This is a genomic window from Streptomyces melanogenes (assembly GCF_014649795.1).
Taxonomy (GTDB): Bacteria; Actinomycetota; Actinomycetes; order Streptomycetales; family Streptomycetaceae; genus Streptomyces; species Streptomyces noboritoensis.
In genome coordinates this window covers 1-115,343 of record NZ_BMTS01000007.1, presented here as the reverse complement: position 1 = coordinate 115,343, position 115,343 = coordinate 1, and the positions used below count along the sequence as shown (strand labels likewise).

At 71.1% G+C, this 115,343-nt stretch carries 97 protein-coding genes, 2 pseudogenes and 1 riboswitch (1 of these 100 running past the window's edge); of the genes and pseudogenes, 56 read left to right on the top strand and 43 right to left on the bottom strand.

From position 1 onward, the window contains the following. The 4 genes from IE252_RS17170 to IE252_RS17155 form a co-directional block, all read left to right on the top strand. Window positions 1–861: the 3' portion of a M4 family metallopeptidase gene (locus IE252_RS17170; protein WP_190090293.1), read on the top strand. Its footprint begins 1,308 nt before the window's first position; 861 of the gene's 2,169 nt are visible here — the last part of the coding sequence; the start codon falls outside the window, past its left edge; the stop codon is at window positions 859–861. A gap of 213 nt (window positions 862–1,074) precedes the next feature. Next, window positions 1,075–3,972: a helix-turn-helix transcriptional regulator gene (locus IE252_RS17165; protein ID WP_190090292.1), complete on the top strand. Its 2,898-nt coding sequence runs from the start codon at window positions 1,075–1,077 to the stop codon at window positions 3,970–3,972. A gap of 127 nt (window positions 3,973–4,099) precedes the next feature. Further along, window positions 4,100–4,270, top strand: a complete 171-nt coding sequence (gene rpmF, locus IE252_RS17160) for a 50S ribosomal protein L32 (protein WP_190090291.1) — start codon at window positions 4,100–4,102, stop codon at window positions 4,268–4,270. 4 nt (window positions 4,271–4,274) lie between these two features. Further along, window positions 4,275–5,456, top strand: coding sequence for a GTP-binding protein (locus IE252_RS17155; RefSeq protein ID WP_190090290.1), 1,182 nt, complete (start codon window positions 4,275–4,277; stop codon window positions 5,454–5,456). Window positions 5,457–5,519: 63 nt separating this feature from the next. Here IE252_RS17155 and IE252_RS17150 read toward each other — a convergent pair whose 3' ends face one another. The 3 genes from IE252_RS17150 to IE252_RS17140 all read right to left on the bottom strand — a co-directional run bounded on the left by IE252_RS17150 (window position 5,520) and on the right by IE252_RS17140 (window position 7,683). Continuing rightward, window positions 5,520–6,107, bottom strand: a complete 588-nt coding sequence (locus tag IE252_RS17150) for a hypothetical protein (RefSeq protein ID WP_190090289.1) — start codon at window positions 6,105–6,107, stop codon at window positions 5,520–5,522. Window positions 6,108–6,187: 80 nt separating this feature from the next. Beyond that, window positions 6,188–6,763 (bottom strand): maleylpyruvate isomerase N-terminal domain-containing protein, encoded by a 576-nt coding sequence (locus tag IE252_RS17145; RefSeq protein ID WP_190090288.1) that lies wholly within the window; start codon window positions 6,761–6,763, stop codon window positions 6,188–6,190. Window positions 6,764–6,798: 35 nt separating this feature from the next. Next, a complete protein-coding gene (locus IE252_RS17140; protein ID WP_190090287.1) occupies window positions 6,799–7,683 on the bottom strand; it encodes an NAD(P)-dependent oxidoreductase in 885 nt (294 codons plus the stop codon). 148 nt (window positions 7,684–7,831) lie between these two features. Here IE252_RS17140 and IE252_RS17135 point away from each other — a divergent pair, with 148 nt between their 5' ends. Continuing rightward, window positions 7,832–8,824, top strand: coding sequence for a GlxA family transcriptional regulator (locus IE252_RS17135; protein ID WP_444545954.1), 993 nt, complete (start codon window positions 7,832–7,834; stop codon window positions 8,822–8,824). Window positions 8,825–8,837: 13 nt separating this feature from the next. On the opposite strand, the gene IE252_RS17130 is transcribed toward IE252_RS17135, so the two are convergent. The 6 genes from IE252_RS17130 to IE252_RS17105 form a co-directional block, all read right to left on the bottom strand. Beyond that, the gene (locus IE252_RS17130) at window positions 8,838–9,689 is read right to left on the bottom strand and encodes an MBL fold metallo-hydrolase (protein WP_190090285.1); all 852 of its coding nucleotides are present in this window, start codon (window positions 9,687–9,689) and stop codon (window positions 8,838–8,840) included. An 87-nt stretch (window positions 9,690–9,776) separates the two neighbouring features. Continuing rightward, entirely contained in the window at window positions 9,777–10,541 is a 765-nt protein-coding gene (locus IE252_RS17125) for an alpha/beta fold hydrolase (RefSeq protein WP_190090284.1), read from the bottom strand. A 119-nt stretch (window positions 10,542–10,660) separates the two neighbouring features. Next, window positions 10,661–11,656, bottom strand: a complete 996-nt coding sequence (locus IE252_RS17120) for an ABC transporter substrate-binding protein (protein ID WP_190090283.1) — start codon at window positions 11,654–11,656, stop codon at window positions 10,661–10,663. Between the two features lie 18 nt (window positions 11,657–11,674). Beyond that, on the bottom strand, window positions 11,675–12,442 hold the full coding sequence (locus IE252_RS17115) for an ABC transporter ATP-binding protein (RefSeq protein ID WP_190090282.1): 768 nt from the start codon (window positions 12,440–12,442) through the stop codon (window positions 11,675–11,677). 2 nt (window positions 12,443–12,444) lie between these two features. Beyond that, the gene (locus IE252_RS17110) at window positions 12,445–13,500 is read right to left on the bottom strand and encodes a FecCD family ABC transporter permease (RefSeq protein ID WP_229848473.1); all 1,056 of its coding nucleotides are present in this window, start codon (window positions 13,498–13,500) and stop codon (window positions 12,445–12,447) included. 363 nt (window positions 13,501–13,863) lie between these two features. Further along, a complete protein-coding gene (locus IE252_RS17105) occupies window positions 13,864–14,544 on the bottom strand; it encodes an aggregation-promoting factor C-terminal-like domain-containing protein (protein WP_190090281.1) in 681 nt (226 codons plus the stop codon). A gap of 363 nt (window positions 14,545–14,907) precedes the next feature. Here IE252_RS17105 and IE252_RS17100 point away from each other — a divergent pair, with 363 nt between their 5' ends. After that, window positions 14,908–15,924, top strand: a complete 1,017-nt coding sequence (locus tag IE252_RS17100; protein WP_229848471.1) for a helix-turn-helix transcriptional regulator — start codon at window positions 14,908–14,910, stop codon at window positions 15,922–15,924. Window positions 15,925–15,935: 11 nt separating this feature from the next. On the opposite strand, the gene IE252_RS17095 is transcribed toward IE252_RS17100, so the two are convergent. Further along, a complete protein-coding gene (locus IE252_RS17095) occupies window positions 15,936–16,796 on the bottom strand; it encodes a hypothetical protein (RefSeq protein ID WP_190090279.1) in 861 nt (286 codons plus the stop codon). A 100-nt stretch (window positions 16,797–16,896) separates the two neighbouring features. Between IE252_RS17095 and IE252_RS17090 the strand changes: the two genes are divergently transcribed. After that, window positions 16,897–18,186 (top strand): MFS transporter, encoded by a 1,290-nt coding sequence (locus tag IE252_RS17090; RefSeq protein WP_190090278.1) that lies wholly within the window; start codon window positions 16,897–16,899, stop codon window positions 18,184–18,186. A gap of 25 nt (window positions 18,187–18,211) precedes the next feature. On the opposite strand, the gene IE252_RS17085 is transcribed toward IE252_RS17090, so the two are convergent. From IE252_RS17085 to IE252_RS43965, 3 genes are all read right to left on the bottom strand, one after another. Then, window positions 18,212–18,445 (bottom strand): hypothetical protein, encoded by a 234-nt coding sequence (locus IE252_RS17085; protein ID WP_190090277.1) that lies wholly within the window; start codon window positions 18,443–18,445, stop codon window positions 18,212–18,214. A gap of 157 nt (window positions 18,446–18,602) precedes the next feature. Next, entirely contained in the window at window positions 18,603–18,989 is a 387-nt protein-coding gene (locus IE252_RS17080) for a (2Fe-2S) ferredoxin domain-containing protein (RefSeq protein WP_190090276.1), read from the bottom strand. 41 nt (window positions 18,990–19,030) lie between these two features. After that, window positions 19,031–19,229, bottom strand: a riboswitch (cobalamin riboswitch). Between the two features lie 66 nt (window positions 19,230–19,295). Further along, window positions 19,296–23,513, bottom strand: a complete 4,218-nt coding sequence (locus IE252_RS43965) for a S8 family serine peptidase (protein WP_190090275.1) — start codon at window positions 23,511–23,513, stop codon at window positions 19,296–19,298. A gap of 91 nt (window positions 23,514–23,604) precedes the next feature. Between IE252_RS43965 and IE252_RS17070 the strand changes: the two genes are divergently transcribed. Genes IE252_RS17070 through IE252_RS17060 form a run of 3 tightly spaced genes read left to right on the top strand, consistent with a single transcriptional unit; the run spans window position 23,605 to window position 26,756 of the window. Next, entirely contained in the window at window positions 23,605–24,552 is a 948-nt protein-coding gene (locus IE252_RS17070) for a helix-turn-helix domain-containing protein (protein WP_229848470.1), read from the top strand. 48 nt (window positions 24,553–24,600) lie between these two features. Beyond that, the gene (locus IE252_RS17065) at window positions 24,601–25,719 is read left to right on the top strand and encodes a 3-methyl-L-tyrosine peroxygenase-related protein (RefSeq protein ID WP_190090274.1); all 1,119 of its coding nucleotides are present in this window, start codon (window positions 24,601–24,603) and stop codon (window positions 25,717–25,719) included. Between the two features lie 38 nt (window positions 25,720–25,757). Beyond that, window positions 25,758–26,756 (top strand): clavaminate synthase family protein, encoded by a 999-nt coding sequence (locus IE252_RS17060; protein ID WP_190090273.1) that lies wholly within the window; start codon window positions 25,758–25,760, stop codon window positions 26,754–26,756. A gap of 45 nt (window positions 26,757–26,801) precedes the next feature. Here IE252_RS17060 and IE252_RS17055 read toward each other — a convergent pair whose 3' ends face one another. Next, window positions 26,802–27,422, bottom strand: a complete 621-nt coding sequence (locus IE252_RS17055) for a TetR/AcrR family transcriptional regulator (protein WP_190090272.1) — start codon at window positions 27,420–27,422, stop codon at window positions 26,802–26,804. Window positions 27,423–27,476: 54 nt separating this feature from the next. Between IE252_RS17055 and IE252_RS17050 the strand changes: the two genes are divergently transcribed. The 3 genes from IE252_RS17050 (at window position 27,477) to IE252_RS17040 (ending at window position 29,860) form a co-directional block, all read left to right on the top strand. Beyond that, a complete protein-coding gene (locus IE252_RS17050; RefSeq protein ID WP_190090271.1) occupies window positions 27,477–28,049 on the top strand; it encodes an HXXEE domain-containing protein in 573 nt (190 codons plus the stop codon). Window positions 28,050–28,355: 306 nt separating this feature from the next. After that, window positions 28,356–29,474 (top strand): M4 family metallopeptidase, encoded by a 1,119-nt coding sequence (locus tag IE252_RS17045; RefSeq protein WP_229848468.1) that lies wholly within the window; start codon window positions 28,356–28,358, stop codon window positions 29,472–29,474. A gap of 89 nt (window positions 29,475–29,563) precedes the next feature. Continuing rightward, window positions 29,564–29,860 carry a protealysin inhibitor emfourin gene (locus IE252_RS17040; RefSeq protein ID WP_229848466.1) on the top strand — a complete coding sequence of 99 codons (297 nt, stop codon included), beginning with the start codon at window positions 29,564–29,566 and terminating at the stop codon, window positions 29,858–29,860. A 36-nt stretch (window positions 29,861–29,896) separates the two neighbouring features. On the opposite strand, the pseudogene IE252_RS17035 reads toward IE252_RS17040, so the two are convergent. Then, window positions 29,897–30,686: pseudogene (locus tag IE252_RS17035) on the bottom strand (alpha/beta hydrolase family protein). A 187-nt stretch (window positions 30,687–30,873) separates the two neighbouring features. On the opposite strand from IE252_RS17035, the gene IE252_RS17030 reads away from it, so the two are divergent. Next, entirely contained in the window at window positions 30,874–31,461 is a 588-nt protein-coding gene (locus tag IE252_RS17030; protein WP_190090269.1) for a TetR/AcrR family transcriptional regulator, read from the top strand. Between the two features lie 116 nt (window positions 31,462–31,577). Beyond that, on the top strand, window positions 31,578–32,117 hold the full coding sequence (locus IE252_RS17025; RefSeq protein ID WP_190090268.1) for a DM13 domain-containing protein: 540 nt from the start codon (window positions 31,578–31,580) through the stop codon (window positions 32,115–32,117). Between the two features lie 13 nt (window positions 32,118–32,130). On the opposite strand, the gene IE252_RS17020 is transcribed toward IE252_RS17025, so the two are convergent. From IE252_RS17020 to IE252_RS16995, 6 genes are all read right to left on the bottom strand, one after another. Further along, the gene (locus tag IE252_RS17020) at window positions 32,131–33,096 is read right to left on the bottom strand and encodes a carbohydrate kinase family protein (RefSeq protein WP_190090267.1); all 966 of its coding nucleotides are present in this window, start codon (window positions 33,094–33,096) and stop codon (window positions 32,131–32,133) included. Then, complete coding sequence (locus IE252_RS17015; RefSeq protein ID WP_190090266.1) at window positions 33,093–34,082, bottom strand: zinc-dependent alcohol dehydrogenase family protein; 990 nt, start codon at window positions 34,080–34,082, stop codon at window positions 33,093–33,095. Before IE252_RS17015 ends, IE252_RS17020 begins: the two co-directional genes overlap by 4 nt. Then, window positions 34,079–34,915 (bottom strand): carbohydrate ABC transporter permease, encoded by an 837-nt coding sequence (locus tag IE252_RS17010; RefSeq protein WP_190090265.1) that lies wholly within the window; start codon window positions 34,913–34,915, stop codon window positions 34,079–34,081. Before IE252_RS17010 ends, IE252_RS17015 begins: the two co-directional genes overlap by 4 nt. Beyond that, a complete protein-coding gene (locus tag IE252_RS17005) occupies window positions 34,912–35,868 on the bottom strand; it encodes a carbohydrate ABC transporter permease (RefSeq protein ID WP_190090264.1) in 957 nt (318 codons plus the stop codon). Before IE252_RS17005 ends, IE252_RS17010 begins: the two co-directional genes overlap by 4 nt. Beyond that, window positions 35,868–37,220, bottom strand: a complete 1,353-nt coding sequence (locus tag IE252_RS17000) for an ABC transporter substrate-binding protein (RefSeq protein ID WP_190090263.1) — start codon at window positions 37,218–37,220, stop codon at window positions 35,868–35,870. The genes IE252_RS17005 and IE252_RS17000 overlap by 1 nt, the downstream gene beginning before the upstream one ends. Before the next feature lie 84 nt (window positions 37,221–37,304). Continuing rightward, window positions 37,305–38,066, bottom strand: coding sequence for a DeoR/GlpR family DNA-binding transcription regulator (locus tag IE252_RS16995; RefSeq protein WP_190090262.1), 762 nt, complete (start codon window positions 38,064–38,066; stop codon window positions 37,305–37,307). Window positions 38,067–38,531: 465 nt separating this feature from the next. On the opposite strand from IE252_RS16995, the gene IE252_RS16990 reads away from it, so the two are divergent. The 7 genes from IE252_RS16990 (at window position 38,532) to IE252_RS16960 (ending at window position 46,330) form a co-directional block, all read left to right on the top strand. After that, window positions 38,532–38,957 (top strand): nuclear transport factor 2 family protein, encoded by a 426-nt coding sequence (locus tag IE252_RS16990; protein ID WP_190090261.1) that lies wholly within the window; start codon window positions 38,532–38,534, stop codon window positions 38,955–38,957. After that, complete coding sequence (locus IE252_RS16985) at window positions 38,954–39,802, top strand: NmrA family NAD(P)-binding protein (protein WP_190090260.1); 849 nt, start codon at window positions 38,954–38,956, stop codon at window positions 39,800–39,802. Before IE252_RS16990 ends, IE252_RS16985 begins: the two co-directional genes overlap by 4 nt. Before the next feature lie 128 nt (window positions 39,803–39,930). After that, window positions 39,931–40,536: a TetR/AcrR family transcriptional regulator gene (locus tag IE252_RS16980; protein ID WP_190090259.1), complete on the top strand. Its 606-nt coding sequence runs from the start codon at window positions 39,931–39,933 to the stop codon at window positions 40,534–40,536. 116 nt (window positions 40,537–40,652) lie between these two features. Continuing rightward, complete coding sequence (locus IE252_RS16975; protein WP_190090258.1) at window positions 40,653–41,612, top strand: ABC transporter ATP-binding protein; 960 nt, start codon at window positions 40,653–40,655, stop codon at window positions 41,610–41,612. Next, window positions 41,609–42,967, top strand: a complete 1,359-nt coding sequence (locus tag IE252_RS16970) for an ABC transporter permease (RefSeq protein WP_190090257.1) — start codon at window positions 41,609–41,611, stop codon at window positions 42,965–42,967. Before IE252_RS16975 ends, IE252_RS16970 begins: the two co-directional genes overlap by 4 nt. Window positions 42,968–42,971: 4 nt before the next feature. Then, window positions 42,972–45,734: a bifunctional YncE family protein/alkaline phosphatase family protein gene (locus IE252_RS16965; protein ID WP_190090256.1), complete on the top strand. Its 2,763-nt coding sequence runs from the start codon at window positions 42,972–42,974 to the stop codon at window positions 45,732–45,734. Window positions 45,735–45,787: 53 nt separating this feature from the next. Further along, complete coding sequence (locus IE252_RS16960) at window positions 45,788–46,330, top strand: GNAT family N-acetyltransferase (protein WP_190090255.1); 543 nt, start codon at window positions 45,788–45,790, stop codon at window positions 46,328–46,330. A 31-nt stretch (window positions 46,331–46,361) separates the two neighbouring features. On the opposite strand, the gene IE252_RS16955 is transcribed toward IE252_RS16960, so the two are convergent. From IE252_RS16955 to IE252_RS16945, 3 genes are all read right to left on the bottom strand, one after another. Then, a complete protein-coding gene (locus IE252_RS16955) occupies window positions 46,362–47,009 on the bottom strand; it encodes a class I SAM-dependent methyltransferase (RefSeq protein WP_190090254.1) in 648 nt (215 codons plus the stop codon). Between the two features lie 36 nt (window positions 47,010–47,045). Continuing rightward, window positions 47,046–47,786 carry a dienelactone hydrolase family protein gene (locus tag IE252_RS16950; protein ID WP_190090253.1) on the bottom strand — a complete coding sequence of 247 codons (741 nt, stop codon included), beginning with the start codon at window positions 47,784–47,786 and terminating at the stop codon, window positions 47,046–47,048. 106 nt (window positions 47,787–47,892) lie between these two features. Continuing rightward, a complete protein-coding gene (locus tag IE252_RS16945; protein ID WP_190090252.1) occupies window positions 47,893–48,663 on the bottom strand; it encodes a polysaccharide deacetylase family protein in 771 nt (256 codons plus the stop codon). Between the two features lie 338 nt (window positions 48,664–49,001). Between IE252_RS16945 and IE252_RS16940 the strand changes: the two genes are divergently transcribed. The 4 genes from IE252_RS16940 to IE252_RS16925 all read left to right on the top strand — a co-directional run bounded on the left by IE252_RS16940 (window position 49,002) and on the right by IE252_RS16925 (window position 54,001). Beyond that, window positions 49,002–49,991: a PI-PLC domain-containing protein gene (locus IE252_RS16940; protein WP_229848464.1), complete on the top strand. Its 990-nt coding sequence runs from the start codon at window positions 49,002–49,004 to the stop codon at window positions 49,989–49,991. Window positions 49,992–50,170: 179 nt separating this feature from the next. Continuing rightward, entirely contained in the window at window positions 50,171–51,190 is a 1,020-nt protein-coding gene (locus IE252_RS16935; RefSeq protein WP_190090251.1) for a phosphotransferase, read from the top strand. Between the two features lie 316 nt (window positions 51,191–51,506). After that, window positions 51,507–52,454: a GNAT family N-acetyltransferase gene (locus IE252_RS16930; protein ID WP_229848463.1), complete on the top strand. Its 948-nt coding sequence runs from the start codon at window positions 51,507–51,509 to the stop codon at window positions 52,452–52,454. Between the two features lie 95 nt (window positions 52,455–52,549). Further along, entirely contained in the window at window positions 52,550–54,001 is a 1,452-nt protein-coding gene (locus IE252_RS16925) for an amidase (RefSeq protein WP_190090249.1), read from the top strand. Between the two features lie 82 nt (window positions 54,002–54,083). On the opposite strand, the gene IE252_RS16920 is transcribed toward IE252_RS16925, so the two are convergent. After that, on the bottom strand, window positions 54,084–55,082 hold the full coding sequence (locus IE252_RS16920) for an ArsR/SmtB family transcription factor (protein ID WP_190090248.1): 999 nt from the start codon (window positions 55,080–55,082) through the stop codon (window positions 54,084–54,086). 272 nt (window positions 55,083–55,354) lie between these two features. On the opposite strand from IE252_RS16920, the gene IE252_RS16915 reads away from it, so the two are divergent. The 5 genes from IE252_RS16915 to bla all read left to right on the top strand — a co-directional run bounded on the left by IE252_RS16915 (window position 55,355) and on the right by bla (window position 62,365). Beyond that, window positions 55,355–56,002: a hypothetical protein gene (locus IE252_RS16915; protein WP_190090247.1), complete on the top strand. Its 648-nt coding sequence runs from the start codon at window positions 55,355–55,357 to the stop codon at window positions 56,000–56,002. 50 nt (window positions 56,003–56,052) lie between these two features. After that, window positions 56,053–56,619, top strand: coding sequence for an RICIN domain-containing protein (locus IE252_RS16910; RefSeq protein WP_190090246.1), 567 nt, complete (start codon window positions 56,053–56,055; stop codon window positions 56,617–56,619). Window positions 56,620–56,829: 210 nt separating this feature from the next. Further along, entirely contained in the window at window positions 56,830–59,814 is a 2,985-nt protein-coding gene (locus tag IE252_RS16905) for an AfsR/SARP family transcriptional regulator (RefSeq protein WP_190090245.1), read from the top strand. A 200-nt stretch (window positions 59,815–60,014) separates the two neighbouring features. Further along, window positions 60,015–61,439, top strand: a complete 1,425-nt coding sequence (locus IE252_RS16900; RefSeq protein WP_190090244.1) for an amino acid permease — start codon at window positions 60,015–60,017, stop codon at window positions 61,437–61,439. A 2-nt stretch (window positions 61,440–61,441) separates the two neighbouring features. Beyond that, the gene (gene bla / locus IE252_RS16895; protein WP_190090243.1) at window positions 61,442–62,365 is read left to right on the top strand and encodes a class A beta-lactamase; all 924 of its coding nucleotides are present in this window, start codon (window positions 61,442–61,444) and stop codon (window positions 62,363–62,365) included. Between the two features lie 51 nt (window positions 62,366–62,416). Here bla and IE252_RS16890 read toward each other — a convergent pair whose 3' ends face one another. Further along, window positions 62,417–63,178, bottom strand: a complete 762-nt coding sequence (locus IE252_RS16890; protein ID WP_229848461.1) for a class I SAM-dependent methyltransferase — start codon at window positions 63,176–63,178, stop codon at window positions 62,417–62,419. Window positions 63,179–63,488: 310 nt separating this feature from the next. On the opposite strand from IE252_RS16890, the gene IE252_RS16885 reads away from it, so the two are divergent. The 12 genes and pseudogenes from IE252_RS16885 (at window position 63,489) to IE252_RS16830 (ending at window position 74,469) form a co-directional block, all read left to right on the top strand. Next, window positions 63,489–64,517, top strand: coding sequence for a C40 family peptidase (locus tag IE252_RS16885; protein ID WP_190090241.1), 1,029 nt, complete (start codon window positions 63,489–63,491; stop codon window positions 64,515–64,517). 98 nt (window positions 64,518–64,615) lie between these two features. Next, window positions 64,616–65,940 (top strand): annotated as a pseudogene (locus IE252_RS16880) (cytochrome P450). Window positions 65,941–66,036: 96 nt separating this feature from the next. Then, entirely contained in the window at window positions 66,037–66,711 is a 675-nt protein-coding gene (locus IE252_RS16875; RefSeq protein ID WP_190090240.1) for an SGNH/GDSL hydrolase family protein, read from the top strand. A 37-nt stretch (window positions 66,712–66,748) separates the two neighbouring features. Next, window positions 66,749–67,390: a TetR/AcrR family transcriptional regulator gene (locus IE252_RS16870; protein ID WP_190090239.1), complete on the top strand. Its 642-nt coding sequence runs from the start codon at window positions 66,749–66,751 to the stop codon at window positions 67,388–67,390. Between the two features lie 312 nt (window positions 67,391–67,702). Further along, window positions 67,703–68,392 carry an antibiotic biosynthesis monooxygenase family protein gene (locus IE252_RS16865; protein WP_190090238.1) on the top strand — a complete coding sequence of 230 codons (690 nt, stop codon included), beginning with the start codon at window positions 67,703–67,705 and terminating at the stop codon, window positions 68,390–68,392. A gap of 204 nt (window positions 68,393–68,596) precedes the next feature. Continuing rightward, window positions 68,597–69,043, top strand: coding sequence for a hypothetical protein (locus IE252_RS16860; protein ID WP_190090237.1), 447 nt, complete (start codon window positions 68,597–68,599; stop codon window positions 69,041–69,043). Next, window positions 69,043–71,112, top strand: a complete 2,070-nt coding sequence (locus IE252_RS16855) for a hypothetical protein (RefSeq protein WP_190090236.1) — start codon at window positions 69,043–69,045, stop codon at window positions 71,110–71,112. Before IE252_RS16860 ends, IE252_RS16855 begins: the two co-directional genes overlap by 1 nt. After that, window positions 71,109–71,639, top strand: coding sequence for a hypothetical protein (locus IE252_RS16850; RefSeq protein WP_190090235.1), 531 nt, complete (start codon window positions 71,109–71,111; stop codon window positions 71,637–71,639). Before IE252_RS16855 ends, IE252_RS16850 begins: the two co-directional genes overlap by 4 nt. 81 nt (window positions 71,640–71,720) lie before the next feature. Next, entirely contained in the window at window positions 71,721–72,341 is a 621-nt protein-coding gene (locus IE252_RS16845) for a DUF6629 family protein (protein WP_190090234.1), read from the top strand. Between the two features lie 33 nt (window positions 72,342–72,374). Further along, window positions 72,375–73,040: a nitroreductase gene (locus tag IE252_RS16840; protein ID WP_190090233.1), complete on the top strand. Its 666-nt coding sequence runs from the start codon at window positions 72,375–72,377 to the stop codon at window positions 73,038–73,040. A gap of 76 nt (window positions 73,041–73,116) precedes the next feature. Further along, window positions 73,117–73,896: a maleylpyruvate isomerase N-terminal domain-containing protein gene (locus IE252_RS16835; RefSeq protein ID WP_190090232.1), complete on the top strand. Its 780-nt coding sequence runs from the start codon at window positions 73,117–73,119 to the stop codon at window positions 73,894–73,896. 174 nt (window positions 73,897–74,070) lie between these two features. Continuing rightward, window positions 74,071–74,469 carry a hypothetical protein gene (locus IE252_RS16830; protein ID WP_190090231.1) on the top strand — a complete coding sequence of 133 codons (399 nt, stop codon included), beginning with the start codon at window positions 74,071–74,073 and terminating at the stop codon, window positions 74,467–74,469. Between the two features lie 180 nt (window positions 74,470–74,649). Here the strand turns inward: IE252_RS16830 and IE252_RS16825 are convergent, their stop codons facing one another. Continuing rightward, a complete protein-coding gene (locus IE252_RS16825) occupies window positions 74,650–74,913 on the bottom strand; it encodes a hypothetical protein (RefSeq protein WP_190090230.1) in 264 nt (87 codons plus the stop codon). A 120-nt stretch (window positions 74,914–75,033) separates the two neighbouring features. On the opposite strand from IE252_RS16825, the gene IE252_RS16820 reads away from it, so the two are divergent. The 8 genes from IE252_RS16820 to IE252_RS16785 all read left to right on the top strand — a co-directional run bounded on the left by IE252_RS16820 (window position 75,034) and on the right by IE252_RS16785 (window position 88,967). Next, window positions 75,034–75,408: a hypothetical protein gene (locus IE252_RS16820; protein WP_190090229.1), complete on the top strand. Its 375-nt coding sequence runs from the start codon at window positions 75,034–75,036 to the stop codon at window positions 75,406–75,408. Window positions 75,409–75,756: 348 nt separating this feature from the next. Beyond that, complete coding sequence (locus IE252_RS16815) at window positions 75,757–77,070, top strand: MFS transporter (protein WP_190090228.1); 1,314 nt, start codon at window positions 75,757–75,759, stop codon at window positions 77,068–77,070. A gap of 53 nt (window positions 77,071–77,123) precedes the next feature. Further along, window positions 77,124–78,410: a condensation domain-containing protein gene (locus tag IE252_RS16810; protein ID WP_190090227.1), complete on the top strand. Its 1,287-nt coding sequence runs from the start codon at window positions 77,124–77,126 to the stop codon at window positions 78,408–78,410. Between the two features lie 140 nt (window positions 78,411–78,550). Next, window positions 78,551–81,694, top strand: a complete 3,144-nt coding sequence (locus IE252_RS16805) for a non-ribosomal peptide synthetase (RefSeq protein ID WP_190090226.1) — start codon at window positions 78,551–78,553, stop codon at window positions 81,692–81,694. Further along, entirely contained in the window at window positions 81,694–83,559 is a 1,866-nt protein-coding gene (locus IE252_RS16800) for a non-ribosomal peptide synthetase (protein WP_190090225.1), read from the top strand. Before IE252_RS16805 ends, IE252_RS16800 begins: the two co-directional genes overlap by 1 nt. Before the next feature lies 1 nt (window position 83,560). After that, window positions 83,561–85,408 carry a non-ribosomal peptide synthetase gene (locus IE252_RS16795; protein ID WP_190090224.1) on the top strand — a complete coding sequence of 616 codons (1,848 nt, stop codon included), beginning with the start codon at window positions 83,561–83,563 and terminating at the stop codon, window positions 85,406–85,408. Further along, window positions 85,398–88,322: a condensation domain-containing protein gene (locus IE252_RS16790; RefSeq protein WP_190090223.1), complete on the top strand. Its 2,925-nt coding sequence runs from the start codon at window positions 85,398–85,400 to the stop codon at window positions 88,320–88,322. Before IE252_RS16795 ends, IE252_RS16790 begins: the two co-directional genes overlap by 11 nt. Window positions 88,323–88,409: 87 nt before the next feature. Then, window positions 88,410–88,967: a pyridoxamine 5'-phosphate oxidase family protein gene (locus tag IE252_RS16785; RefSeq protein WP_190090222.1), complete on the top strand. Its 558-nt coding sequence runs from the start codon at window positions 88,410–88,412 to the stop codon at window positions 88,965–88,967. A gap of 39 nt (window positions 88,968–89,006) precedes the next feature. Here the strand turns inward: IE252_RS16785 and IE252_RS16780 are convergent, their stop codons facing one another. The 7 genes from IE252_RS16780 to IE252_RS16750 form a co-directional block, all read right to left on the bottom strand. Then, on the bottom strand, window positions 89,007–90,983 hold the full coding sequence (locus IE252_RS16780) for a hypothetical protein (protein WP_190090221.1): 1,977 nt from the start codon (window positions 90,981–90,983) through the stop codon (window positions 89,007–89,009). An 18-nt stretch (window positions 90,984–91,001) separates the two neighbouring features. Further along, window positions 91,002–91,538: an anthrone oxygenase family protein gene (locus IE252_RS16775; RefSeq protein WP_229848455.1), complete on the bottom strand. Its 537-nt coding sequence runs from the start codon at window positions 91,536–91,538 to the stop codon at window positions 91,002–91,004. Between the two features lie 213 nt (window positions 91,539–91,751). After that, entirely contained in the window at window positions 91,752–92,981 is a 1,230-nt protein-coding gene (gene fabV / locus IE252_RS16770; RefSeq protein ID WP_190090219.1) for an enoyl-[acyl-carrier-protein] reductase FabV, read from the bottom strand. A gap of 222 nt (window positions 92,982–93,203) precedes the next feature. Continuing rightward, on the bottom strand, window positions 93,204–93,752 hold the full coding sequence (locus IE252_RS16765; protein ID WP_190090218.1) for a DUF1062 domain-containing protein: 549 nt from the start codon (window positions 93,750–93,752) through the stop codon (window positions 93,204–93,206). A 196-nt stretch (window positions 93,753–93,948) separates the two neighbouring features. Beyond that, complete coding sequence (locus IE252_RS43195; protein WP_229848453.1) at window positions 93,949–94,179, bottom strand: phosphotransferase; 231 nt, start codon at window positions 94,177–94,179, stop codon at window positions 93,949–93,951. Between the two features lie 40 nt (window positions 94,180–94,219). Further along, the gene (locus IE252_RS16755; RefSeq protein WP_190090217.1) at window positions 94,220–95,002 is read right to left on the bottom strand and encodes a hypothetical protein; all 783 of its coding nucleotides are present in this window, start codon (window positions 95,000–95,002) and stop codon (window positions 94,220–94,222) included. Between the two features lie 38 nt (window positions 95,003–95,040). Further along, on the bottom strand, window positions 95,041–95,436 hold the full coding sequence (locus IE252_RS16750) for a peptidase inhibitor family I36 protein (protein ID WP_190090216.1): 396 nt from the start codon (window positions 95,434–95,436) through the stop codon (window positions 95,041–95,043). A gap of 315 nt (window positions 95,437–95,751) precedes the next feature. Between IE252_RS16750 and IE252_RS16745 the strand changes: the two genes are divergently transcribed. Beyond that, window positions 95,752–96,780, top strand: a complete 1,029-nt coding sequence (locus IE252_RS16745) for an AraC-like ligand-binding domain-containing protein (protein WP_190090215.1) — start codon at window positions 95,752–95,754, stop codon at window positions 96,778–96,780. 35 nt (window positions 96,781–96,815) lie between these two features. Then, complete coding sequence (locus tag IE252_RS16740; RefSeq protein ID WP_190090214.1) at window positions 96,816–98,048, top strand: phospholipase D-like domain-containing protein; 1,233 nt, start codon at window positions 96,816–96,818, stop codon at window positions 98,046–98,048. A gap of 24 nt (window positions 98,049–98,072) precedes the next feature. Here IE252_RS16740 and IE252_RS16735 read toward each other — a convergent pair whose 3' ends face one another. From IE252_RS16735 to IE252_RS16710, 6 genes are all read right to left on the bottom strand, one after another. Further along, entirely contained in the window at window positions 98,073–99,152 is a 1,080-nt protein-coding gene (locus IE252_RS16735) for a hypothetical protein (RefSeq protein ID WP_190090213.1), read from the bottom strand. Window positions 99,153–99,170: 18 nt separating this feature from the next. Then, window positions 99,171–102,365 (bottom strand): hypothetical protein, encoded by a 3,195-nt coding sequence (locus tag IE252_RS16730; protein ID WP_190090212.1) that lies wholly within the window; start codon window positions 102,363–102,365, stop codon window positions 99,171–99,173. A 297-nt stretch (window positions 102,366–102,662) separates the two neighbouring features. Beyond that, window positions 102,663–103,946, bottom strand: coding sequence for an NAD(P)/FAD-dependent oxidoreductase (locus tag IE252_RS16725; RefSeq protein WP_190090211.1), 1,284 nt, complete (start codon window positions 103,944–103,946; stop codon window positions 102,663–102,665). 126 nt (window positions 103,947–104,072) lie between these two features. After that, a complete protein-coding gene (locus IE252_RS16720; protein WP_229848451.1) occupies window positions 104,073–106,166 on the bottom strand; it encodes an MGH1-like glycoside hydrolase domain-containing protein in 2,094 nt (697 codons plus the stop codon). Between the two features lie 253 nt (window positions 106,167–106,419). Continuing rightward, complete coding sequence (locus IE252_RS16715) at window positions 106,420–106,773, bottom strand: VOC family protein (RefSeq protein WP_190090209.1); 354 nt, start codon at window positions 106,771–106,773, stop codon at window positions 106,420–106,422. Window positions 106,774–106,829: 56 nt separating this feature from the next. Then, window positions 106,830–108,182, bottom strand: coding sequence for a (2,3-dihydroxybenzoyl)adenylate synthase (locus tag IE252_RS16710; protein WP_190090208.1), 1,353 nt, complete (start codon window positions 108,180–108,182; stop codon window positions 106,830–106,832). A gap of 305 nt (window positions 108,183–108,487) precedes the next feature. Between IE252_RS16710 and IE252_RS16705 the strand changes: the two genes are divergently transcribed. Then, window positions 108,488–109,687 (top strand): serine hydrolase domain-containing protein, encoded by a 1,200-nt coding sequence (locus tag IE252_RS16705; RefSeq protein WP_229848449.1) that lies wholly within the window; start codon window positions 108,488–108,490, stop codon window positions 109,685–109,687. A gap of 7 nt (window positions 109,688–109,694) precedes the next feature. Here the strand turns inward: IE252_RS16705 and IE252_RS16700 are convergent, their stop codons facing one another. Next, window positions 109,695–112,238 (bottom strand): collagenase, encoded by a 2,544-nt coding sequence (locus IE252_RS16700; RefSeq protein ID WP_229848448.1) that lies wholly within the window; start codon window positions 112,236–112,238, stop codon window positions 109,695–109,697. 572 nt (window positions 112,239–112,810) lie between these two features. Here IE252_RS16700 and IE252_RS16695 point away from each other — a divergent pair. Further along, window positions 112,811–113,014: a cold-shock protein gene (locus IE252_RS16695; RefSeq protein ID WP_101391619.1), complete on the top strand. Its 204-nt coding sequence runs from the start codon at window positions 112,811–112,813 to the stop codon at window positions 113,012–113,014. An 83-nt stretch (window positions 113,015–113,097) separates the two neighbouring features. Here the strand turns inward: IE252_RS16695 and IE252_RS16690 are convergent, their stop codons facing one another. Both IE252_RS16690 and IE252_RS16685 read right to left on the bottom strand, forming a co-directional pair. Beyond that, entirely contained in the window at window positions 113,098–113,646 is a 549-nt protein-coding gene (locus IE252_RS16690) for a GNAT family N-acetyltransferase (RefSeq protein WP_190090206.1), read from the bottom strand. A gap of 49 nt (window positions 113,647–113,695) precedes the next feature. Beyond that, window positions 113,696–114,205 carry an RICIN domain-containing protein gene (locus IE252_RS16685; RefSeq protein WP_190090205.1) on the bottom strand — a complete coding sequence of 170 codons (510 nt, stop codon included), beginning with the start codon at window positions 114,203–114,205 and terminating at the stop codon, window positions 113,696–113,698. A 440-nt stretch (window positions 114,206–114,645) separates the two neighbouring features. Here IE252_RS16685 and IE252_RS16680 point away from each other — a divergent pair, with 440 nt between their 5' ends. Then, entirely contained in the window at window positions 114,646–115,218 is a 573-nt protein-coding gene (locus IE252_RS16680; protein WP_190090204.1) for a dihydrofolate reductase family protein, read from the top strand. Window positions 115,219–115,343: the final 125 nt, after the last annotated feature.

Genomic DNA, 115,343 nt, shown 5'->3' with positions numbered 1-115,343 from the left:
ATCAACGGCGACAACAAGCCGCTGCGGTACATGTACAACCCGTCCCTGGACGGCCGGTCGCCCAACTGCTGGGACAGCGGCAACGGCGGCCTCGACCCGCACTTCTCGATGGGCCCGCTGAACCACTGGTTCTTCCTCGCGGCCGTCGGCAGCGGCGACCACGGTTACGGGAACAGCCCGACCTGCAACAACTCCACAGTCACCGGACTCGGCAACGACAAGGCCGCCAAGATCTGGTTCAAGGCGCTGGCCTCCTACGCCAACAGCCGTGAGGACTACCACCAGGCGCGCATCGACTCGCTGAAGGCGGCCGCCGACCTCTACGGCACGCACTGCACCGAGTACAACACCATCGACGCCGCCTGGGCCGCGGTCAGCGTCACCGGCGCCGACCCCGTACCCGGCAGCTGCAACGGTCAGCCGGGCTCGCCCTCGGTGACCAGCCCGGGCAACCAGAACGGCGCGGTCGGCACCGCGGTCTCCCTGCAGATCCAGGCGAGCGACCCGGCCGGCAAGACGCTCACCTACAGCGCGACCGGTCTGCCCGCCGGGCTGTCGATCAACTCCACCACCGGTCTCGTCTCCGGCACACCGACCACCGCCGGCACCTTCTCGGTGACCGTCACGGCGAAGAACACCGACAACGCCACCGGCACGGCCTCCTTCACCTGGACCATCACCGGCGGCGGCCCGCCGCAGGGCTGCGGCAACCTCCCGGCCTGGAGCGCGAGCACCAGCTACGTTCCGGGCGACCAGGTCTCGTACAACGGCCACAAGTGGTCCTCGCAGTGGTACTCGACCGGTGCCGAACCGGGCGCGCCCGGTTCCTGGGCCGTCTGGAAGGACGCCGGCCCCTGCTGAACCCGCCCACCGATCGGCTTCATTTCCCCTACGCGGCCGGGCCGTTGGTCTTCTGACCAGCGGCCCGGTCCGCATGTGGCGACCGGCCGGCAAAGCTTCAATTGGTCTTGACCTTTCCCAGAGGCCGGTCCTACATTCGGCGCGGCACAATGAATGGCAGGTTCATGATCGACGTCTGAGGCGTGAACAAGGCTGTGTCCGGAAGGGCTTGCGATGACCGAGCCGATCACCCTGCCGCCAGTCGGCCCGGCAAGCGCCCGGCCACCCGCTGTCGAACGCGACGCCCTCCGCGACACCGTACTGGCCCACCTGTCCCGGGCGGGCGGTGTGCTCCTCACCGGACCGGCGGGCATCGGCAGGACCGCGGTGGTGTCCCAGGTCGTCGCGGACGTCAGCGCCCGCGGCCATCGGGTGCTGCGCTGCTCGCCCTCCCCCGCCGAACGCGACAGCCCCTTCCTCGCCCTCATCGACCTGCTGTCCGGCGTCGGCGACGACACCCTCGCCGCGCTGGCCGCCCACGAACGGGCCGTGCTCGAAACGACCCTGCTGCGCAGCGCACCGGCCCGGGGAGCCGACCCGACCGGACCGAACGGCGGGCGCGACGCGCTCGTCCTGCGGATCGCCGTCCGCAAGGTCCTCGCCCTGCTCGGCGCGGCCGGTCCGCTGCTGCTGGTCGTCGACGACGCACAGTGGCTCGACCGGCCCACGGCGGAGATCCTGAAGTACGTCGCCCACCGCGCCGACGCCGGCCTGTGGGTGCTCGTCACCGTACGCACGGGGTCCACCGGGAACGACGGCGGGCCCTCGTCCGGCCACGTGGACGGCTCCCCCGGCGTACAGGAGCTGTGCCCCCGGCCCTTGCGCCGGATACGCGTACCGTCCATGACCGCCCACGAGATCGCGGACCTGCTGGAGCGGCACGACCACCCCGGCTGGCCCCGCCCGGTCGTCGCGCGCCTGCACCAGGCGAGCGGCGGCAACCCCCGCACGGCACTGGAGCTCAGCTCCGCCCTCGACGAGCACGCCCGGGGCGAGGACCAGGACGTGCCCGACGCCGCCGAACCGCTCCCCGTCCCCGACTCCCTGCGCCGGCCGATCCTCGACCGGATCGACGCACTGCCCGCCCGTGCTCGCCACACGCTGGTCGTCGCGGGCGCCGCCGTGCGTCCCACGGTGGAACTGGTGCGGCGCGCCGGTCGCCATGAGGCCGCGGCCGACCTCGACACCTGTATGCGGCACGGCCTCCTCGACGTCCTGCCCGGGCCGGACCACGGGATCGTCAGCTTCCTGGATCCGCTGACACCGATGGTGCTGCGGGCCGAGACCCCGTACGAGCGCCTGGTGGCGGCGCACCGCGCGCTGGCCGACGCGTCCGACGACCCCGTCGAGCGCGCCCACCACCTCGCGCGGCTCGCGGCGTGCCCCGACCCGGTCGTGGCGGCCCGGCTCACCGCGGCCGCCTCGGCGGCCCGCCGCCGTGGTTCTCCCAGAACCGCGGCGAGGCTGGGCCGCCTGGCCGCCGAATACACACCCGCCGGGCAGGCGCACGCCGACATCGCCCGCAGGCTCACGGCCGCCGAGGACGCCATCGAGGCCGCGGACCTCGACTTCGCCAGGCAACTCGCGCACGAGGTACTGGGCGACGCGCGGCGGCCGGCCGACCGGGTACGGGCCTGGAACGTGGTCATCGACTCCTGCGGTCAGGCGATGGCCGAGATCGCGGACGTCTTCCCGGAGGCGGTGCGCGACGCCGGTGGCGACCCCGGCCTGCTGGCCCAGCTGCACTACCGGATGAGCTGGCGCGAGTGGATGGTGGGCGGCTCCGCGGCCCGCGCCCACAGCCATGCCGTGCGCGCCGCCGGGCTCGCGGCGCGCACCGGCGACCGGCGGACCGAGCTCATGGCGCTGACCCAGCAGGCGGCCCTGGAACTCTTCCTGGGGCTCCCGCAGGCCGAGACGACCCTGGCCGCCGCGCTCGCCGCGCCGCACGACGTGCACGCCATGACCCATCACAACGGGCCCCTGTACCTCAAACACCGCTTCCACCTGGTGCGCGACGAACTGGGCGAGGCCAGAGCCGAACTGCGCACCCTCGTGTACAGACTGCGGCAGCGCGGTTCGGCCGACAGCCTCAGCCAGTGCCTCATCGGTCTCGCGCAGGTCGAGATCCACCGCGGACGATGTCGCCCCGCCCTCACCATCGCCCGGCAGAGCCTGCGCATCACCGAGGAGTCGGGGCTGAGTCAGGGGCCCGCCTGGTACGCGGTCTCGCTCGCCGAGACGGCAGGCGGCAGCCTGAGCCGGGCGCTCACCGCGGCCGAGACGGCCAGACGGCACAGCGAGGACGACGACGACCGGCTCTTCCTGCCCCGGGCGCTGCACGCCGAGGGAAGGATCAGACTGTTCAGCGGCCAGTACGAGCAAGCCGCCGAACTCCTTACCCGTACGGCCGAGTTGGAGACCGCACAGGGCCAGCAGGATCCGGCTGCCCGACGGTGGCACGCCGACCTCGCGGAGGCCCTGGCGGCCTGCGGCGCCCCGGACGAGGCGGAAGCCGTCATCACCCTGGCCCGGCGCCAGGCCGAACGGCTCGGCCGCCCCGGCGTCCTGGCCACGCTCGACAGGGCGGCAGCGGCGGTCAGCGCGGCGCGCGGCGAACTCGCCGAGGCGGCAAGGGGGTTGGAGCATGCCGCAGCCCGGATGCGGGCCACCGGATACCCCTTGGAGGAGGCCCGCACCCATCTGGCCCTGGGGCGAGTCCGACGCCTCCTCGGAGACGAGACCACCGCCCGCGCCGCCTTCGCGGGCGCGCTGCGAATCTTCACCAAGGCCGGTGCCCGCTCATGGGTCTCCATGACACGCGCCGAGCGCGACCGCGCGCAGGACGGCTCGGTCTGCTGTCCCGAACAGGGGTCCTGGGCGGAACACCTCACACCGACCGAGCGGAGCGTCGTCGCCCGCGTCGCCCAGGGGGCCACGAACCGTGAGATCGCGGCGGGTCTGGTGGTCAGCGTGAAAACCGTGGAAGCGGCCCTCACCCGCGCCTACCGCAAGCTGGGCGCCAAGTCCCGGGTGGAGATCGCCCGCATGGTGATGACACCTGGTTCGTGACGGGCCCCTCTCCGCGTGCGGCGTCCAGATCGCGCGGGCCCCGGAGGAGGAGCCACAGAGACGCTTTGGAAATGGAATCCATTTTCATGTAGTGTCTGTGATCGCCCGCCTACCGAGGAGATTCCCCATGGCCGTTCCCAAGCGGAAGATGTCCCGCAGCAACACCCGCCACCGCCGCGCCCAATGGAAGGCGACCACTCCCCCGCTGGTGTCCTTCACCGTGGACGGCTCCGTGTACCTCGTGCCGCAGCGGCTACTCAAGGCGTACGAGCGCGGCCTGCTGCACCCCGAGGGCTGAGCCGATGACCGGTACCACCGACGGCCGTCTGCCCGTCACCGTTCTGTCCGGCTTCCTCGGAGCGGGCAAGACCACGCTGCTCAACCACGTCCTGGGCAACCGCGAAGGCCTGCGCGTGGCGGTCATCGTCAACGACATGAGCGAGGTCAACATCGACGCCGCCCTGGTGCGCGGCGGCGAGGCTGCCCTGTCGCGTACCGAGGAGCGCCTGGTCGAGATGACCAACGGGTGCATCTGCTGCACCCTGCGGGACGACCTTCTGGAGGAGGTCGACCGCCTCGCCCGCGAGGGCCGCTTCGACTACCTCCTCATCGAGTCCAGCGGCATCTCCGAACCCATGCCGGTCGCCGCCACCTTCGCCTTCCCCCGGGACGACGGGGCCACCCTCGGCGATCTCGCCCGACTCGACACCATGGTCACCGTCGTCGACTCGGCGAACTTCCTGCCCGAACTGACCGGCGGGGACGGTCTCGCCGAGCGCGGGCTCGACCAGTACGAGGACGACGAGCGGACCGTCAGCGACCTGCTCATGGACCAGATCGAGTTCGCCGACGTCATCGTGCTCAACAAGCTCGACCTGGTGGACGAGCGAAGCGCCGACCGGCTGCGAGCAACCCTCTCCCGCCTCAACCCCGCCGCGAGGATCGTGCCCGCGACCCGCGGACGCGTGGAGCTCCACGAGGTCCTCGGGACCGGCCTCTTCGACCTCGAACACGCCCAGGAGGCACCGGGCTGGGTCATGGAACTCAACGGAGACCACGTCCCGGAGACCGAGGAGTACGGAATCTCCTCCACCGTCTTCCGCGCCGAACCCCCCTTCCACCCGGGCCGCCTGTGGGACTTCGTCACCCAAGGCCTCGACAGCGGAACCTACGGCCAGATCCTGCGCTCCAAGGGCTTCTTCTGGCTGGCCAGCCGCCCGCACGTGACCGGCCTCTGGTCACAGGCGGGCGCCGTGGCCCGCTTCGAGCCCTCCGGCGCCCGCGACGCGGACACCCCCCAGGGCCAGGAACTGGTCTTCATCGGAACCGGCCTGCGCACCGAAGCCCTCCAGTCCGCACTGACCAACTGCCTCGTGGCCGAGGGAGAGACCCCACCCCTGGGCGATCCGTTCCCCGCCTGGGACACGTACGGCATCGACGACACCTGCGAGCACGAGCACCCGGAGTCGGCGCTACGGGTCTGAGAGCTCCGGGCCGGGCGGCCTGGCCCACGGCGACGCTGACCGGCCGACCGTCGTCGAACTGCCTCACCGACCGACGGGATCGACTCTGCGGCCCCGCTCCAGGCGCGCGGCCCACAGGCCCAAGGCCACCGTGGTCAACACTCCCCACACCCCCCACCCGAGCGACTGACTGAAGCGGTGATCCGCCGACATGTTGGAGTCGATGGCGTCGCCGAACGCCATGCCGAGCCACAGCCCGCCGTTGACGTAGTAGACGACCCGGACCGCTCGGGCCCCGGTGGACCGCAGCTCGTACAGCAGGAGCGCCCGCTTGAACCGTTCCCCGATCGACGCCCGCACTCCCCGGCGTGTCTCGTCGAGCAGGGCCTCGATCTCTCGCAGGGTGGTGTCCAGTGAGCCGGCCACCGCTTCTCTCGCCCGGCCGATGTCGGCCCCCTGGCTCATCCCCTCGTAGGTACTGAACCACTGGCCGAGGAAGGCCAGATAGGCCGTCGCCTCCTCGATTCCGCGCTTGCGCCGGACGTACGCGCTATGCCGCGCCAGCCACTCCTGCACCACCAGCGCCACGGCCCCGACGAAGGCGGCCGCTCCGGCGGCCAGCGCCGCGTTCGCCGCGCTCCCCCATGGCCCTTCGGCCATCTCCCACGCCATGGACGCATGGTGACATCAGCATCCGGATACGAACCAGGGGATCCACGCCATCGACCTGGACGAGTCGTGGTGGGAGCGGGTCAACGCACGGTCCCGTCCCACTGCCAGTCCGTGCGCCGGGGCAGTCCGGGAAGCGGGATGCGACCCGTGCACCACAGCAGCACGTCGGACGGGCTGTGTCCCGAGGGAGCGTCGGGGAAGAGGCGGGCGAGGACGGCGGTGCTGAGGTCGTCGGGCGGGGTCCAGGACAGGCCGAGGGCGCGGGTGATGTCGTAGGTGTGGACGGCCAGTTCGGTGATTCCCATGGCGGCGAAGCCGGTGGCGTCGGAGTGGCCCCAGGGGTGCCAGGCGCGTGCGTCGGCAGTCGTGTCGCGGACGGTGGAGGTGAGGAGGGACGCGGCGATCCGCAGGCCGTCCAAACAGGCGGGGACGGAGGCCTGGGGGTCGAGTGAGGCGAAGAGGGTGATGTAGCGGTCGTCGGGACGGGCGATGAGCAGGCCGGTGTAGCCGGTCAGGCCGAGGGCGAGGTGGTCGAGGGTCTCGCGGCAGGTCCAGTCGAGGCCGTGCGCGGGGCGTGACCAGTCCTGGCCGGCTCCCTTGAGGAGCGCGCCCAGGCAGTCGTCGGTGGCGGCGGCCAGCAGGTCCGTCCATGGCACGTGCGCGAGAGGAGTGGTCGCTGTTGGTGTCACGGTCACTTGTCGTCCGTCCGCTTCTCCAGGACCTCGATCACGCTCGCGTAGCTGTCGGAGCCGTGGCCCGCGGCCTTGGTCCGTTCCATGGCGGACATCAGGACTTCGGGCAGGGCGTTGTCGATGCCGCGGGCCGCCGCCGCGTGGATGAGGTGGTCGATGGCCGCGATCTGCACGTCGACGGTGGCGTCGTCGCCCGGGTAGCGGCCGGCGTCCACCTGTGGCGCGTAAGTGGTCAGGAAGCCCGCTACGGCGGTCAGCCAGCGAATCGCGACCGGGGTGAAGGCCGTGGCCGGTGTCTTCTCCGCGCCGACCAGCGCGGTGCCGTGCAGCCAGCCGGTCATGGTGGACCACATCAGGCCGAGCAGGGCGGCGTCGTAGAGCGAGGCCAGGCCCGGGTCGGTGCCCAGGTGCAAGGGGTCCCCCAGGGACGCCAAGGCCGGACGGTGGGCTTCGAAGACGGCGTGCGAACCGCTGTACAGGAACATCATCTCGGGGCTGCCGGCGCCCGGCGGGGTGGTCATGATCGCGCCGTCGAGGCAGTCGGCGGCGTGCGACCGGGCCCACGCATCGGCCTCGTGGGCCTGTTCCGGGGAGCCGGAGGTGAGGTTGACCAGGGTCTTGCCCGCGAGCGAGTCGGCGACGGGGTCGAGGACGGCGTACAGCGCCTCGTAGTCCAGTACGCACGCGATGGTCAGCGGACTCGCCGCGATCGCCTCCTCGGGCGTCGCGGCCAGCCGGGCACCCCGGTCGACCAGCGGCTGGGCCCGCTGCGCCGAGCGGTTCGACACAGTGGTCTCATGGCCCCGCTCCAGAAATGCGGCGGCCAGCGCCGAACCCATCGAGCCCAAGCCGATGACGGTTACCGCCGGGCGATCTGAATGCATGTCACCACTCCCTGTACGTACGCCTGCTGGCGGCCGGTCACGTACGACCAAGATCGCAGCGCGCGGTGACCGGGAACAGTGACGCTGATGACAGCGACCACCAAATTCCTGCCATACCCTTCGAGGTATGAATCCTGGTTCCGTCGCCGTGGTCGTGGTCGAGGACATCGGAGTCCCCTCCTGGGATCTGTACGAGTTGAGCATCCCGTGCACCATCTTCGGGAAGCCGCAGCCGGACCTGTCCGACCCCTGGTACGACCTGCGGCTGTGCAGTACGGGGGAGCCTCAGGACGGCTCTCCGCACGGGACCGGGCTGTCGCTGCGGACCCCCTACGGGCTCGACGACCTCGTCGGCGCCGACACCGTCATCGTGCCCTCGGTACCCGACCCCTGCGTCGACGAGGGCCAACCGCTGCCGCCCGCACTGATCACGGCCCTGCGCCGGGCCTACGACGCGGGCGCCCGCATGGTCTCCCTGTGCACCGGCGCCTTCGCCCTCGCCGAGGCGGGGCTGCTCGACGGACGACGCGCCACCGCCCACTGGATGCACACCGCTCAACTGGCCGAGCGCTACCCGAAGGTACAGGTCGACGACTCGGTGCTGTACGTGGACGACGGCGACGTGCTCACCAGCGCCGGGCTGACCGCGGGCCTCGACCTCTGCCTGCATCTGGTGCGGCGCGACCTGGGCGCACACGTCGCCAACCAGCTGGCCCGCCGGATGGTGGTGCCCGCCCATCGGCCCGGCGGCCAGGCGCAGTTCATCGACCTGTCCGTGCCCACCACCGACGGCGGGAGCCTGGCGCCCGTCCTGGAATGGGCGCGTACCCACCTGGACCAACCCCTGACCGTCGAGGATCTGGCCCGGCGCGCGGCGATGAGCCCGCGCACCCTCCACCGGCGGCTCCAGGCGGCCACCGGGACGACTCCACTCCAGTGGCTCCTCAACCAGCGGTTGGGACGGGCGCAAAGCCTGCTGGAATCAACGGACTTGCCCATCGAGAAGGTCGGGGAGCTGAGCGGTCTCGGCACGGCGAACAACCTCCGCCACCACTTCCTCAAACAGATCGGGGTGTCGCCGAGCGACTACCGGCGAGCCTTCCCCCGGACGACGCCCGAGCCGACGCGACCAGCCGATTAGTGCAGGGGCGCCGTCAAGCGAGCAGGCCCAGGCCGCTGTACCAGAGGGGGCCGGGGTTGAGCCGGTCGCCGTGGAGCTTCATCATCTCGTCGAAGAACTCCAGCGGGGTCGGCCTGCCGGCCAGCAGGCGGATCGCGTCGCGCAGATACCGGCGGGTCTCGTCCAGGATCTTCGGATCGTCGGGCAGGTCCTTGTTCTTGTGCCCGGCGACGACATGGCGCGGGTTGAGCGCGGCGACCCGATCGATGCCGTCGAGCCACGCCTGGAGGCCGCCGTCGCCGCCTTCGAGCATCATCTGGTGCACGCCGTTGTAGACGACGTCTCCGGCGACCACGAGGTCGATCGACGGTACGTGCAGGACGCTGGAGTCGTCGGTGTCGGTGTGGCCGGTCTCGACGGCGCGCAGGACCCGGCCCTCCAGAAGGAACCCCTCGGCCGGTACGGGGACGGCGAGGACCGGGGTGTTCTCGGGGACCTCGAAGAAGGTCTTCGCGAACCCTTCCTCCTTGCCCTTCAGCTGCTCGCGCATCTGCCCGATGGTGCCCTCAGTGGCGTACACGACGGTGCCGTCGTCACCGAACCGCTCCAGCAGCGTCGCCGTGCCGAACCAGTGGTCGGGGTGGCCGTGGGTGACGTACACGTACGCGAGCCGCTTGCCGGAGCGCTCCACGCCCTCGGCGACCTGCGCGATCTGCCCATGGGTCAGCGGCGGGTCCACCAGGACGGCGTCCCGTTCCCCGTGGATCAGGGTGGACGAGACGGGCGAGGAGACGATCCGGTCGCCGTTCGGCATCCGCAGATCGATCTTCCTGGGGACTCCGTCCGCGACGAGCACCTTGTACGACAAGGGCGCAGGCTCGGTCATCGTGGGCACTTCCCTCACGCATGGGCGTAGGAACCGCTCCCACCCTCACACAAGCGGAAGCGGCCTGCCCGTCGAGGGTCCGCAACCTCAGCGGCCGAGGAAGCGCTCGATCGCCGCCGCGACGGCCTCGGGGGATTCCTCCGGTGCGTAGTGCCCGGTGTCCGGGAGCTCCTCCAGCTGGGCGTTCGGGTACCACTGCAGCCACGTGGCCCGCATGGCCTCGGCTCCCAGGGCCGGGTCGTTCGCCCCGACGAGGAGGAGCACCGGGGCCGGGTTGTCCTTCACCCGCTCGTGGAAGTCGCCGCGCGCCCAGGAGTCCAGGTACGCGCGGAAAGCCGCGGCCGAGGAACGTTCCACCGAGCGACCCACCAACGCGTCCAGCCAGGCGTCGTCGCGCAGCCCGCCGGTGGTGTTGTCGACGATCGCCCTGCGGTTCGCGGGGTTCTCCGCCGCGCCGGCGAACAGCTCCCACATCTCCCCTTCGAGCGGGAACCCGGACGCGGGGACCGCGGAGAGGCCGATGACCGAACGGATCCGCGACGGAGCGTCCAGCAGCATCAGCTGGGCCGCCTTGCCGCCCATGGAGTGGCCGACGACCGAGAAGGACTCCCAGCCCAGACGGTCGGCCACGGCGAGGGCGTCCCCGGCGACCTCCTCCATCGTGAACGCGCCGTCCGCGTCGATGGCCTCGCCGTACCCTCGGCAGTCCAGGAACGCGTAACTGAACGCCTCCCCGTCCAGGTGCTCGCGCATCGGATCGAAGCTCGACCGGTCGCCGAACCAGTTGTGGAGCAGGATGGCCCGTGCGGGCCCGCTGCCCAGTACGTCGTGCGGAACGACCTGTCCTGTCACAACATCCCCTGTTCGTGATAGCCGTGCACGGATGCCGAGGGTCCGGCGGTCAAGTGTCGCTATCGCCGCCGGACCGGACAAGACCGCACCCCGCACGCACCCGTGTCTCCGGGTGCCCCTCACCGCGTCCCCGCCACCGTCCGCAGATACGCGCCGAGGCGGGCGATCGCCGACGGGTTGCGGGGGCTCTCGACCAGGTCGACGTAGTCGAGCGTGAAGATGCGCCGGTTCTTGACGGCGGAGACGTCCCGCAGCGGAGGGTGGGACAAGAGGAACTTCTTCTTCTCCTCGGCGCTCACCTCACCGTAGTCGCAGACGACGATCACGTCGGGGTTGCGCTCGACGACGCTCTCCCAGCCGACCGTGGTCCACGAGTCCGCCAGATCGTGCATGACGTTGACGCCGCCGGACTCGGTGATGATCTGCTCCGGGGCTCCGTAGCGGCCGGAGGTGAAGGGCTGGTCGCGGCCGCTGTCGTAGAGGAAGACCGTGGGCCGGTCGGTGCCGCCGGGGGCCTTCGCCCGTACGTCCGCGATGCGCTTCTTGAAGTCGGCGATCAGCGCGGCGGCCCGCTTCTCGACCCCGAACAGCTTGCCCAGGTTGGTCAGGTCGGCGTACAGGGCGTCCAGGGGCGGCATGATGCCGCGCGAGGTCTTCGTACGGCTGTTGCGGCAGGACTCCGTGAGGATGTACGAGGGGATGCCGAGCTTCCCCAGGGCCTCGGGCGTGAAGCCGCCCTCCTCGCGGAAACCGTAGCTCCAGCCCGCGAAGACGAGGTCGGCGCGGGCGTCGAGGACGTTCTCCTTGGTGAGCTGGTCCTTCGAGAGCCAACGGACCTTGTCGTAGCCGTCCTTCCACGGCACATCGCGCAGGTCACCCTTGTCGTCGGGCATGGCGAACCCGGCCATACGGTCCTCGAGCCCCAGGGCCAGCATCAGTTCGGTGATGCCGACATCGTTGGTGACCACCCGCTCGGGGACCTTCTTGTACGTCACCTCGCGGCCGCAGTTGGTGAGGGTGACCGCCGCGGACTTCGCGTCCTCGGCCCGCTCGACCTTCGCACCGCACCCGGTGGTCACGACGAGGCAGAGGGCGGCGGCGAGCAGCTTGCGCATGGGCGTCCTTAGGTGGTGTTACGCGGTGGGCGGGAGCAGGTCGAACAGGAGCTGGACGGCGCCCGTGACGGGATGCCGTACGGGATGGGCGCGCACGCCGAACGTCCGGGCGAGCAGCTCCGGTTGGAGGACGTCGTGCGGAGGGCCGCAGGCGACGATCCGGCCGCCGTCGATGACGTACAGGAGGTCGCAGTGGGCAGCCGCGAGGTTGAGGTCGTGCAGCGCGGCCAACACGGTCACCCCGCTGTCGCGGACGAGCGAGAGGACGTCCAGCTGGTGGGCGATGTCCAGGTGGTTGGTGGGCTCGTCGAGCACAAGCACCTGCGGCTCCTGGGCGAGCGCGCGGGCGATGAGGACCCGCTGCTTCTCTCCGCCGGACAGGCTGAGCAGACCCCGGTCGGCCAGGTGGGCGACACCGGTGCGCTCCATGGCCCGCGCGCAGATCTCGCGGTCCGAGGCCGCCGTACGCCCCCGGTGCGGCAGCCGTCCCATGGCGACCACCTCGGCCACGGTGAAGTCGAAGTCGGCGGACGACTCCTGCGGGAGCGCGGCCAGCACCCGTGCGGCGGCTTGTGGATCCATGGCGTGCAGATCATCGCCGTCCAGCCGTACCGCTCCCCGGGTGGGCCGCAGCGCCCGGTACACACTGCGCAGCAGCGTCGACTTCCCACTGCCGTTCGGGCCGACGAGCCCGACGAACGCCCCGCTGTCCGCGGTGAGTCGGACGTCGTCGACCAGCCGGGTGCGGGCGGCTTCGACCGTCACACCGTCGATGTCGATCCGCATGGTCAGCCACCTCCGAAGGCGTAGCCGCCGCGCCGCATCAGCAGGATGAACGCGGGAACACCCACCACCGCCGTGATGACGCCCACGGGCAGTTCGGCCGGGGCGAGCAGCAGCCGGGACAGCACGTCCGCCCACACCAGCAGCACCGCACCCGCGAAGGGGGCCACCGCCAGTACCCGCCGGTGGTCCGCGCCCACCACCATGCGGACGACGTGCGGCACCATCAGCCCGACGAACCCGATGGCTCCGCTGACCGCGACGACGGTCCCGGTGACGGCCGCGGTGACGAGGAACAGCTCCCGGCGCAGCCGCGACGGCGGGACACCGAGCGCGGCCGAGGTCTCGTCCCCCATGGCGAGCGCGTTGAGCGCCTCCGCCCGCCACCGCAGCCAGAGCCACCCGGCCGCCACGGTCACCGCGGCGATCGGCACCTTCGCCCAGGTCGCTCCGCCCAGACTACCCAGCAGCCACATCATCGCCGACCTGGCTGCCTCGCCACGGGCCGCGCCGAACACCATGACCGTGGTGAGGGCCTCGAATCCGTACGCCAGCGCCGTACCCGTCAGGATCAGCCGCAGGGGAGTCAGCCCACGGGGTGAGCGGGCCACGGCGTACACCAGCGCCATGGCCGCGAGCGCCGAGGCGAACGCCGAGACCGACAGCGCCCACACCCCGAGTCCCGCGAACGCCCCCATCAGGATGACGGCGTTGGCGCCCACGGCGGCGCCCGAGGAGATGCCCAGGACGAAGGGATCCGCCAGTGCGTTGCGGACCATCGCCTGCACGGCCACCCCGACGGCCGCGAGCCCCGCCCCGACGACCGCGCCGAGCAGGACCCGCGGCAGCCGGATCTCCCAGACGATGGTGTACGCGGCCGCGTCGCCCGCCGAGACGGTGCCACCGGTGAGTCCGGCCCACAGGAAACGGGGCACGTCCGCCCAGCCGACTTCGGCGGCCCCGAGTCCGACACCGCAGACGAGCGACAGCAGGAGCAGCAGTCCCAGGCCGAGGGTGAGCGGCAGCACGGGTATCCGGCTGGGGGCCGTCCTTCGGCGCACGGTGGGGACCGTCCTTCACATGGGCCACCGGCTGGACGTCAAGCGGGAGATGCCCGTACGGCCGTGCCGACCGCGCGGTCCCCTCTCGCAGTCCACGGCGAGCAGTCAACGGGTCGCAGGCCCCCCACGGGCGATCGGGCTCGCACGGCGACCGTCGGACAGCCGTGCACACCGTTGCGGGTCAGCGCCGGAATCTCACCGGACTTCCCCCGCGGGAGACGAAAGGAGCCTAACAAACGGCGTCTTCGGTGTATTTGTGAAGGGCCAGGTCACCGGCCGCGGTATGACGGCGACCTCGTCCTCGCACATGGTGCGGGCAGCTGACGGGAAGCCACTGCCCGCGCTACGAAGGCCGAAGGCGCGTCAGTACGAGTTGTGGGACAGCCAGAACGACCAGGCGCCGCAGGGGCTGCCGTAGCGCTGGTTCATGTAGTTGAGGCCCCACTTGATCTGCGTGGCCGGGTTGGTCTGCCAGTCCGGGGCCACGGAGCTCATCTTCGTGCCCGGCAGTGCCTGGACGAGGCCGTAGGCACTGCCGTTGGTGGCCCGGTAGTTCCAGCTCGACTCGTTCTCCACGATGTTGCTGAAGCACTGGAACTGGCCCGCCGGGACGATCTGGCGGGCGATCGCCTTGACCTCGGCGACCGTGTAGGAGCTCTGGGTCTGGAGCGTACTCCGGTCCGTCGAGCGGCTCGCGCTCTGCTTCTCCAGGTCGCGGTCCTTCGCGGCCTTCTCGGCGGCGCCCTTCTTCGACTTGGCGTCCCGGGCGGCCTGTCTGCGGGCGGCTTCCTCGGCGGACTTCTTCGCGGCGGCGCTCGCCTGCGCGGACTGTGCGTCGGCCTGCTGGGTCAGGGACGCGGTCTGCACCTGGGCCTGCTGGCCGACGGGTATGTCCGCGAGGAGCGTCGAATCCGCCGCGGTCGCCTCGACGTTGTCGTTCGGGGCCGCCGCGGGACCGCCTGCGGCAATACCGACTACGGCGCCAACGGTGGTGACCGCGGTGGCCGATGCCACCGCGAAACCCCGGACCGAGCTCCGGCTCACACGCGTTCCTTCCAGCAGTGTCCGCACGGGTGACCTCGCGGATCGCCATGCGGGACCTAAGTGATCCATGACTCTGCTGGAAGGTGATACGGCGAGGCAATTGTCTGCCGCGTGTGAAACCTCACACCCCATGAACCCCAGCAGTCCTTCCGACCCGGCCCACAGAAGGGTGCCGCCCGGCTAAGGTGTTGCGCTCTCACGGACGGACCAACTGGCATTTACCGGTTCGAATCTGGCCACCCTCCACCATTGCCGTTCGGACGACCACCGGATCCAGCCACTCCGAAATGTCCGTATCGATAGGCTTGTCCGTCCAGCGGATGGGGGCTCACACTGGGGGGCGTGATGCCAGGGGGAGATCGGTTGTATCGCGACCTGCGCGAGGTGCTGGTGCCCGGCGCCGGGGTCGAGGACACGGGGGCCGCGCTGTCCCGGGTGATCGCGCCGGTGGTCGCGCACGACGCCCTGCGGTTGGTGGTGATGAACCCGTCGCTGGGGGTGGGCGCCACCGCGCTGGGGTTCTGGCACGGGTACGAACCGGATCTCGGCCGTGAGCTGATGACCGTCGCCAGCCGGGGAGCCAACTACCCCCAACTGGCCCGCCTGGCAAGGCAGAACGTGCCGGTCCTCGTGGCGGATCGCCGCTGCCGCGCGAGCGCGTACGACCGGCTGCTCGCCCGGTACGGGGTCGGCGAGGAGCTCTGTCTGGTCCTGCGGGACGGCCGCGGCGTGTGGGGACTGCTCGGTCTGCTGCGGGCCGCGGGCGGGCGGCCGTTCGACACCGACGACACGCACCGCAGCGCCGCCGTCGGGCCGCCGCTGATCGCCGCGGTGCGCGGCTACGTGACCACCGGACCCATCGCGCCCACGGACCGTGGACTGCCGCCCGGCATGCTCGTCGTCGACGCCGAGGGCAAAATCACCGCTATGACACCCCAGGCCCGGCAGCGGCAGGCCCTGATGGCGCAGCAGCAGGGGGCACCGGACTGGCTCATCGCATACTGCTACGCCTCCCTGTCGTTCGAGGCGCGCGAGCACGCCCGCGATCCGCGCCGACGGTACGCGCGCGTGTGCACCCCCTCGATCGTGCACGGCGAGTGGACCGCGATCGACGCCCAGCCGCTCGGCGACGACGGCGACGTGGCGATCGTGATCCAGCGGGCGACCGGCGAACTGCTCGTCCCGGCGTTCTGCGACTGGTACGGGATCACCACCCGGGAGCAGCAGGTCGTGCGGCATCTGCAGGACGGCACCGCGCCCAAGCAGATCGCCCGGCTCCTCGACCTGTCCGTACACACGGTCAACGACCACCTCAGAGCGATCTTCCGCAAGACCGGCGCCAGTGGGCGCGACGAACTCATGGCCGCCCTCACCGCGTAAGGCCGGGCAGGTCAGTACGGATGCCGCGGGAGGGTGAGCCGACCGCCGGGGGCGGCGCTGTTCAGGGCATCCGGATCCTGGAGGGAACGGGTCCGGCAGCGGTGTCGCACCAGGTCCGATCGCTCTGCGGGAGTCAGTCTCCTCGGCTTGCCGAAGATGTCCTGGTCCGAGTCGGGGGTGTCGTCGACGGCGAAGTGGAAGGCGGTGTCGGTGAGGTAGTCGCGGCGGAAGTCTGTATTCCACTGCGAGTTGCTGCCCCAGCCCAGCGACCCGTCGAGGGTCTCCCGGTGACGGCGTATGAATACGTCGTGGAGCGGCGACCGGTCCGCGATGCCGGCGACGAGGTGCCGAGCGCCGGCCCGCACCCTCACACCAACCCGGTTGAAGAGCATCTCCCCGAACATCAGGCCCGGCCAGACCGCCCCGGTGATCTCGACCGGCGCCTGCGGATCCTCGTCCTGGTCGACGTGGACGACCTCGTGGAAGAACGGTTCGAACGCGGCGTCGCCGATCGGGGTCATGCCGAGCCGGGCGAAGGCGGCCAGGTACTGGTCACGGGTGATCTGCGGCCAGCACTCGGGCTGGTGGATGTCCTGCGCCCAGGAGATCCCGGAGCCCGGCGGCATCACCGGCTGGAACTTGTAGATCAGTGCGTCGCTCACGCGGCTGAGGGCGTACGCCGTCTCGAGGGGATCACCGCACTCGTACGCGGAACGCTGCCACCCGCCGAAGGCGGCCAGGGGCGCGAGGGCCTCCCGGACGACGTCGGCGTGCTCGTCCAGCCACGGTTCGACAACCGCGGGGAAGACGTCCACGCCCTGATGGTTCTCCACGGCGTGGAAGAGTCGGCGGGCACGCAGGGCGGGGATCATGCAGTGAAGGGTAGGCAGACCCTCCCGCGCGGTCGACCGGCTTTCCCCGGCCCCGGGCCATCCAGAGGGTGCCTACAGGTGCGCTGCTAGCCTCGTCCCCATGATCGGGAAGAGCGCCGGGCCGCGGATATCCACCTCGCCGTCGCCGGGCGTTCCGCAGCGTGCCCTCATCGCCGCGAGCTTCGTCAGCCGGGTGGGCAACGGGCTGTTCAACACCGCCGCGGTGCTCTACTTCACGCTGGTGGTGCACCTGCCCGCCGCGCGGGTCGGTGTCGGCCTCACGATCGCCGGGCTGGTCGGACTGCTGGCCGGGATCCCGGCCGGGAACCTGGCCGACCGGTACGGCCCGCGCACGGTCTGGCTGACGGCCCTGGCGATGCAGGCCGTGACGATGGCCGCGTTCGTCCTCATCCACGACTGGCTGACGTTCACGCTCATCGCCACCCTGGACCGGCTGGCGGCGACGGCGGGCGGCGCCGCGGGCGGCGCGCTCATCGCCCGTACCGGCGGTGAACGCCCGGCCGCCTTCAGGGCGAGACTCCGCACGTTCGTCAACCTCGGCGTGGTCCTGGGCACGCTCGGCGCCGCCTTCGCCGTCTCGGCGGACACCCGCGCGGCGTACACCGCGCTCATCCTCGCCAACGCCGCCAGCTTCGCCTGCGCCGGCTTGATCGCCCTGCTCGGCGTCCCGAACTACCAGCCGCTGCCCCGTCCCGAGGAGCACCACGGCTGGGCCGTCCTGTCCGACCGGCCGTACGTGTCCTTCGTCGCGCTCTACGGTGCGATGGGCCTGCAGTACCAGACCGTCTCCCTGCTCCTGCCGATCTGGCTCTCCGCCCACACCGACGCGCCCCGCTGGACCGTGGCGGCGGTCTACGCGGTCAACAGCGGGGTGTGCGCGCTGCTCCAGAGCCGGATCGGCTCCCGGGTGGAGACACCGCGCCAGGGCGGCCGGGCGTTCCGCGTCGCCGGGCTGCTCTTCCTGGTCAGCTGTCCCTTGATGGCCCTGACCGCGGACGTTCCGGCCTGGGTCGCGCCGGGGCTCGCCGTCCTCGCCGTCTGCGTACACAGCCTCGGAGAGGTCTGGGAGTCCTCGGGCGGCTATGCGCTCGGCTTCGGTCTCGCCCCCGACCACGCCCAGGGGCAGTACCAGGGCCTCTTCGGCATCGGCTTCGACGCGGGCCAGGCCCTGGCTCCGCTGGTGCTCACGACAGCGGTCCTCGGCCTCGGACACGCGGGCTGGCTGCTGCTCGGCGTGTTCTTCGCGGCTCTGGGCGCGGCGGGCCCACCGGTGGCCGCCTGGGCGGAGCGCACCCGCCGCTCAAGCCACGACACGGCCCGCGCGACACAGGGGCGGCCCGCCGAGGCTCCGCTTCCCGAGTCCGCCTAGCTTTCCCCGGGTCCCAGACGTGGTGTCACCCCTTGTCCTTCTCCACCTTGTACAGCTTCAGACCCGGGTTCGCGAAGAGCAGGACGTAGCCGCAGTTCCAGCAGATCAGTCCGGTCGCCGACTCGTTCGCCCAGCCGAGGTTCATGAACTCGGCCCCGGAGCTGTTGAGTTTCACCTCGCGGTTCCGGAACACATCGCCCTGGCAGAAGCCGCACCGGATCCAGGTGTCCCCTATGGCGGCACGTACAGGCTTGGCCACGTTCCCCGCTCCCCCTGAGTAGACGACGTGGCGAACCCCCGTTCGCTCACCGCGTGGTGATCAGCATAGTCGGGCCGCCGAGCAGGCTCCCGTACACGTCCTGGACCCGTCGCCGCTGGTCAGGGGCGGGTGCCAGGGCCCGGACGGCCAAGCCTGCTCATCGCGCCCTGCGGGACGGGGTGAAGGTGTACAGGTCGAGGATGTCGGGGCAGGGTGCGACGCCGGGGCCGCCGGCGCGGACCCAGGCGGCGATGTCCTCCGTGGCGTCGGGGTCGTTGACCAGACCGAGCCAGACGGGGCGGGCACCGGCGAGGCGCGCGGCACGCGAGGGCTGGACGACGATCACGTTGCCCTGTTCGCAGACGTCGAGGCAGGCGGAGACCCGTACGGGCGCCTGCTCGGCGAGGCGCGCCTTCTGCCGCACGTGGTCGACCCCGGGCACCTTCGGGCTCCCGCAGCAGCAGTCCCTGCACACCACGATCCGGCACGGGGCCGAGTCGGCCGGGGTGGGTCCGGCGCCGCCTTCTGGTCGCTGCTCCGCCATGCCCGCTCACGCTCCTCCTCCGGGGAGATCCGCCCCGGTTTCGTCAAGGAGGCGACGACGTGAGTCTCCTGGCTCTCGGGTCGCGGCTCGCCCCGTCCTTCCCACCCGTCTGTGGGCAGTGGTCTGTTCGGGGTTCGCTCGCCGATCACAGTGGCGGGACCGCGCCGGAATCGCACCGGCTTCCTCGTTCCGCGTCGCCTTGTCGTCGGGCATCGTCGCACGTCGGGCGGTGGATCGTCACCATGATCCGAAAGGGGTGGCACGCCTGCTGCCGGGCGTGCCACCCCTTCTTCCGCGACTACCCGGTCAGAGCTTCAGGCGGTGTACACCTCCCTGCACCGTGCCCACGTACAGCCAGCCGCCGGCCGTCGCCAGGCTGGTGGCGTTGAGGTTCTGCAGGCCGGTGGAGATGTTGTGCCAGCTGCGGCCGCCGTCCGTGGAGCGCAGGACGCCTCGGCCGCCGCGCGGCAGGGCCGCGTCCCACTGACTGGTGGTGGCCGCGTAGAGGGTGCCGCCGACCTGCAGCAGGTCGCTGACCCGCAGCGGCAGTGCGCCGGTGTCGGCGGTGCGGAAGGTCTTCCCGCCGTCCGTCGAGACCTTGATCGCGTCGCCGCCGGTCAGCATCTTCGACCCGGTGAACTCGATGGTGTCCACGCGCCCGTCGGCGACCTTGCTGATGTCGTCGCCGCCGTTGTCCGAGCGGTAGAGGCCGTCGGGGGCGCCGAGCCACAGCCGGTCCGGGTTCTTCGGGTCGCCCGCGACGGCAGTGAAGTACGTCCGGTCGTGGAGCAGGTTCTTCCAGGTGGCGCCGCCGTCCTCGGTGGAGAACAGGCCCCGGCCCAGGAGGTTTCCGTAACTGACGTACACACGGTCGGGGTCGGCGGGGTGCACCGCCATGGCGAGGACCGTGCCGTTGCTCGAGCCCTTCTCCTGCCAGGTGGCACCCGAGTCACCGCTGCGCTGCAGGTGGAAGTCGCCCCAGGCGCCGTAGCGCACCCGCCACACGACCCGCGAGTCCTTGGCCGAGGTCTGCAGCAGCCGGGTCGAGAGGCCGATCCTGCCCTCGCCACCGGTGGTGCCCCACTCCGCTCCGGCGACCGGCAGCGGCGAGCGGTGCGTGCCCTGCTGACCGGCCGCGAGCAGGTGGTCGCCGCTGACCGCGAGGGAGTTGACGGTGCCGCCCTGGACGCCGAGGCGCCGGTAGTCCTTGCCGTCCGCCGTACCCCGGTAGACACCGGCCGCGTCCGCGGAGACGGTCAGCGAGCCGTCGGCCCAGCGGTCGAAGTCGGAGGTGGTGGAGGCCTTGTTGACGGACGGGATGGTGCTCCACCGACGGCCGTGGTCGCGGCCGACCCGGATGTCCTTGCCGTAGCCGATGTACATGTCGCCGCCGGTGAGGGTCAGGCCCGTACCGCCGTATCCGTGGTTGTCCAGCGTGGCCCACGTCTTACCGCCGTCGAAGGAGCCGACGACGCCGGACCCGACCTCGTACATCGCCACGGCCACGCTGTCCGCGACGACGTTGACGGAGACCTTGCCGCCGGTGGGCTCGTACACCTTGGTGGCTTTGCCCAGGGGGCCGGAGGACAGGCCGTCGCGCTTCCACAGCGACTTGCCCGCCGAGAAGTAGAGGCTGTCACCGCCGATCGCCACGTCGTAGACGGCGTCGACGGGGATGCCGAGGGGCTCGGTGGTCCAGGTGTCGCCGCCGTCCTTGCTGAGCAGCAGGTCGGTGGCGGTGACGGCGACCAGGGTCCTGCCCGCCTCGTCGGTGAGGAAGCCGGTGATGCGTGTGTCGGGGGTGTTCAGCGTCTGCCAGGTGCGGCCGCCGTCCTCGGTGCGCAGGATCGAGCCGGCACGGGGAATGCCGGACCTGCTGTTGGACGCGTACCACCAGCGCTTGGCGTTCTTCGGGTCGATGACGGTGAAGGCCTGGCCGCCCACGTCGCCGAGCGGCAGCCTGGTGTGCTGCTGCCAGGTGGCGCCGTTGTCCTGGGTGGACCAGGGGCCGGGCTTGTTGTACTGGGTGAGGACGGCGGCGCCGGGGGCGCTGCGCGCGGTGGTGATGTCGCCGCTCTCGGAGTTGGGGCCGACGGGCTGCCAGCGGGAGCCGCGGCTGTTCGCGGGGGTGACCTCGAAGCCGTCCTGGTTGCTGGTCAGGGTCTTGCCGTCGGTGGTCCGACCATCGGCGGACACCAGGTGGGCGCCCTCGCCGCGGCCGGTGATCTCCGCCTGGTAGACGTTTCCGGCGCGCAGCGTGGTGGTGACGGTGTAGGGCCTGCCGTGCGGCGGGGTGACGGTCAGGACCGGCGGCTTCGCCAGCGGGGCCGGGGTGAGGACGACGGCCGTGGACGTGCCGTCGCTCGGGTCGGGACCGGCCTGGACGAACAACTGCCGTACGACCAGGAGGTACGGGACACGCAGTGCGGTGCCGTGCTCGGGGGTGACGGTGACCGTGCCGCTGATCTCGGCCTCGCCCGACGGGCGGTCGGCCCGCAGGGTCACGGTCGCCGTAGCGCTGGCGCCCGCCGGGATGCGCAAGGTGGCCGGGCTGACCCGGGCCTCGCCGCTCGCCTTCAGCCGGACCGTGCGGGCCCTGGTGCCGGAGTTGGTGACCGTGAGCTTCTTGCTGCCGCCCACCGTGTGCTTGGCCAGGTCGGCGAGGCCGTAGGAGAGGGTGGCCGGGGTGGTGGTGATGCCGGTGCCCGCCGCATCGGCGGCCGCGGCGACGTCGAGACGGCCGGAGCCGACGGTGCTCGTCCCGTAGTCCTTGAGCCGCTTCGTGGAGCCCACCAGCGCGGAGGTGACCTTCGCCGGGGTCTCACCGGGGTGCAGCTGGCGCAGCAGGGCGGCCGCGCCCGCGACGTGCGGTGCCGCCATCGACGTACCGGACATACGGTAGTAGCCGGGCGCGTAGAGGGACTTGGGGATGGTGGAGCGGATGTCGTAGCCGGGTGCGACCAGGTCCGGCTTCAGGTTCCACCTAAGGTCGGGGCCGCGTGAGGAGAACGAGGCGATCTGGTCGGTGACGTCCGTGCCGGTGATCGTCACCTCGACCCTGCCCTTGGCCAGACGTCGGCCGAGCTCGGCGTACTGGGTGGAGTCCATGCCCAGCATGACCATGGTGTCCATGCGCAGCGAGTCGCCGGAGTCCTTGAGGGAGGTCTGCGCGGCGAGCGGGACCGAGCCGTCGAGGGAGCGGAACTGGGGCTGGTCCTGCGCCAGGGACGGCGATGCGGCGAACACCGGGCCGCCGCCCCCGGACGGCCCGCCGATGAGAGCGACCGCGCCGTGCCGCTCGGCCTCCCGAGCCATCTCGATCTCGGTCAGGTACAGGTCCCGCGAGGACTGCGCGACCAGCATGTCGATGCGGACGGCCTTGCCCTTGACGTCGCCGACCCGCTCCCAGTCCTCCGCGGTGCCCTTGCCGACGTCGACGAGCTCGGTGGTGACGGGCTTGACGGGCGGGTTCGCGGAGACCATTCCGCGGTACGTCTGGATCTTCTCGCCGCCCTTGTAGGCGGCGCTCGGTATGCGCAGTCCGCTGATGGAGGCGCCGACCGCGATGACGCCGTCGGCGGCGGCCGGGGTGCTGATGGTGCCGCTGCCCGGGCCCTCGTTGCCTGCGGAGGCGACGACGACAACACCCGCCTTGACGGCGGCGGTCGCGGCCGCGCCGAGCGGGTCGGTGCCGTCCCCGTAGCCGCCCAGGCTCATGTTGATCACGTCGGCGCGGTGCGGATTGGCCGGGTCGATCGCGGCCTCGATACCGGCCACGATGTCCGAGGTGTAGCCCTCCCCCGCGTCGTCCATGACCTTGTACGCCACGATGCTCGCGCCCGGCGCCACACCGGTGACACCGTCCTTCTCGGCGGCCTTGCCCGCGATGATGCCCGCGACATGGGTGCCGTGGCCGTTGTCGTCCATCGGGTCGGCGTCGCCGTTGGCGAAGTCGTAGCCGCCGACGACCTTGTGGCCCGCGCCGAAACCGCCGCCGAGGTCGGGATGGGTGTAGTCGACGCCGCTGTCCAGGACGGCGACGGTGGTGCCCGTGCCGTCGGCGCTGTTGCCCGCCGGGTCCTTGCGCCGCCACACCTGCGGGGCGTTGACCAGCGGCACACTCGCATCGGTGAGCACGTGCATCTTGGCATCGGGGACCACGGAGGCCACCTCGGGCAGCCGCTTGAGCGCGGCGACCTGGGAGGCCTTCACCGTCACGGCGACCGCGTTGAGCAAGAGATTCAGGGTGCGTGGTGAACCGGTGTGCAGCCCGGCGCCCTTGGCCCGGTCGAGGAACGACTTCTGCCGGCCCGCGAGGGCGGCCCGGTCGGTGCCGATCGCCCGGGCGTCGGCGGAGCGCAGAACGCCCTTCCCGGTGGCGGCGGCCTCCCCGGTCAGCGTGACGATGACGCGCTGCTCCGGATCCTGGTGGGGGTCCGCGGTGGCGGACTGGGGTACCGCGGACAGCAGGCCGCCGAGCACGGCGACCGTCAGTGCGGCAGTGAGGGATCTTCGAGGGGTCATGCCAGACCAAGTAATCGGAATCCCGTGGTCCAGACAATGATTTGGCCTGGCCCATTGCTGCCCCTGGCACATACGGGCCAAGATCCTCACCATGCCCCAGCTCACCGCTGCCGGAATCGACCCGTTCGACGAGAGCGTCTACCGAGCGATCCTCGTCCGCCACACCGCCGCTCCCGCCGAGCTGGCCGACGATCTGTCCTGCTCGCCCGAGCGGGTCGCCCGCGCCCTGGACCGGCTGCGCGAGAACGGCCTGGTGGGGCGGCTCGCCGGAACGCGCCGCCGCTACGCGGCCATCGAGCCGGGCGCGGCCCTGGAGTCCCTGGTCCGCTCCCGTACCGCCGACCTCGACGGTGTACGGGCGGCCGCCGGGGAGCTCTCCCGGCTGTTCACCACGGCCCAGCAGGGCAGCTTCGCGCAGGTCGAAGTCATCACCGGTGGCGAGGCGTTGGGCCGCTGGTTCGTCCAGCTGCAGCAGGAGGCGCGCGAGGAGGTCATCACCCTGGACCGGCCGCCGTACGCACTCACCACCTCCAACCCGGTCGAGGCGACGGCCCTCACCCGGGGCGTCCGCTATCGCGCCGTGTACGCCCCCGAGGCCCTGGAATGGCCCGGTGTCCTGGGCGACATCCGCGAGTTGGTGCACCGTGGCGAGCAGGCCCGCGTCCTGCCCGGTCTCCGCATCAAACTGGCCATCGCGGACCGGCGCCTCGCCCTGATGCCGCTCTCGCTGGACTTCACCGCGGAGGTACGCGCGGCCGTCATCCGCCCCTCCGCCCTCCTGGACGGGCTGATCGACTACTGGGAACTCTGCTGGCGCACGGCCACCCCGCTGGACGCCCCCGCCGACGACCCCCTCAACGAGGAGGACCGCCAGATGCTCACCCTGCTGGTCGGCGGCCTCAAGGACGAGGCGATCGCCCGCCAGTTGGGCTGGTCGGTACGGACGATGCGGCGCCGGATCAGCCGCCTCCACGAGGAACTGGGCGCGGCCAACCGCTTCCAGGCGGGGGTGATCGCAGCGCGTCGGGGGTGGATATGACGCGCCTGGGGGTTTCGTGAGGGGTGTTCCTGGCGAAACACTTCCACCATGGGCTTACAACCGGTTGCCGGTCATCCTGCCGTCGCTGTCTTCCGTGAACCCCGAAGCGGGCGGCCCCTCCCGGCACTGGGCCCACGGGTCGAAGCCGAGGCGGAGCGCACCGCACACGCACTGGCCGAGATACCGACCCACGCCGGACCGATCGAGCGGACCGACGCGCTGCGGCGAGCCACCGCCGCTGTCGGTGAGTTGGTGACCGCGCTGTCGGCGCTGGCTCCGATCGTGGCCGGTGAGGACGTTCCGGCGGAGTCGACCAGTCAGTCGTACTTCCGCGTCCGTGAGGTGGAGCTGTCGGATCAGCAGGCCGCTCTGCACGGCGCCCTCGTCATCCAGCGCGGTCTGGAGGATCTGTGTGAGGCTCCGCTGTCGGGTGCCGACCTGGCGCTGGAAGTGGCCGGGATGCGGCAGGCGTTGCTCGACCTCACGGGTGCGGCGCCGGGCACCGATCCCGACCGCGCGTTGCCGATGGTCCTCCCCGAGCCCGGTGCGGGGCCGTCGCTGGAGAGTGTGTGGAGTGCCCGGTGGCTCATCGGACACCAGGTCCACGTCCTGTTCAACATCTGCGCCGCGGTCGCCGTATCCGACGCCACCCACCGACTCCGGCACGGCGACAGCGATGCCGCGCTGCTGCGGCTGGCGGATGCGACGGCGTACGTACGGGGTTTCCCGGCGGCCATGACCCACGCCAGTACGATCCCGACCGACTACTACATGGCGACGGTACGCCAGAGCATGGCGCCGCCGTCGGTGGACATGCCGTTGAGCGGGCGCCAGCATCGCGGCTACAAGCTGTTCCGGGCGGCGATGAAGGACCTGCTGGCCGTGGTTCCCGACTCCTACGAACAGTTGGCGGCCCGCGCCCCGCAGCTGGCCGAGGCACGGGGCGCGCTGCTGGAAGCCGACATCGTGGACGGTGAACGGCACGTCACCCTGGCGTACTCGATGGTGCATCTGCGCCGTTCCCTCGCCCAGCGACCCGAGGGACCCGACAACGCCGTCGCCGAACTACGGCTGATGCGCCATCGCCGCGCGGCCCAGTACGCCCCGCTGATCCGCTTCGGGGACCACTACGTCGCCGACGCGGTGGCCGGCCTGCGCCACTCGTGAGTCCGCGCGTCCGACGCCCACACCCGGCAGGAGACCTGATGCCCGAGATGACGCCCGGCACCACCCGCAGCACTGCCGCCGACTGGGAACTCGAACCGGCCGATGCCGACGTGTGCGAGCAAGTGGCCCGCACGCTGTGCACCGGCGGGGACGACCAGATCGACAGCCCGAAGTGGCTGGCACGGGCCCGGGACGCCTGGGAGGACCTTCCGCTGCTGCTGCGCCGGGAAGTACGCCGGTTCCGCAGGGAGTCCGGCCCGCACGGCACCTTGGTCATTGGCGGGCTGCCCATCGATGAGGCGGCCCTACCCGCGACACCGGCCCTGCCCAACTCGGTCCAGCGCCGGGTCACCGTCCCGGCCGCGATACTCACGATGGTGGCCTGCGGGCTCGGCGAGCCGCTCGCCTACCTCGCCGAGAAGTCCGGCGCCCTCGTCCAGGACGTCGTGCCCGTGCCCGGGCAGGAGACCTTCCACGGCAACGCCGGTTCGGCGCCGCTCTCCTTCCACACCGAGAACGGCTTCCATCCCCACCCGCCCGACTACGTGGTCTTCCTGTGCCTGCGCGCCGACCACGACCGTACGGCCGGTCTGCGCACCGCCGGTATCCGCGAAGCACTGCCACTGCTCACCCCGACCGACCGGCAGGCCCTGTTCGCACCGGAGTTCATCACCACACCGCCGCCCTCCTTCAGCCCCGACGCGTCCGCGAACACGCCCGAGGCCACGCCCGTGCTGTCAGGTGCGGCCGAGGACCCCGACATCCGCATGGCCCAGCTGGTCACGACCCCGCTCACCCCGCGGGCCACCGCGGCGCTGAGCGCGTTCGGCCGCGCCTGCGAGGCGACCGCCCGCACCCTGCGCCTGACCCCCGGCGACCTGGTCGTCATCGACAACCGCGTCACCGTCCACGGCCGCACCGCCTTCCACCCCCGCTACGACGGAGCGGACCGCTGGCTGCAACGCACCTACGTCACCACCGACCTGCGCCGCTCCCGCGACCACCGCCCGGACGACGGCCACGTACTGGACCGCTGACCAGCGCGAAGGGCAGGGACCGACCCGCGCGGGCCGACTGCACTGTCAGCGCGGGCCCTCCACCGAGGCGAGTGGGACGCCGACGGGCCGCAGCACCGCGTCGACCACGGCCTCCACGAAGCCTTCTCCGGCCGGGAGTTGCCGTAGCAGGATCCGCATCCACACGGCGCCCGCGATGAGGTCGACGAGCAGGGCGGGGTCCGCGTCCGCCGCCAGTTCGCCGCGGGCGACGGCACGGGCGAACAGTGGCCGTTCCTGTTCGAGGCGGTCGGCGAAGAAGTCCCGGGCGAGGAGGGCGAGTTCGTCCTGGGCGCCGCCGCTGAGCATGGCACGGGCGACGAGGCCGGTGCGCTCTCCGTTCACCAGGCGGGCCATCTGTCCGGCAAGCGCGATCAGATCGCCCCGGAGGGTTCCGGTGTCGGGAATGTCGATGTCGAGCACCCGGGAGCGGAGCAGCGCGGCCCGCAGCAGTGGGCCCTTGGACGGCCACCACCGGTAGATCGTCGTCTTGTTCACCCCCGCCCTCTCGGCGACGGCCTCCACGGTCAGCTTCTGGTAGCCGCGTTCGATGAGGAGTTCCAACGTGGCCTCGTGGATACGTTCGGCGGCGCGCGGACCGGTGCCCGCCGTGCGTCGCCGGGAACTGCTCGTACTGGATTCACCCATGCGGATACCGTAAAACACAACGCAACGTTGCGTTGCACTTCTTGAGGGGGAAGCATGACTCGTGCACGGCACAGGACACCTGCGCATCCGGCGGCGTCCGCGGGGACACACGTCGTACCCACCGGTGTCTACTGGGGGTTGTTCGCGGCCTGGGCGGTCAACGATGCGGAGGAGCTGCTCACCATGGCTCCCTGGTCCCGCTCCGCCGTGCCGCGCCTCAAGGCCCGCTTCCCGCGCGTCCCGGACGCGATGTGGAGCCGGATGGAGGTCACCCAGCCCCAGGTGAACACCGCGATCGGCCTGATGGCCCTGCTGATGGCAGCCGCGGCGGCGGACGGCGCCCGCACCCAGGGGCGCAGCGCGTTCTTCCGCACCGTCCTGACCGGCTTCGGCCTCCACGGCGTGGCGCACGTCGCCCAGTCGGCCGCCTATCACGGCCCGACCCCGGGCGTGGCGACCTCGCCCACCGTGGTGATCCCGTACAGCCTGTGGGCCCTGTCCCATCTGCGCCGCGCGGGCCTCCCACCCGCCTCCCGGGCCCTCGGCCTCGCCCTGTTGCCCGTGGCGACAGGCACGGTGCACACGCTGGCGCGGCGCCTGACGCGGACGACGAGGCAGGCCGCATAAACCGCTGGGGGTGCACTGCCACGGCATCAAATGGATACTCGAAGTAGACACGCCTTTCGCCTCTGCCTGCATGCGCGCGGCGCGGACAGCGGAACCGCTCGCCATTCGGCGCGGGCTGCGCGCCGGGAGGCACCTTTCGCTCCATTCGGCTGTGAGCGGGGCTCAACGGCCGCTCAACGGCCGCTCCTCTTTCGCTTTCGCGCGAGGTATCCGATGACCAGGACCTGCCGCCCCAACTGCATCGTTCCCCCGCTCCTTCTCGAAAAGCTCCTGAGAAGCGACAAGACCGAGGTGCACCAAGCCGCCTTGGACACCTTGCTGACCACCGCAGGGTTGCGTGGTGAGCGCGCTGTCCGGGCGTCCTTCGCCGGTACCGCCACCCCCGGCAACGGCCGACGTACCGTCTTCGACTGCCAGAACGGCAGGTCGCTGCCCGTGTCCGCGCTGGCCCGCTCGGAAGACGGACCGGCGTCCACCGACGATTCCGTCAACCGGGCGTTCGACGGCCTCGGTACGACGCACGACTTCTACCACGAGGTGTTCAACCGCAATTCCATCGACGACCGGGGGATGCGCCTGGACGGATACGTCCACTTCAGCGCGAAGTACAACAACGCGTTCTGGGACGGGCAGCAGATGGTCTTCGGCGACGGAGACGGAGAGGTGTTCACCGACTTCACCGGCTCCCTCGACGTGATCGCCCACGAATTGACGCACGGAGTCACCGAGAACACGGCGGGCCTCGCCTATCACGACCAGTCCGGAGCCCTCAACGAGTCCATCTCGGACGTCTTCGGGTCGCTGGTCAAGCAGTGGTTCCGAAAGGAGTCGGCCGACACGGCGGACTGGCTGATCGGACCCGAGGTCTTCACCCCGGGAATCGACGCCGACGCCCTGCGATCGATGAAAGCCCCGGGCCAGGCCTACGACAACGCCCTGTTCGGCAAGGACCCCCAGCCCGACCACATGAGCAGGTTCGTCCACCTGCCGGACACCGAGAGGGGCGACAACGGCGGAGTGCACATCAACTCCGGCATCCCGAACAAGGCGTTCTACCTCACCGCGACGGGCATCGGCGGATTCGCCTGGGAGGCCGCCGGGCTCATCTGGTACGAAGCGCTCAAGGCCTCCACCGCCGAAACCCAGTTCCAGGACTTCGCGGACACCACCTACCAGAAGGCCGAGGCGCTGTACGGGGCCGGCAGCGCCGAGCAGTTGGCCGTGCTGGCGGCGTGGCAGGAAGTGGGCATCCAGATCACCGGGGTCCCGGCCGGGGTCGCCCGAACGCGTAGCCGCGCGGGCAACCGCAACGGCAGCACGGGCCGACAGGACGGCCTGACGGCCTTGGCCAAGCAGATCGGGATACTCACCACCCAGGTGACGTCGCTGGCCAAGGACGTGGCCGCGCTGAAGGGGAAAAAGTGACCGCCGGTGGTTGATACGGATTCCACCCCTCGGACGATCGTGACAGCGAACAGCGCCGCTCCGCCGGCCGGGAGGTGGGGACGACGAAGGTGACGCTGGAGACTCACGGCGGGCAGGCGGCGGCGATCAACCTCCGCCTCCCGCCCAAGGTGCTGGACACCGACACCCTGCCCGAAGACGCCTCGGCAGAGCTGGCCCGGCTGGTCGCGGGAGCCGTCCCGGAACCCGCGGCGGAACGGCCCGACCGCGCCCGAGACGCGATGAGCTACACGATCACGGTGGAAGACGGCGGCCGGTCGACCGTTCTGACCCAGTCCGACACCACCATGTCCCCGGCGTTCGCGTCCTTGCTCAGCTGGCTGGAGAACCACTTCGCGCAGCAGTAGGACACGGTCCACTGCCGAAGTGGCACCTCGTCGGCCTTACTTGGACTCGACGCGTCCGAGCGGGTTGGGCCCGGCCGTCAGCGCGTCACACGCCTGCTGCCAAGCGGGATCGCCGGGGTAGAGCGCGCTGCGGAGGTAGGCCCAGGTGAGCCGCTGGACCGCCGACACCCGCTCCGGGCTCTCGTCCGTGGTCTCGGCGACGTCGTATCCGGAGACACCGCCGAGTCCGTGCTCCGCGTCGAACAGGGTGGGCATCTCCGCCCCTGCCGGGTGCGGCGAGCAGAACGCCCGCCTTGATCCGGGGTTCGGCCAGGTCCACCTCCGTTCCGTCCTCGGGATCGGTGAGGCGGGCGCCCAGCAGCAGGCTCGCGGTGTGGCCGCCCATCGAGTGCCCGGCCACGGCTGTCCTGCTTCGGTCGAGGCGCCCGCGGAGCTGGGGGACGGCGGCCTCGATCGCGTCGAGCTGGTCCAGGATGTACGTGATGTCCTCGGCCCGCGATCGCCAGTGCATCGGCGCCCCCGGGGTATCGGGGTCCAGGATCCGGCTCAGCGTCATGGAGCTCAGGTGGGTCGGCTGGATCACGACGAAGCCGTGCGCGGCCCAGTAGTCGGCGAGGGGGGCGTAGCCGTTCAGCGAGGAGAGGTGGTTCGAGTAGCCCTGGCCGTGCGAGAGGACGACGATCGGCAGTTCGCCTCCGGTCACGGGCGCGGAGACCCGTACGTCCAGGTCCACGGCCCGGCCGGGAGCCGGGAGCACCACCGGGCTGACCGACAGGACGGGGACGGGCGAAGCGGCGGGGGTGGATGAGTAGGTCGATGCACTCATGGTGGGTGTTTCCCTTCGGTGGCCTCAGCCGCCGGTCTCGTTCGGGCGGCGGCGGTGAGGCGGTCGGGAGTGTCCGGCTCCGGCTAGACTCAAGTGGAGCACTGTTCCACTTACTATATGGAACACTGCTCCGCTTTGTAAACGGTGCAGTGTTCCGTTTTTTCGCGGACCTGGGAAGGAGACGCTGGTGCCCAGTACAAGCCAGTCCGGGGAGGGGCCGGCCCGCAGCAAGCGGGCCGACGCCCAGCGCAACCAGCAGACGCTGTTGGCCGCCGCCGCGGACGTGTTCGTCACCTCCGGCGTCGACGCCCCGATCCGCGAGATCGCGGCGCGGGCGGGCGTCGGGATGGGCACGATCTACCGGCACTTCCCGACCCGGTCCGATCTCGTCGTCGCCGTCTACCGCCACCAGGTCGAGGCGTGCGCCGAAGCCGGCCCGAGCCTGCTGGCCGACGCCGGCTCTCCCCTTGCCGCACTCCGGCAGTGGACCGACCTCTTCGTCGACTTCCTGGTCACCAAGCACGGACTCGCCAACGCCCTGCAGTCGGACAGCAGCGGTTTCGCCGCGCTGCACACCTACTTCCTGGACCGCCTGGTGCCCGTCTGCGCGCAGTTGCTCGACGCCGCCGTCGGCGCGGGCGAGATCCGGCCCGGGACGCACGCGTACGAGCTGATGCGCGGCATCGGCAACCTCTGCATCGGACGCGACAGCGACGCCGGTTACGACCCTCGCCGCATGGTCGCGCTACTCCTTCGGGGGTTGCGGCAACCGTAGAGCTGAACGGCGTAAGACTTTCGTCACCAGCACGAAGGCCCGTACGGCCCCCTGATTCCGGTTAGCTGGACGGGAGAAGGGGGCTCACCTCTTCGCACGACAAGAGAGAGGGAGTCATGCGCACGGTCACCGCACTGGTTGCTTTCCTGAGGAAGCCCCTGGGTATCGTCCTGTCGGGGCTCGCGGTAGTGCTGCTGGCCGTGGGCCTGTACGGGTTCCAGCCGTGGAAGCTGTGGGTGGACGAGACGGTCCACGACGCGCTGCCGACCGCCGCGTCCACCACCGGTGCGCGGCCGATACCGTCCGTCCTCGCGACCGGCGAGCTGATCAGCCACGAGCACACCACGAAGGGGTCCGTGCGCGTCCTCCAACTCCCGGACGGCACCAGGACGTTGCGTCTGGAGGGCCTGGACACCAGCAACGGCCCCGACCTCCGGGTCCTGGTCACCGATGCGCCGGTGAAGAAGGGCACGGCGGGCTGGCGGGTCTTCGACGACGGCAAGCACGTCAGCCTCGGCAAGCTCAAGGGCAACAAGGGCGACCAGAACTACGCCCTGCCGGCCGACCTCGACCTGGCCACCTACACCAGCGTCAGCATCTGGTGCGACCGCTTCGACGTCTCCTTCGGCGCGGCGGAGCTGAAGCGCGCGGCATGAGTCGTGCGGGCACTCAGCAGCCCCGCCTCCACCGCTCCAACGCGGCCCGGGTCGGTGGATCGGCGCCCTCGCGCAGACAGGTCAGCGCGGCGGCGCCGGTCGCCCCGACCAGCGCCGAGGCCAGGACGTCGGCCGCCGCCCGGCCGCCGAGGCGCACGCGCGGGGTCCCGGCGTGCGGCGCCGCGCCCAGGAGGCCGCCGTCGAGGAGCCCGCTGAGCAGCCCGGAGGTGAAGGCGTCCCCCGCCCCCACCGTGTCCGTGACGCGTACGGCCGCCGCGGGCAGCTCGCAGCCGCCGTCCCGCCACCGCGCCAGGGCGCCGTCCGGGCCGAGCGTGACGACCACGAGCGAGGGGCCCGATTCCAGCCAGGCACGGGCGATGCCGTCGACGTCCTGCCCCGGATACAGCCAGGCGAGGTCCTCGTGGCTGGCCTTCACGACATCGCTGAGGGCGACGAACCGTTCGACCCGTGGGCGCTCCTCGGCCGGTGTCCCCAGCAGCATGGGCCGGATGTTGGGGTCGTACGACACGGTGCCGGCCCGCCGGGCCGCCTCCACCGACTTCAGAACGCGGTCGGCGCCGGGGGCGAGGGCGGTGGCCAGCGACCCCGTGTGCACATGGAACGGCCCGACGGGCACCTCCGGGGCCTCCCAGACGATGTCGAAGTCGTACGTCGCCGCGCCGCCCGCGTCCAAGTGGGCCGTGGCCGTGGAGGTCGGCCCGGGGACGACGGAGCCCTCCGTCAACTCGACTCCGCTGTGCCGCAGATGGGCCAGGATGTCCCGGCCTGCGAGGTCGTCGCCCACCCTCGTGGCGAGTCGTACGCGATGGCCCAGGCGGGCGAGGCCGACCGCCGCGTTGGCGGGGCTGCCGCCGGGCCGGGCGCTGCGGGTGCCGTCGGCCCGCACCAGGATGTCGACGAGTGCCTCGCCGATGACGAGGACCGGCGCACGGGCGCTGTCCGGCGCGACCGCGGTCACGGCGTGATGAGGATCTTGCGGCCTTGTCCGGCCTGGAACTGTTGGAGCGCGGCGGCGTAGTCCAGCAGCGGGAACCGGTGGCTGATGAAGACGTCCGGGTCGAGGACCCCTGCCGCGAAGAGGTCGGCGGCCCGCTCGAAGCTGTGCAGCACGGCCATGGAACCGGTGATGGTGATCTCCTGGTTGTAGATGCGGTACGGCTCGATGGTGGCGCGGGCCGCGTAGTCGGCGACGCCGAACTGGAGGTAGGTGCCGCCCCTGGCCACCCTGCCGATGGCGTCCTGGATGGCCCGTTCGCTGCCGGTGGCGTCGATGACGACGTCCCAGCCGCGCGGCCGCTCGATCTCGTCGGCTGTCGCCGCGGCGTGCGTGCACCCCAGTTTCCGTGCGGTGTCGAGGCGTTGGGGGTTGATGTCGAGGACGTCGACGGTGGCGGCGCCGGTGCGCTTGGCGAGCTCCAGCATCATCAGGCCCATCGTGCCGGACCCGTAGATCAGGACGTGGGAGGCCATCGGGGTGCGCAGCACATCGTAGCCGCGTACCGCGCAGGAGAGCGGTTCGATCAGGGCCGCGTCCTCGGTGCGGATGTGGTCGGGGAGCCGGACGCAGTTCGCGGCGGGTGCGACGGCGAACTCGGCGGCCGCGCCGGAGGTGGTGACGCCGATCGCGGCGTAGCGCTCGCACAGGTTGTTGCGGCCCAGGCGGCAGTAGTGGCACTCGTTGCAGTAGAGAGAGGGGTCGGCGGCGACCCGGTCGCCGACGGCCAGTTCGTGCACCCGGGTGCCGACGGCGACGACCGTTCCGGCGAACTCGTGGCCGGGCACCACGGGCAGCGAGGGGGCGAACTCGCCCTGGAGGATGTGCAGGTCGGTGCCGCACAGTCCGCACGCGGCGACCTGTATCACCACCTCCCGGGGGCCGGGCGCCGGGTCGTCGACGGTCTGGATCGACACGGCTCCGGGGGCGCTGATGACGGCGGCTTTCACTTGACTGCTCCAAGGGACAGGCCCTGGACCAGTTTGTCCTGGGCGGCGAACCCGGCAACGAGCACCGGCAGCGAGACGCAGACGGCGGCGGCGCACACCTTGGCCAGGAACAGGCCCTGGCTGGTGACGAAGCCGGTGAGGAAGACCGGGGCGGTGCCGGCGACGACGCCGGTGAGGACCCGGGCGAACAGCAGCTCGTTCCAGCTGAAGATGAAGGAGATCAGGGCGGTGGCGGCGATGCCGGGTGCCGCCACCGGGCCGACGATGCGGATCAGGACGGTCGGCAGTCCCGCCCCGTCGATGGAGGCGGCCTCCAGGATCTCGACGGGCACCTCGGCGAGGAAGGACCGCATCATCCACACGGCGATCGGCAGGTTCATCGAGGTGTAGAGGACGACCAGGAGCCAGATGTTGTCGAGCAGCCCGGCGTTCTTGGCGATGAGGTAGACGGGCAGCAGTCCCGCGACGGCGGGCAGCATCTTCGTGGACAGGAAGAAGAACAGGACGTCGGTCCACTTGCGGACCGGTTTGATCGAGAGGGCGTAGGCGGCGGGGATCGCCAGGGCGAGCACGAGCGCGGTCGACACCAGGCTCGCGGTGAGGGAGTTGACCAGCGGCGGCCAGGGGCTGGTGCCGGTGCCCGCGCCGAAGAACTCCCGGTATCCCTGGAGGGTGAGGGGGGCGCCCACGCTCGGCGGGTTGGTCGCGGCGTCGGGTTCGCTGTGCAGGGAGGTCAGCACCATCCAGCCGAACGGCAGGAAGAAGAACAGACCGCAGGCCCAGGCGGCGATGCCCCAGGCGCCGCGCCGGACGGTTCCCCGGATCGAGGTCACCGGGTCTCCTCTCGGAACAGGGAGGACACCGTGCGCAGCGCGAAGGTGGCCACGACCATGGTGCAGGCGACGACGATGACGCCCTCCGCCGATGCCTGGCCGTAGTCGTGCGCCTGGAAGAACGTCGCGTACACGGTGTAGGGGAGGTTGGCGGTGCCGAGGCCGCCGGAGGTGAGGGTGAAGACGGCGTCGAAGTTCTGCACCACGTAGATGCTGCCGAGCAGGGCGGCGAGTTCCAGGTAGCGGCGCAGGTGGGGGAAGGTGAGGTGGCGGAAGATCTGCCCCCTGCTCGCTCCGTCGACGCGGGCCGCCTCGACGATGTCCGGCGGGCGGCTCTGCAGCCCGGCGAGCAGGATGAGCATCATGAACGGGGTCCACTGCCAGATCAGCGACACCTCGACGGCGATGAGGGGGTTCGACGTCATCCAGTCGGGCTGGGGGGCGCTGTCGCTGCCGAAGAGCTGCCACAGCCAGTTCAGCGAGCCGTTGAGGAAGCCGTACGAGGCGTTGTAGAGGGCGTGCTTCCACAGCAGCGCGGAGGCGACCGGGACGACGAGGAACGGGGCGATCAGCATGGTGCGCACGATGCCCCGGCCGAGGAACTTCCGGTCCAGGAGCAGGGCGAGGCCGAGCCCGAGGAACAGGCTGACCAGCACGACGGCGGCGGTCAGGACGACCGTGGTGACGATGGAGGAGCGCAGGTCGGGGTCGGTGAAGGCGGCCTTGTAGTTGTCGAGGCCGCCGAACGCACGCCGGTCCGGCTCGAGCGCGTTCCACCGCATGAAGGAGATCACCAGGGTGCCCAGGAAGGGGAGTTGGGTGACCACGACGAGGAAGACCAGGGCGGGCAGCAGGGGTGCGCGGCGGGCCCAGGAGCCGCGCGGCCGCGGTGCGGTGCCCAGGGCGGGCAGCCGCACGCGGCGGGCGGGCCGGGCGAGGGGTGGGGCGGTCATCACTGTCCCTTGTGCTTGTCGGCGACCTTCTGGGCGCGGTCCTGGCCGTTGTCGAGGGCGGCGGCGACGCTCGTCTTCCCGGCGATGGCGGCGCTGATCTGCTGGGAGACACGGGTGCCGAGATCGGTGAACTCGGGGATGCCGACGAACTGGATGCCGGGTGCCGGGCGGGGCTGGACGCCGGGGGCGAGCGGGTCCGCGGCGGTCAGCGCGTCCTTGGTGGCGGTGGCGAACGCCTTGGCGGCGGCCACGTAGTTCGGGTTGGCGTACGTCGAGGCGCGCTTGCCCGCCGGGACCTTCGACCAGCCGAGCTGTTCGCCGACCAGCTTCTCGTAGTCCTTGCCGGAGGCCCAGGAGATGAACTTCCAGGCGTCGTCCTGGTGTTTGCTCGCCTTCTGCAGGCCCCAGGCCCAGGTGTAGAGCCAGCCGGAGCTCTTGGTCTTCTCGACCGGCGCGGGCACGTATCCGATCTTGCCGGCGACCGGTGAGCCGGTGGCTTCCAGGGCTCCGGCGGCGGAGGTGGCGTCGTACCACATGGCCACCTTGCCCTGGGTCATGTCGTTGAGGCACTCGGTGAAGCCCGCCTGGGGCGCGCCCGCCTCGCCGTGTGCGCGGACCAGGTCCACGTAGAAGGCGACGGCCTTGGTGAACTCGGGGCTGTTCACCTTGGGGGTCCAGTCCTTCTCGAACCAGGTGCCGCCCATGGTGTTCACGACGGTGGTGACCGGTGCCATCACCTCGCCCCAGCCGGGCTGGCCGCGCAGACAGATGCCCTTCATGCCGGACCGCGCCCCGTCGGCCCGGGCGGCGAGGGCGGCGACCTGGGTCCAGGTGGGGTGCTCGGGCATGGTGAGGTTCTTCGCGGCGAAGACGTCCTTGCGGTACATGAGGAAGGACGATTCGCCGTAGAAGGGCTGCGCGTACATCTGCCCCTGAGCGGTCAGGGACTCCCGGATGGCGGGCAGGACGTCGTTCTGGTCGAAGGCGGCGTCGCCCTTCGCCCGGTCGGTGAGCGGGGAGAGCCAGCCGTTCTTGGCGTAGATCGGCGCCTCGTAGTTGCTGATGGTGGCCACGTCGTACTGCCCGGCCTGGCTGGCGAAGTCCTGGCTGATCTTGTCGCGTACGTCGTTCTCGGGCAGGACGGTGAAGTTGACCTTGATCCCGGTGGACTTGGTGAAGTGCTCGGCGGTGAGCTTCTGCAGGTCGACCATCTGCGGGTTGTTGACCATGAGGACGTTGACGGAGTGCGAGCCGGAGTCGCCGCCCCCGCCACCGGCACCGGAGCACGCGGCGAGCAGCGCGCCGCACACGCCCACGGCCGTCAGGGCCGCGCCGCGCCTGGTTGTCACCATGCTGCATCATCTCTCTCTGAATGGACGTGCTCATGACACAACCCTCGATGTGCGGCCATGCCTGCGAGCGGGTGGGCCGGCGGGTCAGACCCGGACGACCTGGGGGCCGAGCAGCGCGTAGCGGTGGGCCTCGGCGGTGGACAGACCGGTGTCGGTGATGATCGTCTCGAAGTCGGAGACCTCGGCGAAGCGGCAGAAGCTGCTCGCGCCGAACTTTCCGTGGTGCCCCATGAACACGCGCCTTCGGGACACGGCCAGCGCCTTCGCCTTGACCTCGGCGACGGCGGGATCGGGGGTGGTGAGGCCGAACTCCCTGGAGATCCCGTTGGACCCCAGATAGGCCAGGTCGATGACGAAGCCGGAGAGCATCGCCGAGGCCCACGACCCGACGGAGGCCAGGGTCCGGGCGCGCACCCGCCCGCCGATGAGCAGGACGGTGGTGTTGACGGAGTCGGCGATCGCCGCGGCCGTCGGCAGCGAGGCGGTCACCACCGTCAGCGGACGGTCGGTCGGCAGCAGGGAAGCGAGGATCTGGGGCGTGTACCCCTCGTCCACGAAGACGGTCTCCGCTCCCCCCAGCAGCTTGACGGCCTCGGCCGCGATACGGCGCTTGTCCTCCACGTGCAGGGTCACCCGCTGGGCGAGGTTGGTCTCGAAGCCCGCGCTCTCCACCGGGTAGGCCCCGCCGTGCGTGCGACGCACCAGACCGCGGCGCTCCAGCTCGCTCAGATCCCGCCGGATCGTCTCGGGGGCGACCCCGAACACCGCCGCCACGCCCGCGACTTCGACCCGGCCCTCCTGGCGCGCCAGGGTCAGGAGCTTTTGGTGCCGCTCTTCCGAACGCATACGACCTCCCGCCCTTCGCTGCCCGTTCGGGCAATCGACGCCCGAATGGGCCCGCCAAGTTTTATACCGCCGCCGCACGCCCGCACACCTGCCCGTTCCTCGCCGGAGCTTGCCCGTCTCTGCCCGTTTCGGTACGGCCCGATGCCCCCCTGGTCAGCACCGGGCGGCACATCCGTACGGCACGGGCGCCCGGCCGCACCCAAAGGGGGAGCCGAATCGGGCCGGAGGGCATGGCTCGATGAACCGCTTCCGCGCGCCGCCCGTCAGCCACACGCAGACAGACCCGCACCCCTCCACCACACCTCGCCTTGCTAAGCGGACCGGCGGTCCGTACTCTCATTCCACACGGACCGCCAGTCCGCTTTTGTTCTGGCGCCCCGTATCGAAACACCGTCATGACTGGACATCGCGCTTCGCATGACGAGTGGGATCGCCGTGTCTTCGAGCAGAACGGAAGCCTTGACCATGTCAGTGCCCATGGCGCCTGCGGAGCTGTACCACCACGGTCTGCGCCTGCTGTTGGAGAAGGACATCCCCGGCTGGATCGACCTGTGGGACGAGGAAGGAGTCATGGAGTTTCCCTTCGCGCCCCCGGGCTGGCCCCGGCGGCTGGAGGGCCGGCAGGCCGTCGCGGACTACATGCGCGACTACCCCGACCACATCGACCTGCACGGATTCCCCGAGGTGACGATCCACCAGACCACGGTCCCCGAGACGATCGTGGTGGAGATGCGCGGGGTCGGCCTCCTGGTGGCGACCGACAGTCCCTTCGACATGACGTACATCGCCGTGGTCACCGTCCACGACGGGCGCATCACCTCCTACCGCGACTACTGGAACCCGCTCGCCGTCCAACAGCCCGGCGTCGACTTCGTGGGAGCCGACCGATGAACTCCCCCGCCACCCTGGTAATCGGAGCCACCGGCACCACCGGCCGCCGTGTCACCACCCGTCTGACCGCGGAAGGCCACCGCGTCAGGGCCGCCAGCCGAGGCGCCACCCCGGTGGAGGGCGCCGAGGCCGTCCGCTTCGACTGGAACGAGCCCGCGACCTGGGGCGGGGCGCTGGACGGCGTCGACCGTGTCCACCTCGTCCCGCCGATCGGCTCCTCGGACCCGGCCGCGGTCATGCTGCCGTTCCTCCGCCGGGCCCACGACGCGGGCGTGCGCCGTGCGGTGCTGCTCAGCTCGTCGGCGATCCCCGCCGGCGGCCCGGCGGTGGGGCAGGTCCACGCGGCACTGCCCGGGCTGTTCGAGCAGTGGGCGGTGCTGCGGCCCTCCTGGTTCATGCAGAACTTCACCGGATCCATGCCGCATGCGCGCAGCATCCGCGACGAGGGCGCGATCATGTCGGCCTCGGGAGACGGCCGCGTCGGGTTCATCGACGCGGAGGACATCGCCGCCGTCGCCGTACGCGCCCTGACCGACCGGCGGGCCCCCAACACCGACTTGATCCTCACCGGGCCGCAGACGCTGAGTTACGACGACGTCGCCGCGATCATCACCGAGACCGCCGGCCGGACAGTGGTGCACCGGCGGCTGACCTTCGAGCAGCTGCGGGACCGGTGGGCGGCCGAGATACCGCTGGAGTTCGCCACCATGCTGGCCGCCATGGACCGCGCCATCGCCGAGGGCGCCGAGGACCGTACCTCGGACGCCGTTCAGCGCCTCACCGGCCGCGGCCCGGGCACCTTCCGCGCCTTCGCCGAGCGGGAGGTGAACCGAGAGCACTCATGAGCTTCGGCGAGGAGAAGAGAGAGGAAGAGGGCTGCGAAGCGCGTCCACCCGGCACGGACCACCGCTCGCGCGACCCCACCGAATATCATTCCCGAGGGCCGGGACCGGCCGAAGACCGAGGAGGACCCGTGGCCCAGCGCACCGAACGCGCCGACGCACTGCGCAACCGAGAAGCCGTGCTGGCCGCCGCGCATGCCCTCTTCGCCGCCAGCGACAGCCCCCACAGCGTGTCGATGGACGACATCGCCGCGGCGGCGGGCGTGGGCAAGGGCACCCTCTTCCGCCGCTTCGGCGACCGCGCCGGACTGATCGGCGCCGTCATCGCCTCCCGCCTCGAACCCGTGCAGCGAGCCGTACGGGAAGCGCAGGACGCGGCCGCCTCCTCGCCTCGGCAGCGGGTGCTCGACCTCCTCGACGCCTCGCTCCGCTTCAAGATCGAGAACCGGAACCTGATGTCGGCGGCGGAGGACGCCGGACTGGGCAGCCCCTACCGGGCCGAGCACTACGGCTGGTGGCACGGCATCCTTCGCGACACCCTGGACCAAGTGCCCGGCGTCCCCGCTGCCGAGTTCACCGCTCACGCCTTGCTGGCCGCGATCCGCGCCGACCTCGTGGCGCACCTGATCGACGGTCAGAAGATGACACCCGAAGCCCTGCGCTCCTCGCTCGCGGCCTACGTCGACACCGTGCTCGGCAACGGCTCCGAACCGTCCGGCACGCGCAAGGAGGCATGAGCAAACCTCTCACGACAGCTGACGGTCGCCTTCTGTTCCCTCGGTGTTCAACTCGCCGTGCCTGCCCGCGTCGTGTGGCGCCTCTATGGTCCTTGACGTCTCGAAAGAGAGGTGTCATGGACACACCGCTCGCGATCCGGGCTCGTGGGATCACCAAGTGTTTCGGCGACGTCGTGGCGCTCGACGGCGTCGACCTGGACGTGGCACGGGGCCAGATCCACGGTCTGGTCGGACCGAACGGGGCGGGCAAGACCACACTGTTAGGGCTCCTGTTGGGTCTGGCCGTCGCCGACAGCGGCCGCCTCGACATCCTCGGTACGCCGGTCGGGCGGGCACTCTCCGCCCCCGACGGTGTCGCCGGATTCGTGGACGGCCCCGGCCTCTACCCCTCGCTCTCCGCCCGGCGCAACCTCGCCGCACTGGCCGCGCTGCACGGCCGTGACGTACGGGCGGCGGGCATCGACGACGTACTCGACCAGGTCGGACTCACCGACGTCGCCGACGACCGGACCCGCGGTTTCTCCCTCGGTATGCGTCAGCGGCTCGGGCTGGCCGCCGCCCTGCTCACCGAGCCCCGGCTGCTCGTCCTCGACGAGCCCGCCAACGGACTCGACCCGGCAGGCAAGAGACACGTCCACGGTGTCCTCAGCCGGCTGGCGGCGGGCGGAACCAGCATCGTGCTCTCCAGCCACCGCATGGACGACCTCGAAGCGCTGTGCTCCGAGGTCACCATCCTCTCCACCGGACGGGTCGTCTTCTCCGGCCCGTTGGGCAAGCTGGCCGCCGAGAACCGCGAACTCGACTACCGGCTGCGCACCTCCGACCCGCGAGCCGCCCTCCGGCTGGCTGCCGATACAGACGGGATCCGTACCGGCGACACCGCCGATGCGGCACACGGAGTCGAGGCGGGGCAGGACGGCGCGGTGCTCGTGGTGCGCGCCCGGGTGCCCGCCGTCGACGAACTCGTGAGGCGGCTGGTGCTCGCGGGCATCGCGGTGCGCGAGCTCGCCCCCGTGGTGTCACCGCTGGAGGCCGCGTTCCTCGCCCTCACCGAGGTGCGGGAGGACGGCCGATGACCCTGACCGTCGCCGACCACCGCGCCTCCGCCGCCCGCACCGTCTCGGTGGCCCGTGCCTACCGCTTCGAACTGGTCAAACTCTTCTCCTCCTGGCGGGTACGCCTGCTGGTCCTCGCCTGCTGGATCGTTCCGGCGCTCTTCGTCGCCGCGGTGAGCCAGCAGAGTTCGCTCCCCGTCGACACGCTCTTCGGCCGCTGGATGCACGCCACCGGATGGGCCGGGCCGCTGGTGACGCTCGGCTTCTCGGGCGCCTGGGCGCTCCCCCTGCTCACCTCGGTGGTCGCCGGTGATGTGTTCGCCTCCGAGGACCGCCTCGGCACCTGGCGCCATCTGCTCGTGGCGGTACGGTCGCCCCGGCGGATCTTCACGGCGAAGGCACTGGCCAGCCTCACCGCGATCCTGCTGCTCGTGGTCGGCCTGGTCGCATCGAGCACGGTCGGCGGGATCGTGGCGGTCGGGAACCAGCCGCTCGTCGGCCTCGACGGCCATACGCTGGCCCCGTCGGACGCGGCCGGAAAGGTCCTGCTCGCCTGGGTCTGCGTGCTCGCCCCGACCCTGGCACTCGCCGCGATCGGGCTCCTCGGGTCGGTCGCGCTGGGGCGGTCCCCGATGGGGCTGCTGCTGCCCGTGCTCGTCGCGCTGGCGATGCAACTCGCCCAGATGCTGCCGCTGCCCGTCGCCGTACGCCTCGCCCTGCCCGGCTACGCCTTCCTCGCCTGGAACGGGCTGTTCACCGACCCGACGCAGCTCGGCCCGCTGCTGATCGGCATCGCGGTCGCCCTGGTGTGGGCCGTCACCGCGACCGCGCTGGCCTATCTGCTCTTCCTGCGGCGCGACTTCACCAACCTCAACGACGACGGCTCGGGGTGCCGTGCGGTCACCGCCGGAGTCCTGCCGCTCGCCGGGCTCCTCGCCGTGACGGTGGCGGTCGTCGCCACCGCGACCCCGGCCACGGGCTCCGGGATCGAGCAGGCAAAGGTGCAGCGCTCACTCGCCACGGCCTTCGCACACCTCTACCGCCTCCAGGCCGAGGAGCTCCACCGCCCCGCCGTCACTGAGGCGCAGCTCAGGGCCACGGCGGCGTGCACCAAGGGCAGCGTCGCGGTCGGCGCCCACGGGCCGGGCAACGACTGGCGCTGCGTCGTCTCCTGGCACCTCCCCGACGTCCAGGCCACCGGGACGGCCGTATACCAGCTCGACGTCGCCGCGGACGGGCGGTTCGTGGCCGACGGCGACGGACCCAAGGAAGTCAACGGCTACTTCCTTCTACGGGCCCCGACCGGGGACGCGCCCAACCCGCTCTGGCAGTTCGACGGCAACGTCGAACTGCTCGCCGCCACCCCGAAGGGATGACTCCATGCAGGTCACACGCCGCCGCCGGAGTGCCGAGGAGAGGCGCTTCGGCTCTGTCGTCAGGCATCTCGGCAGACGCCCCGGTCGGCGAACCTCCCTGGCAACGGCAGGCGTCGCCGCCGTCGCCCTCGCTCTCGCCGGCACCGCCTTCGCCCAGACCGACCAGTTCGGCACGGCCCAGGTGGGCCAGGTCACCCAGCAGGGCCAGGTCATCTCCAGCGACCAGTTCATCGCCCCGTTCGGTGCCCGCTTCGTCATCAACAACGGAAAGATCATGTCGTCCACGGTCAGCCCGGACGGCACCCACTACGCGGCCTCGCTCGCCGACGGGGGGCTGGCGCTGGACATCGTGAACCTGCGAAGGGGGAAGCTCCAGCAGCGCATCGGCAGCTCCGCCTCGGCCGACCTGCGCATCAGCGGCAACGACGTGGGCCAGGAAGGCCCGACGTACTCGCCCGACGGCAAGCAGCTGTGGCTGGGCCAGACCGACGGCTACACCAAGTTCACCGTCAACGCCGACGGCAGCCTCGCCACCCCCGTGGCCGTCAAGATCCCGGCGGACGGAGCCAAGCACGCGCTCGTGGGCGCGGCGGCGTTCTCGCCCGACAGCTCTACCGTGTACGCGGCGGTCAACGGCCAGAACCGGGTGGTCGCCATCAACGCGGCGACCGGGACAGTCCAGCAGAGCTGGGCCGTGGGCAACGCCCCGCGCGGCCTGGCCCTGGTCGGCTCCAAGCTGTACGTCAGCAACGAGGGCGGCCGCCCGGCGCGGCCCGGCGACACCACGGTCAACTCCTACAACACCCAGGTGCCCGCGGACCCGGTGACCGCGGCGACCACCACCGGCACGGTCAGCGTCATCGACGTGGCGAACCCGAGTGCCGCCGTCGCCAGCATCGACGTCGGTCTCCACCCGACCGCCGTGTACGCCAAGAAGGGCGCGGTGTTCGTCACCAACACCGCGACCAACGACGTCTCGGTCATCGACCCGACGAAGGACAGCGTCGTCCAGACGATCTCCACCAAGCCGTGGCCGGAGGCCTCCGTGGGCTACGAGCCCAACGCGGTGACCTTCTCCCGCGACGGCCGCCTGCTGGTGACGCTCGGCCGGGCCAACGCCGTCGCCGTCTACCGCTACACCACCCCGCAGGAGCCGGTCGGCTACGTCGGCCTGCTCCCCACGGACTACTTCCCCGCGGAGATCACCACCGTCGGCAACGAGGTGCTGGTCTCCAACACCCGTGGCATCGACGCCCGCCGCCCCACGAACAGCGCCGGACACGGCACCCATGACACGACATCGAGCCTGCAGCGGTTCCTCCTGCCCAAGGACAGCATCATCAAGGCCCAGACGGCCAAGGTCTTCGAGCAGAACGGCTGGACGCCCGGCTCGGTCACGCGCGGCCAGGGCAACGCGCAGCCGGTGCCCGTTCCCGTACGGCTCGGCGACCCGTCGACGATCAAGCACGTCTTCCTGATCGTCAAGGAGAACCGGACCTACGACCAGGTCTACGGGGACCTGCCGCAGGGCAACGGCGCCCCGGCGCTGGCCGAGTTCGGCGAGAACGTGACCCCCAACCAGCATGCACTGGCCAAGCAGTTCGGACTCTACGACAACACGTACGACATCGGTACGAACTCGGCCGAGGGGCACAACTGGCTGATGCAGGCCGACAACCCGGAGTACACCGAGTCCATGGCCGGTGAGTACGCCCGCAGCTACGACACCGAGAACGACGCCCTCGGCCACCAGCGAACCGGTTTCCTGTGGACCGGCGCCCAGGCGGCCGGACAGTCCGTACGGGACTTCGGCGAGTTCCAGGAGTTCCTGACCAAGCCGTCGGACGCGAGCTGGCAGAACCTGTACTGCGACACCAAGAACATGCGCTCGACCGGACAGGACACCGCCTACCCCCTGGTCTCCTCCTCGCCGATCCCCTCGCTCAACTCCGTGTCGGTGCACGGCTTCCCGAAGTTCGACACCAGCGTGCCGGACATCTACCGGTACGAGATCTGGAAGCGTGACTTCGAGAAGAACGGGCCGGCGAACCTGAACATGTTCTGGCTGTCCAGCGACCACACCGGCGGACCGCCGAACGCGGCCGCCCAGGTCGCCGACAACGACCTCGCCACCGGTCGGCTCGTCGACACGATCTCGCACAGCCCGTACTGGAAGGACTCCGCGATCTTCCTCGTCGAGGACGACTCCCAGGCCGGCCTCGACCACGTCGACGGCCACCGCGCCCCGATCCAGATCATCAGCCCATGGGCCCGACACGGCAGCGTCGACAGCCACTACTACTCGCAGATCACCATGATCCGCACCATCGAGCAGATCCTCGGGGTCCCTCCGATGAACCAGAAGGACAGCGCGGCCAGCCCGATGGCAGCGGCGTTCACCGCCACGCCGGACCTCACACCGTTCAGCGCACTGCCCAACCGCACCTCGCTGACGGCGGGTCTGCCGGTCCCACCCACCTGCGGCGAGGACGCCCCGGCGCCGCCCAATCCCCGGGCGGCGGCCGTCCCGTCGGCGAAGGTCCCGGCCGACAAGCAGAAGCTCGCGGCGGAGTGGGACGCCTGGAAGGCGAAGCAACGGCTGACCGGCCCCGACGCCAAGCCCGACTTCGCGAACCCCGCGCAGATGAACCACTTCACGTGGTACCAGACACACGAGTGGACCACGCCCTACCCGGGCGAGCACGAGATCTTCGCGCCGAAGGACGTGCCGGGCGCCTACATCCCGTCACCGGAGTCGGACGGCTGACAGCTGGCATTATTGGTTTGCTGTCGGCGAATCCGGTCGGGTAAGAAGCCTGCATGCTTACAGGCAGCAAGGTCGGGCTCAGGGCCCGGCACGAGGAAGACATCCCGATCCTGCGGACCGAGCTCTACGACGACGTGGTCAACTCCTCGCGCGCCGAGGCCGGGCCGTGGCGGCCGGTCGGGCCCAACTCGAAGGATCCACGGCTCGTGGTGGACGACAAGGAGCAGGGGCACGTCCCCTTCTCCGTGGTGGAGCTGGACGGCGGCACGCTGGTCGGCACCGCGACGCTGTGGGGCATCGACAACCACAACCGGCTCGCGCACATCGGCCTCGGACTGCTGCCGTCCTCCCGAGGCAAGGGCTACGGCACCGACGTGGTCGCCGTGCTCTGCCACTACGGCTTCGTCGTGCGCGGCCTGCAGCGGCTGCAGATCGAGACGCTGTCGGACAACACCGCGATGCTCCGCTCGGCCGAGCGCAACGGCTTCGTCCGCGAGGGCGTGCTGCGCTCCTCGGCGTGGGTGATGGGCGAGTTCCTGGACGAGGTGCTGCTCGGGCTCCTCGTCCAGGACTGGAAGCCGGACGTGCGGGGCTGAAGGGCTGGGGTCTGCCCGGGCCGGCCGCTGTCTAGGCTTTGCGGGCGAGCAGTTGGACCTCCTGGAACTGCCGTCGGTCGGTGGGCTCGGGCTGGCGAACCAGCCGGGCCACCTCGGCCAACCCGGCCGTGCGCAGCATCGCGGCGAGGTGATCGGGCGACCACCGATAGGCCGGCGCGACCGTGTGGTCGTAGACCTGCGTCGGGTGAGACGGGCCTTCGCTCGCCGAGAATCCGATCAGAAAGTGGCCGCCAGGGGCCAGTACGCGGTGGAACTCCGCCAGGATGGCGGGCAGTTCCTGCGGCGGAGTGTGGATGATGGACCAGCGCGAGAGGACGCCGTCCAGCACACCGTCGGCGAGGTCCAACGCGGCCATCGAACCCACGTCGTACGACAGTCCCGGATAGGCCTGGCGAGCCAACTCGATCATCGCGGGAGAGGCATCAACGCCGAACGCCGCCAGGCCCAACCCGTCCAGATGAGCGGTGATATGGCCAGGCCCACACCCCAGGTCCGCGACCCGGCCCTCCCCACTCGCACGTACGGCCTCGGCGAAGACACCCAAGATCGCACGGTCCAGGGGACGGTCACGCAGCGTGTCGCGGAACTGCTCCGCATAGGCGAGGGCGACGTCGTCGTAGGCGTCGCGGGTGGCACTGAGGGCATCGTGTTCGACCATGCCCACGACACTAGTTCCTGATCCCGAGTCCGCTCATCACGGTGACTCGCCGGAAGCCGTCACCGGCATGCACTCGGCCAACAGGCCGACGATGTCGCGCCAGGCTCGCTTCGCGTGCTCCGGGTGGTGGCCGACGCCGGAGCGGACGGCCTGGTCGACCGGCGGGTGGTGGAAGGCGTGCAGGGCCCCGCCGTAGACCACGAGGCGCCAGTCGACGCCCGCGGCCTGCATCTCGGCGGCGAAGGCGTCCCGTTGCTCGGCGGGCATGATCGGGTCCTCCGATCCGACCCCCGCCCACACGGGGCAACGGATGCGCGCCGCCTCGCCCGGTCGGCCCGTGGTCAGTGCGTTGACCGTGCCGATCGCTTGCAGGTCGACGCCGTCGCGCCCTAGTTCCAGCACGATCGCGCCCCCGGTGCCGTATCCGATGGCGGCGATCCGGTCGAGGTCGCTCCTCGGTTCGGCGCGCAGCACATCGAGTGCCGCGTGGCCGATGTCCCGCATCCGGTCGGGGTCGGCGAGCAGCGGAAGCGCGTGCGCCAGCATCTCCTCGGGGTCGGTGAACCAGCGCCCGCCGTTGATGTCGAAGGCCAGCGCCACATAGCCCAGTTCGGCGAGGGCGTCGGCCCGGCGGCGCTGGAAGTCGTTCAGGCCCGTCCCCTCGGGCCCGATCAGGACTGCGGGCCGCCGGTCGACACCGGCGGGGAGCGCGAGGTGCCCGATCATCGTGAGGCCGTCGGCGGGGTAGGTGACCGTGCGCGTGGTAACCGTCGTCATGGGACTCGACCGTAGTGATCGTCGAGCCCGGGCGGGCCGGTCTTCACCGTCGGCTGAACAGCGCGGGTACGGGCCCGTGGGCGGGCGCTGTGGAGGGGGGCTGGACTCAGTGCACCGGGAAGCCGAACGAGTAGCCCTGCTCCTTGAGTCGGGGCAGGATCCGCCGCAGGGCCTGGACGGTCTGCGTACGGTCACCGCCCGCGTCGTGGAAGAGGAGTGTCGGTCCGTTGTGCAGCTCGCGCTCGACGGTGGCGACGATGGCGTTCGTCCCCGGGCGCTCGAAGTCCTTGCTGTCCACGTTCCAGCCCAGCGGGCGCATGCCACGGGAAGCGGCGAGCTGGCGGCTGTAGGGGGTGAACGCCCCGCCGGGCGCCCGGTAGTACATCGGCCGTACGCCCCCGGACGCCTCGGTGATCATGCGTTCGGCGTCGAGTATCTGCTGCGACTGGTAGGACTGGGGCTTCTTGTCCATGGCGGTGTTGTGCGACACCGTGTGGTCGCACAACCGGTGCCCGTCCGCGACCACCTTCTTCACGAGGTCCGGGTGGGCCTGCGCCTGCGTCCCCACCATGCAGAACGTGGCCTTCACTCCGTACTCCCGCAGCAGGTCCAGTACTTGAGGGGTCCACCGGGGGTCGGGGCCGTCGTCGATGGTGATGTTGATGCCGCGCGCTCCCGCGTCCGAGGCGTGCTCGATGCTCGTATCGACCGGCTTGACGTCACTGCCCGGCTTGGCCGGCGCGGTCGCCTTGGGCGTCGAGTCGCCCTCGGTACCGGCCTGCGCGGTCCACACCGAGGCACCGGTGGCGAGCACCGTCACCCCGAGCGCCGCCCCGGCCACCTTGCCGTACCAACCCCGCCCGCCATGCCGTGCCATGTCCGCCCCTTTTCGCGCAGTCCCTCGCCGAATTCCCGGTCACCCTAGCGACCACCTGGCAGGACGAGTGACGGCGGCCGGGGGATGCCTCTGTTACGGATCACGGACAATTCCGGGAGAGTTCGCGGACACTTCTCCCCGAACGACGGACCATCAGGGCACAGCGACCTGCCCGAACACGCCGTCTTGCGTGTTCCCGCGTCCCTGAGTGCGGGGATGTCCTGGCGGCCGGGACGGAGCTTCCCGCAGGCTCGGGGGGTCCAGGCACCGCACCCACGGCTCTTGACCAAGCCGAACGGGCGGGCCGATCGGGGCACCGACATGAGGGGGAACCTTTCTTGACCACTCACCTTCGACAGGGCGCCGGCCCACGGATGATGCGCGCGCTGATGATGGCGCTGTGCGGCATCATCGGTGCCACCGCGCTCAGCACGACCCAGGCGGCGGCAGCCGACCAGCGTCAGGCGATCTACGCCATCGCGCACCGGGTCGACACCCTGGACGGTGTGGACGCCGCGCTCAAGCACGGCGCCAACGGCATCGAGATCGACGTCTGCGCCTGGTACAACCCGAACGAATGGCGCGCGTACCACGACTGCTCCTCGGCCGGAGAGAACCGGCGCGGCCCGAGCTTCGACAGCATGATCGACCGCATCCTCTCCCATGCCAACGCAGGGCGCCGACTGGCGCTGGTCTGGCTGGACATCAAGGACCCCAACTACTGCGGAGAAGCACCCAACCGCGCGTGCAGCGTCGCCGGACTGCGCGACAAGGCGCAGCGGCTGACGGCCGCCGGGATCCAGGTGCTCTACGGTTTCTACGAGTACCACGGCGGCAGCACCCCGGACGTCGGCGGCCGGGGCTGGCAGAGCCTGGAAGGCAAGCTCGGCCGTCTGGAGGGCATCACGACGACCGGCACCCGCGACCAGGTCATGGGCGCGTTCAACCGGTCCGGTTCCGGATTCCCGACCGGGCACCGGGCGATGGACTACGGCGACTCCGACATCACCAAGGGGTTCGGCAACTGCACGGAAGCCACCTGGAACACCTGCGCGGAGCTGAAGAAGGGCGCCCAGGACCGTGCCGCCGGACGGCTCGCGGCCACGCTGTCCTGGACGACCACCTACAACGACCCGTGGTACGTCGACAAACTGCTGGGCGACGCCCGTGTGGACGGCATCATCGCGGGCTACGGCGCCTTCACCGGAGTACGCGAGTACGACGACAGCTGGCAGTGCGCCAACGCCATCAACCTGGTCCGCGACTGGGTGAACCACCACGGCACCACCCACCGCATGGCCACCAGCAGCGACCGCCTCTTCAGGTAAGGGACTCCCCTGGGCCGGGCATCTGTCGCCCCGCGTCCCGTAGGCCGCCCTGGCTGTCGGCCGGGGCGGCTGTGCCGTCTTGAGGGATCCCGGCGTCGCCAGGAGGCCCTCAGCCCGCAGGGGACTTGGGTGACGAACTGCGGTGCGGGATGTGGTGTCGGCGTACCGTGCTGGGGGTGATGGATACGACCAGAGAAGACGAACTGCTGGCCGCCTTGCCCGCCCTTTCTCGCAGGTTCGGGTTGGGTGAGGTGCGCGACCAGCAGTCTCTCGCCCATGGTCTGATGAACCGGAACTGGCGGCTGGAGACGGCTGCCGGAACGTACGCGCTGAAGGAAGTCACTGACGTCCCTCTGCCAAAGGTCCGCAGGAACCTCGCAGTTCTGGTGGATCTGGCTCACGAGGGGATTCCGGTCCCGGCGCCGCTGCCCGCGGATGGTGGGGATCTCGTGGTGGAGGTCGGCGGGCACGGCTACTGCGTTCTGCCCTGGGTGGACGGGGAGCACGTGCAGGGGACGGACCTCTCGCTCGGCCAGGTTCGCGATCTCGGCGCGCTCCTGGCCCGCCTGCACGAGGGCCTGCGTCGGCACGGCCCCGGCCCGCTCCCGGAGTCGGCACCGGCGGCGAGCGTCCGTGACGTGGCCGAGGCCGACCAGGCAGCCGCCGCTCTCCTGATCCGTCTGCCCGCCGAGCCCGTGACCGACTTCGACAAGGCTGCCATCGAGGCCCTGCACGACCGGCGCGGCCTCCTTGCCCGGTCCGCCGTTGCCCGGCCGGAGGGAGAAGTGCCGGCTGGGCCCTACGGCTGGACGCACGGTGACTTCCAGTACCGCAATCTGCTGCGCCGGAACGGCCGGGTGGTGGCGGTCCTGGACTGGGACCGGCTCGGGGTCCGTCCGTACGGGGAGGAGCTCGCGCGGACCGCGCAGGTGCAGTTCGGGGTCGGTGGCGTCTTCGACCTCGACCGTATCGCTGCCTTCTGCTCCGGCTACCGGTCCGTGATCAACCTGTCGGAGGCGGACCTTGCCGACGCCGTGAAGCGGCTGTGGTGGAAGCGGGTGACCGACTTCTGGCAACTGGAGTTCCACCTCGACCGCCAGGACCCCGCCTTCGGCGAGATGTTCCTGACGGACGAGGCGCTGCTGCACTGGTGGACCGACCGCGCCGACGAGGTCCAGGCCGCCTTCGCGGTCCGCTAGTCGACGGGGTGGGACTACTTGGACGAGGACGAGCTGGCACAGCTTGAGAGGGGGGAATGGCACGGAGGGAGGCCGCCGACGAACAGCGGCAACCCGTGGTGAGTAGGGCGGTCACGGATACCCGGGAGCCCGATTCCGAACTCGGCTCCCAAACGGCTCCCAGGGCGACCCCGGAAACCGCTCAGGGGCCCGACCCGCGATGCGGATCAGGCCCCTGACCTGGTCTTACGAAGTCGAAGTGGCGGGATTTGAACCCACGACCTCTGCGTCCCGAAAAAGGTGTTTGCGGACGAAGGCGACCGCGGTTGGATGCACCGTGGCCACAAACGACCTGACGATACGTCCGATTTCCGGGCGCGAAGAGCTCGACCTCTTCTGCCAACTGCCCTACGTCCTCAACGAGGAGCTGGCGGACGACCTCGCCGACGGCCGTCGACGTCCGGAGTGGATGTGGGTCGCCCTGCGCGGTGACCGCCTGCTGGCCAGGGTGGCATGGTGGAGCCGGTCAGCCGGCGACGCGGGGCCACTCATGCTGGACGTCCTCGACATCGCGGACAGTACCTCGGGCTCCGATCCCGTGGACATCGGGGTGCGCCTTCTGAACACCGCGATGGCCGCCACCCTCCCGAGCGGATCGCGTCCCCCTGAGTACAGCCTGTTCGTCCCGGCGGACTGGCGCGAAGACGCGGCGGTCAGACGAGCCGTCGAGCACCGCATGACGGTACTGGAACGGACCGGCGCCCGGCTCTTCGTCGAGCGGCTGCGCCTGGAATGGCGTCCGGAATTCCCCCTCCCCGAGCCCAGCAAGCGCCTCGCCTTCCGGCCGGTCCACGACAGCGAGGAACTCGTGGCTCTGATGGGCTCGGCTATGGAGGGCACGTTGGACGCGCACGGCCGTGATGACCTGGCCCGGATGTCCGTACGCGAAGCGGCCATCCGGCACTACGAGGACGAGCTGGCGCAGTACACGAGTCCGCGGGACTGGTGGCGCATCGCCGCACTGCCCCACGGGGAGCCGGTGGGGTTCGTCATCCCGGCCCGCAACGACTACAACCCCATCATCGCCTACATCGCGGTCCTGCCCGCACACCGCGGCAACGGCTACATCGACGACCTCCTGGCCGAGGGCACCCGGGTCCTCGCCGAGCAGCACGTCCCCCGTATCCGCGCGTCCACCGACCTCGGCAACATCCCGATGGCGAACGCCTTCCTGCGCGCCGGATACAGCAACTTCGCGCGTGAGATCAACATGATCTGGAGCTGATCGAGCAGGATGAGTATGAGGCGTATTCAGCCATCCATTTCGTTGCGGGAAGCGGGATTTCGTGCCCTCTCCCATACGTCAGTACGGTCGGATTCATGGACTGGAATCTTCAGACGGCCGAACCACTCATGGCTGCCCTGCGCGCCGGTGACGTCACCTCGACGGAACTGACCGAAGCGGCGATCGCCCGTATCGAGCGGGACGACAAGGCGATCAACGCGATCTGCGTACCGGACTACGACCGTGCACGGACCGCCGCGCGCGAGGCTGACCAGGCGCGCGCCCGCGGTGAGGACCGGCCGCTGCTCGGCATCCCGGTGACGGTCAAGGAGTCCTACAACATCGCCGGGCTGACCACGAACTGGGGCATGCCGCAGCACCGGGACTTCCTGCCGGCCGAGGACGCGGTGCAGGTGTCGCGGCTCAAGGCCGCGGGCGCGGTGGTGCTCGGCAAGACCAACGTGCCCGTGGGCCTGCAGGACATCCAGAGCTTCAACGAGATCTACGGCACCACCAACAACCCCTGGGATCACCGTCGTACGTCGGGCGGATCCTCCGGCGGCTCGGCGGCCGCCCTGGCGTCCGGCTTCGGCGCGCTGTCCACCGGCTCCGACCTCGCTGGTTCGCTGCGCACCCCCGCCCACTTCTGCGGCATCTACGCACACAAGCCCACACTCGGACTCGCGCCGACCCGCGGCATGATCGCCCCGCCCGCCCCCGCCCTGCCGGTCGAACCCGACCTCGCCGTCGTCGGTCCCATGGCGCGCACGGCCCGCGACCTCACTCTCCTGCTCGACGTCATGGCGGGCCCGGACCCCCTGACACTCGGCATGGCGCACCACCTGGCGCTGCCGCCCGCGCGCCACGAGCGGCTGGGCGACTTCCGGGTCCTGGTCCTCGACGAGCATCCGCTCATTCCGACCGGGTCCGCCGTGCGGGCGGGGCTGACCAGGGTGGCCGACGCGCTGGCCGACAGCGGCGCCCGCGTCGAGCGGCACAGCCCGCTGCTGCCCGACCTGGCCGAAGCCGCCACGCTCTACGCCGAGTTGCTGTTCTCGAGCCAGACCGCACGGTTCCCCGTCGAGGCATACGAGGAGCTGCGCACCCGCGCCGCCGCGCTGAGCGCGGACGACCAGAGCCTCGACGCGGCGCGGCTGCGCGCCATGGTCTTCACCCACCACGACTGGATCGAGGCGAACGGCCGTCGCGAGCTCCACCGCCACGGCTGGCGGCAGTTCTTCGCCGAGTTCGACGCCGTGGTGTGTCCCATCACCCCCACCCCCGCGTTCCCGCACGACCACCACCCCGATCCCCGGCAGCGCCGGATCGACATCGACGGCGTCGACTACCCGTACTTCGACCAACTGGTCTGGGCCGGTGTGGCCACCATGCCCGGCCTGCCCGCCACCGCCATACCCACGGGCCTGTCCCCCGAGGGTCTGCCGGTGGGAGTGCAGCTCATCGGCCCGATGTACGAGGACCGCACCCCGCTGCGGCTGGCCGAACTGCTCGAAGAGAAGATCGGCGGGTTCCAGGCACCCCGGTAGGGCGTCCGCCGTGGACGGGGTACGGGCCACGACGAGACCCTTTTGAAGGCGTGCAGTCTCTGCCCGCGCAGACAGGCCGGGCTCACCCCGTCCCCTGGAGCAGTGCCCGCCCCAGCGGGGTCAGCCGGTGGCGGACCGCCGGGCCCGCGCGCTCCGTGGTGATCAGGCCCGCCGCCCGCAGCACCGCGGCGTGGTGGCTGGCGGTGGCGGGGGACGTGGCGGTGCGCCGGGCCAGTTCGGTCGTACTGGCCGGGGTCGCCGCCGCGTGCAGGGCGCGCGCCCGGGTCGCGCCGAGCAGGGCGTGCAGCGCGCCGTCCGGGGCCGGTCCGGCGGCGGCCGCCCACACGGCCTGGTACGCGGCGAGGTCGCGGGCGATCGGATAGTGCAGGACCAGCGGCCGGTCCGGGTCGGCGTTGTCCGCCAGCACCAGGGGATCCGGCCAGAAGAACGTCGGGACGAGCAGCAGGCCCCGGCCGTCGAGCAGCAGGTCCAGGTCGGCATGGCACGGCACGTGGAGCTGCGGCGCGGCCCAGGTGATCTCGGGGTGCAGGGTGGCCAGGAGTTCGCCGGTCCCGGCGTCGGCGGCGAGCAGGGCGCGCCGGGTGCGGTCGGTGTGGGCGGCGCCGACGAGTTGGGCCCAGTAAGGGGCCACCGCCAGGTCGTGGTAGGCGTGCAGGGCGCGGTGGACGAGGTCGCCCCACTCCCCCTCGCCCCGGTGCAGCGCGTGGATCCAGCGGGCGGTGCGCGGCCGCAGCCACTGGGTGGCGCGGTGGTCGGCCGCCCACTGCCGGCGCGGCAGCGACCAGGTGTGGTCCAGACTCTCCGCGAGGGTGGCGGCGGCCGCGTGGAGGAACGCCTCCGGCACGTACTCGCCCGCCCCGCCCGGCGCCAGGTCGAACAGCGGCCGCATCTCCGGCCCCAGGCCCTTGCGGGTGCGCTCGCGCCAGCCGGCCAGCGCGATGCCGCCGAACTCCCGGCGCTGCACGACGGGCAGGCTCAGGATCGTCTCGGCGAGGGGGTCGGGAGAGCGGGCCATGCGCACCCGGGTCAGGTCGTCGGGGGTGAAGTGGATACGCAGCACCGTCGCCTCTCCAGGAGTCGGATGTGCGCTCGACGGTAGCCCGGCCGCCGCACGCCACGGCCCGACGCCGGGTATCTGGCCGGAAGACGGTCGGAGCAACCGGTCCGCTGTCCGGATTCGAGACGTATCGAAAGGCTTTGAGCGCCACCTCGGGCCGTCCCGACACTGAAGCGGCCGGGTCGGGGTGCCGCCGCACGCGCACGGGGGAAGGCACCCCGTCCCCGGCGCTGTCTCCCGGCCGCACGACCACGACTTGAGGAGCACACCTCGGCATGAGACCTCTGAGACCTTCGCGTCCCCGCACCTGGCAGGCGGGCATCCTCGCGAGCGCCGCCCTGACCGCCACCGCCCTCCTCGCCGCTCCCGCGCACGCCGATCCGCAGCCGCCCGCCTCCAGCAGCTGCAGCCCCGCCGTCGACACCGTCTACTACGACGTCACCGCCCAGGTCACCCCGGTCGTCACGGACTTCCTCGCCGTCAACATCACCTCGGGCACCACCGGGCAGCGCACCGAGTCACTGACGCAGGTCGACTCGGTGTCCACCACGGTCAACCAGAGCCAGCAGATCTCCGCGTCGTTCGGCGGCCTCTTCGCCCGGGTGAAGATGAAGGTCGGCTTCTCGGTATCCACCTCCACCTCGTCGACGACGAGCACCACGGTCACCAACACCTGGAGCTTCAACCAGCCGGGCTACTACGGCCTCTACCGGGGCACCCGGCGCGTCGACGGCCAGTACGTGAAGTACGTCTGCGCCCAGACCGGCTCCACCACCGGCATCTGGGTCAACGCGGTCAAGGGCGGGGTGGGCACGTACACCACGTACGAGAACCCGGAGATCGGCACGGTCGTGCGCAACTGCGTGCCGGAGCCCGCGGGGACGGTGCGCAGGGTCGCCCAGGACCGGCTCGGCATGTGCTGACGGCCGCCCGGCACCCGACCACCACCGCCTTCGACCAAGGAGCAACGACCGTGAAGAGAGCCCTTCGTACCGCCGCCGTCCGGCGCATACGTCTGCTCGCCACCCTGCTCGCCGCCTGCGGGGCACTGCTGCTGACCGCCGTCCCGGCCTCGGCGTCCCCGGATCCCACCCGCGACGGATGGATCTGCGATCCGGGCTGGTACCGCATCAACACGTCCAACAACATGGTCTTCGACATCTCGCAGGGGCCTGACGCGAAGGGCTCGGTGCTCCAGTACCAGTACGTGGGCGTCGCCAACCAGAAGTGGCGGGTGTGCCACTGGCCCGGTGACACCTCGACCACCGACTACATCTTCAAGAGCCAGAAGAACGGCGCCTGTCTGACGCTGTGGGACGTCCAGGACGGCAACTGGGTCACCGAGGGCGACTGCAACGGATACATCTACGGCAACCAGAAGTTCTGGCTCAACCGCATCCCGGGCACCGACAAGTTCACCATGCAGGTCCAGAGCTCCGGCGCGTGGCTGTCGGTGGAGGCGGGCCGCTACGACATCTCGCGCTCCCACATCGTCCAGTACGCCGACCGGGCCGGGGCCTTCTCCCTCACCGCGGCCTGATCTTTCCACCCCACCCGCACCACGACGGCCGCCTCGGTGAGGCGGCCGTTCCGCCTGCGGGGACCCGCCGAGCGCGCCCAACCACTGCGGCTCGCTCCGGTCCGCTCCCTACGATGTCCGGACGGTCTCCGGCGACCCGAGGGGTGTACGCGGCGCCGGATACGCAGGTGGGGGTACGGGGAGAAACACGGGGAACGCACGGGGGGAAACATGCACCAGGACGAGTTTCGGTATGGGCTGCTCGGGCCGGTCACGGTGGTGGACAGCGCGGGGGAGGCCATTTTGCTGACGCCTCAGCAGCGCGCGATATTGGCGATCCTGCTGGCACGGCGCGGCAGGGCCGTCACCGCCGACGACCTCGTGGACGGTGTGTGGGGGCACCCCGCGCCGAAACGGGCCATGTCCGTTCTGCAGAGCCAGGTCTTCGAGCTGCGCCGCAAACTGGAGCCCGGTCGTCCGCCGCGTACGCCCGCGGCGGTCCTCGCCTCCGCCCCCGGCGGCTACCGTCTGGTGACCGCCGAGGACGCCTGCGACCTCGACCGGTTCGACCGGTACGTCACCGAAGCCGACCAGGCGGCCCGGGGCGGCGACCGGGAGGATGCCCGCCGGCTCCTGCGCACAGCGCTCTCGCTCTGGCGCGGCATACCGCTCGCCGGTGTGCCCGGGCCGCACGCCGACGGTCTGCGAGGTGCGCTCAGCGAGCGGCGGCTCGGCGCCGTGGAGTCCCGTATCCGCCTCGACCTGGAGCTGGGCGAGCACGCCGAGAGCGTCCCGGAGCTGGCTCTCCTCGTCGCCGAGCACCCGCTGCGCGAGGGTCTTCGGGCGCTGCTGATGCTCGCCCTCTACCGTGGCGGGCGCCAGGCCGAGGCGCTCGCCGCGTACGCCGACGGCCGTTCCGTACTCGCCGCCGAACTCGGCGTGGAGCCGAGTGCGGAGCTGAGCGACCTGTACCAGCGGGTGCTGCGGGCCGACCCGTCCCTCGCCACCGACCTGTCCCCGGCCACGCAGGCGGGCGGTCCACTCCGGGGCCCAGAGGGATCCACGGCAGACCGGGGCGCAGGCTATCGGCACCCCACACCCGCCCAACTACCCGCACCTCCCTCGGACTTCACGGGCCGTACGGCCGCGGTCGAGCACCTGCTGGCCGCGCTCGACGCCGAATCCCCGCAGATCATCGTCTCCGCGATGTCGGGCCTCGGCGGGGTCGGCAAGACCGCGCTCGCCCTGCACGCCGGCCATCGCGTCCGCCACCGCTACCAGGACGGCCAGCTCCACGTCGACCTCGGCGGCACGTCCGCCGACCCCGTCGAACCGGAGGAGGTCCTGGGCCGGTTCCTGCGCGCCCTGGGCATCGGCGCCGTACCGGACGGTCTCGACCAGCGGGCGGCGCTCTACCGCTCCCTGCTCGCCGGGCGCCGGGTCCTGGTCCTCCTCGACAACGCGGCGGACGGTCGGCAGGTGGACCCGCTACTGCCCGGCACCCCGGGCTGCGCCGCCCTGGTGACCAGCCGCGTCAGGCTCTCCCTGCCGTCGGCCCGGGCATTCGAACTGGACGTGTTCTCGGACGAGGAGGCACTGGCGCTGCTGTCCCGGATCGTCGGCCCGGCGCGCATCGCCGCCGAGCCGGAGGCCGCCGCCGAACTGGTCGCCGCCTGCGGCCGGCTGCCGCTCGCCGTACGGATCGTGGGCGCGCGGCTCGCCCAGCGCCCCGTCTGGACGGTCGCCGGGCTGGTGGACCGGCTGACCGAGGAGCAGCACCGGCTCGGCCAGATCAAGATCGGCGACCTGGCCGTCGACGCGACGTTCCGGCTCAGCTACGACCAACTGCCGCCCGACCTCACGAGGGCGTTCCGCCTCGCCTCGCTCGCCGACGGCCCGGTGTTCTCGGTGCCGATGGCCGCCTCCCTGCTGGACCGGGACGAGCGGCAGACCGAGGCGTTGCTCGAACAGCTCGTGGACGTGGGCCTGTTGGAGCCGTCGGGCGAGCGCCGCTACCGCTACCACGACCTGCTGCGCCTGTTCGCCCGGGCCCGGGCCGAGGAAGCGGGGCCCGCCGGGGAAGGAACGCAGGCGTCGGAGGCCGACGCCGCGCTCGACCGTCTCGTCGACTTCTGCCTGGCCACCGTACGCGGCGCCTACCGGCTGTGCCGCCCGGGCTGCACCACCCCGGACGCCATGGCCACCACGCGCGCGACCCCCGTCCGCTTCGACGACGCGGCGGCCGGGCAGGAGTGGGTGCGCGACGCGCTCGACACCCTGCTCGGGGTGTTGCGGCAGGCCGCGCGCCGACCGGGGATACGGATCGCGCCCGCGGCCGATCTGCTCCTGGCCCTCGACCCGTTCGGCGAGAACGACTTCCTGTGGCCGTACCTGAACGGGCCCGCCGCCGCGCTCGCCGACGCCGCCGCCCTGCGCGGCGAGCCCGCCGCCGAGATCCGCGCCCGTTACATGCTGGGCGGCGGACTGTGGCAGGTCGGCCGCGGGGCCGAGGGGCGCGCCCAGGTGGACCGCGCGCTCGCGCTGTGCCGCGCCACCGGCGACGAGGTGATGCTCGGCCAGCTCCTCAATGTGAGCAGCCTGCTGGACGCGACGGGAGCGACGGGCGCCCCCGGCTACGAGTCCGCTCTCGCCCTGCTCCAGGAGGCCGTCGCCGTACACGTCCGCCGCGGCAATCTGTGGGGCGAGCTGGAGACGCGCAACAACAGCGCTTATCCCCTGCGGCAGTTGGGTCACATCTCGCGGGCCTTGGACTGCCTCACGGACGCCCTCTCCCGCGCCACGCCCCTCGGCTGGACGGTGGTGCGCGTCTACATCCAGACGGGCCACGCGCGCACCCTGGTCGAGCTGGGCCGCCCCGGCGAGGCGGTGGCGAGCTACACCAAAGCCCTGGACGGCTGCCGGGAGATCGGATCCGAGCACCTGGAACTGCTCGTCGAGCGGGGCCTCGGCGAGGCCCTGCGGGAACTCGGCCGGTACGGACAGGCCGCAGCGCACCTGGAGCGCAGCCTCGCGGGCGCGCGGCGGCTCGGCAACAGCCCGCTGGAGGCCGCCGTACTGCTCTCCCTCGGCGCGACCCTGTCCGCGGCCGGCCACACCGAGCGCGCGGACGCCTCTCTGCGCGCCGCCCACACCCTTCACGTACGCCTCGGCATTCCCCTGCCGGAGCCGCTGACCGCGTACGGAACCACCACCTGACGGCCGACGCCCGGTCGAGCGCACCCTGACATACGCCCCTTCTTCCGTCGTTCGCCGACCCACCCGGGCATTCCGCTCCGTACGTACGGGTTAGCGGACAGTCATCGCATCTTCCGGATAACGGACAGAGCGGATGGCAGATCGCGTGGGCGTCTCATAATCGGGTGTACCTGCATCTCATTAATTGGACACACCCGCACATGAGCCAGACACTGACACCCACTCCCCTGCACCAACAGGACGCGCCTGAACCCGGCACTCCGCTCTCCAACGGGCTCAAGCAGCGGCACCTTTCGATGATCGCGCTCGGGGGTGTCATCGGGGCCGGTCTCTTCGTCGGGTCCGGTGCCGGTATCGCCGCCGCCGGGCCGTCGATCGTGCTGGCCTACGCCGCGTCCGGCATCCTCGTGATGTTCGTGATGCGCATGCTCGGCGAGATGTCCGCGGCCGACCCGGCCTCCGGCTCGTTCTCCGTGCACGCCGAGCGCGCGATCGGCCCCTGGGCGGGCTTCACCGCCGGATGGATGTTCTGGACGCTGCTCGTCGTGGGCGTGGGCATCGAGGCGATCGGCGCCGCGCACATCATGCAGGGGTGGTTCCCCGGCACCCCGTCCTGGCTGTGGGTGCTGGCCTTCATGGCGCTGTTCTGCGGCGCGAACCTGGGCGCCGTCTCCAACTTCGGCGAGTTCGAGTTCTGGTTCGCCGCACTGAAGATCGGTGCCATCGCGCTCTTCCTGACGCTGTGCACCCTGGCCGTTCTCGGCCTGCTGCCCGGCACCGACTCCCCGGGCGCGGCCCACCTCGTCCACGACGGCGGGTTCCTCCCCACCGGTATGAGCGGACTGCTCGTCGGACTGCTCGCCTCGGTCGTCGCGTACGGCGGCCTGGAGACGGTGACCATCGCGGCGGCCGAGTCCGAGGACCCGGCGCGGGGCGTGGCCAAGGCCGTGAAGACGACGATGTGGCGGATCGGCATCGTCTACGTGGGCTCGATGCTGGCGATCGTCACGCTCATCCCGTGGAACGACAAGGCCGTCACCGACAGCGGCCCGTACGCCGCCGTGCTCGACCGGCTCGGTGTCCCCGGCGGCGCTCAGATCATGAACGTGGTCATCCTGATCGCGCTGCTCTCCGCGATGAACGCCAACATCTACGGCTCCTCGCGCATGGCGTACTCCCTGATCGCGCGCGGCCAGGGCCCCGCCTTTCTGGGCAAGGTCTCCGGCCGGGTCCCGCGCCGCGCGGTGCTCGCCTCGTGCGCCTTCGGCTTCGTCGCCGTGCTCCTTTCGTACTGGTGGCCCACGACCGTCTTCGCCTGGCTGCTGAACATGGTCGGCGGGGTCGTGCTGATCGTGTGGGGCTTCATCGCGGTGTCCCAGCTGGTGCTGCGCCGCCGCCTGGAGCGCACGGCATCGGCCCAACTGGTCGTCCGGATGTGGGCCTTCCCGTATCTGACCTGGGTGGCCCTGGCGGCGGTGACCGGTGTGCTGGTCCTCATGGCCGTGGACTCCGGGACCAGGGTGGAGCTCTACTTCACCGGTGGACTGGCGCTGACGCTGGCCGTGATCGGATACGTACGACAGCGGAAGCACGCGCCGGTCTCCCCGGCGCACACGGAGGTTTGACCATGCAGTTCTTACGCGTACGACGTACCGCGCTGGGCGGGCTCGTCCTGCTCGCCACTCTTCCTCTGGTTGCCTGCGCCCAGGCAGACGGCCGAGCGTCGTCGTCACCGGCCACAACGACATGGCCTGACACGAAGCCGAAAGCACCCGTGGCCGACTTCAAGGACCTGGAGCGCAAGTACGGGGCGCGGCTCGGGGTGTACGCGGTGAACACGGCCAACGGGCGTGAGGTGGCCTACCGCGACGGCGAACGGTTCGCCTATGCCTCCACGTTCAAGGCGCTCGCCGCCGGTGCCGTCCTGCGGAAGTACTCCCTGGATGGCATGGCCAAGCTGGTCAAGTACTCCAAGGAGGACCTGGTGGCCAACTCGCCCGTCACCGAAAAGCACGTCGACACCGGGATGACGCTGGGCGAGCTGTGCGACGCCGCCGTGCGCTACAGCGACAACACGGCCGGGAACCTGCTGTTCGACGCGCTCGGCGGCCCGAAGGGCCTGGAGAGCGCGCTCAGGCAGACGGGCGACGCGGTGACCCGCGTCGAGCGCCGCGAGCCGGACCTCAACCAGTGGACCCCGGGCACCGTACGGGACACCAGCACGCCCCGCGCGCTGGCCCAGGACCTGCGCGCCTTCGTCGTCGGCGACCGCTTGGGCACGCCTGAACGCGCCCAGCTGACGCGGTGGCTGCGGACCAACACCACCGGAGACGAGCTCATCCGGGCCGGAGTCCCCAAGGGCTGGACGGTCGGCGACAAGACCGGCGCGGGCGGCGTCTACGGAATCCGCAACGACATCGCCGTGGTCTGGCCCCCCGACGGCGCGCCCATCGTCATGGCGATCCTGACGAACCGCGGGTCCAAGGACGCCGACTACGACAACAAACTGATCGCGGACGCGGCTGCGGTGGTGGCTCGTGCGGTGTCATAGGCGCAAGTCGGCCGGGCTCCGGGTGCCTGTCGCCGAGCCGAACGCTGGATGTCACAGCCGCCGGGCGCGCAGCACGCTGGTGAGCATCGGGAGGGTGAACTCGCCGTCGGTGGTCTCGGACCGGCTCGCGAGATAGGCCCGGGCCCGGCCCAGCAGGGTTTCCCGTTCCTGCTCCGGCATGACCAGCATTCCCGCCTTCGTCGCGAGGGTGGCGACGAGGGAGTCGGCGGTCCGGCGCTGCCCGTGCGGGAACTCCGCTTGTTCGGGCGCGCCGAACCGGGCTTCCCCGCCCTTCCTGGGGAGGTGCATGGCGGCCGTCTCGCTCCGCCAACTCGTGGGCACGTCACGCGGGCCGATGGCCGCGCTCCCGCTGACCCGTGCGAGCCCGGCCACCCACTCGACCCGGTCGTCGAAGACGTTCCACAGGCCTGCCAGCACCCCGCCGGGCGCAAGGACCCTGGCGATCTCGGGTCCCGCGACGTCCATGTCGAACCAGTGCATGGCGTTGCCGGAGACCACGGCGTGGACGGACGCGTCCGGGAGCGGTATCTCCTCGGCGCTGCCCGGCAGGGCGCGCACCGCCGGGAGTGCGCGGCGCAGTTCGGCCAGCATCGCCGGGTCGGGCTCGACCGCGACGACGTCGACGCCCAGTGCGAGCAGCGTGCCGGTGAGCTTGCCGGTCCCGGCGCCGAGGTCGAGCACCCGCGGGCCGGGCGCGGGTTCGAGTGCCCAGCGCACCGCGGCCTGTGCGTAGTCCGGGCGGTGCTCGGCGTAGGCGCCCGCCGCCGCACCGAACGACGAGCTGTGAGCCATGCGATTCATCTCAATTCCCCACGCCAGCAGCCTGCTTGATGTATCGATCCGATACATCGGCAAGATATGTAGCGGCGCACGTCGACGCAAGGGCCAACCTCGGCCGCCAACCCGTACCGCGTGTGCGAAGTGTGTAAAAACTGTGCTGCGTGAGGCAGATTTTGCTCACAGGGATTTGAACAGATCACAGCTTGGTCACTAAGGTCATATCTCGAACCTTCGCGCGATCAGTCACTCATTCGGGGTGTCCGCGAAGGGGCCGCCATGTCTGCGTAGTTCGGCGGCTCTGAGGAAGAAGGAGCTGCCCTCCGTGGGGTCCCACCGTCGTCCCAAGAATCCGAACCGCGCCCGTGTCACCGTGCTCACGGCGACCGCCGCCGCGGCCGTCGCGCTCAGCTCGCAGGCCGCCAACGCCGCGCCCGCCAAGCCGAGCAAGGACGAGGTGAAGTCGAAGGTCGACGAGCTCTACCACCAGGCGGAGAAGGCCACCGAGGAGTACAACGGGGCCAACGAGAAGCAGACCGCCCTCCAGAAGGAGGTGACGGCGCTTCAGGACCAGGTGGCCCGTGGGCAGGCCGAGCTCAACGCGCTGCGCAACGGCATCGGTTCGCTCGCCAGCGCCCAGTACCGCTCGGGCGGCATCGACCCGTCCGTCTCGCTCTTCCTCTCCGCCGACCCGGACAGCTACCTCGACAAGGCGGCCGCGGTCGACCAGTTGGGCGCCAGGCAGACGCAGGCCCTGGAGACCATCCAGTCCAAGCAGCGGGCGCTGGCGCAGAAGCGCGCCGAAGCCACCCGCAAGCTGGCCGACCTGGCGGACGTCCGCAAGACGGCCGGTGAGAAGAAGAAGGCCTTCCAGGGCAAGCTCGCCGAGGCGCAGAAGCTCCTCAACACCCTCACCACCGCCGAGCGCGCCCAGCTCAAGCAGGACGAGAACCGCGCCAGCCGTGGCGCCGGCGAGCGCGTGAACCTGGGCAGCGAGAAGCCCGGGTCCGGGCGCGGCTACGCCGCCCTCCAGGCCGCCGCCACACAGATCGGCAAGCCGTACCAGTCCGGCCACGAAGGCCCCGACTCGTACGACTGCTCGGGCCTGACCCAGTGGGCCTTCGCCCAGGTCAACGTCCACATATCGCGGGTCACGTACACGCAGATCAACGACGGCAGCCCGGTCAGCTTCAGCCAGCTCGCCCCCGGCGACCTGGTGTTCTTCAACAACCTCCTGCACGTCGGCATCTACGCGGGCAACGGCATGGTGCTGCACGCCCCGAAGCCGGGCGCCTTCGTCCGCTACGAGAAGATGAGCTACCTCGGCAGCTTCTACGGCGCCCGAAGGATCTGACCGCGCCCCGGGTGTCCGGGGGACACTGCTGACGGCAGGGCCGAGTCGAGGGATCCTCGGACGGATCCGTCGGCAGCACCCCGGACAGGAGGCACGTCATGCGCATCCCCGGACCCGAGCACCAGCAGGACGGCGGGCGGAGCGCCGTCGCGGCCGCGGGCGGGCTGCACCGCTACCAGTTGCACCTGCACGACACGTACGGACCTGTCGTGCGCTTCCAACTGCCGGGCGCGGACACCGCCGTGTCGGTTGCCGACCCCGTGCTCCTGGAGGCCACGGCGCACGTCGACAAGCGGCCCGAGGAGCTGTTCGCGTTCCTGGACCCGCTGTGCGAGGCGGGCAACCTGCAAGTACTCCCCGCCGACGCGCACACGCCCTGGCGTCGACTGCTGCTCTCGGTGCTCGCCGGACGTCCTGCCCACGAGCGGCACTTCACGCGCTTCACGGAGCTGGCCCGGGAGCTCGCGGAGCGCTGGGCCGGGCAGCCCGGCAGCCCGACGGCGAACCCATCGAGCTGCAGCAGGAGTTGACCGCGCTGTCGCTCCGTATGATCTGCGGGTTCGCGCTCGGCGACGCGGACATCGACACGGACGCGGACCGCGTCGTCGCCGCGTTCGAGGACGTGCTCACCGAGCACCTCGGGCGGCTCTACCAAGTACCGCGGGCCGACCCGCGCTCGGCGGAACGGGCCGATGAAGCCCTCGCGTATCTGCGCGCGACGGTCGACCGTGTGGTGGCGGCACACCGCTCGACCGGCCGCACCGACCGCAGCGACCTGATCGGGGCGCTCCTCGAGGCCGGGGAGAGCCCGGCGCGGATCCGGGACACCGTGATGGTGACGCTGCTCGCCGCCCACCACACCACCGGCGTCGCCGTCTCGTGGACGCTGCACCTGCTGGGCCGCGACCCCGACGCGGCCGACCGCGTCGCCGCCGAACTGGACCAGGTGCTGGGCGAACGCGCCGCGCCCGACTACGGCGATCTGCGGCGCCTCACATATCTGGACAGGGTGCTCAAGGAGTCGATGCGCCTGTTCCCGCCCGGCCCGTACGGCGCGCGCGAGACGACCGAGGACCTGGTCCTGGGCCCGTACGAGATCCCTGCGGGGACGACGGTGTTCTATCCGTTCTGGGCGGTGCACCTCAACCCCGAGCATTGGCCCGAGCCGGAGCGGTTCGACCCCGAGCGGTTCACGCCGCAGGAGGTGGCCAAGCGGCCGCGGCTCGCGTACGTCCCCTTCGGGATCGGGCCCCGCAGCTGCGAGGGCGCCGCCCTGGCCACGGTCGAGGCCCAGCTCGTCCTGGCCGTCCTGCTCAAGCGCCTGCGCTTCCTGCCCGCGCCGGGGCGCGAGGTGACGCCGGTGGAACGGTTCGTGCTGTGGGCACGGGACGGGATCCGTATGACGGTGCCTCGGAACTTCTAGCCGGAACCGCACGGACCCGGGATCTCTGACATTTCGTCAGCTCATGGCGAGAGAACGCCCGTTGACATTACATACGGTCGACCGCATTCTTTCTTCATGACTTCGACATCCCTCACCGAGGAGACCGACCCGTACTGCCTGGCCACACTCGACGCCGCGGCGATGCTGTTCGACGCCCCCTGGCAGCGGTACGCCGTGATCGGGGACAGCCTCTCCGCAGGGACGGGAGACAAGAGCGTCGGCTACGGGGACCTGGGCTGGTCCGATCGGTTCGCGCACATCCTGCGGCAGGTGCGGCCCGATCTGGCGTACCTGAACACGGCGGTGATCGGCGCCACGACGGTCGACACCCTCGACCAACAGATCGACGGGGTGCGGGACTTCGTCCCGGACCTGCTGCACCTCCCGTGCGGCGCCAACGACCTCCTGCGCCGCTCGCCGGATTTCGGGGAGATCGAGCAGAACATGCGCAAGATGTACGACCTGGCGGCCGAGACGGGCGCGCAGCTCACGACGTTCACCCTGGGGCGCTCCTACGTCGTGCCGGTCTTCCCCGACTGGACGGAGCGCGTGCTCACCCTCAACGACCTCACACGCACCCTTGCCGACGAGTACGACGCCGTCGTCGTCGACATGTGGGATCACCCCGTCAACTCCCGGGAGAACCTGCTGAGTGCGGACCGCATCCACTTCTCCACGTCGGGCCAGGCCGTCCTGACGAGCGAGATGGTCAGGACGCTGGCCGCCTCCCTGGCCCAGCGCACGCCCTGAAGGCCGGTGCGGCAGGACAACCAGTACGATCGACCGTATGGTCACTGGGGCGCGAACGATCGTCACGCGAGCAGACACGGCGTCGATCACTGACAAGCGCCTCCTCAAAGGGGCACGAGCGCGTGAGACCGCACTGCGGCGCGCCGTCGACATCGCCTCCCTCGACGGACTGGACGACGTCAGCTTCGGCCGTCTCGCGACCGATACGGGCATGAGCAAGGCGGGCATCCAAACCCTCTTCAGGTCCAAGGAAGTGCTCCAGCTCGCGACCATCGACTACGCGCGCGAGATGTTCATCGACGCGGTCGTCCGCCCCGCGAAGGAAGCGGCTCCCGGAGTCGACCGGCTGCGCGCTCTGATCGAGCACTGGATCGGCTACGCCACAACCCCGCTCTTCGAAGGCGGCTGCTTCCGCATGGCGAACATCGCCCGCTTCGACAGCAAGCCGGGACCGATCCGCGACGCCCTGCTCCACCACCAGCAGGAATGGCTCGCCACCCTCGCGAAGGAAGTGCGGACCGCCGTCGGATCCCGCGAGATCGCGGAACTCGACATCGACCTCGCGGTCTTCCAGATCGATTCCGTACTCTGCGCGGCCAACACGGCGCTACGCCTCGGAGACGAAGAGGTCATCACCAAGGTGCGCCGCACCGTGGAAGACCTCCTCAAGGCGGCCTGAACACTCCACGCGCCTGACCGTTCGGCGCAAGAGGTACGGAGCGCATCTCGCGCGGTGGCGGAGCCGTGCGAGGACCAGAACGTGCACCTCGCGGGTCCCGGTAAACGCCGCCTCCCGGGACCGGGGACGCCCCCGGTCCCTAGGTGGGGAGTGCCAGTCCCTGGATCAGCCGGTCTCTCCCGCCCGCCGCACCGCCCGGGCCAATCTGTTCGAGGAGGGGCTGCCCGCCGGAGTCCTCGACCGAGGGTTCGGCCGGTCCCGCTGAGTTGGTCCCCAGCCTTGCGACCCGTACCTCACAGGAAGCGAAGAGACATGCCCAAGATTTCCGCTGAAGACAAGAACCTGACCGTCCTGAACATCTTCACGACGGACGCCCCGGAGAAGCAGGAGGGCCTGCTCGGCGCGATGCGCGAGATCGTCGACTCGGCCGCCTACCCGGGCTGGATGTCCTCCACCGTGCACGCCGGCGTGGACAAGCCGGGCACGGCCAACTTCATCCAGTGGCGCAGCCGCGCCGATCTGGAGGACCGGTACAACAAGGAGGAGTTCGAGCACCGTACGCTCCCGCTCTTCGGCGAGCTGACCACCTCGATCCGCCTGCTGCAGAACGAGATCGGCTACTCCCAGGCCAAGTCCGGCGACAAGGTCGAGATCTCCCCCGCACGCGGCGACTACACCGTGATCACCGTCTTCGGCGTCGAGGAGAAGAACCAGGACGACCTGGTCGACGCGCTCGGCCCGTCCATGAAGTTCCTCAATGACATCCCCGGCTATGTCTCCCACACCGTCCTCAAGGGCATCGCCGCCCGCGGCCTGGAGGGCTCCTTCGTAGTCTCCTACTCGCAGTGGGAGAACAAGGAGGCGTTCGACGCCTACCAGGCCGTGGAGCAGGGCGACAAGCCCGCCGCCCGCCAGGACGCCGAGAAGCGCACCGGCTCGCTCCTGACCTCGGTCGACTCCAACACGTACCAGGTGGTCCACACCCGCGCGGCCGGGGAGTGACAGGAAGCCGAGTGCCGCTCGCCTGACCCGCACGACACCGCGCAGTACGAGACGGATACGCCCGGTTCCCTCACAGGAGCCGGGCGTTCCGCAAGGCCGCGCCCCAGCGGCACCCTGTTCCCCAGTTCTGCGGCAGCCCCTTGCGCACGTCCGTAGGATGCGGCCAGATCTTTTCGATCCGTGGACGCTCGAATGGGGGAAAACGTGTCGTTCGACCAGGAGTGGGCGCAGCTGAAGACCACTGCCGCGGAGAAGCAGGACGCCGCGCGGACGCGGCTGAACAGGGTGCCCGACGACGGCGGGGGCCCTTCGCCCAACGGCGACCTCGTGGTGAGCCAGGGCGACCTGGCCAGCGTCGGCGACGAGGCCTTCAAGCTCTACCAGCGGCTCGACACCGACGGGGACCACGCCAAGCAGAGCACCACCGCCGCCGGTGCCGCCATGAAGACGGACTTCGCGCTCGGCGCCGCCCTCACCCTCCTCGCCGACCACTGGAACAACCAGGTCAACAGCCTGCTCCAGGCCTGCGCACACATCTCCAACCACCTCGACTACACCAAGAACGCCCACGCGGGCGACGAGTACCACATCGTCACCAGCCTCAGCGCGCTCGACCTCAACCGGGCCTTCGGTGAAGGGAAGCAGGGCTGATGGAACTCGACGCGCTCCGATTCGGGAACTTCACCCCGCTCGGCACGGCCGTCTCCGACTGGACGGCGATGATCAGCAAGCTGGAGTCGCTGCGGACGGACGCCCACGACCAGTTGGACGGCAAGTCCCAGAAGGCGAACTGGGCCGGGGTGAACGCCACGGTCACCCGGCAGTTCATCACCCGGACCGCCAAGGAGTTCGGCGACGCCGTCACCGAGGCGACCAGCATCCGCAACATCCTCCAGGACACGTACAACGAACTCGTCGACTGGCAGCAGAAGTTGAACGAGGCCATCGAGCACGGCCTGAAGAACAACCTGACCGTGGTGGGCACGGGCAAGGGCGGCTTCACCGTCACCATGAACATCCACCCGGACCGCGCCGCCAAGGGCACCAAGGTGCCGGAGCACTCCATCGCCGACGTCGACAACCTGCGCGACGAGGTGCAGCGCATCCTCGCCAAGGCCACCGAGAGCGACAACACCGCCGCGCAGGTGCTGAGCGCCCTGACGGGCCAGACACCGCTCGGCTTCTCCGACGCCTCCTACGGCGACCGGGACGCGGCGGCCAAGGCGCTCAAGGACGCCGAGGACCTGGCGAACCTCATCAAGAAGAAGGGGGACGACATGACCCCCGAGGAGTTCGACAACCTCACCCGTCAGCTCGGTGCGTACAAGAACGACCCGCTGTTCCAGGAGAAGTTCACCACCACCCTTGGCGCGCGCGGCGCCCTCGACTTCTGGGCGGACCTCTCCGACCCGTCCGACGGCGGCAGCCTCCAGCGCGCCCGCCTGGACCAACTGGGCGAGCTGCAGAAGAACTTGGGCTTCACGCTGGCGGGGGCCACCCGGACCGGCAGCACCGCGATGCAGCTGTGGGAGCAGGACATGATCGGCCTGGGCGGTCAGCAGATCACGACGCGCGGCACCCAGGTGTACGGCTTCCAGCTCATGAGCAACCTGATGCGGGTCGGCGACTACGACGACACCTTCCTCAACGGCTACGGCAACGCGCTCGTGTCCACCGAGAAGAAGATGAAGCTGCCCGACCACTACTGGAACGGCGGTGTCGGCGGGCCCCCGATGCCGAAGATGAACTTCATGGGCGAGGAGTTCGGCCGCGACCCGATGACCGGTTTCATGACCGCCCTGTCCAGGTCGCCCGACGCGGCGACCCAGTTCTTCAACGCGACCGCCCCGCAGGACAACGCCGAGTACGTGCTCAAGGACCGCCGCGCCTTCGACGACACCCCGCTCAACCACGGCGACGCCAACCAGTCCAAGGACGCCACCGGCAAGGCGCTCATCGCGGCCGCGACCGGAGTGGACCCCAACGACCCGAACGCCCGGCCCGTCGACCACACCCCGGAGCACCGCCAGGTCCTCGACCGCTCGCTCAGGTACCTGTCCGCCGCGGGCGACGACTTCGCGCCCGAGTTGCGCGACGACATGGCGATCGTCCTGGGCAACCACTCGGACGAGGTCCACTACTCGATGAGCGCGCTCGCCAACGACCCCAACGACCCCAAGCTGCTCGACCGGGGCCAGCTCCTGGAGGTCACCAAACAGGTGTCGCGCAGCCAGGACTCGTACGGAAAGCTCAATGAATTCATGAACCAGGAAATGGTGCGGGACATCTACCAGGACCACCCCAAGGACCCGCACGAGACGCTCCAGCGGGCCGGGCAGACCACCGGCTTCCTGGAGGAGGCCCGCTACCAGGCGCTCAAGACGGACAAGCACGACCCGTCGTGGGACGCCAAGTGGATGTACCACGGCTTCGGCGCGGCGGTGAACTTCATCCCCGGGGTCGGCGACGTCGCGCAGCGCGGGGTCGACGCGCTGACCTACCAGTGGCAGCTCGACGAGCAGGCCCGCATCAACCACGAGATCCAGGAGCAGAACGGCAAGGTGTTCGTCGGCCGGGAGGGCCAGCTCAAGGCACTGGCCGAGCAGTGGGACAAGGTCAACCCCGACAGCGGCAAGAACGCGTACACCCTGACCAACGAGGCCAGCACCGCCGCGCTCAACGGCAACGCGGCGGCCCAGGGTCTGGCGGGCGACCAGTGACCCCTACGATCCGCGGCCTCGTGCTCGCCGCCGCGCTCAGCGTCCTCGCCGGGTGCTCCTCCTCCGACGACTACACCGTGCCCGACGCGCTGTGCGGCGTCACCGTGGGATCCGAGCCGCTGGCCCCGCTCCTGCCGGACGGGGAGAAGCTGGATCAGTCCACGAAGACCCTCAGCGCCGAGAGCTCGACCTGTTCCGTCTCGGTGGACAAGAAGCAGGCGGTGTACGTCACCGACGACGTGACCGATGCCGACACCGATCCGGTCGCCGTACAGCGCGACGCGCTGGCGCGGATGGGCAATCCGCAGAAGGCCGCCGTCGGCGACGACGCCCGGATCGCGGACCAGGGCGGGGTCGCGGTCGCCGTCTGCACGTACCAGGGCGGACGCCACAAGTTCGTGACCCTGGTCGACCTCACCTCGGAACATCCGGTGCCGAAGGGGACCGCCGACCGCAGGAAGGCGATGGAGGCGTTCCTCCGCGCCTATCTGCCGAAGGCCATGGAGGCGAAGGGCTGCCGGAAGTAACGCGTCGGGCGGGGCACTCGCCGTAGTGACAGCAGTGCGCCCGGCGCGCTCCAGCCCCAGCGCGGCTGTAGCGTTGCCGCCATGTGCTGGAGCGCGACGGCCGACCTCGTTGCGGGCGCGGGCATCATGGCTGTGGGGGCCGTCTCCGTGACCCTGGCGGCCCGAAACCCCCGTGACCTGCCGCTCGCCGCGCTGCCTCTCCTGCTGGGGGCCCATCAGATCATCGAGGCCGCGGTCTGGCACGGCGACGGCGGTACCGGGCCCGCCACGGTCGCCTGGGCCGTCATCGCGCTGCCCCTGCTGGCGCTGTGGGTGCCGGTGGCCGTGCTCTGCGCCGCGCCGCCGGGCGCCCGCCGCCGTCTGTTCGTCCCCCTGGCGGCGGGAGTCGCGACGGCGGCTGTGCTGGCCTACGCGCTGGCGACCCGCACCGTGACGGCCGAGATCCGTGGCCACACCGTCGGATACTCCCTGGGGCTGCCGCAGGCGCAACTGGTCGTCGCCGGCTACCTCCTGGCAACGATCGGCTCCCTGCTCCTGTCCGGCGACCGGGGTCTGGTCCTGTTCGGTGTGCTGGTCGCTGTCGGGGCCGCGGTGTCCTTCGCGCTGTGGCGGCAGGAGTACGTCTCGACGTGGTGCGCGTTCGCCGCGGTGTGCTCGGTGGTCCTGACGCTCTGGGTGCGAAGGCGTCGTCCGCCACGGTAGAGAGGTGGTGCCGTTGAGCGAGAGGACGAAGACGTGGATGTGTACGAAGCCGTGGACAGCCGCCGGGCCGTGCGGGCGTTCAGCGATGAGCCGGTACCCAAGGAAATACTCGAACGCGTGCTGGTCGCGGCGACGCGGGCGCCGTCGAGCGGGAACCTCCAGCCGTGGCACCTGTATGCGGTGACCGGTGAGCCCTTGGCCGAACTGAAGAGGCGCGCGACGGCCAGGGCGCTGGCGGGAGACCCCGGCGACGAGCGGGAGTATCCGATGTACCCGGCCGACCTGACCCGGCCGTACCTCGACCGCTTCTCCGCGGCGGCCACCCAGCGGTACGCGGCGCTGGGGATCGAACGCGACGATCCCGACAGGCCCAGGAAGATAGCCGCCTTGAACTCGCAGGCGTTCGGGGCGCCGTTCGTCCTGTTCTGCTACCTCGACCGGGAGATGGGCCCCGGCCAGTGGGGGGACGCGGGGATGTTCCTGCAGACCGTCATGCTGCTGCTGAGGGCGGAAGGGCTGCACAGCTGCCCCCAGGTGATGTGGACGATGTACCGCAAGACCGTCAGCCGGATAGTCGCGGCCGATGACCGGCTCGTACTGTTCTGCGGTGTCGCGGTGGGGTTCGAGAAGGAAGGCGTGCCACGGCTGCGTACGGGGCGGGCGGAGGTGGCAGAAACGGTGAGCTTCGTCGGCGTGTGACGGACGCGGGCGCGCCCTCCGCAGCGGCGGTGAAAATCGCTGTCCGATTGTCGGAGCGCGGTGATAGAAGTGGGCCGTGCAAAACACTTTGACCTTCCCCGATCTGCTGCGGCTTATCGCCGAACGATCGACCGCCTTCCGCGCCGCGGTCGCCTCCGCACCCAGCCTCGACGCACAGGTGCCGACCTGCCCCGAGTGGACCCTGCTCGATCTGGTGAAGCACATCGGCGAGGGGCGCCGCGACTGGGCCGCCACCGTCGCCGCGGGGCCCGACGCCACGGCCAAGGCATCAGCGGAGGGCACCCCGGCAGCGCCGCGCGAGCGCGAGGCGCTGGTGGCCTGGTTGGCCGAGTCCACGGAGCAGTTGCTGGACGCATTGCGGGAGGCCGGCCCGGATCGCGGGGTCTGGATGTGGTGGGGCGCGTCGCAGTCGCCGCCGACCTGCGGTGCCGTCGCCCGGCACCAGCTCCAGCAGATGGCGGTGCACACGTACGACGCCGAGATCACCATAGGTGCCCCGCAGCCGCTGCCCGACGAGGTGGCGCTCGACGGTGTCGAGGAGTTCCTGTTCACCTGCATCGCGACGCCGAGCGCCTGGCCGCACGAGCCTGTTCTCGTCGACCTCCACGCCACCGAAGGCCGCTCCTGGCGCCTCTCGCTCTCCGCCGACGGCGCACGGACCACCCCTCTCCCCGAGGCCGGCGCGGTGCCCGCCACCGCTGCCAACACCTCGGTCTGGGGCACGGCCTCTGAGCTGGTCCTCTTCCTGTACGGCCGGATTCCCGTGGAGTCCGTGAAGCTCGAAGGCGACCCGGGCTTCTTCGACCTGCTCCAGGCCTGGGAGCCGGAGCAGTAGGACGCGGCCGGATCCCTCCACCGTCGGTCCGCTGAGCGGAACGGCGGTGGAGGGGACCGCGACCGACGGGGCACAGTGGGCGTTCTGCCGGGCACACCGGCCCGGCCCTCCTTCATCGTCAAGGAGAGTGACGCGATGGCTCACTCACGCCGTCGACGGACGGGGACACCCCACATGAACAAGGCCCGGGCCGCCCTCACGCTCATGACCGTGACCGCCTGCTCGCTGGCCACCGTGCACACGACGGCACACGCCGCGCCCCAGGACTGCGTGACCACCACCCTGCGCACAGGGACGGAAACCGTCGGAACCATCGCCACCAAGTCCTCGTCCAGTGCCTGCCACGGCCTCAACCTCACCTACGCCCACCGCTCCGGACGCGAGCACTGGGACGAGTACGCGGGAATGTACGAGACGGCGTCAGGCGGGAAGTTCGGCGCCTCCGGCTATGTGCTCGTCGACAACGGACACTACCCCGTGGGCCATTACGTCCTCGTGCCCGACCTCGCCCCCGGCACCCGCTTCAGCGTCGCCAGCCAGGACGGCACCGACACCGTGGACATCACGCACTGACACCCATGGGGCCGCCGGTCGGTGCGCCACCGGACCCGACGGCCGTCCCCACCGGCTCCAGGGAGGGGGGATCGTGGCCCGACCGCGCAACTCCGTTGCGCTGGCGGCACTTCTCTGCGCCATGGCGTTGACCGCCTGCTCCAGTGACTCCGGCGGCTCCAGCACAGTGGGTCGTCCTGCTTACCCTCGCCCCTCCCCCGCTCCGGCGAGCACCCCGCCCGTGCCGATCACGTACGCCATGCCCGAGGACATCACCCTGCTCGCGCTGCCCTCGACCGGAGCCGAAACGCGCTGGTCACAGGCCTGGACGCGTTCGCCCAGGCCGTCGGCGACGCCTCGGCCCACGCCTGCGCCCAGACACACCGAACCGCCCTGCCGGACAGCCCGCCGCCCACATACATCCGCCAGGCCGAACTGCCCGATCTCGCCTTCATCCGCCGCCACGGCTTCGGCGCCGTACTCGCCCCTCTCCCCTACCCACGCGATACGCGGAGGGGCAGCGCCTCCCCGGCCGGGCGGCGCTGTCTGCGCCAAGGCGACGGCGCCACGCGCGACTTGCGCAGTGTGTACGCCGAGATTCAGGCGGCCTGGACGCGGGAGCTGGCCGAGCTGCGCGCCGCCCCGACCGTGCGCAAGGCATATCGGGGCCTCGCCCCCTGCCTGACCCGGCACGGCATCACGGCCGCCGACGAGCCCGGCCTCTTCGCGCTCGCCGACCGGCGACTCGCCGCCGACCGGACGGACGCGGACCTGGCCGGGACGTACGCCACGTGCATGGCTCCGATCGAGGCGGCCCGCGCTCCCCTGCGTACGCGACAACGCGACCGCTTCATCGCCGCCCACCGCGCCCAACTCCAGGAACTCCGGCGCACCCTCCCCGCCCGCGTCCACCGCCTCGAAGCAGACCTCGGCATACGGCTCTCCTTCCCCGCCGTATGAGTCGTGGCGCGCAGGGACTGCCGCACCGCGCGGCGGGGGCGACACCGCATACGCGCGGTAACTGACGGAATAGGCGATTCCGTAACAAGACGATCGTGAGTGGTCGTTTTCAGTCAGGATCGAAACTGTCACTCCGTGTGCAGGGTATCCGCCCCTCCTTCCGCGCCCCGCCCGCACCCGTCGCACCTCACCAGTCCCGCCGTGCACACCGAGTGGCAGGCATTCATGCGGACTTACCGGGAGTTCGGCGAAAATTCTTCCGAGTTTCCAGCGAGCGATGACAAGACTCGACCGAAACTGGCCGTGATCCTTTGACTCCCGATCGACCATTCGGTGAAGGTCGTTCACATGTCCGTCACAACCGGAGCCTCCACGGGTAGCCCGATGCGCCGACGCGACTTCCGGCTGCTGCTCGCGGGAGCGGCCGCCGGACAACTCGGCGCTCAGGTCACGCTGGTGGCCCTTCCCCTTGTCGCCGTCCTCGAACTCGACGCCTCCGCCTTCCAGGTGGGCCTGCTCACCGCGGCGGAGACCGCCGCCTTCCTGCTCGTCGGGCTGCCCGCCGGGGCCCTCACCGACCGCCTGCGCAAACGCCCCTTGATGATCCGGGCGGACCTGGTGCGGGCCGTGGCGATGGGCAGCATCCCGGCCGCCGCGGTCGCCGACGCCCTGACGATGGCTCAGCTCTACGTCGTCGCGCTCGTCACCGGAGTGGCGACCGTGTTCTTCGACGTCGCCCACCAGAGCTATCTGCCGCAGATCGTGCCGCGCGAGGAGCTCATGGCGGGCAACGGCGCGCTGGAGACGGTCCGTTCGACCGCCCAGGTGGCCGGGCCGGGGGCTGGAGGCGGGCTGGTCCAGCTCGTCGGCGCGCACCTCGCCGTCCTCGCCGACGCCCTCGGCTATGTGCTGTCCGCCCTGGTCCTCCTGCGCATCCGGCAGCCCGAGCAACCGCCGCAGACCCCGCCCGGCGCGTCCCTGCGCAAGGACATCGGCGAAGGCATCCGCTTCGTCACCGGCCACCCCCTGCTCCGCGTCATCGCCCTGACCACCGGCCTCGCCAACCTGTGCATGGCCGTCCTGATGGCCACCCAGACCGTGCATCTCGTACGCGTCGTGGGACTCGAGCCAGGCGCACTGGGACTGGTCCTGTCCGCGTCAGCCGTCGGCGGACTCCTGGGCGCCCTGTGCTCCGGGCGGCTCGCCGCCCGGTGGGGGCAGGCCCGGCTCATCCTGTGGTCCGTCCTGCTGAGCGGACCGTTCGCCGTGCTGTGGCCGCTGTCCGGGCACGGCACCCTCGGCGCGATCCTGTTCGCCACCGGATCGGCGGGCAGCTCCTTCGGCGCCGTCGTCTACAACATCGCCCAGGTCAGCTTCCGCCAGGGGCTGTGCCCGCCGCGGCTGCTCGGCCGGATGAACGCCACCCTGCGCTTCCTCATGTGGGGCACCCTGCCGCTCGGCGCGCTCCTCGGCGGCGCCCTCGCCCAGTCCTTCGGGCCGCGCACCGCACTCGCCTGCTGCGCCGCCGGTTTCCTCGCCGTACCGCTGCCGCTGCTGTTCTCCCCACTGCGCCGCATGCGGGACCTGCCCGGCCCCGAGGCGCACCAGGAGGACACCACCACGGAGGACGACGGACAGCCCGCCGCCACCCCCTCCCGCTGAACCCCCGCCGCGCCCACGAAGCACCCCCCCCGATCACGACAGAAGAGGACTCCGTGCCCAGCATCACGAGCCAGTACCTGGCCCGCTACCGGCGTATCACCGCCGGCGAGGGGGCCGGCGCCCTGCTGCCCGTCACCGGGGCACAGCGCCGCTTCGCGCTGGTGCGGTCGCTGGACCCGGCGGGACGCCCCGACGTGGTGCCGATGTTCTTCGCCTTCCCGCACGGCACCGTCGACCCCGCCCGCCTGCAAGCGGCGGCCCGCCGACTCGCCGCCCGGCACACCGCCCTGCGCTCGCGGCCCACCGTCGTACGCGGCACCCCCGTCCTGCACGTGGGAGAACCGGACATCCGCGTGACCCACCTGGCCCCCGCGCCGGGCGAGCGCCCCGCCGACACCCTGCGCCGCGCACTGGCCTCCTGGGATCCGCAGGCCCCGCCCCTGCGCCTGTTCCTCGCCCGCGACGACGAGCACCGCACCGACGACCTCCTCGCCGTCGCCCTGGACCACGCCGTCTGCGACGGCCGGTCGCTGGCGCGGATCGCCGAAGAACTCGGCGCCGCGTACGCCACCGAGTCCCTTGTCGCGCCCGAGGAGACCGAAGCCGAACTCGCCGCCTACCACGAGGCGGTCCTGCTCCAACTCGCCGCCGAGGAACGCGCGGACACCCCCGAGGCGGCCGCGTACTGGGCGGACCGGCTGCGCGCCGTGCGCGCCCACGCCCCCGCGCCACGTCCCGAACGCGTGCCCGCGGGCACGCTCCCCAGCGGCTCGGCCGAGGCCCGGCTGCCCGCGCACGACGGCCGCGTCCCCTTCCCCGGACTGCTCGACGCCTGCCGCGCCGCGGCGAGCGCGCTGTACGGCCCGGATCGCGTCGTTCCGCTCGGCTACCCGTGGGGCGGCCGCCCCTCCGGTGCGCAGCCGGTCGTCGGCTGCTTCCTCAACACCGTCGTCTTCCCGGCCGCCACCGGCCACGGGCCCGCGCCAGAGGTGACGGCCGACGCCTGGTGGGACGACCTCGACCGGGCCGACATGCCTTTCGACGCGGTCGTGGCCGCCGCCCGGTCCGCCGGCCCGGGCTGGAACGGCGCGCTGGACGGACTGCTGACCGTGGACGACGACAGCCGCCGCCCGCCCCTGGTCCTGGCCGGTGTCAAGGGCCGCGAGGTCCACATCGACGGCAGACCGGTGCGCGCCCCCTTCGCCGTCTCCGTCACCCAGGGCGCGGAGATCCGCCTGCGGATGGTGTGGGACCGCGCGGTGCACGACGACACCACCGCCCACCGGGCGTTCGACGCACTCGCCCAGGCGCTGCGCCCGGCGGCGCGGGCCCTGGGCTGAGCCCGCCGCCCGGCACCCAGCGGCACCCACCCAGCCCCCTGTGCGGCCCCGCGCGACCCGCCAAGCCGCCCGTACGACCGCGCCCGGCCACGACCGTGACCGGCCCCGGACAACCGCCCCGACAACCTCAGGGACCGACCATGCTTCCGCTCTCCGCCTCGCAGGAGATCGTCTGGCTGCACGAGCAACTGCAGCCCGGCAGCCGTGCCTACAACTTCACCGCCGCACTCGACCTGTGGGGCCCGCTGGACACCGAGGCCCTGCACGAGGGCCTCGGCGCGACCTTGGCACGCCACCCGGGCCTGCGGCTCGAACTCGTCGCGCTGCCCGGGTCGGTACCGGGGCAGCGGGTCGCCGAGCAGTGCCGCCCCCGGCTGCACACCGTCGACCTCAGCGGAGTGGACGACCCCGAGGCGGCCTTCCAGGAACTGCTGCGCGCCGAGGCCGAGACGCCGCTCGACACCTTCGAGGCACCGCTGATCCGCTGGACGCTCGTCCGGCTCGGCGAGCACCACCACCGGCTCGTCCACGTCGAGCACCACCTGATCCACGACGGGCACTCCTTCGCGATCCTGCTCGACGACGTCTTCCGCGTCTACCGCGCCCGCGTCACGGGCGAGACCCTCACGCTCCCGCCCGCCTCCTCGTACGCGGACCACGTCCAGGCCCAGGCCAAGACCGCCTACGCCCCGGAGTCGTTGGAGTTCTGGCAGGCCGAACTGCGCGACCAGCCGCACGACTTGCCGCTGCCCGGCCTGCTCCGCCCCGGCGCCCGTCGCAGGCACCACGGCGGACAGCTGCGGCAGACCATCGGCGCCGACCTCGCCGAGCGGCTGCGCGAGCACGCCCGTGAGCGCGGCCTCACCCCCTTCGCCACGCTCCTGGGGCTGTTCGCGGAACTCCTGCGCCGCCACAGCGGCCGCTCCCGGATGGTCATCGGCACCGCCGTCGGCAACCGGCCCCTGGGGTACGAGGACGCCGTCGGCATGTTCGTCAACACCATCCCCCTGCCGCTGTCCCTGGACGCCACCGCCCCGGCCCAGGACGCCATGGACGACGTCACCGACACCCTCATCCGTGCCCTGCCGCACCAGGACGTACCGGTACAGGAGCTGACGCGGGCGCTCGGGCTGCACACCTCCGGCGCCGACAACCCGCTGTTCTCCGTCATGTTCAGCGCCCACGACGCTCCGCTGCCCGAGATCGACCTGCCGGGCCTGGACATCACGCTCTTCGAGGGGTTCAACACCGGCACCACCCGCTTCGACCTGGACGTGGTGCTGCTGCCCGACGACCGGCGCGGAGTCACCCCGCGCCACGGCGCGCCCGGCATGACGCTGGTGTGGGACTACGACGCCGACCTGTTCGGCGAGGACGTCGCCCGGCTGCTCTCGGGCCGCTTCCTCGACCTGCTGCGCGCCTACCTCGACGCTCCCGAGGCCGCGCTGGCCGACCTCGCCCCGGCCGCGGTGGAGGCGGCCACCGAGGCCGTGCCCGTCCCGGCCGGGCGCGATCCGCTGGATCCGGTGGCCGCCCACCACCCGTCGCTGCCCGCGCTGCTGTGCGGTGCACGCCGGGTGACGTACGGCGAACTCGACGAGCGTGTCGCCTCGTTGGCCGAGCGGCTGCGTGCGGCGGGGGTAGCGCCGGGCCGGCCGGTGGCCGTCGTCCTGCCCCGGGGAGCCGACTCGGTCGTCGCCCTGCTGGCCTGTCTGCGCACCGGCGCCGTCTACTGCCCGCTGTCGCCCGCCGATCCGCCGGCCCGTACCGCCCTGCTGCTCGAACGGCTCGCCCCAGCACTCGTCCTCACCGGCGAGGGCGGCCCGGCCCTCCCGGACTCCCTGCCCACCGCCCGGATCGACGCGCCCGTCCTGCCCCGCGCCCACGCCGCCGACGTCCTGCCCGCCACGACCTACGTCATCCACACCTCCGGCTCCACCGGCACGCCCAAGCCGGTCGCCGTCGGCCGTGCGGCGCTGGAGCACCATCTGACCGCAGCCGCCGACCGGTTCGCCCTCACCAGCGCCGACCGGGTCCTCATGTTCGCCCAGCCGTCCTTCGACGTATCGCTGGAGGAGGTGCTGCCCACCCTGCACGCGGGGGCGTGCCTGGTGGTGCCCGAGTACGAGGTGCCCACCGGGGCGGAGCTCGCCGAGCTGCTCGCCGCCGCCCGGGTCACCGTCGCCAACCTGCCCACCAGCTACTTCCTCTCCACCCGCGAGGAGCTGCGGCCCGCGCTGCGCGAGGAGAGCTGGGCCCCCAGGCTCCTGGTCCTGGGCGGCGAGCGCCTTCCCGCCGAGAGTCTGCGCGGCGTCCTCGCCGACACCGACGCCACCGTGCTGAACGCGTACGGCGTCACGGAAGCCGCCATCAGCTCCACCGTCCACGAGATATCCCGCGACGCCCTCAGCGAGGGCGCCGAGATCCCGCTGGGCACCGAACTGCCCGGCGAGCGCGTCCACGTCCTGGACGCGCACCACCGCCCGCTGCCCACCGGCGCCGTCGGTGAACTCGCCATCGCCGGCCCCGGCCTGGCCGAGGGCTACCCCGGCAACGCGGAGGTGACCGCCGCCCGGTTCATCGCCGTGGACGCGCTCGGCGGGGAGCGCGTCTACCTCACCGGCGACCTCGGCTACCGCGGCCTGGACGGCCTGCTGTACTTCCTGGGGCGGCGCGACAACCAGGTCAAGCTGCGCGGTCACCGCATCGAGCTGGAGGAGATCGAGGCGGCGGCGTCCGCGGCGCTCGGCGGCCGCTCCTGCGCCGTCGTCCTGGACCGCGAGGGCCCGGCCGCGCCCCGGCTCGTCGGCTTCTTCGAGGACGGCGCCGACCTGGCCGACGTCGACGAGAAGGCCCTGCACACCGAGTTGAGCCGCCGACTGCCCGGGCCCCTGGTGCCCGCCCGGTGGGCACGGCTGGAGTCGATGCCGACCCTCGCCGGCGGCAAGCCGGACCGGACGGCCCTGGCCCGGCGCGCCGCCGCACTCGACCCCATGGCCCCGACGGCACCCGAGGCCGAGACGGAGCACACGGCCGTCCCGGACGACCCGATGACCGCGCTCCTCACCGAGGGCTGGCGCGAGGTGCTCGGCCACAGCCGCTTCGACGTCGGCTCCCACTTCTTCCACATCGGGGGCCACTCACTGCTGGCCGCCGAGCTCGCGGCCTGGCTGGAGCCCCACCTGGGCACGCGCCCGCCGCTGAAGGTGCTCTTCCGCAACCCGGTGCTCGCCGACCAGGCCGACGCCCTCGCCGCCACCGCCCCTGCCTCCACGGAGTCGTGATGATCCAGCCCCCTTCCCCCGCCGACACCACCCGCACGGTGGTGAGCGTCGCCCACGGCACCGCCGCGGAGCCGACCACCGTCGTCGCCCGCTTCGAGGACCGGGTCCGGCTCTCTCCGCAGGCCCCCGCCGTCATCGACGGCGCCCGGACCTGGACGTACGAGGACCTCTCCACCGCCGCCGAGCGCGTCGCCGCCACCCTGCGCGAGCGCGTACGGCCCGGGGACCTGGTCGGTGTCTGCCTCGACCGTTCCACCGCCCTGGTGGTGACCGCCGTCGCGCTCGCCCGGATCGGCGCCGTCTACCTGCCGCTGGGCCCGCGCCCCGGCGAGCGCCGCATCCAGGCCGTCACCGAGGACCTCGACGTGGCCTGCCTCATCGGTGACCCCGCTGTCCTGCCCGCGGCCCACCGCGACGGGGAGCACACCCCGCTGCCGCTGCCCACCGACGGCGTGAACGCCCCCGCCGGCGCGGTGGCCGCGTTCGCCGACCGCCCGCAGGGGGCACGACGGGCGCCCGAGGACGCCCTGTACGCCGTCCTCACCTCCGGGTCCACCGGCCGCCCCAAGGCGGTTGCCGTGGCCGAGGCCTCGCTGTCCGTGGCCCTCGACTGGTACCGGGCGGCCACCGGCCTGGCGCCCGGCGACCGGCAGTCCCTGCTCATCGGCGTCGCCTTCGACCCGCACCTGCTGGAGCTGTGGGCCGGGCTGACCTCCGGTGCCGCCCTGGTCCCGGCCCCGGACGACACCCGCTGGGACGCAGGCGTGCTCACCGACTGGTGGCGCGATGCCGCCGTCACCGTCTGCGTGGCGGCGACCCCGACCGTCGAACCGCTCCTGGACCGGCCCTGGCCCAAGGACCTGAAGCTGCGTCACCTGGTGGTCGGCGGCGACCGCATGCGCCGCCGCCCCGGCCCGGACGTCACGGCCACCGTCCACAACGCCTACGGTCCGGCCGAAGCCACCGTCGTCACCACCACGTACGCGATGCGTGGCACCGCTGCGGGCGACATGACCCCGCCGCCGATCGGCACCCCGCTGCCGGGTGTCACCGTCGTCGTCACCGACGACGACGGGCTACCCGTCGCCCGTGGGCAGGACGGCGAACTGCGCATCGGCGGCCACTGCCTGGCGCTCGGCTACCTCGACCCGGAACTGACCGCGCGGCGCTTCACCGCCCCGCCCGAGCATCCGGCGCTGGACGGCGTCGCCCGCCTGTACCGCACCGGCGACCGGGTCCGCATGGGCGCCGACGGCAGCCTGGAGTTCCTGGGCCGCCTCGACAACCAGGTCAAGATCAGCGGGGTGCGGATCGAACTCGGCGAGGTGGAGGCCGCCTTCGAGCAGGACGCCCGGGTGCGCACCGCGGTGGTCACCGCGCAGCGCGACGACTCCGGCTTCGCCCGTCTCCTCGCGTACGTCAAGCCCGCCGAGGGTACGACACCCACGCCCGGTGATCTGCTCGCCGCGGTCCGCGCCTGGCTTCCCGAGCAGGCCGTCCCCGCCGCCGTGCACCTCGTCGACGCCTACCCGCTCGACGCCAACGGCAAGGTGGACCGGGCCGCCCTCGCCACCCACGCCCCCGAAGTGCCTGCGGCCCGCGCGGACGACCTGACCGACGCCAGCCCTGGCGAACGCCTCGTCCTGGCGACCGTACGCGAACTCCTCGGGCGGCCCGCGACCGTACTCGGCGACAACTTCACCGACATCGGCGGCACCTCCGTCGTCGCCGCACGGCTGCTCGCGGTCGTCGAGCGCGAGACCGGTATCCGCCCGCGCGCCCACGAACTGCTGCGCAGCACCGACCTGCGCGCCTTCGCCGCCGTCCTCGACCAGCGCCAGACCCCGCGACCGGCAGGAGCCTGACATGACACCCACCACGCCTCAGCCCGGCTCCCCCGCCGCCCCGCACGCCGAACCCCCGGCGTACCCGACGGCGCTGCCGGACCTCGTGGCCCGGCACGCCGAACGCACCCCCGACGCCCTGGCCGTCGTGGACGGCGACACCACCCTCACGTACCACCAGCTCGACCGGGCCGGCCGTGCCCTCGCCGCGCGCCTGCGCGAGCACCAGGTGGCGCCCGGCGACCGGGTGGCGCTGCTGACCACCCGCTCCGCCCGCACGGTCGTCGCGCAGCTCGCGCTGTGGTGGGCGGGAGCCGTGTGCGTACCGCTCGACCCCGCGCAGCCCCGGCCCCGTACCGAAGCGATGATCGCCGAGGCGGGCGTCACGCTCACCGTCGGCGACGCCAAGCTGCTTGACGCGGCCGCGCTCATCGGACCCGTCCTGGCCCTGCCCGAAGAGCCCCTGGTCAGCGGCCCGCCGCTGGGTGCTGCCGCCCCGGACGGCCCGGCCTTCATCATGTTCACCTCCGGCTCCACCGGCCGTCCCAAGGGCGTCACCATCGGGCACCGGGCGATCGCCGAACTGGTCACCGCACCGGACTACCTCACCGTCACGGCCCGCGACCGCGTCCTGTTCCACTCCCCCATGACCTTCGACGCCTCGACCTTCGAGGTGTGGGCCGCGCTCGCCAACGGCGCCGCGGTCGTCGTGTGCACCGTGCCGCGGCCCTCCCTGGAGGACCTGGCCCGCCACGTCGAACGCCACGGTGTGACGGTGGCGTTCTTCACCACGGCGCTCTTCCACCAGCTCGCCGCCCGCCGCTCCCGCGTCTTCGCCCAGCTCCGCTCGGTCATCGTGGGCGGCGAGGCCATGGCCGCGACCCACGCCCGCGACGTGCTGACCGCCTTCCCCTGGCTGGAGCTCGTCAACGGCTACGGGCCCACCGAGACCACCACCTTCGCCACCGCCCACACCGTGACCGAGCACGACTGCGACGCGCCGCTGCCGATCGGCCGCCCCATCGCCGGGGCCACCGTCCACGTCCTGGACGCCGACGGCAACCCGGTCCCCGACGGCGACCGGGGCGAACTGTGGGTCGGCGGCACCCGGCTCGCCCACGGCTACACGGGCCAACCCCAGCTCACCGCCGAGCGGTTCGTCGACCACCCCACCGCCGGACGCCTCTACCGCACGGGCGACATCGTCTCCGCCCGCCACGACGGCGTCCTGGACTTCCACGGCCGCAACGACGACCAGGTCAAGGTCCGCGGGTTCCGCATCGAACCCGCCGAGGTCGAACACGTACTGCGCCAGCAGCCGGACGTGGACGACACGGCTGTCACGGTCGACGGCAGGGGCACGCCCGAGGCGCGCCTGGTGGCGTACGTGGTGGCCGCGCCCGGGCCGGTACCCGCCGCCTCGGCGCTGCGCGAGCGGCTCACCGCCGTCCTGCCCGCCCATCTGGTGCCCGACGCCATCACCCTGGTGGAGCATCTGCCCCTGACCCCGTCCGGCAAGGTCGACCGGCGCGCGCTGGCCGACCGCGCCCAGGCCACCACCCAGGACGCGCCCGCCACGCCCGCCCCGGCGATGAGCCCGCTGGAGCAGGCCGTCGCCGAGGTGTGGAGCCGGGCCCTGGGCAACGAGGTCACCCACGGCGACGCCGACTTCCTCGCCCTGGGCGGCCACTCCCTGCTCGCCCTCGCCGTCACCGACGACCTGCGCGAGGAACTCGGCGTCGAGCTCGCCCTCGCCGACTTCCTCGCCGCCCCGACCGTCGCCGCCCAGGCCTCCCTCATCGAACGTGCCCTGCTGGCCGCCCACAGCGACCTCCACCCCCAGACCCCGGAGCACAGCGATGTCCACTGACGCCGACTCCACGGCGCGAGCCGAACAGCAGCGGCTCCAGCAGGAACTGCTGCGCCGGGCCCGCACCACCGCCGCTCGCCGCGCCCCGGACACCAGCGGGCAGGCGGTGCGCGATGCCGCCCAGTCCGGCCGCGTCCCCTTGTCCCGGGCCCAGCGCCGCATGTGGCTGATGGAACGCCTCGGCGGCGCGGGCGACTCGTACCACGTGCCCTTCGCCACCCGGGTGCGCGGCCCGTTCGACCCGGCCGCGCTCGCCACCGCCCTGACCTCGCTGGTCGCCCGGCACACGATCCTGCGTACCTGCTACGCCGACCAGGACGGCGAGCCGTTCCAGGAAGCGCTCCCGGCCCCGAACACCGTGGCCGTGCCGGTCGTCGACACCGCCCCGGCGAACGCTCCGGCGCTGCTGCGGGAGGAGGCGGCCCGGCCGTTCGACCTCGCGGCAGGCGAGGCGGTACGCGCCCGCGTCCTGCGCCACGGGCCGCAGGACCACACCGTACTGCTGACGTTCCATCACATAGCCGTCGACGGCGGCTCGCTGGAGACCCTGGCCGACGAACTCGCCGCTCTGTACACCGCGGCCGTCGACGGCTCCGGCGGCCGCGTCCTCGCCGTACCGCCGCAGTACGCCGACTACGCGCGCCGCGAGCACGACGAGATCGCCCGTCTCCAGCCGGAACTGGACCGCTGGAGCGGCCTGCTGGCCGACGCCACCCCGCCCCGCCTGCCCCTGCCGGCCGCGTCGCGCTCCACCAACCCGTCGGCGGCCGTGCACACCGTGCCTCTGCCGTCCGCGCTGCCCCACGGCCTGCGGGCGCTGGGAGCCGAGCAGCGCGCCACGCTGTTCGCGGTGTCGCTCACCGCTGCCTTCGCCGCGCTGCACCGCCTCACCGGCGACGACGACCTCGTCATCGGCGTGGCGGGCACCCACCGCAGTGGCACCGCCATGCGCGGCCTGGTCGGCCTGTGCGTCAACACGCTGCCCGTGCGCGTCGACGCGTCCAACGACCCGTCGTTCACCGAGCTGCTGCACCGCGTACGCGACGCGCTCCTGGAGGCCCAGCGCCACCGGCACCTCCCCTTCGACCTCGTCCTGGAACGTCTCGGCGCCACGGCGCGCGGCGCCGACGGCACCGCACTGGTCCGCGTCACCTCCGACGTGCTGGGCGAGCCCACGGTGCTCCGACTGCCCGGCACCTCGGCCGAGTACGTCGACGTGCCCACCGGCGGCGCGAAGTTCGCCCTGTCCTACGGCCTCGACCTCGGCGACGCCGAACATCCCACGGCGCTGGTCCAGTTCGACCCGAGCACGCTGGACGACGCGGCGGCACAGGCGACCGTACGGGACTACGCCGCCCTGCTCGAAGCGGCGGCGGCCGGCCCGGAGCTCGCGCTGAGCAAGCTGCCGGGCCTCGGCACACCGCCCCGTCCTTCCGCCACCGGAGACAGCACCCCGGACGGCGCCGACCACCCGGCGGCCCACGCCCTGCGCGCCCACCCGCAGGTCGCTGACGCCCTCGTCGTCCGGCCCGTCCAGGGGCCGCCCGTTGCCTACGCCGTCCTCCACGACAGCGCCGGCCCGTCCGGCAACGAACTGCTCGGTCTGCTGCGCCGCTCGCTCGCGCCCGAGTCCGTGCCCGCCGCGGTCACGCTGCTGGACGCGCTGCCCGAGACGGCCGCCGGGGCCCTCGACACCGCCGGGCTGCCCGGGCCTCCCGCGCCGAGCGGCCCTTCCAGTCCGCGAGCCGGGGCCGTCGCCGAGGGCTTCGCCTCGCTGCTCGGCCTCACGCCGTCGCCCGACGACGACTTCTTCGCCCTCGGCGGCCACTCCCTCGTCGCCGTGCAGCTCGCCGAACGCCTGCGCACCGGGCTCGGCCTGCCGCTCACGGGACTCGATGTGCTCCAGGCCCGTACGCCCCGGGCGCTCACCGCGCTCCTCGACGAGCGGGCGGCCCAGCAGACCGCCGCGCGGACCACCAGCAAGCACGCCCGGTCCCGGACCGTTCGTCCGGGCACGGTGCTGGTCACCGGCGCGACCGGCGGCGTCGGCGCGTTCATCGTGCGGGAGCTGGCCGCCCAGGGCCATCCCGTGCTGGCCCTGGCCCGGCCCGAGTCCGCCCATCTGATCGCCACCGAGGGCGTCGACGTCGTCGCGGGCGACCTCACCGACCTGGCCGGACTACGCGACGCCGTCAGGGAAGCGGACGCGGTCATCCACGCCGCCTGCACCTTCACCCGTCCAGAAGTGGACCTGGCGGCCATGGAGGCGATGGTCGACGCCTGGAGCCGTGGACCGTTCGTCTTCGTCAGCAGCGTCGACGCCTACGGACACCCCCACGCGGACCAGGTCGTGGAGGAGTCACCGCCCTGCGAGCCCGTCAGCCCGTACGGCATGGCCAAACTCGACTGCGAGGCCATGGTGCTGCGCGCGGCGGGCACCGACGGACGCGGCGGGGCGAGTGCCGTGCGCTCCCCGATCGTGTGGGGCGCGCACGAGCGGCTGCGCGAACAGCTGCGCTGGGGCGCCCTCGGCACGCTGTACCAGGCCGCCCGCCGAGGCGAGCCGATCGAGCTGCCCCGACCCGGCACCGGCGGACACCCTTGGTACGGAGCGGCCTGGGTCCACGCGGCCGCCCTGGCTCGCGCGGTGACCGAGTGCCTGGACCGCCCCGTCCACGGCGTCGCCAACGCCGTGAGCGGCCATGTGTCCTGGCACGCCCTCGCCCACGACCTCACGGAACTGCTCGGCACCCGAGGCGAGGTTCGCGAGACCGACGCCGTCCCGCGAGATCTCGACCACCGCTGGCACTACGACAGCCGCCGCCTGGCCCGTCCGCTGCGGGCGAATCCGGGCGAGGACCGGCGGACCGTACTGGCCGAGATGATCGACGGCATGACGGGGGACGACGCTTGACGGTATGTCAGGGTCCGGAGGCTCACTCGCACCGATGATTTCGATACCGGAAGCCGGTCGTTATGGGGGTAGAGGAAGGAGATCCCCATGCCCACACAGGACCCCGCCGAAGGGCCCACGACCGAACTCGACGCCCGGTACAGCTCCGCGCTCAACCCCCGCCCGGGGGCCGGGGAGGTCACCGCCACCGAATGGGCCCAGGCCCTGCGGCAGCTGGCGGCCGCCGAGATCTTCTGGGTGTCCACGGTACGGCCCGACGGCCGGCTGCACGTCACTCCCGTGCTCGCCGCCTGGCACGACGGCAGGCTGTACTTCTCCACCGGCGCGGGCGAGCAGAAGGCGCGGAACCTCGCGCACGACGCCCACTGCGCGCTGACCACCGGAGGGAACTCACTCACCCAGGGCCTCGACCTGGTGGTCGAGGGCAGGGCGGAGCAACTTACCGATCCGGTGGTAATGGAGCAGGTCATCGGGGCGTACGAGGCGAAGTACGGGGCGCACATCACCTCGCCCAAGGGTCCCTTCCACGGCCTCGGGGACGCGTTCCGCAAGGGCGACGCCGTCGTGTTCGCGGTGGCCCCGGCGACGGCGTACGGCTTCGGCCGGGACGACGGAACGTACACCCATACAAGGTGGACGTTCTGAGCCTCGGAACCGTCGTACGCAGTCGGGATGAAGGCGTCGTCACCGGGAGCGCGACTGCCAAGCACGGGCGAAGAGTTCGGGCAGTGGTCCGGCGAACGGTACGGAGCGGACCTTGCCCGCGATCACCCGGGCGTCGAGCAGATCGGCCTTCCAGGTCTCCATCGGATGGAACGGCTTGTCCGCGGCGACCCAGTCGCCGGGCAGGAACACGCCACGCCCGGCCCGGGGGCGCCGGTCCGCGACCACCAGGGACGCCTCGACGAGTTCGGTCGTGACCGTCTTGTGGCGCGCCGCCGTCCACTGGTTCCAGCGGCGGACCCTGCGGTCGGTGGGTGCGGGCAGCGCCAGCAACTGCAAGTACAGCGCCGCCGCATCCGTGCCGACGCCCGTCTTGGCGACGACCTCGTCGACGACGTCGGGTGCGGACAAGCGGGGATCGGTCTCGTAGCGCCCGGGCGGCAGGGTCTGGGAGGTGATCCGTTCCACGATGCGCGCGCACTCGGGCCCCCGCAGCCAGCGCACGCGGGCGAGGTTGGATCCTTCGGCGTCGACGACGGCCTCCAGCCGCTGCGAGCGCTCGTCCGCGCTGTACTTGCCGGGCCGGAAGTAGATGCCCGGGGCGCCCCGCTCGCCGCGCCGGTCGAATCCCGCCTCGGCCACGACGACCAGTCCGTCGTCGAGCGTGGGATGGTCCAGCGGCTCGACGGCGTCCAGGTACGCTTCGGCGCCGGGAAAGGCCGGGAGCAGATCTGCCACGGTCCGGCCGCGCAGGCGGTTGCCGTCGGCGTCGAGCAGCAACCGCGGGTGGGCCAGCCGCTCCCGCAGCAGCGCGACCACCTGCGGAACACCCTCGCGTACGGGATCCCCTGCGGGCAGCTCGGCGTAGATCCAGTCGATGGCCGCGCAGGCCACTTCGAGGCGCTCCTTGAAACGGAACCCCTCGTCGCCCTCCCAGCCGTGGCCGATGACACTGCTCGCTCGCAGCCGGGTGTCGGGGTCACGGGTGAGCACCGGATCGCTCGCGGGATCGGCGAACAGCGTGCACACCGCGGCCGGGGCCATGCGCACGCTGTCGTGCTCGGCCGCCACGGTGAGCGTCGTCTCCGGGATCGCGGGGCGTACGCCCTGCTGGGCGCGCCAGGCCTCGGCGATGCGCTCGGCGAGCGCCGCCTGCCCGCCCGGCTGCCACAGCTGCTCCGGGTCGTCGGGCAGTACGGCGGCCAGCAGATCGAGACGCGCGGGCACCCGCAGTGCCATCAGCTCGCGTTCCCCGGCGTCGGCTTCGGACTGCTTGAGCCCCATGACCTTGCGCGCCTCGGTGTCCAGGCCTCGATACCCGTACGACACATCGGGGATCCCGGCGAGCAGCAGTGCGGCCGCGGCGTGGCTGAGCCCGGTCGCCCGGGCGAGCGCCGTGGCCGCCGCGCGGTCCCAGGGAGCCGGGCCGTTCTCTCGTACGAGACCGGCGAGCCGGCGCAGCCGTTCCGGGGTCTCCCAACTGGCCGAGGGCACGGGCTCGGAGGCGACGATCCGCCCGGGCGCGGGCGGATCAACCTGCCCCGTGCGGAGTTCGACGAAGTGCCGCCCCTGCTCGCCCGTGGCGAGTCCGTGCAGCACCAGCAGGGCACCATCGCCGTTGCGCGCGGCGTACACGCTGTCCTCGGCGAGTTCGATGGTCCCCGTACGCATCCGGCGCCGCACGTCCGGGTCGGCGAAGGGGGTTTCGGCCCATACCTCCAGCATGCTCAGCAGGACTTCCCGCAGCTCGGGCCGGATGTGGAAGGCGGTGGCCCGCAGCGCCACGGCACCGATGCGTCCGATGAACCGGGACCAGCCCCACCCCTTGTACTGTGCCGGGACGCCCTCGCCGCGACCGGTCAAGTAGTCCCCGGCGTCCGCGAATCCGGCGAGCGTACCGGCCCGCCAGTATCCGGAACCCTCGACGAACCCACTGAGAGCGGGGGCGATCAGGTCGTCGTCGTGGGGCGGCGTGCGACGTATCAAGGCATCAGACATGCGCTCCATCCTGCCCGATCATGAAGCGGTGCTCGTCGCCGTGGCGCGGCCGTGCAGGAGCAGTGCGCGCACGATGCCGCCCAGTGCGGTGAGGCACAGGAGGGTGCGGAAGATGTTGGCGGTCTCCCAGGTTCCCTTGAAGTCCTCGATCACCGAGTAGTCGGTGGCGGGGCCCGGGTGGCCCAGGTCGGCCAGCTTGTTGTTGAGCGGGATGTTGATCCCCATGGTCAGCGCCAGTACGGCCGTGTAGCAGAGTGCGGCGGCCAGGAGCCACTGCCCCATCGCCCGTTGGCCCTTGCGGAAGGCGCGGAACGCGGCCCAGGCGGTGACCGCCAGCGCACCGACGAAGACCAGCACGAAGGGGCCGCTGCCGTCGATGACGGAGTTGAAGTTCTGCATGGCCGTGGCGTACGTACGGTCGTCCGTCTTCGCCAGGCCCGGCATCACGGAGACGTCGAAGGCGAAGAAGAGACCCGCCATCAGGCCCATCGCGAGAGCGGCGGCGCCCAGGAGCACTCCCGTCAGCCGGTCCCGCGCCGACTGTCCGACAGACATAGCGGTGGGCGGAAAAGCAGTGCGGGACGTCTGTTCGTGACTCATGGGGCCCTCCGGGTGCTGTGATGGTCCTGACCGGCCGTGTAGGTCCGGCGCGATCCTCGATGGCGGCCACCGGTGCGGGGGGCTTCTCGATGGAGAAGGTGTTCCGCCGCACCCGGTGACGAGCTCATCTCATCGCGAGAGCACCTCGCGCGCCCATGGCGCAGACGCTCAGTCGCATACGCGAGTGTCCAAGGCGGTCGGGACGGGCCAGGGGACATCGGTTTCGACGGGGGTGGTGTAGTCGACGCCGGGGACGGAGAAGCCGTAGAGGCGGTGGACCTCGTCGCTGAACCAGTCGAGGTCGGCGAGTTCGGTGATGGTGTCGCTGGTGGCGGTGGACCAGCGTGCGGCGACGGCGTCCTGTACGGCGGGGGCGAGTTCCCAGGTGTCGAGGCGGACCCGGCCCTCGTCGTCGAGGTCGAGCGGGCGGGCGCCGGTCAGCTGGTCCCACAGCTCCACCAGCTGTCCGACCGGGTTGACCATGGTGTCGCCGAGGACGCCGCGCAGCAGCCCGGTGTACAGGGCGATGCCGGGGATGGCGGTGGAGGACTGGGTGACGGCGGCGGCGTTGACCGAGGTGACGGCCCTGCCGCCCACGGTCTTGCCGAGGCGCTCGTCCAGCGTGCGTGCGGTGGCTTCGAGATGGGCCTTCGCGGCGCCGATGGTGCCCTGCCGGTAGATCGCGGCGGTGAGCGGCGAGCCGATGTAGGACAGGGCGGCGGTGGTGAAGCCGTCGGCGAGCAGGGACCGGTCGGCCAGGAACGTGATCCACCGTTCCCAGTCGGTGCCGCCCATCACCGCCACGGTCTGCTCGATGTCGTCGCCCTCGGCCGGCGCGGTGGTGACCTCCCTGACCTCCGGGGCGCCGTCCGCGTCGAAGACGAGGGTCTTGGTGGTGTACGGCGAGCCGACCGGCTTGAGGACCGAGGCGTACACGTCGCCGGTGTCCGGGTCGGTGCGGCGGGGCGCGGCCACCGAGTAGATCAGGAAGTCGAGCCGTCCTCCGAACCGCTCGGCGAGGAGGTCGGCGACCTGCTCCTTCATCGCGTCGCCGAACGCATCGCCGTTGAGGAAGACCATGTCCCGCCCGTGCTGCTGGGCGAGCCGGGCGGTGGCTGCGGTGCGGTACCAGCCTGCCGTGCCGGTGCGGCGCCCGGGCGCCTTCTCGAAGCACACGCCGATGCCGCGGATCCCGACACGGGCCAGGCCCGCGATCGTGGCGGCCAGGCCGTACCCGGCGGAGGAGCCGATGACCAGGGCCACCGGCCCCTCGCCCTCTGCGGTGACCGGGGCGGGGACGGCCTGCCACATCTCGTCCACCAGCTGTCGGCAGCCGTCGGGGTGGGAGTCGAGGAAGAGGAAGCCCCGGCTCTTGGGCGCGATGACGCGTTCGCTCACGGTGTGGTCCCCCAGATGTCGCCACGAACAAGGACGCGGCGGCCAACGCGGCCACCCCGTCCCGCAAGTCTGCGGCCGCACGGAGGGACTTGGTGATCTTGACCGGCACAACGGTGTCGACCCGGACTTGGAGGGTTTCCACTATTGGAGGCCCGTCCGGCGGCGGGTCTCGCCGCCGGACAGGTCCCTGGTCATGCGGAGGCTCGGCGAACCGAGCCGGACTCAGCGCTTGAGCGTGAAGGTGAAGTCGCCGGAGAGCTTGCCGCTCAGCCGGACCGCCGAGACGAGCTTGCCCTCCTCGATCAGCCGCTCGACCTCGGCCCGCGAAAGACCGCACCCTTCGGCGATCAGCCGCACCGGCCGGACAGGGATCCGCGCCGCGAAACGGACCGAGATGTCCATCACCTCGCGGTCCAGATGATCCGATCCGCCGGTGTCGAGGCGCCAGGCGTTGTCCCAGTCGAGGGCGATGCGGTTGCGACGCCGTACGACCGGATCCTGGAGCACCTCGGCCGCCAGACCTGGGTCGTTGTCGTGCATCCGGTCCAGCAGCTCAGGTCGTACGGAGCGCACGTTCGTCCGCTCGAAGACCGTGAGCTTCGTGGTGTCCCCACAAGTGGTGCAGAGCGCGAGGAGCCAGGCGTCGATGAGCTTGTGGTTGGCGTTGACGCGGAACTTACCGCTCGTCCGGAAGCGCTCGGACGTGCACGCGTGGCAACGGCGGAGAACGAGCGGCAGGCAGGTGGGTATGACAACCCAGGTGTTGAGCATAGAAGTACACCGGTTTCAGTGTGAGAAATCCGCAGCAAAAAGCGGCGCGGCGCAAAGGCGCGACGCGCGACCGATCAGCTCGTGGGAGGTCTCACAGGGTGTACAACGGGACGTCCTTGCCTGGGCGACTTGGTTCAGCAGCACGGTAATGGCACACGGCGGCGCTGATCCACTGGTTTTTGCGAGCGCCTCAGCCTCACCGTGGGGGCTCCACGGGGTGGGCCGTGTCGAAGTCGATCAGCGCGACAGGGAGTTGGTTCTGGAAGACCGTGTTGTATGTCGCCGCGTCGCCGTGGCAGATCACTTCCGCCGGCTCGCGCGCGGGGAACTGCCGGACGTCGTCCCGCTTCCGGTCGAAACCGGCGGAGGCGTCATGGAAATCTTCCACGACCTTCGGCGACCGGAGGGGGTGAGGGGCGACAGTCATGCTGCCGCCCCCGTACCCCCTTCCCCCCGTTGGCCACCTCTCAGCCGTCGAGCACCGCTCGTGCCCGGTCGACGACTCGCAACGCGGCGGATCGTTCGGCGGTCAGCGTGCCCTTGTCGCGTTCGATCGCTTCCTCCTGATAGGCGGCCTCGACCGCGAACCACTCACGGACGACGCCGGAGGACCGGTTGCACCGCACCTCCGCCGTGGCCTGTGCCCGCTCGGCGGCCTTGTCGGCGGCTTCCTTGACGGGCGTGTCCACGGGCGAGGAGAGGTGGTAGCCGCGCGCACTCATGCACGACGACCATCGGGCCACCGCCGCGACGACACGAGGATCCTTGGCCGACGCGTCCCATGTCCCCCGCTGCAGTTTCATGGCGAAGGGCGTGTCCCGCGCCCGGGAGGTGTCGCCGAGTTGGCGTACGGCCCAGTCCACACAGCCTCGTGGCTGTCCCCCGCCGGAGGCGCCGTCGTAGACCCGGCGCTGGGCCGTCGTCAGCTTCGGCGCGGTGGGTGGCGCGGTGTCTCGGGACGGAGGGAGCCCGTAACCGTACTGTTCGGCCTGTTCCAGGTCGGTCAAGCCGTACCGGCGTTCCAGGAGGTCCTTCAGAGGCGGGCGTACGTGTGTCAGCGCCTGAATCGACGCCCCCCGTTCGCGCATACAGCGCTCCACCAGCCGTTCGTACGCCCTGTTGAGGTCGTCGCGCTGCTGGTAGCTCAGCAGATACGCCTGTACGGGGAGCTCCGCCCGTCCGGTCCCTGCTCTCCCCGTACCGCCGGTGGTCGTCGCGTATCCGGCCGCGCCGCCGATAGCCACACACACGGCGACAGCGCAGGACGCTACCGCGGTCCGTCTCATCTTCACGGCCCGAACAGCACGGACGCGTCCTCGTTGTACGTATTCGGCAGGCTGCTGAGGTAGTTGGTGGGAATGAAGTCACTCGCTCCCTTGTAATCGAAGCGGTAGAAGACGGTGGCGGCGTAGAAGTCGTTGGTGTTCCGCGCCGATCCCGCGTTGTTCCAGACGCTCTGCCCGATGCCGTTGCAGTTCCAGCCGCAGGCGTTGAACTTGGTGTTCGTCAGGTTGGGGATGTTCCCGCCGATCCTGACGAACGCACCGCCTCCGTTCGAGTTGTAGTAGAGGCAGAACCACCCGTCGACGCAACTGTCCGCGCTCGCCGGGGCGGCCGCCGCCACGGTGCCCGCGGTGAGACTCAACGCGGCCAGCGCCGTCACCATCAGACCTCGTCTGCGCATCCTCGCTCCTCGGTCGTGGGATAGGACCGGGGCGAGGCCGTGACGAACGACCGGTATCGCGTGCGGGGTTCGTTCCCGCCGCAGCCGGACGCGGGTCGTGCGCGCCGCCCTCGCCCCCTGCGCCAAGTCTGCGTTCGACCGCCCGCCGACGTCATTGTCCATGGGCGCAGCCTTTGTTGCTTCTGCGCGCACGAGGCTATCCGGCCCAAAAAGGCAGGGGGCTCGGCCAGGTTGGTCACCGTGGACCCGCTGCCACTCCCGGTCGCCCGCAAGCTGATACGGCAGTGCCGAAGCCGCATACCGAGATGAGGGCGAATGGTCTTCACGGAGATCGACACCGCCGGTCTGCCCCCGGAGCACAGGTTCGAATGGTGGCGCGGGATCGTGGAACAAGGAGTGGCCCCGACCCGCATCAGCAGCGACTGCGTCCCGGACTTCGTCGGCCGTGTCGGATTTCTCCCACTCGGCCCTGCCCAGGTGACAACGATGGCGTTCTCCCCGATCACCTCGGACCGCCCCGCGCGACTCGTGCGGCGCTCCGACCCCGAGACCTTCGAGCTCACCCTGATCCTGGAGGGGGCGATGCACGTGGCCCAGGGACGGAATGAAACACACCTGGACGCCGGAGACTTCGCGATGTGGACCTCGTCCCGTCCCTACAGCGGCCGTGCCGGCGGTAGCCCGGGGGGCGGCCTGTCCCGTGCGATCATCCTGCACCTGCCCCACTCACTGGTCCCCCTCCCGCGCAAGAGGGTCGAGGAACTGCTCGCCCACAGGATGCCCGCGGCATCGGGGTTCGGCCGTGTCCTCGCCCAGTACCTCCGCTCCGTCGTCCAGGAGGCATCCGCCCTGGACGAGGCCGACTGCACACGACTCGGTGCGGTGAGCCTCGACCTGGCGACCGGCCTCCTGGCCGAGCGGATCGGTACGCAGGAACGACTCCCCGCCGAGACGCGGCACCAGCTCCTGCTGGCCGCCATCGACACCTTCATCGACGACAACCTCGCCGACCCGCAGCTCGACGCCGGTGCCGTGGCCGCGCGGCACAACATCTCCGTGCGGCACCTGCATCAGCTCTTCCGCAGCCGGCCCGAGACGGTGTCCGCCAGCATCCGGCGCCGCCGACTCGAACGGTGCTACGCCGACCTCGGCACACCCGCCCTCCGCTCCTTGCCGATTCGCGCCGTCGCGGCGAGATGGGGTCTCGTCGACCCCGCGTGGTTCAGCCGCGCGTTCCGTAGGACTTACGGCATGACGCCCGGCGAGCACCGCAGCACCACGCTCGGGGGCACCGCCGCGCTCCACGCGGACCGTCAGGCTCCAGAGATCGCCACGCGCCGCTAAGATGCGCGAAATTTGGGGATCTCACAGGGGGAGATATGAAGTCCATCCGTATACCCGGCCGACTGCGCACCGCCGTCGGCGCGTTCGCCGTCGCCACGGGGGTGCTCACCGGGATGCTGGTCGGGCCCGTGGACACCGCGAGCGCCGCCACGGTGACGACCGGCCCGGTCTTCAACGATCCGACCGGTGACGACGCCGCACAGCAGGCGATCCGCAGCCAGGTACGGTCCGTCGTCGCCAACGCCGACGGCGGAACCGCACTGCGGCTGGCCATGTACCACCTGTGGGACGAGACGGTCGCCAACGAGCTGGTCGCCGCGAAGGCGGACCGCGGCATCAGCGTCAAGGTGGTCCTGGACGCGAGCACCCTCGACTACCCGAAGGCGTACGACATCCTGCGTGCCGCTCTCGGTACGGACACCTCGCAAAGCTCGTACGTGAAGCTCTGCGCCACCGGCAGCTCCTGTCTGGGTCCGGCGGGGACCGGCATCAACCACAACAAGGTCCTGCTGGCCGGCAGTGTCGGCGGCGGCGCCCAGAAGAACGTCGTCATGCAGCTCACCTCGAACCTGACGCCGTCCAACTACACGCGCTACTGGAACAGTTCGGTCACCGTCGCGGGCAACGCCGAGCTGTACGGCGGCTACCTCTCCTACTTCGACAAGCTGCCCGCGCAGAACCGCGCCGCCTGGTCGTATACGTACGGAAACGCGGGCGACTACAAGTACTACTTCTTCCCGCGCGCGGGCACCGACGCGACCACCGACACCGTCGTGAACGCGCTGGACAACATCACCTGCCGCTGGACGGACACCGCCGGCTCGCACCGTACGACCGTCCACGCGGCCATGCTGAAGATCAGCCGCCAGGACGTGGCCGACAAGCTGCGCGCGCTCGCCGGGGCGGGGTGTCTGGTGGACCTCGTCTACAGCGAGACGGACACGGGGACGTGGAACACCCTGCACGGTGTCTCCGGCATCACCAACCGCTGCTACCAGCACGATGACGACGCCGACAGCACCACCCCGAACCGCATCGTGCACTCCAAGAACGTGATGGTGGACGGTATGTACGCGGGCAGCGTCCAGAAGCTGATGTGGACCGGCAGCCACAACTGGAGCGGTCCGGCGCTGCGCAACAACGACGAGGCGCTGCTGCGCATCACCACACCGTCCGTCTACAGCGCGTTCGAGGCCAACTTCCAGGCGGCCCGGGCCGCGGCCGTACCCGGCACCAACGACAACGTCACCGCCTGCAAGAGCGAGTAGCCCGCCCGGCGCCCGCCACCGGGGTCATGGGAGCATATGGCCAAGGTCCTTCATCCATTGGTCGAGCTGCTGACGGACCGCGCCGACGTTGGTCGACGCGGCCTTCAGCAGCGTGCTGGCGCACGGGCCCGTGGCGCTCTGGCCCGGGTACGGCCCGGCGGCGTCGATGGCGTTCGGTGGATGTGCGATGGCGGACGACAGGGTGGTCACGAAGACCGTGGCCACCTCCCGTGCCGCTCCCTTCATGTGCTGGCAGGCCTTCTCCGCGGCCGGACCCAGGAGTTCGCCCGACGGGACCCATCGGGTTGCCGCGTACCACACCGCGAACTCGTGGAGTTTGTCCGCGAGTTTGTCGATCAGGGCGGTCTGGTTGTCGATCCCCTTGGCGGACACCGTGCCGCCGAGCGCACTGGCGAACCGGGCGGCGCGCTGGGCCCACTCGGCCTTGCTCCCCAGGGGAAGATAGCTCGCGAGCACGTCCGCGATGCCCTTGCCCGGCGGGTACTGCGGGGGCCCGCCGGGTGTCGTGCCGCAGCCGACCAGGTATCCGGCCGCATCGCCCTCCAGGTTGTCCATCACCCCGTAGTCCGACGTGCGGTTGTGGAAGATGACCTCCACGCCCGTCGGCCGCAGGGTCCGGCGCTTGGCGAGGTTCGCGGCGCCACCCCCGAGGTCGCCCAGCCAGGTCACGATCTCCAGGCCGGTGCCGCCCTGTCCTGGGAAGTTCAGCGTCCGCAGGGCCTGGCTGGAACGCACTTCCAGTCCGATCAGCATGTGCCCGATGTCGATGCCGCGCCCCCGGTCGCGGATGCTCTGGCTGGCCTGGAGGTCGGCCATCAGGGTGGTCCCGGCGAAGGCCGGCCGGGGATCGGCGGGCAGCGACCCTCCGGTGTACGTCAGGAACCCGACGTTGCGGATGCGCGCGCCACCCTGGCTGCGGGCGGATTCCACCTTGTAGTCGAGACTCCACTCCGTGCCGTAGTACACGCCCCGCAGGGTGCTGACGCGGTCCGCGGGGCTCGTCTGACCGGCCTTTTTGATCAGCAGGTCCTCGGCGGCCCGGATCAGTGCGACAACCGTGCCGAATGAGGTGGCCTTCGCCATGCCAACCGCTCCTGTTCCTCAGTTCTCCACCCACTCGCCCGACGCGTCCTTGCGCCAGACGGGCAGTTCGTCGTCGTGGCGCAGCTTGACGAGGGTCGTCGGGATGCGGACCCGCCAGGGGGCGCCCTGCGGGACCTCGTCGCCGGGGCGGTTGAGCCGTTCGGCCAGTTCGTCGGCGATGGGCAGATAGAGCGGGCTGGTGATCGCGGGCAGCGGGCCGCCATTCCACAGCTCGCCGAAGTTCATGTAGTGGTCGACAGCCCCTTCGAAGCCGGGGCGGATGGGCACGGTCACCCGGCAGAACCCGGCTTTGAGGAACTGGTTGAACTGCGGGTCCGGGTCCTCATAGGTCAGCCGCTCGTCCCACTGGCTCTTACGGCCCCAGAAGTACGGGTACGCCACCCACGTCAGGTGCTCCCACTCGATGGCCTGCTCGAAGAACCGTACGTACGCGCCTTCGGCGGCGGCCTCCGCCACGTCGATCTGCGGGATCGCCCGGCCGTCGGCCGTCACCACGTTGATCGAGCCGAACAGGTCGAAGTGCTGGTCGGTGAGGATGCTGATGCAGCTCTTGCGCAGCTCGTCGGCGACGATGAGCTGGTTGGCCAGCGGGTTGCGGCCGTGGATGGGCACCCCGGCCTGCAGTTGGAGGGCGGCGAGCTGCTGCTCGTACTCGGAGAGGCGCGCGAGGTAGGCGGTGGTGAGCTTGGCGTGGGTCTCCAGACGCCACTTGTCCAGGGCCCGCTCGGTGCGCTGGCACTTCACCTCGACGCCGACGGCGACCCCCGAGATCCGCCAGGTCTGGACGCCGACCGGGACGGAGTCGCGCTCCTGCGTCATCGGCGCCGTCCACAGCCAGTCGCCGTAGTTGAACCGGTGCGTCCTGCTGCCGACGAGCACGTCGACGCTGCAGTTCTGCTGCCAGAGGTTGAACAGCGCGCCGCAGGAGACCTGGACGGCCATGTAGCCGTCGTCGATGCCGATCTGCCCCGAGTGCGTGTAGTCGGTCTTGCTGTCGCCGCCGCCCGCCTTGAAGTCGAACGACTTCGTGCGGTACATCTCCGGCGGCGGGGACACGTCCGTCGCGTGGTAGAGCTGCACCCACTGGGCGTAGTTGAGCTCGGTGATCTGGTCGGGGCGCATCGTGAACGGGGCCGGCTTCGCCAGGTCCACCGCGCTGGCGTGCGCCGACTGGAGCGTCTCGATGAAGTACGCGGCGGGCTCCGGCACCATGAAGTCGAACATGGTCCGCAGCCCGTAGTTGTACATCTGCGCCTCGTAGACCTTGTTCACCCACTGGTAGACGCCGGAGATGTTGCCGTTGCCGTTCCGGTTGTCCAGTCCGTGGGTGTTCTTCTCGGTCACCTCGGTGGTGACGCGCAAGGACGTGCGTTGCAGGACCCGTTCGGAGATCCGGTTGGAGCTGCGCTGCGTCACGTCCTGGGCGAAGGTCGCGGCCGACTTGGTGGCCTCCTCCTTCGAGCGGGACAGCGAGCCTTCGACGGACGCGTTGAACTCGACTGTCGGCCCGTACTTGCCCGACACGGTCAGGCCCGCCTTGAGCTGTGCGTCCTCCTTGATGACCGCGCTGGCCTCCCGGGTCATCTCGAACCGGTCCGTGGACTCCAGCTCCCGTTCCTCGGCCGTGGTGACCTCGGTCTCGGTGAAGGTGATCTGCTCGGTCTCCTGCCGCCGGGTGTGCTCGCGCTGCTTGCTCTCACCGCGCAGGACGTTCTCGACGTGGGCGACTTCGGCGCCCTCGTACCCGACGAGCTGCTGGCGGACCAGGATCAGGTCCGCGATGCCGGACGGGGCGACCGTGCCGCGCGTCTGCGGGACCCGCTCGCCCGCCAGCGGCACGGATTCGGGCGCCAGGCCTTCCCCGACGACCAGGTCCGTCCACGGGGAGGGCAGCGGGGTCGAGAGGGTGACGAGGGTGTCGCCGATGCGCTTGACGCTGCGGCGCGTCGGGCGGCCCACCAGGGTCTCCAGCTCCGCGCCGATCGAGGTCCGCTCGTCCTGCAACCGGGCCACGATGCGGTCCAGCGGCTGGGCGTTCAGCCCGATGCCGCGCTCCGACAGGAGCGTCTTGGTGGGCGCGCTCAGTGTGTCGATGGCGCTGGCCCGCAGTCGGAAGCCGAGGTCGCTGAGTTGCGAGGGCTTGAACGGCGGCGTGCCCGACAGCAGGTCGGGCCTCGCGCCGAAGACCTGCCCCGCAAGCAGCGCGGCGCCCTCCACCGGCGGCACCGGGGCGGGCTGGGCCGGGGGGTCCCCTGCGGGCTCGGCGAGGGAGTGGCCGGGAGGTGGGGTGTCAGAGGCCTCTACGGCTGTTCCTTCCCCCTCCGCTGCGGCGAGCGGTGTGGCCGGGACCGGGCCCAGGGCACGCAGGTTCGCCTCGCCGAGGCGGCTGTGGAAGCTGACCTGTCGGTTCAGTGCGGCCAGGGGCTGGAGGTCGGCGGTCGGTACGGACCCGTCGCCGTCCGCCTGCGAGGTCGCCTGCAGATGCTCCCCGCCGAGGCCGGTCAGCTCCACGACCGCGTCCTGAAGCCGCTTGTGCGTGACCAGCAGCTGAGTGGCACGCTCGCGGCGGCGGGCCGCGGCCTGCTCCTCCTGCTCCCGCTGGCGGGCCTCGGCCGCGCTCGTGGACAGCTCGGGTTCCAGGCCGGTCGCCCTGGGCAGCTTCAGGGACCGCCGCAGCATCCGCCGTACGTCGTCGGTCTTGGCCGGGAACGCCGCGTCCGAGACCAGACGTGCGATCACCTCCAGGTACCGCAGCTGGTCGGTGAGCGCGTCGATCGGCCTACCGTGCTCGGTCGGCAGGTACTTGATCGCCAGCAGGCTGTCCCGGAGCCGCGACACCGACTCCTGGTAGGGCTGCCCGCCCACGACGGCCGGAGGCTCGGCCCCGTACGCGTCCCGCACCGCCTTGACGACGGCGAGCCGCAAGGCGTTGGGCTGCCCGGCGGGCGGGTTCGCCAGCAGCCGCCCGAGGGTGGCGGCGAACGCGGCGGTCTGCGCCGCCAGCGGGGTCTTCGCCGGCGCCCCGATGAATCTGACCGACGCGACGAACTCCCCCGCCACGCGCCGCACTTCGGCACGAGGAGTGCTCGACTGCGACGCGGTGGCGAGCACGTCCTGGAAGGCGGACTGCTGGGCCAGCTCGATACTCGGCTGATCCGGATCCTGGCCGACCGCGGGGCGGATCAACGCCATACGGAATAGCGGTTCCATAAAACTCTCCAGTGCGGCTCGAACGGCGGGGCGTGTGGTGTGTCGGGTGCCGGTCCAGTTCATTGATCGGAGGGATCACTGGAGCAGGCCGAACGGCCTTGGCGAGACGCGGTCGCTGTATCGAGTAGTTCGACCCCGTCTCCCCAGGTCACCACGCCTCAACGCCACCTGCAATTGGGAACGTTCATCAGATTCCCTGCGACACGGCCTATGCAGGATGCCAGTTCCGCGCTGAATGGCAATGACTTCGGTCCGCTGAGCGGAACAGCCCAGCAGCGGTCATGACTCCGTGCGCGACAGGCTCGCGGCTGGCACAGTCGCCCGGCGATGTTTGATGTTGACGGCCGAAGCCTTCGCCAGTGCTGCGGGGCTCAGGAAGCGCAGCGGACCGATCAGGCGGGACGCGAAGAGATGCATGTGCCGCGCCACCGATGCGTCGCGCGCCGCCGCCGAGAAGACCAGCCGCTCCACGGGATTGAACGGGCGGGCCGTGGCGTAGTCGACGGCCAGGAACTGGTGGCCGCGCAGTCGGCGCTGGTGGGTGCGTGCGTACGCCGCGAGCGACTTGTCGAGGTCGCCCCGGCCGGTTGCCGCCGAGGCGACCGCCTCCGCCAGCCACTGCGCGGACTGCAGGGCCCACCCGCATCCCACTCCCCACAGGGGGTCACTGGTCAGGGCGGCGTCGCCGATGAGGGCGACGCCCGGGGCGGTCGCCTTGCGGCTGTGCAGTGGGTAGTTGACCGTGCCGGTGATCTTCGTGATGCGCTCGGCGGAGTCGATGGGCGGCGCCTCGGGCAGGGCGCGGACGAAGGAGAGGAAGCTGCCCTCCAGGTCCTCCCGGAAGGCCGGCAGCCGCTTCTTGTCCGGGAGCACCGCGAGGACCGTCACCCCGTCGTCGTTCGGAAACGCGTATGCCATGTCGGGCTCCAGGAACCAGGCATGAGCGATCCCGTCGCGCAGCGGCAGATCGCGGAAGTGCGCGAGATAGCCGAACCGCGCGTTCTCGTGCGTCCGGGTCGGCACTCCGGCGAACTTCGCCACGGAAGAGTCCTTGCCGTCGGCGCCGACCACCAGGCGGGCCCGGATCTCGCGCTCGCCCTCGGGCGTCGAGGCGCGCACTCCCACGGTGCGCCCGGCTTCCCGGACCAGCCCGGTCACCTGGTGGCCGAGGAGCAGGTCGACGCCGGGGGTCTGCGCCGCGTGGGACCTGATCAACGGGTCGAGGGTGCTGCGCCGGACGTTGTACCCGTACGGCAGCTCGGGGCCCCTCGGCGCGGCCCTCGGCTCGATCCATCCCCACCGCGTGTACCAGCGGGCGTGGTTGCGGACGGCGCCCGCCTTCTCCAGGGCGGGCACGAGGCCGAGTTCGTCCAGCACCGGGTAGGCGCTGGCCGTGAGGGAGTGGGTGCACAGCACTTTGTACGCCTCGGGGTCCGAGCGGCGTTCCAGCAGTGCGACGCGGACACCGCGTCGAGCGAGCAGGATCGCCGCCGCGCTGCCGGCGAGGCTGGCTCCGCTGATGACGACGTCGTAGTCGTCTCCCGCGCTCTCAGGCTTGGTCATGCGCTGATCGCCCCCTTCGGGGTGTAGTGCCGTTCATAGGCTTGGTGCAGTGCAACTGCAGTCAAGAACATGAACAGTTGTCAAGAGTTGTGGATCAGGACGCGTGCGCGGGATGCGGTGGCCCCGCTACCGCTTCCCCACCAGCGGCAGCAGCAGTGCCGCAGACCAGCTGAAGTTGGGTGAGTTGAGCGGGTCCCCGGTCAACGGGTCGTAGTTCTCCATGATCGGCCCGTTCCCGCTCAGGCCCGCCGCGCTGTCGATGAGCCTCGCGGTCAGCGCGTCCGCGTCGCGGTCGAACCCGTAGCGGCGCATCCCGGCGATGGCGAAGTACGCCTGATCGAGCCAGACGGGGCCGCGCCAGTACTGCCGCGAGGCGAAGTACGGCGAGCTCTTGGACACCGTCGGCAGGGGCATCGAGGTGGCGAACTCGCCGGGATCCAGGAGTCGTTCGCGTGCGGCGACGGCCTGCGTCCGGGTCGCAACACCGGTCCACAGCGGAATCGCCCCCTCGATTCCCCTGCCCCGGTCCACCAGCCGGGTCCCGGTGCCGAGCGCGGTGTCGTGGAACCAACCGGTCGCCGGGTCGTACATCCTCTCCCGTACGGCCCTGGCGGTGGCGGCCGCCTTGGTACGCCAGCCATCGGCGTCCGCCCGCATCCCCAACTCCGCCGCGATCCGACCCAGATGCTCCTGGTCGGCGGCGAGATAGGAGTTGAGGTCCACGGACTCCTGGGTCAGCGAGTACCCGATCACCCGCCCCGCCCCGTCCTGGTTGGGCACGACCGAGGTGCCCAACGAGGCGTCGAACCGGGGCGCGTTGTCCATCCCGCTCTCCCAGGCCGCGGCCAGCCGCTGCTGCCCGGCCGTGCCGTTGGCGGGATCCACGGTCGCGCCGTACTCCGCGAGCCCGTTGTGGTCGTGGTCCCGATTGCGGTACCACCACCGCTCGTACGCTGCCAGCTTCGGGTACACCTCCCGCAGGAAGTCCTTGTCCCCGCTGCGCCGGTAGACCTCCCACACCGACCAGGCGCCCAGCGGCGGCTTGCTGTTCCGCTCGTTCCAGTTGGTCCCGCCGCGCTGCGGGTCGTTGGAGAACACGACGTCCGGGATCATCCCCGCGTCCTGCGGCCGGGTCGTGGAGCCGGGGCGTATCTGATGGTCGAGCACCGAGCGGATCTGCGCCTCGGCGAGTCCCGTATCGAAGCGTGCCGTGCCGACCGCCTGCTTCCAGGTGTCCCACGCCCACAGACCGCCCGCGAACCACTTGTACGACAGGGACGGCGTGATCCCGTCGTGCAGGAGGCATCCGGCGGGGCTGCGCCAGTTGGTCACCAGCGTTTCGAGCGCCTTGACGGCGAGCCGTCGCCGCCCGGGCGCCACCCCGGCGGTCACACCGTCGACGTACTGTCGCCAGCGGGCGTCGACGGTACGGACCGTCCGCGCCGGATCGGCGAGCACCCGCTGGACCTCACCCGCTTCCGCGACCCGCTCGGCCCGCGTGAACGTGTAGCTCTCGGTCCAGTCCAGAGAGCGTTCCGCGCCGGGCTTGAGGGTGAAGGGCGCGGCCAGTTCCGTACGGTAGGAGTCCCCCTCTTCCGTCAGGGCCGTCCGCACCGGGTCCTTGTGGCGGACCTCGAACCGCTCGGTGCCGTCGGTGAGGTAGTCGTCCGCCGCGCGCACCTTGGCGAAGCCGACGGCGACGCCCTGGGGCGCGACGGTCAGCGAGGGCGCCTGCCGCATGGGCGCCTGGGCGGGTCGCAGCAGGGTTCCGGTCCAGTCGGCGCCGAGGGTGCGCGGGGCCGGGCCGGTGTTGCGTACCGCGGCCCGCACCAGGGCGGTGCGGTGGGTGGCGTACCGAAGCTCAAGGGTGAGCCGGAGACCGCCGCCGAGGTCGTACGCCTGGACCAGGGCCCCCGGGCGTGAGGTGAAGCGCGGTGTGCCGCCGCCCGCGAGATCCAGCGGGCGGCCGCCCTCGCTCAGCCGGATGCGGCTGAACGCGGTGCTCAGCCACCATGGGTACTCCTGCGCGATGTAGAGAGGGCCGGTGAATCCGCCGTATCCGCCCGGGGTGTCCGCCGCCGGCAGGGCGTAAGCATGCCAAGCCCCTTGGTCCGCGAAGACGTTGACCGGGTTGATGTCCGTCTCGCCGCCGGGAAGCGCCGCCGCCGGGGTGCCTCTGAGGTCGAGTACGTCGTCGTAATCATGTCCGTGGCCCGGCACAGCCGTATGCCGGGGCGGGGCAGCGGCCGTGGGTTGGACACAGGCGGTGGCCACGGCGAGAGCGAGGGTGAGGGTTGATAAGGCACGGCGGGGCGGGCGCATCGGCGGATTCCAATCTTCCGAGTGTCCGGGTCCGAGAGACGCAGAGGGTGCTCGGCAGCATGGAACGCGCGTCGCGCCCGCATCACGCGTTTCTCCCTCTCCGGCTGGATCTCGTCCCCCAGCGCCTACACCTCAGAACACGAAGACGCGGTCAGGCGGGCTGCCACAGTTCGATCCGATTGCCCTCCGGGTCGGTGACCCAGGCGAACCGCCCCACACCCTCCATCTCCTGCGTCTCCTCGGCCACGTCCGCTCCCTTGGCACGCAACTGCGCGAGCATCGCGTCCAGGTCGCGGACCCGGAAGTTGAGCATGGTCTGCTGGGCGCGAGAGCCGAAGTAGTCGGTCTCGGACTCGAACGGCGCGAACACCGTCGGCCCGGCTTCCTGACGCCACAGGCCGTTCTCGTCGGCGTCCAGGCCAAGGCAGTCGCGGTACCACGTACCCAGAGCGGCCGGGTCTGCGGCCCGCAGGAAATATCCACCGATTCCCACCACACGTTCCATGCCGCCATCCTGCCAGGACGGCGTTCGCGAGGGGCCACACCACACCATCGCCTGCTTTATGCCGGGAGGCCGGAGTCAGCGTCCGTACAGCCTTCGATGACGAGGTTGCCGCCCTCGGTGAGGCGGGCGATGACGCCGGTCTTGTGGAAGCCGTCGGGGGTGAAGGCGCGGGCGTTGTGGTCAGGGGCTTTGTAGTAGCCGCGCAGGGTGCCGGGGCCGCGCGTCCAGAGCTGTCCGGGCGTTCCCGCCGGTACGTCGGTGCCGTCCGCGCCGGTGATACGGATCTCGTCCCCGGGCGAGAGGGGGCGGCCCTGCGTGTGCTGGATGACATCGTCGGGGTCGGTGAGCCGGGTCAGGCAGAGCAGCCCCTCAGCCGTCCCGAAGACCTGCTGGAGGCGGCAGTCGAAGGCCGGTGGGATGCGCGTGGCAAGGTCGGGGTGGAGATGCGCGCCGCCGACCTGGATGAGGCGCAGGCTGGAGAGGTCGTACGAGCCGTTGGGGACGGTTTCCAGCCACCCTTGCGCGAGGGCGGGGTCGAGGGAGGTGACGGTGACCTTCTCGGCCTCGATCGTGCGGAAGGTGTCGGCAGGGTCGGGGTCGTCGATCAGCACGACGGTGCCGCCGGTGGCGAGCGTGCCGACGACGCCGGGGCAGCCGAAGGTGAAGAGGGAGGTGGCCGGGAGCACGGCGAGGTAGACGTCGTCGGGGCCGAGGCCGATCAGTTCGGCAGCGGCCCGGGTCTGGTACGCGTAGGCGTTGTGGGTGCGCGGGACCAGGTGGGGCGAGGCCGTGTTCCCGCCCGACGGCAGGAAGAAGGCGACGTCGTTGGGGTCGTACGTGCGGTCCGGGTTGCTCGGGGCGTCCACGGACCGCAGGGGGAAGAACAGGCAGCCGCTGGGGGCGGTGGTGAAGCCTCCTTGGACACCATCGGGGCCGTCGAGGGTGAAGGCGCGGCGCAGCCGCGGATGGTCGTCACTGATCTCCGCGACCATCGCGGCGTGGTCGAAGCCACGGTGGATGCTGGGGCCGATGTAGGCGGCGGCTTCGGCGACACGGGCGAGGTGTCCGACCTCGTCGGCCCGGTAAGTGGTCGGCGCGAGCACCGGGAGGGCGCCCGCACGCATCAGTGCGTAGACGGTGATGACGAACTCGGGCACGTTCGGCATCTGCACGATGACCCGGTCCCCCGGCCGGATGCCCCGCAGCGTGAACCCCGCGGCCACGCGGTCGACGCGGCGGTTCAGTTCCCGGTAGGTGAGCCGCCGCTCGCCGTGGACGAGGGCGGTACGGGTCGTGTACGTGCGGGCGTGCTCGGCGAGGAGGTGGGGCAGGGCCGCACCCCGGTAGTAGCCGTCGTCGTAGTAGCGGCCCATGGTCTCGGGCAGGAGCGGGGTACAGCCGTCCAGCATGGTGCGAGCCCTTCCCGGTGTCACTCGGTACGGTTTTCCGTCACGGCCGCCAGTGTCCCGGACGCGCTCCCGCGCCGGGCAGTAGAGGATCACCCGAGGAACTGCCTGGTGCGGCGGTGTGGTTGACCAACGACGACGCCCTGGCGCCACTGACCGCGCTCGCAGCCGGGCCGACCGGAGGCGACAGCGACCGTCCGGCGTCTGCGGGCCCGACGGGTGATCTTCGTGCGGGTCGGTGGTCGCCGGGGCGGGGTGCGGGTGCTGCGGGCCGATACTGCGCGCATGAGAGCCCCCGCCCGATCTCCGTGCTGCGTCTCGCCGCCGTCACCGCCCTCCTCGCGCTCAGCGCCCCGGTCACGACCGCCAGCGGCGCGGCGGACGGCCGCGGCCACCACAGCCCCTGCGTCAGTTCCCGACTGCCCGACCGTGGCCCGGCCCGGGACGTCCTGCGGCTCGCCCAGCAGGCCAAGGCCGAGCAGGGGCTCAAGTCCGTGATCGTGCGGGTCACCCGCGACGGCCATGAGATCGTCACGGCCGCGCTCGGCGAGTCGATGACGGGCGTCCCGGCCGACCCCGCCATGCACTTCCGCAACGGCAACGTGGCGATCAGCTACATGGGCACCGCGCTGCTGCGGCTGGTCGACGAGGGCCGGGTCGACCTCGATGAGCCCGTCGCGCGCTGGCTGCCCGACCTGCCGCACGGCAAGCAGATCACCCTGCGCATGCTCGGCTCGTCCACGTCCGGTCTCATCGACTACGTCACCTCCCCCGGCTTCGGCGACACGGTCTACGCGAACCCGTTCCGCCAGTGGACGCCCAAGGAACTGGTGGCCATCTCCACCGGTAAACCGCTCTGGTACCGGCCGGGCACCAACTGGAGCTACTCCCACGCCAACTTCGTCATCCTCGGCGCCGCCCTGGAGAAGATCACCGGGACTCCGCTCGACGTGCTGCTCCAGGAGCAGGTCCTGGGCCCGCTCGGCCTGCACGAGACCCGGAACAGCTTCACGCCGGACATTCCGACGCCCGTCCTGCACGCCTTCACCTCCGACCGCGGGAAGTACGAGGAGTCCAGTTTCTGGAACCCCTCGTGGACCACCGCCCCCGGCGCGGTGCAGACCACCGACATCTGCGACCTGGCCCGCTCGGCCGCGGGCATCGGCTCGGGCGAGCTGCTCTCCCCGTCCGCCTACCGGGAACTGCTCGACCCGGGGACGGTGGGCCTGGGCCACCCGACCAAGACCTGCCCGGCAACGGTCTGCCTCGCCAACACCCGGGCCACCCACTACGGCATGGGCCTGCTGGTCCTCGGCGACTGGATCGGCCAGCACCCGCTGTTCTTCGGCTACACCGCCGCCCAGGCCTACCTCCCCTCCGAGCGCCTGGCCATCGCGGTTTCGGCGACCAACGGCCCCAAGGCCACGGGCGGCCACACCGCGCAGGTGCTCACCCAGCGCATTGCGGCCGCCCTCGTTCCGGACCACCCGATTCCCGACTTCGGCTGAGCCGGGGTCAGTAGGCCGTCGTGACCGTGACGCCGCTGAACGCGGTCTGCGCGTACAGGCTGACGTACCGGTATCCGGCCGTGCTGTTGGTGACCGTGATGCTCTCGTTGTTGCCGGTGTTCGTCGACCGGGCGGTGTACGCCGTGGTGGTCGCCCAGGCGTTGGGGTTGTAGTAGAGGTCGGCGTTGCCCGTGCCCCCGGTGGTGGTGATGTTCAGGGTCACGGTGCCGGCCGGCAGGTAGAGGTACAGGTAGTCCAGGTCGCCCGCCTTGGCCGAACGGCCGGAGCGGGAGCAGTTCTGCCCCAGCGTGCGGGTGTCGGTGCCGGTGCAGGCCGGGAGGGTTCCGCTGAGGGTGACGGGCTTGGCCGTGGTGGAGGTCAGGCCCTTGGCGTCGGTCACGGTCAGGGAGATCGTGTAGGTGCCGGGGGCGGTGTACGTCTTGGACGGGTTGGTCGCCGTGGACGTGGTGCCGTCGCCGAAGTTCCACGAGCGTGCGGTGATGGCGGCGCCGGTGTCGGTGGACCTGTCGGTCAGGTTCACCGACAGACCGGAGACGGCCACGTCGAAGGCGGCGGTCGGTCCGTTGCTCGTGCTGCCGCAGGCTCCGGCGGCACAGGCGTCGAGCCAGGTGGTGAAGTCGGCGTCGTAGCGGGTGCCGATGCCGGTGCTGTAGACCGCGTATCCACCGGCGTAGTCACCGGCACGGAACTTGGCCAGCATGTTCTGCACGTCCGCGGGGTGCTTCTCGATCATGTAGCGGGTGGCCAGATAGCCCCAGGGGTACGTACGGGTCTGGTCGGAGTTGGCGTAGGAGCTCTGCCACAGGGTGCTCAGTGCGTAGGTGTGCTGTGCGGCGTCGGCGATCGCCTCGGTGTCGGGCAGACCGCGGTAGCTGTAGGAGACGTACTCGGCGAAGCCCTCGATCCACCAGATGTCCGGGACGGCCTGCCCGGCCTCGAAGTCGCCGGCCATGTCGTAGCGGCCGTCGAGGTAGTGCGTGTACTCGTGGTTGAGGTTCCAGATGTCGCCGGGGAAGCCGTCGTTGACGCTCTTCACGTAGGACAGGAAGCGGGCCTGGTTGGCCGGGTCGGACGGGTTGCCCTCCAGGTACTCTCCGCCGTTGTTGGTGCTGTTGCCGAAGATCCAGCCGGAGTAGGTCTGGTAGTCCTTGGGGCTGGCGAACGTCACGACCTGGATGTTCGTGTTGTGGTCGTCGGCCACCGGGCCGCTGTCCTTGACGATGCCGTGGAAGTAGGCGTCCTGCCCCTTGAGGCTGGTGCAGGCGGCGGTGAGGGCCGCGTTGGTCAGGGACTGGGCGCGGAAGGTGTGTGCGCTGTCGCAGTTGTAGGTGATCGGCAGCGCGGCGGCGGTGAGGCGGCCGACGAAGTCGCAGGTCCCGTAGTACGAGCACTGGGCCTTGTCGTAGGTGTCGGTCATGGCGGCGACCCCGACCCACAGGGGTGCGGTCGCCCCGGTGATGGCCGAGTCGCCGAGCAGGCCCTTCACCAGCGGCCTGACCTTGGCCTGGAGGGCGGGCGTGTCGAGGAAGCGAGCCGTCTCCATACCGGCGTTGGAGTCGAGGTAGAACCAGGCGTCGTTCAGCTTGGCCAGGTGGTTGTGCGCGAACGCGCCCAGGGTGTCGATGATGCTCGGGTCGGCGGTCACCGCCTTGATGAAGGCGGGGTTCCAGTGGCCGCGGAAGATCGGGGTGAAGACGTCGTTGACGGCGGCGTCCATGCTCCAGTACGCGTCGAAGCTGCTGTCGTAGGCGTTGAGCACCCTCTTGTACGTGTTCAGGTAGCGGGCCTGCTCGTTGGCGCTGTCCGTCAGGATCAGGACCTCGCCCAGGACGTCGCCGTTGGCCGAGCTGACGTCCAGGAAGTGCGAGGAGGCGGTGAAGGTGTCCAGCGCGGCCTCGGTCGCCGCGGCGAGGGTGGGGCCGTACGGTCCCACGTCGGAGGCGTGGTTGAACTGCACGTAGTACCCGGCGCGCAGGAACAGCACCAGCTGCCACACGTGGGTGGAGTTGTCTCCGGGGTAGTTCCGCGCCGTGCTCTGGAACGCGTTGGCGATGGTGACCATCTGCGCTTCGCGGAACGCGTTGCGTGCATCGGTGCCGGTCACGCCGAACAGCGTGTTGACGCAGCTCGTGGTCGACGCCTGGACGAACGCGACGAGCTCGGAGCCGGTCCGGCTCCCGAAGTCGCCCGGCGTGCAGGATGTCGCGGCCGCGCCCCGCGCACGGCTGTGGTCCGGCGGAACCGTCCGCGAGGGGACCGGGTTCTGCGGGGGCCGCTTCGCGGCGTCGACCGGGCTGCGGCGCGAGTCGGCACGGTCGGAGACGGTCGCGGTCGAGCCGACCGGCGGCGGTGCGGCGTGCTGCTTGGGCTGGGCCGCCCCGGCCTTCGTGGGCTGCGGGGCCAGCCCTCGGTGTTCGGTGGCGGAGGCCCGGCCGGTCTGGCCGAGCACGGCTATGGACAGGCACAGCGCCAGGACAAGTATCAGCAGACCGCTGAGACTTCGTCTTGTTCGTTCCGTTCGGGTGTTCACGTGCCGCCTCCCAGCGGAGTGAAGACCGCGCTGCGGTGCGCGGTGGTGGGGGGAATTGCCGCAGGCCGCCTGAACCGTCCGGGCCGCCCCTGTACGTACGGGCATGTCCGGGCAGGCCCCGATGACCCGCAGGGCCGCACTGATCCGTTGGCTTGAACGCGACTTACGGTGACCGCAGCCAGAAAAATTGCACATGTCACATGGCTTGGGAAGAGAGCGCGGGTAAACCGGTGGCAATTCCTGGAAGTCGCGGGCCCCTGACCGCGTACGAGACTGCGCGGCCACAGTGACGAAAGACACCGACAAACGACCGGCTATACCCCGATCAGAGCGAACCGGGACAAACCATGTGCGACCAACCACCGTGGGCGGCGAACCGCAAACCCGGTCCGGATCATGGCCGTTGCTCTCTGGTGGCGCCTGGTTTCACCGTGTAGCGTCACTGTCAGATGTCGTGGTTCGCAGTACCTGCCCGCGCTCCGGTGCGGGCGTTTTGCTGTGCAGTGCGGGACCAGGGCGATCACCTCCGGATCCGCGCGGTGCGGATCCGATATCGACTGAGAGGTACCAGCATGGCCAGCGGAACTGTGAAGTGGTTCAACTCGGAGAAGGGCTTCGGCTTCATCGCCCAGGACGGCGGCGGCCCGGACGTCTTCGCCCACTACTCCAACATCAACTCCTCCGGCTTCCGTGAGCTCCAGGAAGGCCAGGCCGTGACCTTCGACATCACGCAGGGCCAGAAGGGCCCGCAGGCGGAGAACATCACCACCGTCTGAGCCAGGCGGGCAGCAGTGGGCCCTCGAAGCGGCAAGTCCGCTCCGAGGGCCTGCTTTTGTGCGCTCGCAGACGAGCCGTAGAGCTACTCGCCCTGCCTCGCGTCTGCCGGGATCTCGAAGATGATCTCGATTCCGTCGCGCTCGTTCCCCTGCTCGCCGACCCGCGTGAAGCCGAAGCCCGCGATGGTGGCCAGGGAGGCCTCGTTGTCGGATCTGATGATGGCTCGCACGGTCCTGACACCGGGTTCGGCGGCGGCCCTGGCGAGCAGCGCCGTCACCATGGCGCGGGCATACCCCTGGCGGCGATACCCCGGCACGACGGTGTAGCCGATCTGGACCACGCCGGCCTCGTCCGGCGGCCCGTGGAACCCTGCGTCGCCGACGACGGCCCCGTCCGGCTCGGACACCGCGGCCCTGGTGATCCAGGGCGCGGCGGACGGATCCTTGGCGAGCTGGTCAGCGCGATAGTCGAAGATCCAGCGGGCCCGGTCGCAGACGAAGTGTTCGTCGAGCGCGACCCCGGCCTCGGCGCTGCCGCCGGCGAGGTCACCGTCGGCAAGCGCCCGCAGCGCCTTGGCACTGAGCTCGACGAAGCGGACGCGTTTGGGTGCGGAGAGAGGTTCGTTGTTCATCGCGGAGATGCTCGCCCAGCATCGCAGGGCTGTCCACCGCTTTACGCCATCACTGCTGGTGCCACCTGTAGTACTGGTTGGAGGGATCACAGGCGGTCGCTTGCAGGAGGGTGTCGTTCCGAACGCTGGGCGTCGAGAGGCAGAGCCCGCTCGACACGTTCTGCCACACCTGGTACCAGCCCGACGGCGGCCCGTTGGGGTTGTCCGCGTAGAAGACGCGCCACTGCTGAGTGGTCGCGGCCGCGTTGCAGAACTCCACCGTGACCGTGCCCGAGCCCCAGGCCGGTGCGGTGATGCACCGCCCCGTGCGCTGGTTGGTGAAGGTGAACAGGCCTGTCTGCGTGTTGAACCCTTCGAGCCACTTCTGCTCGGAGCCACCCGTGCACGACCACATATGGAGCTTCGAGGCGTTCTCGGTGGCGTTGTCGAGACAGTGGGTGGAGTTCCAGACGTTGATCGGGCTGAAGCCCGCGGCCTGCGCGGGTGTGCCGACCGCGGCGACGGACAGCATCGCCAGCGCCACGGTGAACAGCGCGAACAGGCTGCGTCTCTTGGGCATGGGGCCTCTCCGGGTTCCTCGCCAGAGATCCTTGGAGCCTGAACGACACGCGGCACGTACAGACAAGAAGACCCGAGCCCCGCGAGTCGTGAGGCTGCCTCGCTGGAGACACCGGCGAGTTCCTCCGGCGCGGCGCCCCGAGTCTCACACCACGGCTTGTTCCCAGCAACGCGCCCGACGCTCATTGTCCGGTTTTCGCGCCGAGTTGATCGCCGGGGGATCCTTGTCCGGGGAGGTCAGTGGTCGTCGCGTACGTCGCCCGGCGTCTCCACGGCCCACGCCGCCGACGAGGAACAGGCCATCCCGCTTAAGACGACCGATGAGTTTCTCCGTGGCCGACAGTCAGAGATCATGGTTGGTGCGCCGCACCCGCGCGTGTGATCCCATAGCGCACCGGCCGAACTGCCGAGACCCGAACACGAGACACCGAGGAACCCTAGATGCGTACTCTGATCAGCACCGCCTTCATCTCCCTCGACGGCGTCGTGGAGGCTCCGGGCGGCGAGCCCGGCTACCGCAACTCCGGATGGACCTTCAAGCACACCGAGTTCCTCCCCGAGGCGTTCGAGATCAAGGGCCGGGAGCAGAAGGAAGCCACCGCCATACTCCTGGGGCGGATCAGCTACGAGGCGTTCAGCCCCGTGTGGCCGGACATGGCGGACTTCGCCGACTACAAGGTGATGCCGAAGTACGTCGTCTCCACCACCCTCGCCGAGGACGACCTGGTGGCGAACTGGGGCGAGACGACGATCCTGCGCTCGCTCGACGACGTCGCCGCGCTGAAGGAGACCGAGGGCGGGCCGATCATCGTCCACGGCAGCGCCTCCCTCAACCAGAGCCTTTCGGACGCCGGCCTGATCGACCGCTACCACCTGCTCGTCTTCCCGCTCCTGCTCGGCGCCGGCAAGCGGCTGTTCAGCGCCACGGACAAGGACACCCAGAAGCTGAAGCTCGTCGAGCACGAGGCCTACCCCAACGGCCTCCAGAAGAACGTCTTCGACGTCGTCCGCTGACCCCTCCCCGGCCGCGCTCCCCTGCCGCACCCTGGCGTGGAGGCGCGGGACGGACAGAGGGAGACGACGATGGGCCGGAAATCGGACAGGTCCGGCGGCGCGGCGGCCGGTGCGCCGTCGGCGCT

Excerpts from the sequence above, each read along its gene's own strand:
- IE252_RS17165 (WP_190090292.1), top strand. The coding sequence starts at position 1,075 with ATGACCGAGCCGATCACCCTGCCGCCAGTCGGCCCGGCAAGCGCCCGG.
- rpmF (WP_190090291.1), top strand. The coding sequence starts at position 4,100 with ATGGCCGTTCCCAAGCGGAAGATGTCCCGCAGCAACACCCGCCACCGC.
- IE252_RS17155 (WP_190090290.1), top strand. The coding sequence starts at position 4,275 with ATGACCGGTACCACCGACGGCCGTCTGCCCGTCACCGTTCTGTCCGGC.
- IE252_RS17150 (WP_190090289.1), bottom strand. The coding sequence starts at position 6,107 with ATGGCGTGGGAGATGGCCGAAGGGCCATGGGGGAGCGCGGCGAACGCG.
- IE252_RS17140 (WP_190090287.1), bottom strand. The coding sequence starts at position 7,683 with ATGCATTCAGATCGCCCGGCGGTAACCGTCATCGGCTTGGGCTCGATG.
- IE252_RS17130 (WP_190090285.1), bottom strand. The coding sequence starts at position 9,689 with ATGACCGAGCCTGCGCCCTTGTCGTACAAGGTGCTCGTCGCGGACGGA.
- IE252_RS17120 (WP_190090283.1), bottom strand. The coding sequence starts at position 11,656 with ATGCGCAAGCTGCTCGCCGCCGCCCTCTGCCTCGTCGTGACCACCGGG.
- IE252_RS17115 (WP_190090282.1), bottom strand. The coding sequence starts at position 12,442 with ATGCGGATCGACATCGACGGTGTGACGGTCGAAGCCGCCCGCACCCGG.
- IE252_RS17095 (WP_190090279.1), bottom strand. The coding sequence starts at position 16,796 with ATGATCCCCGCCCTGCGTGCCCGCCGACTCTTCCACGCCGTGGAGAAC.
- IE252_RS17090 (WP_190090278.1), top strand. The coding sequence starts at position 16,897 with ATGATCGGGAAGAGCGCCGGGCCGCGGATATCCACCTCGCCGTCGCCG.
- IE252_RS17080 (WP_190090276.1), bottom strand. The coding sequence starts at position 18,989 with ATGGCGGAGCAGCGACCAGAAGGCGGCGCCGGACCCACCCCGGCCGAC.
- IE252_RS43965 (WP_190090275.1), bottom strand. The coding sequence starts at position 23,513 with ATGACCCCTCGAAGATCCCTCACTGCCGCACTGACGGTCGCCGTGCTC.
- IE252_RS17070 (WP_229848470.1), top strand. The coding sequence starts at position 23,605 with ATGCCCCAGCTCACCGCTGCCGGAATCGACCCGTTCGACGAGAGCGTC.
- IE252_RS17065 (WP_190090274.1), top strand. The coding sequence starts at position 24,601 with ATGGGCTTACAACCGGTTGCCGGTCATCCTGCCGTCGCTGTCTTCCGT.
- IE252_RS17060 (WP_190090273.1), top strand. The coding sequence starts at position 25,758 with ATGCCCGAGATGACGCCCGGCACCACCCGCAGCACTGCCGCCGACTGG.
- IE252_RS17055 (WP_190090272.1), bottom strand. The coding sequence starts at position 27,422 with ATGGGTGAATCCAGTACGAGCAGTTCCCGGCGACGCACGGCGGGCACC.
- IE252_RS17050 (WP_190090271.1), top strand. The coding sequence starts at position 27,477 with ATGACTCGTGCACGGCACAGGACACCTGCGCATCCGGCGGCGTCCGCG.
- IE252_RS17025 (WP_190090268.1), top strand. The coding sequence starts at position 31,578 with ATGCGCACGGTCACCGCACTGGTTGCTTTCCTGAGGAAGCCCCTGGGT.
- IE252_RS17005 (WP_190090264.1), bottom strand. The coding sequence starts at position 35,868 with ATGACCGCCCCACCCCTCGCCCGGCCCGCCCGCCGCGTGCGGCTGCCC.
- IE252_RS17000 (WP_190090263.1), bottom strand. The coding sequence starts at position 37,220 with ATGGTGACAACCAGGCGCGGCGCGGCCCTGACGGCCGTGGGCGTGTGC.
- IE252_RS16995 (WP_190090262.1), bottom strand. The coding sequence starts at position 38,066 with ATGCGTTCGGAAGAGCGGCACCAAAAGCTCCTGACCCTGGCGCGCCAG.
- IE252_RS16990 (WP_190090261.1), top strand. The coding sequence starts at position 38,532 with ATGTCAGTGCCCATGGCGCCTGCGGAGCTGTACCACCACGGTCTGCGC.
- IE252_RS16985 (WP_190090260.1), top strand. The coding sequence starts at position 38,954 with ATGAACTCCCCCGCCACCCTGGTAATCGGAGCCACCGGCACCACCGGC.
- IE252_RS16975 (WP_190090258.1), top strand. The coding sequence starts at position 40,653 with ATGGACACACCGCTCGCGATCCGGGCTCGTGGGATCACCAAGTGTTTC.
- IE252_RS16970 (WP_190090257.1), top strand. The coding sequence starts at position 41,609 with ATGACCCTGACCGTCGCCGACCACCGCGCCTCCGCCGCCCGCACCGTC.
- IE252_RS16965 (WP_190090256.1), top strand. The coding sequence starts at position 42,972 with ATGCAGGTCACACGCCGCCGCCGGAGTGCCGAGGAGAGGCGCTTCGGC.
- IE252_RS16960 (WP_190090255.1), top strand. The coding sequence starts at position 45,788 with ATGCTTACAGGCAGCAAGGTCGGGCTCAGGGCCCGGCACGAGGAAGAC.
- IE252_RS16955 (WP_190090254.1), bottom strand. The coding sequence starts at position 47,009 with ATGGTCGAACACGATGCCCTCAGTGCCACCCGCGACGCCTACGACGAC.
- IE252_RS16950 (WP_190090253.1), bottom strand. The coding sequence starts at position 47,786 with ATGACGACGGTTACCACGCGCACGGTCACCTACCCCGCCGACGGCCTC.
- IE252_RS16945 (WP_190090252.1), bottom strand. The coding sequence starts at position 48,663 with ATGGCACGGCATGGCGGGCGGGGTTGGTACGGCAAGGTGGCCGGGGCG.
- IE252_RS16935 (WP_190090251.1), top strand. The coding sequence starts at position 50,171 with ATGGATACGACCAGAGAAGACGAACTGCTGGCCGCCTTGCCCGCCCTT.
- IE252_RS16925 (WP_190090249.1), top strand. The coding sequence starts at position 52,550 with ATGGACTGGAATCTTCAGACGGCCGAACCACTCATGGCTGCCCTGCGC.
- IE252_RS16915 (WP_190090247.1), top strand. The coding sequence starts at position 55,355 with ATGAGACCTCTGAGACCTTCGCGTCCCCGCACCTGGCAGGCGGGCATC.
- IE252_RS16905 (WP_190090245.1), top strand. The coding sequence starts at position 56,830 with ATGCACCAGGACGAGTTTCGGTATGGGCTGCTCGGGCCGGTCACGGTG.
- IE252_RS16900 (WP_190090244.1), top strand. The coding sequence starts at position 60,015 with ATGAGCCAGACACTGACACCCACTCCCCTGCACCAACAGGACGCGCCT.
- bla (WP_190090243.1), top strand. The coding sequence starts at position 61,442 with ATGCAGTTCTTACGCGTACGACGTACCGCGCTGGGCGGGCTCGTCCTG.
- IE252_RS16890 (WP_229848461.1), bottom strand. The coding sequence starts at position 63,178 with ATGGCTCACAGCTCGTCGTTCGGTGCGGCGGCGGGCGCCTACGCCGAG.
- IE252_RS16875 (WP_190090240.1), top strand. The coding sequence starts at position 66,037 with ATGACTTCGACATCCCTCACCGAGGAGACCGACCCGTACTGCCTGGCC.
- IE252_RS16870 (WP_190090239.1), top strand. The coding sequence starts at position 66,749 with ATGGTCACTGGGGCGCGAACGATCGTCACGCGAGCAGACACGGCGTCG.
- IE252_RS16865 (WP_190090238.1), top strand. The coding sequence starts at position 67,703 with ATGCCCAAGATTTCCGCTGAAGACAAGAACCTGACCGTCCTGAACATC.
- IE252_RS16855 (WP_190090236.1), top strand. The coding sequence starts at position 69,043 with ATGGAACTCGACGCGCTCCGATTCGGGAACTTCACCCCGCTCGGCACG.
- IE252_RS16845 (WP_190090234.1), top strand. The coding sequence starts at position 71,721 with ATGTGCTGGAGCGCGACGGCCGACCTCGTTGCGGGCGCGGGCATCATG.
- IE252_RS16830 (WP_190090231.1), top strand. The coding sequence starts at position 74,071 with ATGAACAAGGCCCGGGCCGCCCTCACGCTCATGACCGTGACCGCCTGC.
- IE252_RS16815 (WP_190090228.1), top strand. The coding sequence starts at position 75,757 with ATGTCCGTCACAACCGGAGCCTCCACGGGTAGCCCGATGCGCCGACGC.
- IE252_RS16805 (WP_190090226.1), top strand. The coding sequence starts at position 78,551 with ATGCTTCCGCTCTCCGCCTCGCAGGAGATCGTCTGGCTGCACGAGCAA.
- IE252_RS16800 (WP_190090225.1), top strand. The coding sequence starts at position 81,694 with ATGATCCAGCCCCCTTCCCCCGCCGACACCACCCGCACGGTGGTGAGC.
- IE252_RS16795 (WP_190090224.1), top strand. The coding sequence starts at position 83,561 with ATGACACCCACCACGCCTCAGCCCGGCTCCCCCGCCGCCCCGCACGCC.
- IE252_RS16790 (WP_190090223.1), top strand. The coding sequence starts at position 85,398 with ATGTCCACTGACGCCGACTCCACGGCGCGAGCCGAACAGCAGCGGCTC.
- IE252_RS16785 (WP_190090222.1), top strand. The coding sequence starts at position 88,410 with ATGCCCACACAGGACCCCGCCGAAGGGCCCACGACCGAACTCGACGCC.
- IE252_RS16780 (WP_190090221.1), bottom strand. The coding sequence starts at position 90,983 with ATGTCTGATGCCTTGATACGTCGCACGCCGCCCCACGACGACGACCTG.
- IE252_RS16775 (WP_229848455.1), bottom strand. The coding sequence starts at position 91,538 with ATGTCTGTCGGACAGTCGGCGCGGGACCGGCTGACGGGAGTGCTCCTG.
- IE252_RS16765 (WP_190090218.1), bottom strand. The coding sequence starts at position 93,752 with ATGCTCAACACCTGGGTTGTCATACCCACCTGCCTGCCGCTCGTTCTC.
- IE252_RS43195 (WP_229848453.1), bottom strand. The coding sequence starts at position 94,179 with ATGACTGTCGCCCCTCACCCCCTCCGGTCGCCGAAGGTCGTGGAAGAT.
- IE252_RS16750 (WP_190090216.1), bottom strand. The coding sequence starts at position 95,436 with ATGCGCAGACGAGGTCTGATGGTGACGGCGCTGGCCGCGTTGAGTCTC.
- IE252_RS16745 (WP_190090215.1), top strand. The coding sequence starts at position 95,752 with ATGGTCTTCACGGAGATCGACACCGCCGGTCTGCCCCCGGAGCACAGG.
- IE252_RS16740 (WP_190090214.1), top strand. The coding sequence starts at position 96,816 with ATGAAGTCCATCCGTATACCCGGCCGACTGCGCACCGCCGTCGGCGCG.
- IE252_RS16735 (WP_190090213.1), bottom strand. The coding sequence starts at position 99,152 with ATGGCGAAGGCCACCTCATTCGGCACGGTTGTCGCACTGATCCGGGCC.
- IE252_RS16730 (WP_190090212.1), bottom strand. The coding sequence starts at position 102,365 with ATGGCGTTGATCCGCCCCGCGGTCGGCCAGGATCCGGATCAGCCGAGT.
- IE252_RS16725 (WP_190090211.1), bottom strand. The coding sequence starts at position 103,946 with ATGACCAAGCCTGAGAGCGCGGGAGACGACTACGACGTCGTCATCAGC.
- IE252_RS16715 (WP_190090209.1), bottom strand. The coding sequence starts at position 106,773 with ATGGAACGTGTGGTGGGAATCGGTGGATATTTCCTGCGGGCCGCAGAC.
- IE252_RS16710 (WP_190090208.1), bottom strand. The coding sequence starts at position 108,182 with ATGCTGGACGGCTGTACCCCGCTCCTGCCCGAGACCATGGGCCGCTAC.
- IE252_RS16695 (WP_101391619.1), top strand. The coding sequence starts at position 112,811 with ATGGCCAGCGGAACTGTGAAGTGGTTCAACTCGGAGAAGGGCTTCGGC.
- IE252_RS16690 (WP_190090206.1), bottom strand. The coding sequence starts at position 113,646 with ATGAACAACGAACCTCTCTCCGCACCCAAACGCGTCCGCTTCGTCGAG.
- IE252_RS16685 (WP_190090205.1), bottom strand. The coding sequence starts at position 114,205 with ATGCCCAAGAGACGCAGCCTGTTCGCGCTGTTCACCGTGGCGCTGGCG.
- IE252_RS16680 (WP_190090204.1), top strand. The coding sequence starts at position 114,646 with ATGCGTACTCTGATCAGCACCGCCTTCATCTCCCTCGACGGCGTCGTG.